This is a genomic window from Dictyobacter halimunensis, assembly GCF_036245075.1.
Map to the genome: position 1 here is coordinate 2,709,127 of NZ_BSRI01000001.1, position 115,343 is coordinate 2,824,469.

Annotated in this window: 94 protein-coding genes and 2 pseudogenes (2 of these 96 only partly in view); 35 read left to right on the top strand and 61 right to left on the bottom strand. The window is 56.2% G+C overall.

Translation table 11 applies throughout. From position 1 onward, the window contains the following. Positions 1–88 carry the 3' end of an aminoglycoside phosphotransferase family protein gene (locus AABA21_RS11055; RefSeq protein ID WP_338249785.1) on the top strand. Its footprint begins 863 nt before the window's first position, so 88 of the gene's 951 nt are visible here — the last part of the coding sequence; the start codon falls outside the window, past its left edge; its stop codon occupies positions 86–88. Between the two features lie 35 nt (positions 89–123). On the opposite strand, the gene AABA21_RS11060 is transcribed toward AABA21_RS11055, so the two are convergent. Then, positions 124–1,377, bottom strand: coding sequence for an epoxide hydrolase family protein (locus AABA21_RS11060; protein WP_338249786.1), 1,254 nt, complete (start codon positions 1,375–1,377; stop codon positions 124–126). Positions 1,378–1,380: 3 nt separating this feature from the next. Continuing rightward, on the bottom strand, positions 1,381–1,896 hold the full coding sequence (locus tag AABA21_RS11065) for a MarR family winged helix-turn-helix transcriptional regulator (protein ID WP_338249788.1): 516 nt from the start codon (positions 1,894–1,896) through the stop codon (positions 1,381–1,383). Positions 1,897–2,039: 143 nt separating this feature from the next. Here AABA21_RS11065 and AABA21_RS11070 point away from each other — a divergent pair, with 143 nt between their 5' ends. Next, positions 2,040–2,642 (top strand): uridine kinase family protein, encoded by a 603-nt coding sequence (locus AABA21_RS11070; RefSeq protein WP_338249790.1) that lies wholly within the window; start codon positions 2,040–2,042, stop codon positions 2,640–2,642. 23 nt (positions 2,643–2,665) lie between these two features. On the opposite strand, the gene AABA21_RS11075 is transcribed toward AABA21_RS11070, so the two are convergent. The 3 genes from AABA21_RS11075 to AABA21_RS11085 all read right to left on the bottom strand — a co-directional run bounded on the left by AABA21_RS11075 (position 2,666) and on the right by AABA21_RS11085 (position 5,053). Then, complete coding sequence (locus AABA21_RS11075; RefSeq protein WP_338249791.1) at positions 2,666–3,238, bottom strand: dihydrofolate reductase family protein; 573 nt, start codon at positions 3,236–3,238, stop codon at positions 2,666–2,668. 107 nt (positions 3,239–3,345) lie between these two features. Beyond that, the gene (locus AABA21_RS11080) at positions 3,346–4,023 is read right to left on the bottom strand and encodes a helix-turn-helix domain-containing protein (protein WP_338249793.1); all 678 of its coding nucleotides are present in this window, start codon (positions 4,021–4,023) and stop codon (positions 3,346–3,348) included. A 97-nt stretch (positions 4,024–4,120) separates the two neighbouring features. Then, positions 4,121–5,053 (bottom strand): phosphotransferase family protein, encoded by a 933-nt coding sequence (locus AABA21_RS11085; protein ID WP_338249795.1) that lies wholly within the window; start codon positions 5,051–5,053, stop codon positions 4,121–4,123. Positions 5,054–5,241: 188 nt separating this feature from the next. Between AABA21_RS11085 and AABA21_RS11090 the strand changes: the two genes are divergently transcribed. Then, the gene (locus AABA21_RS11090; protein ID WP_338249797.1) at positions 5,242–5,604 is read left to right on the top strand and encodes an iron chaperone; all 363 of its coding nucleotides are present in this window, start codon (positions 5,242–5,244) and stop codon (positions 5,602–5,604) included. Between the two features lie 31 nt (positions 5,605–5,635). On the opposite strand, the gene AABA21_RS11095 is transcribed toward AABA21_RS11090, so the two are convergent. The 3 genes from AABA21_RS11095 to AABA21_RS11105 form a co-directional block, all read right to left on the bottom strand. Next, entirely contained in the window at positions 5,636–6,751 is a 1,116-nt protein-coding gene (locus AABA21_RS11095) for a winged helix DNA-binding domain-containing protein (protein WP_338249799.1), read from the bottom strand. Positions 6,752–6,891: 140 nt separating this feature from the next. After that, positions 6,892–7,590, bottom strand: coding sequence for a hypothetical protein (locus AABA21_RS11100; protein ID WP_338249800.1), 699 nt, complete (start codon positions 7,588–7,590; stop codon positions 6,892–6,894). 374 nt (positions 7,591–7,964) lie between these two features. Next, the gene (locus tag AABA21_RS11105) at positions 7,965–10,199 is read right to left on the bottom strand and encodes a S9 family peptidase (RefSeq protein ID WP_338249802.1); all 2,235 of its coding nucleotides are present in this window, start codon (positions 10,197–10,199) and stop codon (positions 7,965–7,967) included. 643 nt (positions 10,200–10,842) lie between these two features. Here AABA21_RS11105 and AABA21_RS11110 point away from each other — a divergent pair. After that, positions 10,843–12,849 carry a cellulase family glycosylhydrolase gene (locus tag AABA21_RS11110; RefSeq protein WP_338249804.1) on the top strand — a complete coding sequence of 669 codons (2,007 nt, stop codon included), beginning with the start codon at positions 10,843–10,845 and terminating at the stop codon, positions 12,847–12,849. Positions 12,850–13,140: 291 nt separating this feature from the next. Next, positions 13,141–14,085, top strand: coding sequence for an alpha/beta hydrolase (locus AABA21_RS11115; protein ID WP_338249806.1), 945 nt, complete (start codon positions 13,141–13,143; stop codon positions 14,083–14,085). 68 nt (positions 14,086–14,153) lie between these two features. Here AABA21_RS11115 and AABA21_RS11120 read toward each other — a convergent pair whose 3' ends face one another. Continuing rightward, on the bottom strand, positions 14,154–14,771 hold the full coding sequence (locus AABA21_RS11120; protein ID WP_338249807.1) for a GNAT family N-acetyltransferase: 618 nt from the start codon (positions 14,769–14,771) through the stop codon (positions 14,154–14,156). A 142-nt stretch (positions 14,772–14,913) separates the two neighbouring features. On the opposite strand from AABA21_RS11120, the gene AABA21_RS11125 reads away from it, so the two are divergent. Beyond that, positions 14,914–15,477, top strand: coding sequence for a hypothetical protein (locus tag AABA21_RS11125; RefSeq protein ID WP_338249809.1), 564 nt, complete (start codon positions 14,914–14,916; stop codon positions 15,475–15,477). 152 nt (positions 15,478–15,629) lie between these two features. Beyond that, positions 15,630–15,932 carry a hypothetical protein gene (locus AABA21_RS11130; protein WP_338249811.1) on the top strand — a complete coding sequence of 101 codons (303 nt, stop codon included), beginning with the start codon at positions 15,630–15,632 and terminating at the stop codon, positions 15,930–15,932. 257 nt (positions 15,933–16,189) lie between these two features. On the opposite strand, the gene AABA21_RS11135 is transcribed toward AABA21_RS11130, so the two are convergent. After that, complete coding sequence (locus AABA21_RS11135) at positions 16,190–18,661, bottom strand: MMPL family transporter (RefSeq protein WP_338249813.1); 2,472 nt, start codon at positions 18,659–18,661, stop codon at positions 16,190–16,192. A 366-nt stretch (positions 18,662–19,027) separates the two neighbouring features. Between AABA21_RS11135 and AABA21_RS11140 the strand changes: the two genes are divergently transcribed. The 3 genes from AABA21_RS11140 (at position 19,028) to AABA21_RS11150 (ending at position 22,695) form a co-directional block, all read left to right on the top strand. Next, positions 19,028–19,813, top strand: coding sequence for a tryptophan 2,3-dioxygenase (locus AABA21_RS11140; RefSeq protein ID WP_338249815.1), 786 nt, complete (start codon positions 19,028–19,030; stop codon positions 19,811–19,813). A gap of 74 nt (positions 19,814–19,887) precedes the next feature. Continuing rightward, entirely contained in the window at positions 19,888–21,156 is a 1,269-nt protein-coding gene (gene kynU / locus AABA21_RS11145; RefSeq protein WP_338249817.1) for a kynureninase, read from the top strand. Between the two features lie 273 nt (positions 21,157–21,429). Beyond that, on the top strand, positions 21,430–22,695 hold the full coding sequence (locus AABA21_RS11150) for a PQQ-binding-like beta-propeller repeat protein (protein WP_338249819.1): 1,266 nt from the start codon (positions 21,430–21,432) through the stop codon (positions 22,693–22,695). A gap of 161 nt (positions 22,696–22,856) precedes the next feature. Here AABA21_RS11150 and AABA21_RS11155 read toward each other — a convergent pair whose 3' ends face one another. The 3 genes from AABA21_RS11155 to AABA21_RS11165 form a co-directional block, all read right to left on the bottom strand. Continuing rightward, positions 22,857–23,993 carry an epoxide hydrolase family protein gene (locus tag AABA21_RS11155; protein ID WP_338249821.1) on the bottom strand — a complete coding sequence of 379 codons (1,137 nt, stop codon included), beginning with the start codon at positions 23,991–23,993 and terminating at the stop codon, positions 22,857–22,859. Between the two features lie 250 nt (positions 23,994–24,243). After that, positions 24,244–24,819 carry a GNAT family N-acetyltransferase gene (locus AABA21_RS11160; protein ID WP_338249823.1) on the bottom strand — a complete coding sequence of 192 codons (576 nt, stop codon included), beginning with the start codon at positions 24,817–24,819 and terminating at the stop codon, positions 24,244–24,246. Beyond that, complete coding sequence (locus AABA21_RS11165; protein WP_338249825.1) at positions 24,806–25,015, bottom strand: hypothetical protein; 210 nt, start codon at positions 25,013–25,015, stop codon at positions 24,806–24,808. Before AABA21_RS11165 ends, AABA21_RS11160 begins: the two co-directional genes overlap by 14 nt. A gap of 235 nt (positions 25,016–25,250) precedes the next feature. Here AABA21_RS11165 and AABA21_RS11170 point away from each other — a divergent pair, with 235 nt between their 5' ends. The 3 genes from AABA21_RS11170 (at position 25,251) to AABA21_RS11180 (ending at position 28,273) form a co-directional block, all read left to right on the top strand. Beyond that, complete coding sequence (locus AABA21_RS11170; protein WP_338249826.1) at positions 25,251–25,910, top strand: VanZ family protein; 660 nt, start codon at positions 25,251–25,253, stop codon at positions 25,908–25,910. Between the two features lie 112 nt (positions 25,911–26,022). After that, complete coding sequence (locus tag AABA21_RS11175) at positions 26,023–26,625, top strand: hypothetical protein (RefSeq protein WP_338249829.1); 603 nt, start codon at positions 26,023–26,025, stop codon at positions 26,623–26,625. A 43-nt stretch (positions 26,626–26,668) separates the two neighbouring features. Next, complete coding sequence (locus AABA21_RS11180) at positions 26,669–28,273, top strand: glycoside hydrolase family 36 protein (RefSeq protein ID WP_338249831.1); 1,605 nt, start codon at positions 26,669–26,671, stop codon at positions 28,271–28,273. 97 nt (positions 28,274–28,370) lie between these two features. On the opposite strand, the gene AABA21_RS11185 is transcribed toward AABA21_RS11180, so the two are convergent. Further along, positions 28,371–29,252 (bottom strand): AraC family transcriptional regulator, encoded by an 882-nt coding sequence (locus AABA21_RS11185; protein ID WP_338249833.1) that lies wholly within the window; start codon positions 29,250–29,252, stop codon positions 28,371–28,373. A 164-nt stretch (positions 29,253–29,416) separates the two neighbouring features. Here AABA21_RS11185 and AABA21_RS11190 point away from each other — a divergent pair, with 164 nt between their 5' ends. Next, a complete protein-coding gene (locus AABA21_RS11190) occupies positions 29,417–29,758 on the top strand; it encodes a hypothetical protein (RefSeq protein WP_338249834.1) in 342 nt (113 codons plus the stop codon). A gap of 13 nt (positions 29,759–29,771) precedes the next feature. On the opposite strand, the gene AABA21_RS11195 is transcribed toward AABA21_RS11190, so the two are convergent. After that, on the bottom strand, positions 29,772–30,662 hold the full coding sequence (locus tag AABA21_RS11195; RefSeq protein WP_338249836.1) for a DMT family transporter: 891 nt from the start codon (positions 30,660–30,662) through the stop codon (positions 29,772–29,774). Between the two features lie 182 nt (positions 30,663–30,844). Then, entirely contained in the window at positions 30,845–32,335 is a 1,491-nt protein-coding gene (locus AABA21_RS11200; protein WP_338249839.1) for an RNA-guided endonuclease TnpB family protein, read from the bottom strand. A 93-nt stretch (positions 32,336–32,428) separates the two neighbouring features. On the opposite strand from AABA21_RS11200, the gene AABA21_RS39330 reads away from it, so the two are divergent. After that, positions 32,429–32,635, top strand: a complete 207-nt coding sequence (locus AABA21_RS39330) for a helix-turn-helix domain-containing protein (RefSeq protein ID WP_420917107.1) — start codon at positions 32,429–32,431, stop codon at positions 32,633–32,635. Positions 32,636–32,725: 90 nt separating this feature from the next. Further along, on the top strand, positions 32,726–33,520 hold the full coding sequence (locus tag AABA21_RS11205; protein ID WP_338249840.1) for an SDR family oxidoreductase: 795 nt from the start codon (positions 32,726–32,728) through the stop codon (positions 33,518–33,520). 38 nt (positions 33,521–33,558) lie between these two features. On the opposite strand, the gene AABA21_RS11210 is transcribed toward AABA21_RS11205, so the two are convergent. The 3 genes from AABA21_RS11210 to AABA21_RS11220 all read right to left on the bottom strand — a co-directional run bounded on the left by AABA21_RS11210 (position 33,559) and on the right by AABA21_RS11220 (position 35,864). After that, a complete protein-coding gene (locus AABA21_RS11210; RefSeq protein WP_338249842.1) occupies positions 33,559–34,071 on the bottom strand; it encodes a hypothetical protein in 513 nt (170 codons plus the stop codon). Between the two features lie 19 nt (positions 34,072–34,090). Next, positions 34,091–34,627 (bottom strand): DUF6939 family protein, encoded by a 537-nt coding sequence (locus tag AABA21_RS11215; RefSeq protein WP_338249843.1) that lies wholly within the window; start codon positions 34,625–34,627, stop codon positions 34,091–34,093. A 364-nt stretch (positions 34,628–34,991) separates the two neighbouring features. Further along, positions 34,992–35,864 (bottom strand): helix-turn-helix transcriptional regulator, encoded by an 873-nt coding sequence (locus AABA21_RS11220; protein ID WP_338249845.1) that lies wholly within the window; start codon positions 35,862–35,864, stop codon positions 34,992–34,994. A 162-nt stretch (positions 35,865–36,026) separates the two neighbouring features. Between AABA21_RS11220 and AABA21_RS11225 the strand changes: the two genes are divergently transcribed. Beyond that, a complete protein-coding gene (locus AABA21_RS11225) occupies positions 36,027–36,929 on the top strand; it encodes an aldo/keto reductase family oxidoreductase (protein WP_338249848.1) in 903 nt (300 codons plus the stop codon). Positions 36,930–37,001: 72 nt separating this feature from the next. Here the strand turns inward: AABA21_RS11225 and AABA21_RS11230 are convergent, their stop codons facing one another. After that, complete coding sequence (locus tag AABA21_RS11230; protein WP_338249850.1) at positions 37,002–37,949, bottom strand: phosphotransferase family protein; 948 nt, start codon at positions 37,947–37,949, stop codon at positions 37,002–37,004. 78 nt (positions 37,950–38,027) lie between these two features. Between AABA21_RS11230 and AABA21_RS11235 the strand changes: the two genes are divergently transcribed. Next, entirely contained in the window at positions 38,028–38,153 is a 126-nt protein-coding gene (locus AABA21_RS11235; protein ID WP_338249852.1) for a hypothetical protein, read from the top strand. Between the two features lie 191 nt (positions 38,154–38,344). Here the strand turns inward: AABA21_RS11235 and AABA21_RS11240 are convergent, their stop codons facing one another. The 6 genes from AABA21_RS11240 to AABA21_RS11265 all read right to left on the bottom strand — a co-directional run bounded on the left by AABA21_RS11240 (position 38,345) and on the right by AABA21_RS11265 (position 46,002). After that, complete coding sequence (locus AABA21_RS11240; protein ID WP_338249855.1) at positions 38,345–39,811, bottom strand: hypothetical protein; 1,467 nt, start codon at positions 39,809–39,811, stop codon at positions 38,345–38,347. 336 nt (positions 39,812–40,147) lie between these two features. After that, entirely contained in the window at positions 40,148–41,458 is a 1,311-nt protein-coding gene (locus AABA21_RS11245; protein ID WP_338249857.1) for an amidase, read from the bottom strand. Between the two features lie 73 nt (positions 41,459–41,531). Further along, positions 41,532–42,296, bottom strand: a complete 765-nt coding sequence (locus tag AABA21_RS11250; protein WP_338249860.1) for a DnaJ domain-containing protein — start codon at positions 42,294–42,296, stop codon at positions 41,532–41,534. Between the two features lie 75 nt (positions 42,297–42,371). Then, complete coding sequence (locus AABA21_RS11255) at positions 42,372–42,890, bottom strand: HIT family protein (RefSeq protein ID WP_338249862.1); 519 nt, start codon at positions 42,888–42,890, stop codon at positions 42,372–42,374. Between the two features lie 412 nt (positions 42,891–43,302). Then, a complete protein-coding gene (locus tag AABA21_RS11260; protein WP_338249864.1) occupies positions 43,303–44,253 on the bottom strand; it encodes an ATP-binding protein in 951 nt (316 codons plus the stop codon). Between the two features lie 39 nt (positions 44,254–44,292). Continuing rightward, a complete protein-coding gene (locus tag AABA21_RS11265) occupies positions 44,293–46,002 on the bottom strand; it encodes a hypothetical protein (RefSeq protein WP_338249866.1) in 1,710 nt (569 codons plus the stop codon). 561 nt (positions 46,003–46,563) lie between these two features. Between AABA21_RS11265 and AABA21_RS11270 the strand changes: the two genes are divergently transcribed. Further along, entirely contained in the window at positions 46,564–48,900 is a 2,337-nt protein-coding gene (locus tag AABA21_RS11270; protein ID WP_338249868.1) for an FHA domain-containing protein, read from the top strand. A gap of 150 nt (positions 48,901–49,050) precedes the next feature. Here the strand turns inward: AABA21_RS11270 and AABA21_RS11275 are convergent, their stop codons facing one another. Next, positions 49,051–51,072 (bottom strand): protein kinase domain-containing protein, encoded by a 2,022-nt coding sequence (locus AABA21_RS11275; protein WP_338249871.1) that lies wholly within the window; start codon positions 51,070–51,072, stop codon positions 49,051–49,053. A gap of 569 nt (positions 51,073–51,641) precedes the next feature. On the opposite strand from AABA21_RS11275, the gene AABA21_RS11280 reads away from it, so the two are divergent. Next, positions 51,642–52,895: an MFS transporter gene (locus AABA21_RS11280; protein ID WP_338249872.1), complete on the top strand. Its 1,254-nt coding sequence runs from the start codon at positions 51,642–51,644 to the stop codon at positions 52,893–52,895. 346 nt (positions 52,896–53,241) lie between these two features. Here AABA21_RS11280 and AABA21_RS39335 read toward each other — a convergent pair. Together AABA21_RS39335 and AABA21_RS39340 are read right to left on the bottom strand one after the other, a co-directional pair. Next, a pseudogene (locus AABA21_RS39335) lies at positions 53,242–53,718 on the bottom strand (Clp protease N-terminal domain-containing protein); the annotation flags it as partial. A gap of 90 nt (positions 53,719–53,808) precedes the next feature. Further along, a pseudogene (locus tag AABA21_RS39340) lies at positions 53,809–53,958 on the bottom strand (helix-turn-helix domain-containing protein); the annotation flags it as partial. Between the two features lie 807 nt (positions 53,959–54,765). On the opposite strand from AABA21_RS39340, the gene AABA21_RS11290 reads away from it, so the two are divergent. Next, entirely contained in the window at positions 54,766–55,410 is a 645-nt protein-coding gene (locus AABA21_RS11290) for a hypothetical protein (protein WP_338249875.1), read from the top strand. Between the two features lie 11 nt (positions 55,411–55,421). Further along, complete coding sequence (locus AABA21_RS11295) at positions 55,422–56,246, top strand: maleylpyruvate isomerase family mycothiol-dependent enzyme (protein WP_338249877.1); 825 nt, start codon at positions 55,422–55,424, stop codon at positions 56,244–56,246. Between the two features lie 39 nt (positions 56,247–56,285). Here AABA21_RS11295 and AABA21_RS11300 read toward each other — a convergent pair whose 3' ends face one another. From AABA21_RS11300 to AABA21_RS11310, 3 genes are all read right to left on the bottom strand, one after another. Next, positions 56,286–57,299, bottom strand: a complete 1,014-nt coding sequence (locus AABA21_RS11300; RefSeq protein ID WP_420917147.1) for a hypothetical protein — start codon at positions 57,297–57,299, stop codon at positions 56,286–56,288. A 159-nt stretch (positions 57,300–57,458) separates the two neighbouring features. Next, complete coding sequence (locus AABA21_RS11305) at positions 57,459–58,088, bottom strand: TetR/AcrR family transcriptional regulator (RefSeq protein WP_338249881.1); 630 nt, start codon at positions 58,086–58,088, stop codon at positions 57,459–57,461. A 351-nt stretch (positions 58,089–58,439) separates the two neighbouring features. Next, on the bottom strand, positions 58,440–60,923 hold the full coding sequence (locus tag AABA21_RS11310) for a glycogen debranching N-terminal domain-containing protein (protein ID WP_338249883.1): 2,484 nt from the start codon (positions 60,921–60,923) through the stop codon (positions 58,440–58,442). Between the two features lie 336 nt (positions 60,924–61,259). On the opposite strand from AABA21_RS11310, the gene AABA21_RS11315 reads away from it, so the two are divergent. Both AABA21_RS11315 and AABA21_RS11320 read left to right on the top strand, forming a co-directional pair. After that, positions 61,260–61,751, top strand: a complete 492-nt coding sequence (locus AABA21_RS11315; protein WP_338249885.1) for an RNA polymerase sigma factor — start codon at positions 61,260–61,262, stop codon at positions 61,749–61,751. A 15-nt stretch (positions 61,752–61,766) separates the two neighbouring features. Then, complete coding sequence (locus tag AABA21_RS11320) at positions 61,767–63,398, top strand: outer membrane protein assembly factor BamB family protein (protein ID WP_338249887.1); 1,632 nt, start codon at positions 61,767–61,769, stop codon at positions 63,396–63,398. A gap of 219 nt (positions 63,399–63,617) precedes the next feature. Here the strand turns inward: AABA21_RS11320 and AABA21_RS11325 are convergent, their stop codons facing one another. After that, positions 63,618–64,019 carry a hypothetical protein gene (locus AABA21_RS11325; protein WP_338249889.1) on the bottom strand — a complete coding sequence of 134 codons (402 nt, stop codon included), beginning with the start codon at positions 64,017–64,019 and terminating at the stop codon, positions 63,618–63,620. 65 nt (positions 64,020–64,084) lie between these two features. After that, positions 64,085–64,513 (bottom strand): hypothetical protein, encoded by a 429-nt coding sequence (locus tag AABA21_RS11330; RefSeq protein WP_338249891.1) that lies wholly within the window; start codon positions 64,511–64,513, stop codon positions 64,085–64,087. A gap of 243 nt (positions 64,514–64,756) precedes the next feature. Between AABA21_RS11330 and AABA21_RS11335 the strand changes: the two genes are divergently transcribed. After that, the gene (locus tag AABA21_RS11335; RefSeq protein WP_338249893.1) at positions 64,757–65,047 is read left to right on the top strand and encodes a hypothetical protein; all 291 of its coding nucleotides are present in this window, start codon (positions 64,757–64,759) and stop codon (positions 65,045–65,047) included. Positions 65,048–65,076: 29 nt separating this feature from the next. Beyond that, complete coding sequence (locus AABA21_RS11340; RefSeq protein WP_338249895.1) at positions 65,077–65,424, top strand: MmcQ/YjbR family DNA-binding protein; 348 nt, start codon at positions 65,077–65,079, stop codon at positions 65,422–65,424. A 32-nt stretch (positions 65,425–65,456) separates the two neighbouring features. Here the strand turns inward: AABA21_RS11340 and AABA21_RS11345 are convergent, their stop codons facing one another. From AABA21_RS11345 to AABA21_RS11365, 5 genes are all read right to left on the bottom strand, one after another. Then, positions 65,457–66,350 carry an arginase family protein gene (locus AABA21_RS11345; RefSeq protein WP_338249897.1) on the bottom strand — a complete coding sequence of 298 codons (894 nt, stop codon included), beginning with the start codon at positions 66,348–66,350 and terminating at the stop codon, positions 65,457–65,459. 65 nt (positions 66,351–66,415) lie between these two features. Beyond that, positions 66,416–67,036, bottom strand: a complete 621-nt coding sequence (locus tag AABA21_RS11350) for a type 1 glutamine amidotransferase family protein (protein WP_338249899.1) — start codon at positions 67,034–67,036, stop codon at positions 66,416–66,418. 126 nt (positions 67,037–67,162) lie between these two features. Further along, positions 67,163–68,083 carry a CPBP family intramembrane glutamic endopeptidase gene (locus AABA21_RS11355; protein ID WP_338249903.1) on the bottom strand — a complete coding sequence of 307 codons (921 nt, stop codon included), beginning with the start codon at positions 68,081–68,083 and terminating at the stop codon, positions 67,163–67,165. A 212-nt stretch (positions 68,084–68,295) separates the two neighbouring features. Continuing rightward, complete coding sequence (locus AABA21_RS11360; RefSeq protein WP_338249906.1) at positions 68,296–68,859, bottom strand: GNAT family N-acetyltransferase; 564 nt, start codon at positions 68,857–68,859, stop codon at positions 68,296–68,298. Positions 68,860–68,987: 128 nt separating this feature from the next. Beyond that, a complete protein-coding gene (locus AABA21_RS11365; protein ID WP_338249908.1) occupies positions 68,988–70,046 on the bottom strand; it encodes an RNA polymerase subunit sigma-70 in 1,059 nt (352 codons plus the stop codon). Between the two features lie 271 nt (positions 70,047–70,317). On the opposite strand from AABA21_RS11365, the gene AABA21_RS11370 reads away from it, so the two are divergent. Then, positions 70,318–71,115 (top strand): SDR family NAD(P)-dependent oxidoreductase, encoded by a 798-nt coding sequence (locus AABA21_RS11370; RefSeq protein WP_338249910.1) that lies wholly within the window; start codon positions 70,318–70,320, stop codon positions 71,113–71,115. 174 nt (positions 71,116–71,289) lie between these two features. Here AABA21_RS11370 and AABA21_RS11375 read toward each other — a convergent pair whose 3' ends face one another. The 7 genes from AABA21_RS11375 to AABA21_RS11405 all read right to left on the bottom strand — a co-directional run bounded on the left by AABA21_RS11375 (position 71,290) and on the right by AABA21_RS11405 (position 79,507). Beyond that, the gene (locus AABA21_RS11375; RefSeq protein ID WP_338249912.1) at positions 71,290–71,487 is read right to left on the bottom strand and encodes a hypothetical protein; all 198 of its coding nucleotides are present in this window, start codon (positions 71,485–71,487) and stop codon (positions 71,290–71,292) included. 149 nt (positions 71,488–71,636) lie between these two features. Continuing rightward, positions 71,637–72,794, bottom strand: a complete 1,158-nt coding sequence (locus AABA21_RS11380) for an ATP-binding protein (RefSeq protein ID WP_338249914.1) — start codon at positions 72,792–72,794, stop codon at positions 71,637–71,639. Beyond that, positions 72,760–73,260, bottom strand: a complete 501-nt coding sequence (locus AABA21_RS11385; RefSeq protein ID WP_338249916.1) for a response regulator — start codon at positions 73,258–73,260, stop codon at positions 72,760–72,762. Before AABA21_RS11385 ends, AABA21_RS11380 begins: the two co-directional genes overlap by 35 nt. Continuing rightward, positions 73,253–76,264 carry a PAS domain S-box protein gene (locus tag AABA21_RS11390; protein ID WP_338249918.1) on the bottom strand — a complete coding sequence of 1,004 codons (3,012 nt, stop codon included), beginning with the start codon at positions 76,262–76,264 and terminating at the stop codon, positions 73,253–73,255. The genes AABA21_RS11385 and AABA21_RS11390 overlap by 8 nt, the downstream gene beginning before the upstream one ends. 592 nt (positions 76,265–76,856) lie before the next feature. Beyond that, on the bottom strand, positions 76,857–77,606 hold the full coding sequence (locus AABA21_RS11395; RefSeq protein WP_338249919.1) for a hypothetical protein: 750 nt from the start codon (positions 77,604–77,606) through the stop codon (positions 76,857–76,859). A gap of 557 nt (positions 77,607–78,163) precedes the next feature. Continuing rightward, complete coding sequence (locus AABA21_RS11400) at positions 78,164–78,868, bottom strand: hypothetical protein (protein WP_338249921.1); 705 nt, start codon at positions 78,866–78,868, stop codon at positions 78,164–78,166. Positions 78,869–79,021: 153 nt separating this feature from the next. Next, the gene (locus AABA21_RS11405; RefSeq protein WP_338249923.1) at positions 79,022–79,507 is read right to left on the bottom strand and encodes a DinB family protein; all 486 of its coding nucleotides are present in this window, start codon (positions 79,505–79,507) and stop codon (positions 79,022–79,024) included. A 375-nt stretch (positions 79,508–79,882) separates the two neighbouring features. On the opposite strand from AABA21_RS11405, the gene AABA21_RS11410 reads away from it, so the two are divergent. Beyond that, the gene (locus tag AABA21_RS11410; protein ID WP_338249925.1) at positions 79,883–81,307 is read left to right on the top strand and encodes an MFS transporter; all 1,425 of its coding nucleotides are present in this window, start codon (positions 79,883–79,885) and stop codon (positions 81,305–81,307) included. Between the two features lie 23 nt (positions 81,308–81,330). On the opposite strand, the gene AABA21_RS11415 is transcribed toward AABA21_RS11410, so the two are convergent. After that, a complete protein-coding gene (locus AABA21_RS11415; protein ID WP_338249927.1) occupies positions 81,331–82,281 on the bottom strand; it encodes an NADP-dependent oxidoreductase in 951 nt (316 codons plus the stop codon). 193 nt (positions 82,282–82,474) lie between these two features. Then, positions 82,475–83,305, bottom strand: coding sequence for an NAD-dependent epimerase/dehydratase family protein (locus tag AABA21_RS11420; RefSeq protein ID WP_338249930.1), 831 nt, complete (start codon positions 83,303–83,305; stop codon positions 82,475–82,477). Between the two features lie 351 nt (positions 83,306–83,656). Here AABA21_RS11420 and AABA21_RS11425 point away from each other — a divergent pair, with 351 nt between their 5' ends. Then, a complete protein-coding gene (locus tag AABA21_RS11425; RefSeq protein WP_338249932.1) occupies positions 83,657–84,157 on the top strand; it encodes a GNAT family N-acetyltransferase in 501 nt (166 codons plus the stop codon). 12 nt (positions 84,158–84,169) lie between these two features. On the opposite strand, the gene AABA21_RS11430 is transcribed toward AABA21_RS11425, so the two are convergent. Beyond that, entirely contained in the window at positions 84,170–84,631 is a 462-nt protein-coding gene (locus AABA21_RS11430) for a hypothetical protein (RefSeq protein WP_338249935.1), read from the bottom strand. Between the two features lie 521 nt (positions 84,632–85,152). Between AABA21_RS11430 and AABA21_RS11435 the strand changes: the two genes are divergently transcribed. Beyond that, positions 85,153–86,976, top strand: a complete 1,824-nt coding sequence (locus tag AABA21_RS11435) for an N-acetylmuramoyl-L-alanine amidase (RefSeq protein WP_338249937.1) — start codon at positions 85,153–85,155, stop codon at positions 86,974–86,976. A gap of 187 nt (positions 86,977–87,163) precedes the next feature. Continuing rightward, positions 87,164–87,661 (top strand): MFS transporter, encoded by a 498-nt coding sequence (locus tag AABA21_RS11440; RefSeq protein WP_338249939.1) that lies wholly within the window; start codon positions 87,164–87,166, stop codon positions 87,659–87,661. A 50-nt stretch (positions 87,662–87,711) separates the two neighbouring features. On the opposite strand, the gene AABA21_RS11445 is transcribed toward AABA21_RS11440, so the two are convergent. After that, positions 87,712–88,146: a pyridoxamine 5'-phosphate oxidase family protein gene (locus AABA21_RS11445; protein WP_338249941.1), complete on the bottom strand. Its 435-nt coding sequence runs from the start codon at positions 88,144–88,146 to the stop codon at positions 87,712–87,714. Between the two features lie 405 nt (positions 88,147–88,551). Between AABA21_RS11445 and AABA21_RS11450 the strand changes: the two genes are divergently transcribed. Next, positions 88,552–89,097, top strand: a complete 546-nt coding sequence (locus AABA21_RS11450; RefSeq protein WP_338249943.1) for a helix-turn-helix transcriptional regulator — start codon at positions 88,552–88,554, stop codon at positions 89,095–89,097. Continuing rightward, positions 89,094–89,486 carry a DUF4180 domain-containing protein gene (locus tag AABA21_RS11455; RefSeq protein ID WP_338249945.1) on the top strand — a complete coding sequence of 131 codons (393 nt, stop codon included), beginning with the start codon at positions 89,094–89,096 and terminating at the stop codon, positions 89,484–89,486. Before AABA21_RS11450 ends, AABA21_RS11455 begins: the two co-directional genes overlap by 4 nt. 102 nt (positions 89,487–89,588) lie before the next feature. Here the strand turns inward: AABA21_RS11455 and AABA21_RS11460 are convergent, their stop codons facing one another. The 3 genes from AABA21_RS11460 to AABA21_RS11470 form a co-directional block, all read right to left on the bottom strand. Next, positions 89,589–90,086 (bottom strand): DUF1330 domain-containing protein, encoded by a 498-nt coding sequence (locus tag AABA21_RS11460; RefSeq protein WP_338249947.1) that lies wholly within the window; start codon positions 90,084–90,086, stop codon positions 89,589–89,591. Between the two features lie 109 nt (positions 90,087–90,195). Beyond that, complete coding sequence (locus AABA21_RS11465; RefSeq protein WP_338249949.1) at positions 90,196–91,488, bottom strand: cytochrome P450; 1,293 nt, start codon at positions 91,486–91,488, stop codon at positions 90,196–90,198. After that, positions 91,485–91,970 carry a hypothetical protein gene (locus AABA21_RS11470; protein WP_338249951.1) on the bottom strand — a complete coding sequence of 162 codons (486 nt, stop codon included), beginning with the start codon at positions 91,968–91,970 and terminating at the stop codon, positions 91,485–91,487. Before AABA21_RS11470 ends, AABA21_RS11465 begins: the two co-directional genes overlap by 4 nt. A 191-nt stretch (positions 91,971–92,161) precedes the next feature. On the opposite strand from AABA21_RS11470, the gene AABA21_RS11475 reads away from it, so the two are divergent. Then, complete coding sequence (locus tag AABA21_RS11475) at positions 92,162–92,815, top strand: TetR/AcrR family transcriptional regulator (RefSeq protein ID WP_338249953.1); 654 nt, start codon at positions 92,162–92,164, stop codon at positions 92,813–92,815. Between the two features lie 89 nt (positions 92,816–92,904). Here the strand turns inward: AABA21_RS11475 and AABA21_RS11480 are convergent, their stop codons facing one another. The 8 genes from AABA21_RS11480 to AABA21_RS11515 form a co-directional block, all read right to left on the bottom strand. After that, complete coding sequence (locus AABA21_RS11480) at positions 92,905–94,131, bottom strand: cytochrome P450 (RefSeq protein WP_338249956.1); 1,227 nt, start codon at positions 94,129–94,131, stop codon at positions 92,905–92,907. Continuing rightward, positions 94,128–95,642, bottom strand: coding sequence for an NAD(P)/FAD-dependent oxidoreductase (locus AABA21_RS11485; RefSeq protein WP_338249959.1), 1,515 nt, complete (start codon positions 95,640–95,642; stop codon positions 94,128–94,130). The genes AABA21_RS11480 and AABA21_RS11485 overlap by 4 nt, the downstream gene beginning before the upstream one ends. After that, positions 95,639–95,881 carry a ferredoxin gene (locus AABA21_RS11490; protein ID WP_338249961.1) on the bottom strand — a complete coding sequence of 81 codons (243 nt, stop codon included), beginning with the start codon at positions 95,879–95,881 and terminating at the stop codon, positions 95,639–95,641. The genes AABA21_RS11485 and AABA21_RS11490 overlap by 4 nt, the downstream gene beginning before the upstream one ends. A 375-nt stretch (positions 95,882–96,256) precedes the next feature. After that, a complete protein-coding gene (locus AABA21_RS11495) occupies positions 96,257–97,090 on the bottom strand; it encodes an MBL fold metallo-hydrolase (RefSeq protein ID WP_338249963.1) in 834 nt (277 codons plus the stop codon). A 187-nt stretch (positions 97,091–97,277) separates the two neighbouring features. Next, positions 97,278–97,508: an MbtH family protein gene (locus tag AABA21_RS11500; protein ID WP_338249965.1), complete on the bottom strand. Its 231-nt coding sequence runs from the start codon at positions 97,506–97,508 to the stop codon at positions 97,278–97,280. A gap of 85 nt (positions 97,509–97,593) precedes the next feature. Continuing rightward, positions 97,594–100,899: a non-ribosomal peptide synthetase gene (locus AABA21_RS11505; RefSeq protein WP_338249967.1), complete on the bottom strand. Its 3,306-nt coding sequence runs from the start codon at positions 100,897–100,899 to the stop codon at positions 97,594–97,596. 56 nt (positions 100,900–100,955) lie between these two features. Beyond that, a complete protein-coding gene (locus tag AABA21_RS11510; protein WP_338249969.1) occupies positions 100,956–104,336 on the bottom strand; it encodes an amino acid adenylation domain-containing protein in 3,381 nt (1,126 codons plus the stop codon). A 171-nt stretch (positions 104,337–104,507) separates the two neighbouring features. After that, positions 104,508–112,964 carry a non-ribosomal peptide synthetase gene (locus AABA21_RS11515; RefSeq protein ID WP_338249971.1) on the bottom strand — a complete coding sequence of 2,819 codons (8,457 nt, stop codon included), beginning with the start codon at positions 112,962–112,964 and terminating at the stop codon, positions 104,508–104,510. Between the two features lie 426 nt (positions 112,965–113,390). Here AABA21_RS11515 and AABA21_RS11520 point away from each other — a divergent pair, with 426 nt between their 5' ends. Continuing rightward, a protein-coding gene (locus tag AABA21_RS11520) for a lantibiotic dehydratase (RefSeq protein ID WP_338249973.1) crosses the window boundary here: on the top strand, positions 113,391–115,343 show its 5' portion. Its footprint extends 708 nt past the window's final position; 1,953 of the gene's 2,661 nt are visible here — the first part of the coding sequence; it begins with the start codon at positions 113,391–113,393; its stop codon lies off the right edge, out of view.

The window sequence follows — 115,343 nt, forward strand, 5'->3', positions numbered from 1 at the left end:
GGCCACCGGGCTCTTTCTCACGCAGGTAGGACAGGAGCAGGCTGGCCGCCAAATGCTCGATGTCGCCGAGGCGTGGAGCAGTGCCTGACCTGCCAGCTTGTTTTCCCGATCTCCCGCGTCGGGCTAGCGGTACTGACGGAAGGTGCGACGCAGATCGTCGGTCCAACCGTCCGGGATCTCCCAGGGGATGAAGTGGCCGCCGTGCTCGTGGACGGTCACGTTCACGTGGTTGTACCAGGCGCCCCGGTCGCTGCTCAGGAACTGCTGGACACGGTTCTCCGTAGAGACGCCGGGCGGATTTTCATAGCCCACGAGCGTAATCCCGGTAGGCGCTTCGATGACCGGCCAGCGATCGTGGGCGGGAGTCCACGGATAGCGGTTGGCATTCGCGTACATGCGTATAGAGGTTTCGATGGCATTATTGACCCAGTAGATCATGGCGTGCGTGAGGAGATCATCTTTCGAGAAGACGTTCTCAACGTTGCCATTGTTATCGCTCCATTTTATCCAGCGCTCCAGCATCCAGGCGAGCATCCCTACCGGGGAGTCGCTGAGCCCGTAGGCCAGGGTACTCGAAGCGAGCACGTGCACGGCCAGGTGGGATGCGAAACGCCGATCGAGCTCTATGATTCTGGCTCGAATGTGCTCGGGAACATGCTCAGGGATGGGCTGGCCGCCGCTGAGATCCCATGCGCGATCCCCATTGAACATGGTCAATTTCTGGGCGGAGCCGATATGGATCGCGTACAGCTCGCTGGCGTATTTATGCCCCAACTGGCCGGTGACCAGGGCCCCAATATCGCAGCCGGCGGCGGCGTACTTTTCGTAGCCAAGGGTGCGCGTCATCAGGGTATGCCAGAGATCGGCCACCTTCCAGAAGTTCATGTCGGGGTTGTCTGGCAGAGGGGTCGAGAAGCCGAAGCCGGGCAGCGAGGGGACTATGACGTCGAAGGCGTCAGCGGGATCACCACCGAACGCGCCAGGGTCCGCGAGCGGATCGATGACCTTTGACCAGTGCCAGAAGGTCCACGGCCAGCCATGGGACAGGATCAGCGGAACCGGGTTGGGCCCGACGCCAGCTTTGCGCATGAAATGCACGGGAACACCATCGACGTTCACCCGGTAATGTTCGTAGCGGTTGATGGCCGCCTCCGCTGCACGCCAGTCGTAGACATTGAGCCAGTAGCCGACCAGCTCCTCAAGATATGCCCGGTTGACACCGTAATACCAGTCGTCATTGCCTACGCCCAGCGGCCACCTGGTGTGCTGCAGGCGCGCGCGCAGGTCCGAGAGCTGCTCATCCGGGACGTGGATTGATATGGGTTGAAGTGGAAACGCGGGACCTGTCAGCAAGGTCCCGTCCTGGCTTCCATGCATACATTACTCCTTTTCCTGTGGGCGTTCCATGTACTGTTCGACGTTGCTGGATGGGCGCGGATGCAACGGGAGCTCCGCCTTCCTTCCCAGTTCGATCGCGTGGGCCAGCGCTGGCACGGCGGCCGCGATGGCCCCGCGTTCTTCCTGAGGAAGGCGATCGAGCAAGCTGGTGAGTTGCCTCACACGCGCATCGCGGCGTACATCTATGATCTGTGCTCCCCGTGGGGTAAGTTGTATCAGCACCGCGCGGGCATCGTCGGGATCAGCTCTTCGTTCGACCAGGCCGTCGTGTTCGAGCCTCCTCACGATCTGCGTGATCGCCGGCTGCGACATCTGCTCAGTGGCCGTTAGCGCAGTCAATCGCATAGGACCCTTGCGCGAGAGTGTATGCAGCACCGACAGCGTGGTGAAGCTCAGCTTCTCTACCGAGGGCAAGCGGATAAAGATGGTCGTGAATTCTTCAATGATGGTTGTCAGATCACCAACATTCAGATCTGGATCAGCATAGTTATCTGTCATGGCCAGATTATATCACAGATTTATATAAATTTTTTATGTATAAATCAGCCACCTTTTGCGAGCAGCTTTGTCTCATCATTGACAACCCTGGTTATTTCCCTTTATGCTGCAGTCAATTGTTAATGAGAACAGAGGTAAGTTGTATGGAATCGGCTATCATTGCTGAGATCAATCGGCGCTTACAGCGCAAGAATCCGCTGCTGGTGGCGCTCGATGGCCGCAGCGGGACCGGTAAATCAACCATTGCGGGGGCGATCGCCGAGCGTGTCGAGAGTGTAATCGTGGTGGGTGATGACTTCTATGCCGGAGGCAACGATGATGTCTGGGAAGGATGCGGCGCCAGCGAGAAGGCCGACCGCGTGATCGACTGGCGCCGCATGCGCGTCCAGGTTTTGGAGCCTTTACTGGCCGGTCAGCCAGCATGCTGGCATCCGCTTGACTTTCAGGCTCCTGTGGGCTGGGTCGGTTGGAAAGAGGAGACCGTCAGCCTGGCGCCAGCGCCGGTGATCCTGCTGGATGGTGCGTACTCCGCGCGGCCAGAGCTGTCTGACCTGATAGATCTGGCCATTCTGGTTGAGAGCGACGATGCGCTGCGCCGCCAGCGCCTGCTTGCCCGCGAGGGCCGCGAGTTCATGCAGCGCTGGCATCGCCTATGGGATGTCGCTGAAGATTATTACTTCACTAGCATTCGTCCACCCACGGCTTTTGATATTGTTATTAAAAACGATGAACGCATCCACCCATAGGAGGGTTGCAGGCCAGCTACGGATTACTGTCTGATAGTCTGGTAGTGCAGCCCGATCACACCATTCTGGAACGTCTTTGTCTCGGCCAGCTTCAGCTTTGTCCACGCCGCTTGGTCCTGGAAGAGTGGGATGCCGCCGCCGATAACGATCGGATTGAGAAAGAGTTTATAGTCATCGATCAGATCCATCTGCATGAATGAATGCGTCAGGCCGGGGCTGCCGAAGATCATGATGTCGCCGCCGGGCTGGCGTTTAAGCTCGGCGATCTCCTCCGGAATGTTGTCCTTCACGATGCGTGTATTCTTCCAGTCGGCCTGGGTGAGCGTCGTTGAGAATACAATTTTAGAGACGTTGTCGACCCAGCGTGCGTGCGCGAGATCGCGTGGATCTGCATCGGGATCGGTCAGCACGGTTGGCCAGTAGCTGTACATCATATGATAGGTGGTGCGCCCATAGAGTGCCGTGTCCGCTTTTCTAATCTGCTCATCAATATATGGATTCACTTCCTCGTCCACGATGGCCCACTCGAGTTCACCATTGGGTCCGGCCGTAAAGCCATCGAGCGAGACATGCATGAATGCAATGACGTTTCTCATTTGATCTTCTCCTTTTATCGGCAAACGTGCGACTTTTATGTGTTTTCAACAACCCCATCATAGCTCAAAAAAAGGCTCGGGTCTTGAATAAAACGGACATCCCGGCGCTATTCCAATTTTCTGGCCTGTGCGATCTGGGAGGGCGTGTAGCCGATGAAGTGCTTGAGCGAGCGCGTCATGTGCGGCTGATCGGCATAGCCGGCCTGGTAGGTCGCATCGAGGAGCGAGACCCCCTGTTCGAGCAACGCGGCCGCCTGCGTAGCGCGTGAGATCTGCTCGATTGTTTTGGGTGCCAGGCCGGTGGCGTTCAGGAAGCGGCGCCGCACGGTGCGCTCTGAAACCTCTGGCAGTTGCCCGGACATGACCGCTTTGACGAGCGGATCGGAGACCAGTAGGTGTTCGCGCACCAGCCGATCCACAAACGTCTCGACATTATCATAGTCAGGCAGCTGCCAGCGCGATCCGGCCAGTTCAAAAGATGTTTTTATGATGAGGGGCAGGATGGTCTGTGCATTTGGCAGCGCGCTGGTGGGTATGGCGGTCAGAAAGGTGCCGAGCTTAAAAGTGACGCCAAACCACTCGGTCCCTTCGTCCTGCCTGACGGACTTTGACCTGGTCAAAGGACCCTCGATCGAGACGGATGGCTTGCCGTTCCGCTTCATGAACAGTAGATGCCAGTGGCCCGAGGCCGGGCAGATAGGGGCGTAATCGCTACCAGCGCGGTCGCGCCAGACCGCTTCTATATAAGGAGAGTCCGATGCTCGGCTCTCAAAGGACGAGTCCATATATTTTTTTGCCTCCGGTGTCTCAGATATCACAAAATACAGCGCTGCACCATCACAGAAAAGGTTTCTGCAATATGGCTCTGTATTTGTTTTCTGTTTATGGCTGAGAATCCCGGTTATTTAGTAGATTGACACACCACTGGAAGTGCCCGTCCTGGTCATTATCGGAGTAGGCGTTGCTGCCGGCCAGGGCGTAGGCGGCCGCGTAGAGTGGATAGAGCTGGTTGATGCGCGGACCCGGATTGCTGGTCTGTGCAAGCATGTCGAGTAGTTCCTGGCGTGCCTCGCGAGCGTGGGGCGAGTACATGTCGAAGAATAACGTGGCCAGCACGGCATCAAAGCAGGGATCGCCGGCCGTGGTCAAAAAGCCAAAATCGAGCAGGCCGATTGGCTTCATGCTATCCGGATCAACCAGGATATTTTCGGGACAGATATCGCCGTGGATGACGCCTGTACGGGGAATCTGCAGGGCGTTGAGTTCGGCGATCACGTTGTTCAGGATAGATGCGAAGTTAGCGACATTGCGCTCAAGTAGCGTCCGATAGCGCCTGGCTCGCCTGTCTACCAGCGCACCCAGGACCGCGCCCCAACTGGTATGGGACTTCCATGGAGAGGATTCACCCATCAGCGCAAGCTCGTGGGCGGTTGGCAGATCTTCGACGCTTGCCAGCGCGCTTACCATGCTGACCGTGGCAGCCATGCCCCGCTGCCGTACGCCATCGTTATTGGGATCGCGTTCGAGTATACTTTTGAGCGGTACTCCCGCCAGGCGCTCTTCCAGGCTGACGGCATAGCCCTGTGCTGTGCTGAAAACATCATGCATCAGCGGAGTCGCGAACGGCAGATGCTGTCCCCTCAATTGCGCATAGAACGTGGCCAGCAGCCGCACGTCGGCCTCAGTTTGTCGCAGCCACACTTTAGCCAGCCTGTTGTCACCGATCGCGAACACAAAGCCTTCCATCCCAGCAGCCACAAACTCTGGCGCCAGGCCCGCCGCTTGGAGTATCATGCTGGCATTTTGCTTGTCCATACTAACTCCTTATATCTCATGGTGAAACGGTACAGAAAAGACACATCGGGATAAGATGGCAAGATGCGAGAAGTTTTTCCCCCCGTAACATGTTATACTCAGCAAGTGAAGCGTTTGGATGATAACTGCCGTCTGGCAGGCAATCAAGTTGCGAGGCTGAATATCCTGGCAAGAAAGAAGAGAAACTTATGGCGGTCACAAAGCCTTTCACAACTATTGGCGAATATATCAGCACCTTTCCGGCGGATATGCAGGTCATCCTTGAAAAGGTCAGGCAGACAATACACAAAGTAGCGCCCGAAGCCGTGGAGACCATCAGCTACGCGATGCCTGCCTTTGATCTCAATGGCAAACATGTCGTGTTCTTCGCCGGTTGGAAACACCATATCTCTGTGTATCCGCTCCCGGCCGGCGACGAAGCCTTTCAGCAAGCCATTGTGCCCTATAAAAGGGCCAGGGGCTCCATCCAGTTCCCCCTGGATAAACCGATCCCCTACGATCTGGTGGAGCAAATTGCGACCCTCCTCATAAAAGAAACCCCACAAAAATGATCGTAACCATTTTCCAGAGCCAGTCTGACACCTACGATGGCGGATGATGTATGTTGATGTTGTATGTCTCGGTGTTGTCGAAGATGAAGCGGAGCAGGCGCGCCCCCTCTTCTTCAAGGGCCAGCTGGTTGCCTGCCGACAATGGTTGAAATGGTTCGATGTTGAGCGTGGCGTTTTTGCCGCTCTTTTCGGTTTTCCAGGTGCCGCTCACAAAGCCATCGAGCAGGAAGGTGGCGCGTACGCGTCCGGCGGAGAGGTACACGCGCGAGCGATATGTCTCGGGTACAACGCGTTCGCGATTGGAGTGTGAGAGGATAAGGTTGTCGTATTCGGGCAGGAAGCGCGGGGGCGCTTCAACCTCGGCTGAGGGGAGTGATTGATCTGGCAGGTCGAAGAGTTCCTGTCCCTGCTGAGAGCGATAGACGCGCAGAGCCGTTTTCAACTTTTCAACGGCCCCTTGCAGGCGCGTAAGGCCCGACCAGGCTTGAAGATCCTGGACGCTGGCGGGTCCGAAGGCGGCCAGGTAACGCCTGGTCAGGTTCGCCAGCTTCTCTTCGGCGTTCAATGGTTGTCCCAGCCAGCTGGTTGCTGTGGCGTGGGCGGGACTTCCTGCGCTGCCCCAGAAGCCTCCCGGTGGCACCTGGACGAGCGGCAGATGGGTACGCACAACATAGGCCATCGCTTCTGGATCGCCTTCCGGCACCAGCCCTGTCAGCAGGGCGCGGATCTCGGTAAAGGTGCGCGGTTTCTCTTCAATGTAGTCACGGGCAGCCGCGACCAGCTGCTCGATATCTAGCCCTTTGGTGCGCTGACCAAAGAACGCACCGAGCGCCCGTGTAAGCGCGGGCTGCAGCGTCGTGCGCAGCTCCAGATAGTCCCTTGCTGTAAAGATGTGCAGGGTTGAGCGCATCAGAGTGGCGCGCACCGCCTGCCGCTGCTGTAGAAGATCAGAGAGATCCTGACGCTGGAATGCGCGCAACCGCGTCCAGAGCCCGATGTATGGTGCGTTACTGGTCTGAGCCTGCAGCCCAACCAACTGCTCCACGGCCGCGCTGGCCGATAGAGAAGATCGTTCGAGCAATAATTGCCGCGCCAGCAATGTACGGTTAAGCTGGCGCGGCGTCAGTACCTCTGCCGCTGCTGTCATCTGCTTCTGTGTTCCTCCAGTGTTTAACACAACCAGACTGTATAATAATACATACCATAAACTGGTCGGAAGTGCCAGCATATGGTTTTAGAGGCTATCACAAAGCCTGTGCAGATGCCTCCAGACGCGGCGTTTGCTCGTTACAATGCCTGGCTCCCCTGTAGCGAAAGGTTGTCTGTGTTGGCGACGGGGACGCTGGCACGGCGGGTGAGCCAGACGATGGCGGCGACGAGCACCCATATTGCCTGCAGACTGAGAACGATCAGGGTCAGCAGCGACGAGGTAAAGAGGCTGATGATGCCCGCCAGTTCAAATGCCACCCCCAGGCCCAGGGCAACGGTGCCGAAGGCGCGTGGCAGGATCTGTGAACGAAGGATAACGACCCCAAGGGCCAGGAAGATGAGCGGCGCGGGCGCGATCGGATAGGCGTAGGTAAAAACGGTCATGACATCGAAGCTGGTAAGCGAAGCCATCTGATGACCATCCACCGCCGCCTGTGCCATGTCCATAGTGAACACGCCTTCGAGCAGGACCACCGCCAGCAGGACCGTGGAACCCACGATGGTGAGCAGGCCTGGCAAGCTGGTGCTCGCCCTGGCCCGATGGACGAGCGAGAGAAAAAAGATCACGGAAAGCAGGGCGCCGGTAGCCTGAAACCATGCGCCTAGAAATAACAGCGTATGATTTTGTGTCGCGGCCTGCATCACCTCGGCCTGGGTCGCGCTCGGCTGAAGCTGCGCCAGTCCAACGGCGAAGCCTACCCCGAAATATATGCTCAGGAAGATTGTGCCAAAGATGCCAGAGAGTCCAATCAGAAGACGAGTGTTGCGTTGAAGCATGTTTTCCCTCTTATTTCTGCTTTATTCAGACTAACCCGTTGGCGTGCGAATATAAAACGATATACACTAATGCATACAGTTGAACACATGATACTGTTTTCAGATGGAATCCTTTATAAAGAGGATAATTTGCATGTATCATATCTTCAGCAAAATCATACCATATAAAAGACGCTTACGCCCCAAATTACATGGTGAATCACCCTTTTGATTGGCGCATGTTTTCGCAGAAAGATTCATCGTTGATGAAACGTAGGTGCCCGGGCACAGGCCGCTTCGCGGCAAGCTGGAGCAAGCCCAGCACCTACGGACGCGGGTATGTTCTTGCTTCTTCTCTTCCTTTTTGCAACAATATGGACGCACCCTTTTTTTGATTACGTATTGAGATGCTGGTCGAACCAGGAGAGAATGCGATCTGAGAGGTCACGATAGCTGCGTTCTCCCCATGTACCGGACCAGTGGCCTTCTCCTTGATATTTGCGCAGCTCTACCGGTTTCTTCAGGCGACGCAGACCAACAAAGACGGCCTCCGCCTGCTCCTGCGCGCCCCTATCCTCGGTTCCACATACCAGGAGAAGGGGCGTCTGGACACGGTCCAGGTAGAAAATTGGCGAATTCTCGATGTAGGTATCCCTCTTCTCCCACAGCGTACCGCCCATGCGGCCCTGACCGCTCTCGCACCATCCCAGCCAGTGATCGGCTCCATTGCTGCGCATACTCAGGTAGGCGCCGATCAAGCTGGAGAAGCCAGCGCAGGCGATGGCGGCTGAGAACAGTTTGCTCTGTGTAAGCAGGGCCAGAGTGCCGTAGCCACCGTAGCTCTGCCCCATCAGGCCGATGCGCCCCGGTTCCGTAATCTTCAGATCGATCAGGCGCTGTACGGCCGGCAGGACAAGTCCCGGCAACTGGCTAGCCGGGTTGCGATCCTCCATTGGTATGTCTGGATACAGGACCGCAAAGCCTCTGCTGGCGAGCTGGTGACCATTGATTATCATTTGTGAGATGCCGAAGTTATGTAGCTTGTTCGACTGCATGCTGCCGCCATAAATCTCCACGATAACGGGAACTTGTTGTCCCTCCTGATATCCGCGAGGCAAGAGCAGGGCGGCGTGGCGCTCCTGGCCGTCGAGGGTACGATAAGTGATCAGGCGGCTGTCACCCAAGGCTTTATCGCGCAACTGCTGATTTAAGATGGTCAAGCTACGATGTTGTTTATAACCGTTCTGGAATTGCCATAGTTCCGCCGCGTGCTCATTTCCCTCCACAGCGAGGTAGATCCTGGCCCGCTCTACATCTACCTCCACCGCAAAGGGGAGATCGCTAAACTGGCGGGGAAACGTATCCAGTATTTGTGGATCTGTATCCTGATCAAATGAGAACAGCGCCAGCCCGGCCATTTTGGTGTGTTCAGAGCGTACCAATCCGTAGATGTGATCGGAGATGGGTTGCCAGAGCTGTGCTGTGTTGCGCGGCTGCATCCAGCCCACCAGTTCGTATTCGCTATGCTGTGTCTGTAGCGATCGATATGATCTCCCGCCATCGCGCGCGAACTCCCAGCATCCCTCACCAGTCATACAATACAGCTTGTTGCTATCGTGACTCCAGAGCGGCGGCTCGTACTCATCCGTCACTTTGAGTTCGCATCCCTCGGGAACGAGGGCGGCTGGCTCATGCTGGCCGCTGCTCTCAACCACGAAGAGCTGATCAGGTGAGCCGCGCACCTCGGTGGTGTAGGCCAGGAAACGGCTGTCGGGCGACCATGAGAAGTTGGTGCCATAGCCCTGGGGGATATGCCGCGCCACAACGCGTGGGGCACTTCCATCCAGGGGCAGTATATGCAGATCAAAATAGAACTGCTGCAGTCGTGAGTCACTTTCGACGTAGCGCAATACCGCCACCTCATCCCTGCTCGGAGCAACCTTCCAACCGATGACATGCCAATCCTGCGCTAATAACTGCACCTCGCCGCTCGTGACATCGACACGGGCCAGATTGCAGATATAGCCATTGGCCCAGCCGGGCAAAGCTTCTTGTTCTTTTGTATCTGTATTTTCTGCGGATGGATCATAGACAAAGACCCTGGCCGGTCCCTCATCAGCCGTCTCGGCGCTATCGCTAGTTTGGGCTGGTTGTTTCTGCTCTGAGGTGGCTTGTAGCTTGACGACGACCGACTGGCTATCTTTGTTCCAGGATGGGATCTCAAAGCCAAAGAAGGGTCGGATCGCCATCGGTGGCAGCAGGCGGTAGCTCTCGCTGGACCGTTCCCAGACGACCAGACCCAACTGCTCTCCTGTGTAGACATAGGCTATCCATCTGGCGCCATCCGGCGACCATTGCGCGCCCCAACTGGTCCAGCTCTCAGGAAATGGATCGCGAGTCGTCCCGCTGGCCGTCTCTACCATTCTGACGCGACTGCCAACCATTTCTCTGGGAATGCCCTCCTTCGTAAAACTCTGATCGGTGCCGGTATCATTGGCCTTTTTCAAGCGCTGGACGTTGATTAATAACGTTGTCCCGTCGGGCGATAAATGTAGTGGCACCCGCATCGTGGGTTGCCACAGCGCAAATAAATCATCAAGCGTAAATGTTTCCGGCTCAGTTTTTATCATCCTTGCCTCCGTTCGCGTTGCTTCAATGCATTGTCTTCTTACTACGAAAAAGGCTTTATGCGGCAATTACTTCTCTGAAACAAAATCTAGCCCGGCCGCGTATTATGTGATTTAGTTGTTTGATATGGCTCTATGTTAACATGCATGTAAATGCTTCTATATAATGATTTTGGATTTATCTGATCAATAAATATAGGTATAGCATTTTTTTTGCGCTCGCTTTGTGTACTGAATTACTTAGAATCTATGGTGAACATGTGCCTGGTGTGTATTTAGCCAGCAATAATGGTAGAGCTAAAAGCGCCTATTATACCGATTAATCACTAACTCATCGATTTGATGAAATTCAATGAAATAATGTTAATGGTTCAATGAAATATAAGTATGCTGTTTTGTAAGAGGAATGGAATGGCGTGAGCGACGGTTAAAGTATTCAGTCAGGAGCGGTTACTGGAATAAATTATTCACTTTTTTCCAGTTCCAGAACAAAAAGTACGCTTAATCTAGAATTGCATTGACAATGATAAACAGTAATGTTATACCCTATTCATTGAAACGCGTATCATATTCAATGAATAGGGTGCTTATATGCTCTGGTGCCCTATGCTTCTTTATCTGACATCGCTACTGGTGGCGATGAGCAATGGTTTTACGTTCTCACATCGAAACCGTCGTGACGATCTATGGAGATCGTTCTGTTGCTGGTATGTATCCAGCAGGAGGAGCTATGACGAGGAACCGTCGTATTTTTAGCTTTGCGTGCGTGCTGGTGCTGGCGGCGCTGTGCCTGGGGGCGTTTAGTCTGAGCACCTTTTCGCGCACGGTGAAGGCGAGTGGGAGCCTTCCAACCGGCCTGCATGTTGTGAGCGGCCAGATCCAGGATGGGAGCGGCCATGTGATCGTTCCCCACGGCGTCGATCGCTCGGGTTCGCAGTATCAATGCGTTAAGAGTGGAGGCAGTACGTTTGATGGTCCCAATGACCAGACATCAGTAAGTATAATGACCAGCTGGAACACCAACATTGTGCGTGTGCCTCTCAATGAGGATTGCTGGCTGGGCATTAATGGTGAGCCGGCTGACGGCGATTCGAGCGCCAAGTATCAGCAGGACATCATTAATTATGTGAATCTCCTGAATCAAAATAATCAGATCGTGATTCTGGAGCTGCACTGGAATGCTCCCGGTGGTCAGCAGGCACAGGGCCAGCAGCCGATGCCAGACGCGGACCATGCTCCGGCCTTCTGGACCTCGGTCGCCAACACATTCAAGAACAATTCTTCGGTGATGTTCGATCTGTATAACGAGCCCTACACCAATAGCTGGTCCTGCTGGCTCAATGGTAGCTCGGGCGCCAACAGTAGTCCCTGTAACGATACCGCTTTCGCGGTGGCGGGCATGAAGACGCTGATCAGCACCGTGCGCAACACCGGGTCGACCAACGTTATCCTGTTGGGTGGCCTGCAGTACGCCAACGATGTCTCGGGCTGGCTGAACCAGGTGCAGCAGCTGCCATCGAACCTGCAGAGCAACCTGGTCGCTTCGTTCCATATCTATCCCAACAACGCCTGCATCAGCACGAGCTGTCTGGACAGCAATGTGGCGCCGATCCAGTCCAAGTTCCCGGTCATCGCGGGTGAGATCGGTGAGTACGACTGCGCCTCCGGCTTTATCAACGGCATCATGCCCTGGTTTGATAGCCACAACATCGGATACCTGGGCTGGGCCTGGAACACCAATAGCTGCACCGGCACGCCCGCGCTGATCAGCGATTTCAACGGCACGCCGACCGCGTACGGGCAGGGCTTCAAAGCTCACCTGGCCACCCTGAACAATGGTGGTGGCGGCGGCGGCGGATCAACCGTTACTGATCCCTTGAATGACTATAGCAAGATCTTCGTCCATTCCAGCAATCTGACCTTTGACAATACCAACACGACTTACTTCAATAATGACTCATCACGCCTGACGCGTAGCGCTACCTCGGCTGAGTGGGCCGTCTGGAAGCAATCGGGCATGACGCAGTTCGTGGCCGATACCTACTACTGGCCCGGTCAGACCGGAGTGAGTGACTTCCAGTTCTATACCTCGCCTGACAACAGCACCTATACCCAGGCCAGTGCTCAGTCGAATAATATGGGCGGCAACTGGACGCATATCCAGTATACGTTGAACGTGCCGGCGGGCACCAACTACGTCAAGATGGTCTTCCCGACCAACGCCACCAATGCCTGGGATCCACAGATCGCGCAGGTGACGATGACCTATACCGCTAGCAGCTCGACACCGACGCCGACACCTCCGACGCCTACTCCGACCAGCACGCCGGTTTCGGGCGGCAGCTGTAAAGTAGTCTACAGCATCACCAACCAGTGGTCTGGCGGCTTCAATGGCGATATCGTCATCACCAATACAGGCTCGACGGCCATCAACGGCCGGACCCTGAAGTGGACCTTCGCCAACGATCAGCAGATCACCAACGGCTGGAACGGCACCTTTACCCAGCAGGGCAAGGCTGTGACCGCGACCAATGTCAGCTATAACGGCACCATCGCCGCTGGCGGCAACACCGATATCGGCTTTAGCGCCAACGTCGGTGCCACCAACAACAACCCGACATCGTTCACGCTCAACGGAGCTTCGTGTTCGTAGGTGCGCCCCTCGCGGGCGCTTCCCACCTCGACCCACGTATGGTGTCCCGTAGGAGCGCCCGTCGCGAGTGTTTATAATTATTCGACCCTTCGCTCATGGCGAGAGCCTCCCTCGCTGCCTATTGGCGTCCCTATCCATCTTCTGAAGATGGGTAGGGACGTTTTTCTGTTCCTTTGAATATACACTAATGGATGGATTATACTACTGCCAGCGTTTATTTTTTTGATCTTGCTATACAACACAAATAATAATGAATTGTAATTCGTCCCAATTAAAGGAGCGGCGGCATTTATGTCAATTTTTGGAATCGTAGTTCTGGTTATAGTTGTGCTGGTGGTGCTGGTATTGGTGGCTTCCAGTCTGTATTTTTATCGCGTGGGGGTCTATCGTCAGCCTAAGGCTTTTCTGATCGATAACCCGGATCTGCAGCCGATCGAGGCTTCGGACCTGCCGATCGAGGATGTTGCCTGGGTGGAGCGGCAGCCGTTCGAGCGCATCGAGATGAAGTCCTGGGATGGTCTGCTACTGCGCGCTTTTTATCTGCCCGCTCCTCAAGCGACGACGAAGACGGTGGTGCTGGCCCATGGCTATACGGGCAGCTCCAAATTGAATATGGGGCCGTTCGCACAGATGTATCATGAGCGGTTTGGCTATAATGTGTTGATGCCCGATGCACGCGGCCACGGCGAGAGCGAAGGCAACTATATCGGCTTTGGCTGGCATGAGCGCCTGGATTATGTGAAGTGGATTCACCTGTTGACGCAGCGGCTGGGCGAGGAGATACAGGTCGTGCTGCATGGCGTTTCGATGGGTGGCGCGACCGTCCTGATGACCAGCGGCGAGCCGCTTCCCACACAGGTTAAGGCGGTGGTGGCCGATTGCGCCTACACCTCGGCCTACGATATTCTGGCCTACCAGGGCAAGCGCATGTACCACATACCCGCCTTCCCATTTGTGGACCTGACCAGCCTGGTCTGCAAGCTACGCTCCGGCTTCTTCTTTCAGGAGGCATCGGCCCTCAAACAGGTCCAGAAGACCAGCCTTCCCATCCTGTTTATCCACGGTGAAGAGGACACCTTTGTGCCGACCGCGATGGTGCACCAGCTCTATGCCGCCTGCCCAACCTACAAAGAACTCTACGTGGTTCCCAACGCCGGCCACGGCCTGGCCTACGACACCGATCCCGCGACCTACACCCGCCGCTGCCAACAGTTCCTATCCCGCTTTATTGTCTAGTACAAACAGGGAAATAACCTGGACCGATCTCCTCATGAACGCCGGGAGGAGTGGACTTGAAACCATCTCTACGATGAAACGCGTTGGATGTTCACCCACTGCTCTCTGGACAGTTCAAAAAGGCAAGCTGGCTCCTGCTGGTGCGTTTTGTAAAAGAACGTTGGTCGCACCTGTTGTAGGCAAAACCCCAGCTTTTCCAAGACATGTCGGGAGGCAGTATTGCGTTCAAGACAGCCAGCCGTGACCAGGAGCAGGTTAAGTTCATCAAAAGCATAAGCCAGGACCAGGAGGCCCGCTTCGGTTGCCAGACCCCGACCCCAGTAGGGCCTGCCGATCCAGTAGCCCAACTCTGCCCGACGAGCTTCTGGTTTGACCTCGATCAAAGAGCAAATGCCAACACATTTGTGCTCTTCGCTGATCACGGCAAAGCTATACAAATGTTCTGCTTGCCTGCCTTCCCTGGCTCGTTGGACAAAGTGGAGCGCTTCATCAGCAGGATACGGAAAGGGAACGTTAGACATTTCTCCAATAGCAGGATCTGAAGCGAGCTCCTGAATCGCCGCTATGTGGTGCTGCTCAACTGGTTCAATGCGCACATGGGCTTGCTTCATCGTCGCCTCTCTTAAAGATTGGCCCGTGGGGGATGGGCGAGTGGGCAAATATCCCATCATTTGTAATCGAGCCATTGTTTACGTTTCTTTCTATATGGGCATTATACATTGTGCATGCAGAAGATGTGTAAGCTTTTCCCGATCTATCACATGTGAGTTTGGGGACTAAATACGGCTGTTGTTCTATAAATAATGGAGAAGCAAGAAGGAGCGGTCTGTGGCTGAGACACAAGATGAGACGTCGAAGATTCCTTTTCCTATAACCATTGAGCTGGAACCAGAGAATGCGGAAGAGTGGCACTTGCTCAATGTGAGCAGGCTGGGCCAAAATTTTATCCGCGAGCTGCCGGGCGGCGAGTATACTGTGCTTTACGATGGCGACGACCAGGTGCGCGGCGTCGATACCTTTGTCGTCCATGTGCTGATGGAGCTAACGACTGCCGCGACCTATCTCTGGGATCAGCGGGCGGCGGTCGAAGATGGGGTGCAGTTCGCTAGCACCACTGTCTCTATCTGTACGGGCATCGTTTCGCTGTTGAAGCACCTCAAGGATGCGCGGAAGAAGCAGCCAGACGGGGATTCCCAGGGCATCACTTTTACCGTTGAGGTGGATGGCAAAAAGGTGACGGTTCAGGCGTCCGAGCTTGAGGATGCCGAGGCGGCCGTCAAACTGGTCCGGCGCTTGCTTGAGCCCCCTCCAGCGGGCAAACAGATAACCACAAAGAGCAAGGTCAAGGTCCGTGGGCGTGTCTCCAAAGCGCAGGGGAAGCATAGTCGTTAAATGGTAAACCGTACATGGCAGCCGGGAGCAAATGATGTAATTGCGGGGTAATAAGTACTAAAAAGATTTGGCTGGAACATGTGATCTATGTTATACTGAAGGTCAGAAGCTACGGTTGATTTGCTTTGTTGAATTGGAGGTAGGTTCTTACTATGCCGTTTCTTTCCATCCATACACTTTCCGGCAATCCAGATGAACTGCTGCAGAGGAAGCAAGAATATATGGACCCGGTTGTACGCCAGATCGCACCTGAATATGGGGCCATCAAGAGTATTACCGTCAGGCAGGCAGATGGCTTAATGACCATCAATCTCTGGGAATCAGCCGAAGGGGCGCAGGCATTCACCCAACGGCCGGAAGTGCAGCAGGCCCAGGCTCGTTCAGGACTCCCCAGGCCAGCTACATTTGAGCGTTACACCGAGGTATACATAGAAGAGTATCAGCAAAAGCCATAGGTTCGCCCCTCGCGGGCAATATGCTCAACTTTAGGAAACGCAGAAATAGAAAGAGAAGCAGTACGTGCGGGGCTTGCCCCCGCTTTGTTTGCTCATTGCTTAGAATTGCCGCAAAAACACGATCAGGCTTCCTGGAATAGGAGGCCTGATCGCTTGAGCGATACATGTTCGTGTGGGGGCAAGAAGCGGGGGCAAGCCCCGCACGTACCGCTCCTTCTTCTATCTATGCATTTTCCCTGCTCAAATGCATTGCCACTTTATAGCCTGCCAGGCCACCAGTTCCATTTGCCGAGCAGCAGGACGATGCCGGGGACGAGTAGGCCGCGCACCACGAAGGTGTCGAGCAGGATGCCGACGGCGACACAGGCGCCCAACTGGAAAAGGATGTTCAGGGGCAGCGTCATCAGGACCGCGAAGGTGCCGGCCAGGATGAGTCCAGCGGAGGTGATGACGCCACCGGTACGCGAGACGGCGTAGGGGACTCCTTTCTCGATACCGCGCCGTTTGGCCTCCTCGCGGACACGCGACATCAGGAAGATGGTGTAGTCGGCGCCCAGGGCGACGAGGAAGATAAAGGTGTAGAGGGGGATGGCATAGTTGAAGCCGTCCTGTCCCTCGACGCGCTCGAAGAAGAAGGCGCAGATGCCGATTGAGGCCAGAAAGTTGAGCGTGACCGCCGCCAGCAAGTAGAGCGGCGCGATCAGGCTGCGCAGCAGCAGGGCCAGCACGATACCGACCAGCAGAATGACCGCCGGCACCACCAGATATGTGTCATGCTGGTTATAGGCCAGGGTGTCCGACAGCTGTGATGTTTGTCCCGCCAGATACAGATTGGCGTGTGGTCCGTTGCCAGCCGGGAACTGCTGGCTGAGCGCCCTGTTCAGGCTGTCCCGGATGGGTCCGATATTGTTGATGGCCGTCAGCGAGTACGGATCATCTTTGAGCACGACCGACAGCTCGAAGGTGCTGTTATCCTGTGACACATACTGCGTGCTGGCCGCGAAGGCGCCAATCGCCTGGATCTGCTCTGGTGTATAGGCCGGAGGCTGTCCCGTCACAGGCGGTTTGCCATTGGTAGGCGGTTGTCCTGTGGCAGATTTACCGCTGTTGGGCGGTTGTCCTGTTCCGGTTGGTTTACCGCCGCTGGTGGGTGGCTGCGTCGGTATCGAGGGTTGCTTACCAGAGCGAATGGCGTCGCGAATCTGCGCGGGCAGGGCGCCGATCGCGGTCTGGAGCTTTTGCGGATCAACCAGGGGATCTTTGCCGGTCGGGCGCGTGGGCCCCTGTACCTGCGCGACCCCGCTGGCCTTCTGGGCGGCAACGGTTACTGCGTCGATCTGGGCCAGGTGCTTGTACGCGTCGGCGTCCGAGCCACTGAGCCTGACCAGAACCGTGGTGGGGGCCAGCGTGCCGGCCGGGAAGTGCTTCTGCAGGATGTTGTAGCCGGTGCTGGAATCGGTGGTCTCTCTGAAGGAGGTCAGGAAGTTAAAGGTCGGGACCGAGCCGATATTGCCCAGCGCCAGGATGATCAGGAAGATGGTGCTGCCCACCACTGCCAGCACGCGATGCCGCGCAGTCCATTGTCCCAGGCGTCCCCAGAAGCCCTTGAGGTCTCCTTCCGCGTCCTGCTGCTGGACCGTAGGATCGTATTTGGGTACAAACGGCCAGTAGGCAGCGCGACCGAGCCAGACGAGCAGTGCGGGGACCAGCGTAAGCCCCGCCAGCAGCATGACAAAGACGGCGATGATCAGGGCCGGCCCCAGGCTGTAGTAGAGGCCGATGAAGGTAAATAGCAGCGTCAGCAGGCCGAGGATCACGGTGCCGGCGCTGGAGGTGATGGCCTCCCCCACGGCGCGCATCGTGTTGCGCATGGCCTCGTGCTTGTCCTGCGTGTGGGCCAGTTCTTCGCGGAAGCGCGAGGCGATAAAGATACAATAGTCGGTGCCGGCGCCAAAGAGCAGCACGGTCATGATCGAGGTTGCCTGCTGGCTGATGCCGACGACCCCGCTCTTGCCCACGAAGCCCAGCAGGGCGTTAACGATCTGCAAGGCCCAGCCCACGCCGATCAGCGGCAGGAAGGCCAGGATCGGTGAGCGATACAGCAGGATGAGCAGGATCAGTACCAGCCCGATGGTGGCCAGCAGCAGCTTGACGTCGACCGCGCCAAAGATAAGCACGGTATCAGTAATCACTCCGGCTGGTCCGGTCACATGGGCCTCCACCGCTGTATCGCGCGTGGTTGATTTCAGGTAGTCGCGCATCTGCTTCACGCTATCCTGAAACTTCGTGTCCGACGAAGAACCGGTCAGCGTCGCGATGATCGTCATGGTCTTGTTATCTTTTGAGACCAGCTGGCTGGCCGCCTGCGGGACCGTGTAGACCGAAAGCACCTTATCCACCGCGGCCGGCTTCTGGCTCGAAACCAGCCAGTCGCTGACCTTCTTGATGGTCGCTTTATCGTCCGAGCTCAGTCCTTTCTCATCGGAGAAGACCAGGATGGCCGGCGTACCACGGCTGCCGGGAAACTTCTCCATCTGCAGCCGCTGAGCAACCTGCGAACCGGCGTTGGATGGAATGTCCTGAGTCGAGGCATTATCATAGACATCCGCTAATTTAGGGGCCAGCGCCACCAGGGCGATCGCGATCACGAGCCAGACCGCGATGGTGACGAACTTGCCGCGCCTGCCGGTCGCTCTATCCGTCACCGCGTGCAACAAACGTGTAATCATACCAACTCCTGAACAGCCCGCGCTACCCTCAGCCGGGCTTCTTTTGACCATTATTTATCGCTTGATAACAATAAAAGGGCATCCATTCCTGCATCAATTTCAGTAAGGAAAGGGTAAATTATCGAGTGATAAGCGAAAACCTGCTTATCAGTATTATTTCTCAGTATCAATGACGCCTGTAAGCGCTCAATCGGGTCTAAAAAAGTACATAAACTCAGAAAAATCACTCGTGAGCCTGGATATTTGCTTATCAAATGATAATTATTGCAAAATTGAGTTCTCATTGTACAATACAAGGTAGCGACCGGCAATGGTACGCGGTGGCGTTCTACAATGATGTATATAGATAGAAAGAATATTGGTGCTATGTCGAAAGCCCTGAATTATGGCAGCTACCTGCGGGTGGATGAGCTCTTGCAGCTGCAGACGCCGAGAAGTAGTGGACCCGAGCATGATGAGCTGCTGTTTATCGTGATTCACCAGGTTTATGAACTCTGGTTTAAAGAATTGCTGCATGAGATAGAGTATTTGCAGAGGCTGCTGTGTGATAATGATGCGGGCCGGGCCGCCCATACGACGCGGCGTATCCTGGCCATTCTTAAAACAGTGGTGGCCCAGCTCGATGTATTGGAGACCCTGACTCCACTTGAGTTTAATTCGTTTCGTGGATTTTTAGAATCGGCCAGCGGCTTCCAGTCGACGCAGTTTCGCGAGCTGGAGTTTATCCTGGGCTATAAGCGTGAAAACGTGATGGGGCACATGGATGATGTTGAGGATGCGCTGCGGCGGCTGCGCCGGCGCTTTGAGCAGCCGACGCTCTGGGATGCCTTCCTGCGCTACCTGGCCATGAATGGTTACGCCATCCCGACGGAGCAGCTGGAGCGCGACGTGAGGTGTCCCGTGCAGGCTTCTCCCGAGGTGCAGGCGCAGCTGGTGGAGGCGTATCGCCACAACGCCACGGTCAGCAACGTCTGCGAGCACCTGATCGATATCGACGAAGGTCTGCAAGAATGGCGCTACCGGCACATGAAGATGGTCCAGCGTACCATCGGCATCAAGCCCGGCACCGGTGGCTCGCCTGGCGCGGCCTACCTGGGCAGCACCCTCAAGCCATTCTTCCCTGATCTGTGGGCGATCCGCGCGCATTTATAATGTATTCGTGCCATGGGGCGAAAATCGGCCGCAAGGGCCGAACCTACGATTATGTATAAAAGGATGATAGGTGTATGACGGTTTCGAACGATATTGCCTACGCGGATGAGCTAGACGAGCAGGATAGCTGCGCGCATTTTCGCGGACGTTTTTTGATCGAGGATGAAGATCTGATCTATATGGACGGGAACTCGCTGGGCCGCCTGCCCTACGAGTCGCTGAGCCTGTCGAATGACCTGGCGCGGCAGCAGTGGGGGAGCCGCCTGATCCGTAGCTGGAACGAGGGCTGGTTTACGGCCCCCGAGCGGATTGGGGCGAAGATCGCCAGCCTGATCGGGGCGCAGCCCGACGAGGTGATTGTCGCTGATTCAACCTCGGTCAACCTCTTCAAGCTGGTGGTGGCGGCGCTGCGCTTGCAGGCGGGCCGCACGCAGATCCTGACCGACGACCTGAACTTTCCCTCAGACCTCTATATTTTGCAGGGCGCGATCGACATGCTCGATAAGCAGCACCAACTGCGGGTGGTCCCCTCGTCCGACGGTATCTATGGTCCCGTGGAGAAACTGCGGGCCAGCCTGAACGAGCAGACGGCGCTGCTGACACTATCGCACACGGTCTTCAAGAGTGGGTATATGTATGACATGGTGGCGCTGACCGAGGTTGCCCATGCTGCCGGGGCGCTGGCGCTGTGGGATCTCAGTCATTCGGTGGGCTCGGTGCCCGTGGACCTCAATGCCGCTAACGCCGACCTGGCCATCGGCTGCACCTACAAGTACCTGAACGGCGGACCTGGTGCGCCGGCCTTTCTATACATCCGGCGTGACCTGCAGGAGCGGCTCATCAATCCGCTCACCGGCTGGATGGGACAGCAGAATCTGTTCGGCTTCGACCTGAAATATGAGCCCGCCACGGGCCTGCGCCGCTTCCTGACCGGGACTCCGCCGGTGGTCTCGCTCTCCCTGATCGAGCCGGGCGCCGATCTGCTACGCGAGGCCGGCATCGAGCAACTGCGCGCCAAATCGCTGCGCCAGAGCAGCTACCTGATCGACCTCTGGGAGACCCAGCTGGAGCCGCTCGGCTTCACCTTGAAGTCTCCTCGTGAGCAGGAGCTCAGGGGCTCGCACGTCTCCCTGGGCCATGCCGAGGGACTGCGCATCGACCTGGCCCTGATCAACGATATGCGCGTCCTGCCCGACTTTCGAGCGCCCGATAACATCCGCCTGGGCATCACCCCCCTCTACACCACCTATCGCGACATCCATCAGACCGTCCAGCGGCTCAAGCAGATCGTGGTCGAACGCATCTATGAGCGCTATCCCACCGAGGCACCGATCGTCACCTAATGCCAGGGTGTTGCCAGCAATTGAGAACGGTGCTACGTTATTCGGAAACGAGCCCTTTTGTCTTAGCAAGATGTGAAAATAGCTTTGTAAAGACAAAAGGGCTTTTTGCTGTATGCTCATTTATAGGCGTACAGATCTCTTGAGAGCATCAAGTGCTTCTCGATAAATTTTATAATACCATTGATGATAGTTTTGTATGCATCTTCCAGTATCTCTTATTCGTATATATAATATGTGTTTAAATATTTAAATATTTTTGTATTGGAGAAATCAATGCAAGTATATCAAGTCAGGAAAAGCTATAAAAATTTTCTTTTCCTGATTATCGCTCTGTTAGCTGGTATCGCCGCCTTTTTAAACACGACTCCTGCAGCGGCGGCTCCAATGATTGCAAGTGCAACTACCTCTCATGACTGGTCTATGTATGACTTCGGATCACAGCATACAAATGCTAACCCTTATGAGACGACCGTTTCAGTCGCTAATGCATCTCGCCTCGCACCCGCCTGGCATCAGCCGCTGACCTATTCCGCGTACGCGCCCACATCGATTGCTCATGGTATCGCCTATACTTCTGACCAGAACGGCCTTGCGGCTTTCGATGCGACCACAGGGAAGGTGCTCTGGAAAAAATCGTCAATAAATGATCGCAGTCTGGATAGCGCCCCGCTGATCGCTAAAGGTCTGCTCATTTCGGAGCCAGGTATGCAGGGGGAGATTGTTGCCTACGATGCGACCACAGGGAAGACAGTCTGGACCCATGAGGGCTTGATCGGTCCAGCGCCTCTGACCTATAGCAGCGATAAAATCTATGTGGGGACACTGACACAAATATACGCGTTGGATGTGTATACAGGCAAAACTGCCTGGTCATATAATACCGGTGGAACCAGTAACGCGTATGTAGCAGCTACCCAATCGGCACCGGCTATCGCCAATGGCATCGTTTATACAACGATATCAGTGGTGGCTGAATCGGCAACGTTGCTCGCGCTTGATGCGAAGACCGGCAAAAAACTCTGGCAATATAATACGGGCCGGAGTAGTTACAAGAATGAGCCAAACTATATCTCTGGTAGTCCCAGCGTAGCTAATGGACTGGTCTACTTTGATACCGTCAGTCACACCACAGAAGCTTTGAATGCTACGACTGGCAAGCACGTCTGGACCGCTTCAACTGGCGATAGTTTTGCGAGCTCATCGCCAACGCTCGCCAATGGGGTAGTATATTCTTATACTGGTCATGCGCTATACGCCTTTGATGGCTTGAGCGGGAAAAAACTCTGGCTGACGACGCTGAAGGCGACTGGTACTTATCCTACCGGCCCGCGTATTGCTATCGCCAACGGTGTCATCTATGCGGGGCAATCGTTTATTCCCTCGACCCCTGGAACCGTACTCGCCTTTGATGCCAGGACAGGGAAGCAAATCTGGCACTATTCCATAGCTGGTACCAGAGAGACATATAGCCCGATTCTTGTGAATAGCACGCTGTACATTGGTTTTGATGCAAACCTGTACGCTTTTAAGCTCCACTGATATACTGTGATCCTTGAAGCGTTTAGCAGCACACTGGGTTGGGTGTTGAATAGTGCCTGCAGCAACGTACATTTTATATGTGAATGATGATACGTGGTTGCAGGCGCTTTTGCGCATTATAAGGGTGCGCACAGATTTTTCAACACTGAGGATCGAGGCAGTTATGGGCGCAGGCGCCTGAAGAAGGCGCGGATATCATGGATCAGGGCCGCCGGCTGCTCCATGGCCGCGAAGTGCCCGCCCGCGCTCATGACGGTCCAGCGCTGAATGTTGTACTGGCGCCCCGCCAGTGCCTGCGGGGGAGTCGAGATCTCTTTGGGGAAGATCGCCATGCCGGTCGGTACATCTACCTTATAAGGCGAGTAATCGCTGTGAGTGGCCTCGTAGTAGAGCCTCATCGATGAGCCGATGGTCTGGGTGACCCAATAGATCATGATGTTGGTGAGCAGTTCGTCGCGTGTAAAGACCTGCTCAACCTCGCCATGACAGTCGCTCCAGGCGCGAAACTTCTCGACAATCCAGGCGGCCAGGCCGATGGGGGAATCGTTCAGGGCATAGGCTAGCGTCTGTGGCCGCGTCCCCTGAATGTGGCTATATCCGGCTCCATCGGCCTGGAACTGGCGCAGCTGCTCGCGCCACTGCTGCTCCTCCTCGGTTGGCTCATCGTCGCCTGGCTGCAGGTTGAGCGGCACCATATTCACGTGCACGCCAACCAGGTGCTCTGGATAGTCCTGTCCCAGGCGCAGAGTGATGCCGCTGCCCCAGTCGCCGCCCTGGGCGCCGAAGCGCTCGTAGCCCAGTTCCCGCGTCATCAGATCCTTGAACAGCTTCGCGATGCGTGCCACGTTCATGCCGCGCTGGTGTGGTTTGCCCGAGAAGCCATAGCCCGGCAGCGAAGGCACCACCACATCAAAGGCCTCCAGCGGGTCCGCGCCATAGAAGCCTGGATCGGTCAGTGGGCCGATGATCTTATGCATTTCGAAGAACGAGCCCGGCCAGCCATGCGAGATCAGCAGCGGCAGCGGATTGGGCCCTTTGCCTTTCACATGGATGAAGTGGAGCTCCTGCCCATCAATCTCGGTCTTGAATTGGGGAAAAGAGTTCAGCAAGCGCTCCTGGGCGCGCCAATCAAAGCCATCGCGCCAGTACGCGACCAGCTGCTGGAGGTACTCCAGGTTCGTCCCATAATCCCAACCACTATCCTCGATCTCATCTGGCCAGCGCGCCAGCGCCAGGCGCTGCCGCAGGTCAACCAGAACCGCGTCTGGAACCTCAATGGTGAAAGGCCGTACTGCCATATATTTCCTCTACTTTTATACTCTTCTATGCATATTTATGCTCACATCATGCCACAGAACATGCCTTTTCCGCAAATCTTATATCATCCAATTGGATGAGCTTAGAGGATTGTGGTACTAAAAAGAGGTATTTAACATTCATGAGATGGCTTCCGTGCGCAATGGCATCATACTTTTGTCACGAGAAAAACGCGAATGCCCCTGTAGGTGCTGGGGCAAGCCCAGCACCTACGAGGACATTTACGTTTTATTACTTGATAGTGCGTGCCTGCATCTGCTCAGGGGAGATATGCGGGTTATTGAGGATGCCGACCAGGTTATGGCGATCGGTTGGATGGTCAACGAAGTGCATGCCGTTGCGTCTAGCCACGTTGAGCGAGTGTATGTTGTCGCGGTGGACGACGCTGGTGATGCGCGGGAGCTTCAATGTCTTAAAACCGTATTCAATCAGGCGCTGGCATGCCTCGTGAACAAAGCCGCGGCCCCAGTACTCGCGCGATTGGGCGTAGAAAAGCTCGATCTCGGGCGTGCTGAAATCACCGTATTCCAGCAGATAGAACTGCAGCCCCGACCAGCCAATGAGGGTATTGTTCTCTTTGAGCACCATGGCCCACATGCCAAAACCCTGCAACGCGAACTCGCCGATGCGCTGCTCCAACTTCCCGCGCGTCTCCTCAAGCGTACGCGCCCGCTTTTGCCCATCTGGTAAGCGCACAAAGGCCTGGAAGCGGTATACGTCGGGATGTATATCGATGGCGTACTTGACTGGCAGGTCGTCAATGCGCATGGGGCGCAGCTGCAGGCGTGGGGTCTCAATAACCGTCATGCTCATGTCTTTTTCTATATATAGTGACGTAGTAGTACATGGCCGCGAAGATGCTGGTAAACAGAAAAGCGAGCTGCCAGTAAAATCTGTCGCGCTCAGGTACGTCATTGTTCCCGCTGAAATCCCAGGCCATCCAGAGCCAGAATCCGAGCAGCAGAATAGGCAGCAGTGCTATGAGTATCGTGATCGTATTCATTACCGCTCCTCCTCTTTACACAGCACTAATGAAAGTGAATATCTCTACATCAATATCATAACACAACAAATATACAGCATAGATTGCGCTTCAGAAATTGAGGCGAAAAATGTGAAACCTTTCTGCTTTGAATTGTGTTTTGTATATCGAGAATGAATGATGCAGAGGTTATGATTGTGATTTTCTAGCGCCTACAAGCCGACGTGAGGCGTTTTTTGCGGGGAGGAAAGATGTGATGGAAGGGATACATGTTGACCGAGAATGTTGTCCCACGCATGCGGCCAATGGCGCTTATGTGCGCCGTGAGGCGCACCAGGGCGTGTCAGGAGTAGCACATGGGAATGTGCAATGGCGCTGGATCTGCGCTATGCTGGCTTTCTGTTTAGCGTGTATACATGGAGCGGCTGCGAAAATTGCTGAAATAAAGAATGGGACAACTATGTTCAAGGATGCGAATCACCGGAGTCCGTGGCGGCGCGTGGCGTTATTCGGGCTACGCTATGGTTGGATCGTGCTTCTCCTGCTGGGTATCCTCTGGTTCCCTTTTGATTGGCTGAGCGAGGTATGGCCGGCGTTTGGCGTTCCTTTTCGACAGGTTTTCCACAATGCCCATGATCACTTCATCGGGCACACCATCTTCTTTTTCATTATCGGTATGTTGATCCTCTATGTAATATCGGCACTACGTCGCCAGCTTCATTGGTATATCCTGGGCCTGATTATGGCCGCGCTGGTGCAGGAAACGATCCAGGCCTTCTTTCGCGGCCGGCTGCCTACTTTCACAGACTTCAACGCATTTCAAGGTGATGCTTTGGGTGGATTAGGCGCATGGATCGTATGGTTCGTGTTGGGATGTGTGTTGACTGCTATGAAGAATCAAGCAGTAAAAACATAGTGCTTAATCAAAGGCCTGAAGATAGCCCAGAACAGTTCAATGCCGTGGTTGCCTTTGGGATGCATATGGTATAGTAGGCTCAAACGTCACGCACGAAAGGACGAACTACTCTATGGTGCCAGCAGATTTCATCCCCTTTTTTTCTGTGATGGCCGGGGTCGGGGCCACTCTTTTTGGTCTCGTGTTTCTCATCATCACCATCAGGCCTGAAGTCACTGACGCGGAAAAAACTACTGTTATGCAACAGGTGCAGATTGCGAGTTCGTACAGTGCATTGCTTAATCCACTCATTATCTCTCTACTCGCACTGGTGCCTCATACAACCATCGGTACGGTCACCCTTATTATGGGTGCAATCGGCCTGGGCAATACTATTATCATGGGGGTAAGCCTGTTACAGGATGCTTCGAATGGGGCGAAAAAGCTAAGGAGCATTGGTTTTATTATCGGCAGCCTGATCATCTTCGGCTTTGAGTTTTTCTATGCTATTCAATTAACAATCTGGCCCGAAAATGTCTCTGCTCTTTCCAACCTGACAACATTCCTGGTGATCATCTATCTCTATGGCGTTCTACGTGCCTGGGATCTTGCGGGTGTGCGCCAGTTCCATCTGCGCGAATTGTACCTGCCCTTTCTTCCCAGGAATATAGAAGAGATTCTCTCTGATACGCCTCATGCTGAGAACCCGAAAGAGGCGAGTAAGTTGAAGGATTGAGCATATTGGTTCAATAGACATTTGTAGCAAAGGAAGCTGGATTATGGATCATTTAGATGTGGGCCGGGCGCCGGACGCGGTGACGGTGCAATTGGAGGACGGCCATGTGTCGCTGCGGAAACAGGGCGAGGAGCGCTGGCAGGGATCGGGCATTGAGGTTTTGACGGAACTGCGAGAGGGGCAGCAGACGGTGAGCCTGGCGGCTCCCGGTGTGGCTGTGATGAGGGTAGCGCTGCGCTGGCGCACGTCTGTGCCGTCGCGGCTGCGCTTCCTGGGGGATCACTGGGAGCGTGGCTATGGCGATCTGGAGTGGCGTGGCCTGGTGCCTGAGCGGCCGCTACCGTGGTATTTCCTGGCGTGGAACGGCGAGGAGACGCATGGCTATGGGGTGAAGACGGGGGCGAGAGCCATCTGCTTCTGGCTGGTCGATGCCGGTGGGGTGACGTTGTGGCTGGATGTGCGCAATGGCGGTGAGGGCGTCCAACTGGGTGAGCGCGTGCTGTCGATAGCTGAGATCGTGGTGCGCGAGGGGCGTGCGAGTGAGAGTCCCTTCCAGGCTGCTCAGGCTTTTTGTCGCCAGCTCTGTGAGCGACCGAAGCTGCCGACGCAGCCGGTCTACGGCAGCAACAACTGGTACTATGCTTATGGGAACAGTTCGCACCAGGAGATCCTGGCTGACTCAAAGCTGCTGGCGGAGCTGGCTCCCAACCAGGAGAACCGGCCCTACATGGTGATCGATGATGGCTGGCAGCTCTGTCATCTCTCTACCTGTAACGGTGGACCCTGGCGGCAGGGCAACTACCTCTTTCCCGACATGCCGCGCCTGGCCGGTGAGATGCGCAAGATAGGCGTGCGTCCCGGCATCTGGATGCGTCCCCTGCTCACGCTGGAAAAGATGCCACAGGAATGGATCTTGAAGGCCGAGTACAGGTCTCGGGATCGTGTCGGGCTGGTGCTGGACCCCAGTCAGCCGGCAGTGCTTGAACATGTGCGGGAGGATATTCGCTGTCTGCATGATTGGGGCTTTGAACTGATCAAGCATGATTTCAGTACCTACGATCTCTTTGGCCGCTGGGGCTTTCAGATGGGTACGCAGCTTAGCGAGCCCGGCTGGCACTTCGCCGATCGCGGTCGCACCAGCGCCGAGATTATCCTGGCGTTCTATCGCGCCATCGCTGAAGCCTCGTCCGACTCGCTGATTATCGGCTGCAATACCATCGGGCACCTAGCGGCGGGCCTCTTTGAGCTGCAGCGCACGGGTGATGATACCAGCGGACGCGAGTGGGAGCGCACGCGCCGCATGGGCGTCAATACGCTCGCCTTTCGCATGCCGCAGCACAATACGTTCTTCGCCGCCGACGCCGACTGCGTGGGCCTGACCGAGCAGATCCCCTGGGAGCTGAACCGGCGCTGGCTCGACCTGCTGGCCCGTAGTGGTACGCCGCTGTTCGTGTCCGCCGATCCTGCTGCCGTGGGACCCGCCCAGCGCGAAGCCCTGATCCAGGCCTTTACGCTGGCCGCTCAGGAGCGCGACCCGGCCGAGCCGCTCGACTGGCTCGACACCACCTGTCCCGCCAGCTGGCGCATCGACGGACAAAGCGTCCAATACGATTGGTACGAGGCGGACGGCGTGCGTCTAAACCATTAAAATCCGGTGGGACGTTGAAAGGCGCCGGTTACTTCGGTGGAAGGCCTGCGGTCCGTGGGGCGCGCACCCACGGACCGCAGCGCCATCCGCGTCTAGCTCACGCTTTCTTCATGACGGGGATATAGATCTCAACTTTGGCGCCTTCATAATAGAGTTCATAGTCGACCTTTCCCTCGGCGAACTCGTAGCCGGAGCTGGGAAACCAGGTGCCGTGGATATACTTCCACGTCCCCTGGATGGCGTTGGAGAACTCAGGACTGTCGGTTGATTCAACCGTGGGGACCTTGAACACGGCGTAGGTTGCGGCGGGTATCTCACCGCGAAACATGTCCGGTGTGGCGCCTTCGTAGTCCTGCACTTCAAGGGCAATGACATAGGAGAAGTTACCGGTTGTCGGATCGGGCGGCAAGCACGCTCCGAACTCGTGGTGATGAACAGCGTGCAACTGTTTATGCAGTCTAGCAAGTTTCTCGGGCATGATGCTGGCCCAGAAGGCTGGTATCTCGCGCATATTCCGTCCGTCGCTGCATGATGTTTTGAGCTCAAAGCCCGCAATCTTGGCTGCTGGCTTCTCTACAATCTTTGGTTCCACGACAATCGATCCTTTCAGGTTGTACTGTTCCAGGATGAACAGGTTGACTTTCTGGGGCGGTTGCCCTGATACATGGATGCGGTACCGTTCGGGAGAGCAACCGTAGACTTTACGAAAGGCCTTGGCGAAGCCGTTATAGGTATCGAAGCCGTAGTCCATGGCGATGTCGCTGATTCGTCGGCCACACGTCAGTCTGGTCGCCGCATGGGCCAGGCGCCGATTGCGCATGTATTCCACTACCGGTATGCCCACGTACGCGTTGAAGACACGATAGTAGTGGTACGGTGAGAAGCCCGCTATCCTTGCGAGCTCATCAACGCTGATGCACGCTTGCAGATTCTCTTCGATATAGTCGATGCTGTTCTGGATACATTGGCGGTAGTCCATGGCGCTCTCCTCTTGAATGCTAGTGAGAGTATAGCAGACGAAAATGCGTTCTACTGGTCCATTCTTGCGCTAATCTGTACCTTACAACTTTTTCTTCGTTTCTGCGTATCTGTTGAGAGAAGTCAGGATGAGAGAACATCGTTATGCAGAGGAGTAAAAAGGATATGATGCCACAGCAGGAAGCCAATGACGCGCGGCAGGAGCAGGCAGGCGCAGCCTATGGTAAGTATGAGGGCGAGCCCGCCTCGGCGTACGCGTATCAGCAGTTTGAATCCCCCTACCAGCGGCCCCTGCGCGAGGAGCCGGCCAGTAAGCTCTATACACCGGCGCCCGACAACAAGAATATGCTGCGCCTGATGGCGTTCGGCATGACGCTGCTGGCGTTGATCGTGCTGGCTGTGCTGTGCCTGATCATCGTTGGTGGCACCGGTGGCTGGATCAGTTTCTGCGCCGCCTGTCTGACGATCTTTATCGTGGCCGTGGTAGTGATCGACAAGATCAAATAGGCGTATGTGGCAGCTAGAGATTGGTCAGGACGATCCCCACGAGCAGCAGGGCGATGCCTGACCACTGTATTTTTTGCAGCCGCTCGCGCAGCAAGAGCCAGGCCAGCAGGATCGAGACGGCGCTGTAGAGCGAGGAGAGCACGCTGACGATGGCGATGCTGCCCACGGCGAAGCCAAGGGTGCTGAAGAGCATTCCGCCCATGTCGAGGATGCCGATGCCGACGACCAGCGCCGTAATGGATCCGCGCGGCGGCGCCAGACTTTCGCGCCTGGCCATCATCATGGGTGCGATCATGCAGGCCGCCACCAGGCGGAAGAGCCAGACCGGTACGATCGTTCCCATTCCTGGCGTGACCGCGAAGCCCAGCAGCCAGAAGGTGACACCCAGTCCAACGGCGGCCAGCAGGGCCCAGGAGACGCCGGGCGGCAGGCGCCGTCCGGGCTTTGTGGATGGCATGACGTGCTCTGTCCCCGCCGCCGGGCCGGACCCTTGCAAGGTGGCCAGCACGGCTCCCGCCAGTACGGCGACAATCCCCAGCCATTGCAGCGGCGCCAGCCGTTCGCCGCTGATCACCGAGAGCAGCACGCTGATGGCCGCGTAGCTGGAGGCGATCGGCGCCACCACCGACATCTGCCCCACGGCGAAGGCGCGATAGAGGCACAGGTAGCCCAGCGTATAGATCACCGCGCAGACAAGTCCCCAGCACCAGACCTGCCACGAGGCGTGTGTCGTATAATGAACAAGATTACCGGTGAGCAGGAGGTACAGCGTCAGGACGAGGAAGCCGAGCCCCTGCGTATAGAAGAGCGTGCGCTTGACGCCCAGGATGCGTGTGGAGAAGCGTGCTATGAAGTCCGCGCTACCAAAACTGAGTGCCGAGAGTAAACCAAAGACGATATCCATTCCAAAACCTCAAAAACGACGGGACAGGCGATGTGAGCAGCAGCGATGGCTGCCGCAGGCTTTTTGAAGCCATCCTACACCGCCTCATCTAATAGTGTGACACTCCGCAGGGGCTACAAGCCCCAGAGCTTCTGATACTCCTACGTACGCGGCTTCAAGAGAATAGGTAGCATAGCTACGTCTCAAAAGAGAAACCGTAGTTGGTGAGGAATATCCGATGAGTGTTCATCCATCCTGAACAACGCATCTTGAGCGGTGCCATGCTCGTTGGTGTCTCCATGCCCCGCGATAAGGATAGATGGTCCTTCTTCACATCCGGCGTCCTGGGAGACAGCAACACCTGTGTTTTTCAACACCCTCCGAAGAGCTTGAGGCTTTTCCTGTGGGTCATACCGTTCTCGTAAGCGTTGACCGATGACCAGACTGGCATTTCTATCTGCATTCCCCTTCATCCCGCAGCAAGGGCAGAAGGCTAAGGGCGCACCAGACGTGTATCCTTCTGCTGGTTGGCCTGCATGGTAACGAACAATCAGGTGATGGCAGCAGGCGCATTCCCGACTTGTATTCTTTGGGCTGACGCGACTGGTAAGCATCCCCATGGTGTATGCCTTATATTTGGTGTAGGTGAAGATACGCCCTTTCATCCAGTAGGCCCGCTTGCTATTGCCCCTACGGCTATACTTGCCCTTGGCAGGCTTAAGATTGCCCAGATGTTCAAACACCAGGATGGTGGCTTGATGCTGTTGGGCAAACTGGACAATGCGTGCACTGATACGATGGGCGCATTGTTCATCCACCTGGCGAATCTTTTTCCAGAGGTCTGTATTGTCTTGTTGGCTTTCTGCCATGATGCCTGTCCGAGATCGGTTGCGTGCAATATGGCCCAATTGTCTCTTCCTAAAGCCGGATATCTCTTTGCCACCCTTGATGAACTTCGTGGCAAGGATCGTACCTTCGACCGTTTGGACGGTACACACAGCCAGATTTTCATTGATGTTGAGATCAATCGCACAGATTTTTGTCTGTGGATTCGTGGTGACTTGCGTTGCGATTTTTCCAGGATTTTGGAATTGTTTCTCAACAGGCGTATGTAACCACCACTGATGGCCTTTCCGAACCAGGGAAGGGCTTCCTGATTCCACATCAGAGGGCAGTTCACGCCCGGTAATGCGAACTTTGATCCAGCTCCAACAGACCCCCGTCCAGACCTTGATCATGATGCTCTTATTGCTCCGTTCCTTCCACATGCCTTGATAGAGCGTCACAGATTTGTTCCATGTGCGCGGGGGAACGGGTGGACGCTCATGAAACGTTTTGCCTTTGACAATAGCCTTCTCTTTTCGCTGTTTCCATTTCTGAAGGTGCGTGTGAAAGGAGTGAGCAGAACCTAATGCTGCATGAATAGCTGCTCGGCGAAAATAGGCAGGAATGTCTTGGGCAATGTCTGAAAGAGGCATGGCGGGGTTGGGGTTGCGTTGGGTGGTATGGGTAAGCGTTTCAAGAATGGTCAGAGCTTCTTTCTTGGGATGATCGAGCACCATGATGTGCGCTTGAATCACAGCAAAGTAGAAGGAAGCAATCTGATTGAAAAGAGCCTGGTTGGAGGCAAACCAGTCACCATGATGGGGTTGATAGCTCATGATGTGCCTAATGGTGGTCGTCGCCTGCGCCATTCGTAGCTCCTTTCGAATTACTCGTTCTAGACGAATTATACGACTTGCACAAGTGATTTGTCAAGAATGAAATATTCGTGGTACATTGTGGGCATGGAACAACAGAGACCGTATCTCACAACAACGCAAGCAGCTGAACGCTCTGGCTTGTCACCCAGTTATATGACGCTTCTGCTCAGACAAGGCAAGCTCGAAGGGTTTCAAGTGGTCAGAGATTGGCTGATCTATACCGATTCTCTTGAGGCTTTTCTTGCCACCACACGCAAACCAGGTCCAAAGGGGCCACGAACGAAAGCCTGAGCACACCTCACCGCACGCCTTCAAAAGGCGGCGGCTTGCGGCGGGCTAAAGTCCCATGCGTCAATGGATAAAGATATAGAGGAGTATGCCATGGATTTAGGCTTACAGGGAAAGGTCGCGCTGGTGCTGGCGGCCAGTAAGGGGATCGGGCGCGCCTGCGCGGAGGCGTTGGCCGCCGAGGGAGCCTCGATCGCGGTGGGCTCGCGCAACCAGGAGACGCTGGAGCAGACGGCCAGGGAGATCCGCGAGCGCTATGGCACACCTGTGCTGGTAATCCGCACCGATGTGACGCGGGCCGAGGATCTGGAGGCCATCGTGAACGCGACGCTTCGTAAGTATGGTCGCCTGGATGTCGTGGTGAACAACGCCGGTGGACCACCGGTCGGCTCGTTCGCGCAGTTCGACGATGCCCAGTGGCAGGCCGCCTTCGAGCTGACCCTGCTGAGCACCGTGCGCCTGATCCGCCTGACCATACCGTATCTGAAGCAGAGCGGACGCGGGCGCATCATCAACATCGTCAGCACCTCGGTTAAGCAGCCCATCGAAGGACTGCTGCTCTCCAACGCCATCCGCCCCGGCGTGATCGGCCTGGCGAAGTCGCTCTCCAGCGAACTGGCGCCCGATAACATCACCATCAATAACGTCTGCCCCGGCCGCATCCTGACCGACCGCCTGCGTAAGGGTCCCGGCATGCAGCAGAAGCTCGACCAGGGCGTCAGCGAGCAGGATGCCCTCAAAGGCCTGGCCACGGGGATTCCCATGGGACGGCTGGGTCAGCCGGAAGAACTGGCCAGCCTGGTCGCCTACCTGGCGTCCAGCCAGGCGGGCTATATTACCGGCACCACCACCCAGGTCGATGGCGGCCTCGTGCGCTCCCTGTATTAGCAACTTACGTGCTGGTCAGAAGGTGAGATAGGATGAGGCTAGTGGTCGATAAACTTTCTATGCCCATATGGGCAGGTGCCATGCCAGAAGTCGGGGCCTGCCTCGTCCCAGACCTCCTCAAGGTGATAGCGAAGGGCGCAAAAAACGCCGGCGCATTGCGTGCAGTAAAATGGCGCATAGTCCTTTTCAAGCTCATAGAGAGCCGCTGGATCACCAGAGCGCAGGCCTGCGGCGACCTGCTGGGTGGCCGTCGGTGAAAGCGGCATGGAGTAGTTGGTGACTCGCCTGACCCGGTAGTCCTGAATAAATCCTTTGACGATGATCTGGCCGGCACCACTCACTCGCGCCGCTTCCAGTATGTCACGATGAAGAAAATGATCGTCTGGATGAGGTGTCCCTTTGACGACCAGTTCAACCAGAGCCGCCGCGCTGGAGCAGGCGGGATGCTGGCAGCCAAATGTCGCGGAGAGATGTCCAGGCGCGACTTCAGTACATGAGAAGCGAGGCGCGGCCATCGGGCTGGCGGGCGATTGCCCTTCTTGCTCTGGCATACAGATAGGCTCCTTATTTTTATGTTAAGTGGCTGATGATCAGGCTGGCGTGGGAGAGCGGCTTGCGGCTGTCGTTGGGATCGCTGTTGGTCTCGTAGTCGAGCAGGACCACCGTGCCGTGCAGCTGTTCGAGACGGCGCAGCTCGGCCAGCTGTTCCTGCAGACGATTTTCCAACACCCATTGATACGAGGGCAGATAGATCTGCTGCCGGGCCACTAAATAAGGGAGCAACTCCTGGCCCCCGACTCCGGCGCGGTGTCCGAGCACCTTGCCGTAGGTGCGGGCGCTGCGCTTGAGCTTCTTCATCGTGGTATTGCTAAACTTGCTCGTATCTACGTCGGCCCGCTCGAACACCTTCAGCCCCTGCCAGATCCCCTCAACGCTGGCGCTGGTCCAGCCGGACGAGAACGGCACCGGAATGCCCCCATGGGGATAAAACGGGCTGAAGCGCACCCACGGCTCCTCTCCTTTAGATGTCACATCAATGATGCAGGCGCCCGGATAGCGCTGCTGGATCGTGGTCAGCGCGGTGCGGTGATTTTGAAGTACAAACATACCGTTTCATCATCCTCTGTATAAAATATAGATCATGATTATAACAAATATTTAATGGATTTGCATCTTTATTTGGAATACACATTTTTCTTCACGTATGAAAAACCCTTTCGTAGGTTCGGCCCTTGCGGCTCATACATTCAACTTAAGCATAAGCAACAAGAAAAGAGACAAAAGTACGTGCGGGGCTTGCCCCCGCTTTTATCCTTTCCGCTCGAAAAAGTACACGGAACATGGTACGCATCAGCAAAATTGTGCATTGATGAGTGGCGAGGAAGCAAGCGGGGGCAAGCCCCGCACGTACTGCGGTCTTTTCTCGTTTTGCATGATCTTCTGCTGAATGTATGAGCCACGAGGGACGACCCTACGATGGGGATGGCATGGCGGTCATGACCGCGTCTTGATTCATCAATTGTTGGAGCTTTTCCTGCGTGCCCGTTCCGGGGACCGGGGTGTGGATCATGAGTTTGAGGTCGGGCATGTCAGGTACCTGCAGGGTGGTGTGCTCGAATATCAGGCGTCCTACCACGGGATGAACAAAGTCTTTTAAGGCGTCGGCTCTCCCACGGACATCGTGGCGGGGCCACCAGGCGCGAAACTCGGGGCTGACGCGCTGCAGGTCAGCGACCAGGAGGGTGAACCATTCTTCATCGGCGAAGCGCGCGCTATCGGCGCGGAATTCCGCCAGCACTTTCTGCGCCACCTGTTCCCATGTGGGCTGGTGGTGGATGGGTCGGGCCGTCGGATCAGTAAATATGCGCCAGACAACGTTATACGCATATGGTGCTGCCGCCGTCCTCGATAGCCTGAGAACGTGTTCGGCAGTGGTGTTCCAGGCCAGAAAATTCCAGCGACGACCAACGATGTAGGCTGGAACAGGGTGAAGCGCGTCAAGCACACGGCGTAACGCCGGGCTGACCTGTTCATCGGAGCCGAGGGTGTCGATGAGGGGCGGCTGATCGGCTAGCAGGAAAAGATGTTGCCGTTCGGCGGACGTGAGCTGTAGCGCATCGGCTATGCTCTGCAGCACCTCCCTTGATGGATGGACATCGCGTCCCTGTTCCAGTAGGGTATACCAGGAAACGCCCACATTGGCCAGATGCGCCACCTCTTCGCGGCGCAATCCAGGGGTGCGCCGTCTTCCACCACCTATCAGCCCGACCTGTTCGGGCGAGAGGCGCATCCGTCGCGTACGTAGAAAATCAGCTAGCTCCTGCCTGCGTAGCTCGTCGCTCATTGTGCGTTTTGCTCCTTATCCTATCAGTCTCAATCATACGATACGGAGACTCTGGTTACTCACTTGCTCTCATGACATACTCATAAGTGTATCACAGATCGTGATGGTTATATCACAGATCGTGATTGCCGTAGTTCTAACGAAAGAAAGAGGAAAACTTCTATGGTATCGCATTCAGCGAATGAATATAACAATCTACCAGCCACGGCCGCGGGTACGTTCACCATGGCCGAGGGCTTAACGGTTACGCGTATGGGATATGGCGCGATGCAGCTGGCTGGTCCGCACGTGTTCGGTCCACCCGCCGATCGCGACGCCGCCATTGCCGTGTTGCGCGAGGCGGTAGCGCTGGGGATCACGCACATCGATACCAGCGACTTCTATGGTCCATACGTCACCAATCAGATCATCAAAGAGGCCCTGCATCCCTATCCTGACTCGCTGCACATCGTGACCAAGGTGGGAGCGTTGCGCGACGCCGAGGGAAACTGGCCTCCAGCCCTGGCTCCCGAGCAACTGCGTCAGGCTGTACTGGATAATCTCGATCATCTGGGACTGGACGCGATCGACGTCGTCAATCTGCGCGTCGGTGGATTCAGTGGGCCCACGCCCGGCTCGATCGCTGAACCGTTCAAGGTGATGGCGCAGCTGCAGCAGGAAGGCCTGATCAAGCATCTTGGTGTGAGTAACGTGAACGCCGAGCAGATCGCCGAGGCGCAGTCGATCGCGCCGATCGTGTGTGTGCAGAACTTCTACAACCTCGCCAACCGGAACGACGATGAGTTGATCGACTCTTTGGCCGCGCAGGGCATCGCCTACGTGCCCTTCTTCCCGCTTGGTGGTTTTAACCCGCTGCAGTCTAACCGGCTGGAAGCGGTCGCCACGCGCCTCGGAACCACGCCGATGGCCGTCGCGCTGGCCTGGCTGCTGCAGCGCTCACCAAACATCCTGCTGATCCCTGGAACCTCATCCATCGATCATCTGCGCTCCAACGTCTCCGCCGCCGCGCTTACCCTGTCCGAGGCAGATCTGGCCGAGCTGAACAGCGTCGCCGCAGGAGCATAACCTTCGCCTTCTAAAGATTATAAAGCTCATCCACAAATGCGTGCCGTTGCGACACGGCACGCATCTCGTAAATCAAGCGTCAGGCGTTAGGAGCCTGTCCTGGATGGTCTGGCGCAACCACTGATAGGCGGGCTCATTGTTGGTAAAGGCGTAGAAGCGCAGGCTAATGAGGGCGATGTAGCATTGGTAGCAGCGCAGCCGCTCCTCGTACGAGGGGACCGCGATCTGTCGCTGCTGATAATAGGCCAGAAAGCGGTCGGCGATGCGCAGGCCGGGACTCCAGAAATCCAGGTAGGCGATGTCGTAGACAAAGTCGCCGTACATGGCATCGACCCAGTCAAGGGCCGCCGTGATCTGGCCATCCTCGGCTAGAAAGTTGCGGAAAGAGGGATTTCCATAGAGCAGGTAGCGTTCGGCCGGGCAGTGCTTCAGCAGTTCGCGCATCTTCTGATAGACCTCTCTAAACAATGCGCGCTCCAGAAAGCTATCCTCAAACAGGTGATACCACTTGCCGAAGAAATCCTTGTCATCCTCCTCCTTTCCCACGTTCAACAGCGCGCCGCCCCAGCTTCTGGCCTGCGCCTTGCCCTGACGATCGAAGACTCCATAGCCAGTCGTGTCGCTGATATCGATATGATGGATGGTATCTATAATATGTATTGCCTGCGGCAGGAGCTGTTCGACCTCCTGTATGGGCAGCTGTTCTAACATTTTTCCCGGTGCCTTGCGCGAGATGGCATAGTAGAGCTCTCCCAGCCGGCCGGTGGCCAGGATCTCTGGTATCGGCACTCCGGCCGGCGCCAGCTTCTGATAGAGATAGGCCTCCTTGGGCAGGTTCGCGTTCAGCATGTTGTCTTTGTTGAAGCGGATAATATAGTCAGCACCGGCGCTGCGAAACGTCAGGGTGTTAGAGATCAGCCCGCCCTCGACGGGGGCCAGATCAGTGATGGGCGTGGTGAAATGCTGCTTGAGCACCTGCGACACTTGCTCTGCCTCGACCACAGCTTTAAGATCAGCCATAAGAATCCTCCGTATATGCGCGCGTGATGGCGCACAGTGATCCACTGTATCAAACTATCATAGAGAAAAGGAGTTGTTGTGGCTAGCAGGGAGGCCGAGATGTGTTGGGGCGGCTACGTTATGTATCCGCAAGGAGATGGTGGCTGGAACCTGACGATGGGAGCAACACACTTGCCTGCCCTGGTATCCACGGCAGTGGCTTGAGCTGACGAGCGTATGCACAATTAAGAATGGGTGTGAAGAGCTTAAGCCACTAGCGGAGATAGGGGTAAGCTAATGTCCACGTCACCGATCAAGTTACCTTTCGTTTATTGTATTTGCTCTGGCATAATATATCTCTGCCAGAGCAAATTCTTCTCAAGTATAAGCGATTCATCCGCATATTTCAAGCCTACCTACAAGCTCCATTCTCGCAGGTTTGTGTATGAGGCCACGAACGCAAAAATGGCATCCTTCGTTTGCCGATATATTTTGAAGAGCAACGGCAACATAAAGTAGAGAAAGATCAGCAGACTATAGGCCAGGTAGAGTTTCTGATCCAACTGGAGATGTGGATGAACTACAAATGGTCGCCATAAAACGCTGAATTCTGGAATGTAGTGGCAGGCGGCCTCCAATGCATAGTTGTTCTGCATGCAGGTTGGTATATAGGCATAGCTCTGAAAGAGGACCGCGCAGACACCGACCCAGGATGATAAACCTAGCACCAGCGCGGTCAATATATTGATCGCCAGGTGCGTCTCCTTATTATGCAGGCGTACAGCCAGGGCGAACGATGCCGGGATAGAGGCAAACAGGAAGAATCTTGGCCCCCAGTAGAGTCCACCATACCAGGACCACCATCTTGCATAGACAATGATCAATCCTATCGTGAAGCATATCCATAAGCTGTAAACCTGGTACATGTTCATGGCGTACTTGTCGCGCCAGTCCTTCAATGTTTTCCCAACGGGCAGCAAGAGCCCGGGAGTAAAGAAGATCAGCCCCTTTCCAAAGGAGAAGAGGATAGAGAAGAGGCCGAAGAAAAAGGGATAGCTAAAGCCCGATAGGCCAGCGTATGGCATGAAGGTATGGAAGCCGGCGTCATTGTCATAGCCACTGGAGAAGATTGAGCCACGCCTGATCCATGATTCTCCCACAATTAAGGCACCGGCAGCCAGGATGACCAGCACGTAACGCAAGCGCTTGCTGTCCAGCATCCTTTTCGCCATCAGCAATCCAAGTCCAACCAGCGTGGCGGGCGTGTTGGCTACTCCCAGCACTATGGCTATCCATCCTGCTGCTGAAGTGAAGCGGATCATGATGGCCATCGCGCCAAAACCGACACAGACAGCCGTAAATACCTCGCCATAATAGGACGATAGGTGGGCCGCGAACATGGAGCAGGTGATCATGAGCAGAAGGAACTTCCGCAACAATCCTCGATCCATACGGTCTTTACAGAGCAGGTAGGTGGCTAGCAGGCTAACGGCGAACAGAATGTAATTATAGGAGAGAATCCAGGCCACGGGCTGGCCTAATGCTTCGCCTATATATAACAGTGGTAGCGAGACGAGTGGACCAATCAATGAGTATTTATTATGGAGAGATTGCACGATACCATGATGAAGGAAATCCGTAATATACTGGTACCGCAGTGTGGCATCTCCATGTAATGTATGTGGTATGAGTAGCGGGATGGAGATCATACCAATGAGAATGAAGCAGGTTTCCAGGATGGCGAATAACAGGCCATACTTTGATTGATCCTCTGCCTGTTTTGTGTCGGTCTTGAGCGTACGTGTATCCGGATACGTGTGCTCGCGAGTGCGTATGCTGGATGGTATAGGCGTGCGTATACCTATCTGTGTATTATTTTCCAATTTACACCTTATAAATAGTAACAAAAAAATACTTATGCACAAAATGGAGTTTCGCGCAGAAGCGCGTGGCGGCCGATAGAATAGGGCTCTCTGTCCTCCCCTGGAAGGATTAAGAGGACTTGATCATGCCCACAGTATGCTCGCTCGCACTTCATCAGGGGCTGCCGCCTCTGCTCTCCATTTCCCCCTAAAGGGCAGAGGGCCTGAATTGTTTACAACGCATTTATATTATTCAAATATGCAAATATAATTTACTTGATGACCTTATTAAAAGCAAGTTTTTAGCCCTTTTGCATAGTTTATTGAGATTTGTTTTTGTCTTTCTTTTTTTTCGCTCTATGCTGGTTTGAGCGTTTCGGCCATCAAGCTGGCCCATGCCAGCAACTGCTCATCGGCCATTGTGGGGGCGACCAGTTGCAGTCCAAGCGGTAGACTATTCGCTGCCCTGCCAGCGGGTAGCGAGAGCGCGGGCAGACCCGCGTACGACCAGGGCAGGTTCATTACGGTCGCGCCAGTGCTGGTCAAGCCTTCCGGCGCGGGCCCGATAGCGGCCGGGCAGATCCATAGATCAGCGTTCGCCTGCTGCAGCAACCCTTCGAGTTCGTTGCGCAGAGCTTCGCGTCCGGCGCGAGCGCGAGTTAGCTGTTCCAGGCTGATCTGCTGGCCGCCGCGAATCTTCTCCACCGTGCGTGGCCGATAGAGCGATGCATAGGTCGCGAACCAGTGCGCGTGCCCCAGCGCCATCTCCGCGCTGGTCAGGTGGCGGGACTGCTCTTTGATGCTCTCAATGGTGCCGAAGGCCGGTACGCGCCTGACAGTATAGCCACCCTTTTCAAGCTGACTCACCTGCCGCCAGAAGTTCGCCAGCGCCTCTGGCTCGGTCTGAGATAGATAGGGACCTTCCGGGACTGCCAGCACCGGAGATCGAGTCGGGGCGGATACCGGTTGCCAATCGGCGCACAGCAGCGGGGCCACGGTCGCCATCCCGGCGACGTCCTGGGTGAACAGGCCGATGGTATCGACCGAGGGGGAATAGAATATCAGGCCGTCCGTCGCGATGCGTCCATAGGTGGGTTTGAAGCCTACCACGCCACAGAACGCGGCCGGCCGAATGACGGATCCCATGGTCTGGGTGCCCAGCGCCAGCGAACAGAAGCCGGAGGCGACGGCGGCCGCCGAGCCGCTGCTCGATCCTCCCGGCGTATGCGCCAGGTGATGTGGATTGCGCGTCGGCCCCGGCTCGTCGGAGGCGAACTCAGTAGAGACGGTCTTGCCCAGCACGAGCGCACCCGAGTCACGCAACTTGCTGACGCAGCTGGCCTCTGGACCCGCGAAGAGCTCGGCTGGTAGCTGTGATCCCGCCTGCGTAGGGAAACCGTCGGCACGAAAGATGTCTTTGACGCCCAGCAGCACTCCATAGAGCGGCGGCCGCTGCTCGGGATCTGGAAAGCGTTGCTGCAGACTGGTGGCCTCCGCTAGCAGCCGCGCGCGACGTTCGGACTCCGGCAGGAGCGCCTGGATATGTGGCTCAAGCTCATCAATGCGATCACAGGTGTCATTAATATAGGACAGCAGATCGCGCTGGCCCGAGCGTAATTCGGCTGCCGTACTGGCCAGTGGCAGCGGGATCGTGAGAGCAGATATCATGAACCTGACTTTCTAGGTGTCGCGGCCCCTGGCCGGGTTTACGACATGCCAATACATATATCTTTGGCGCACGTCAATCCAGGCCGAAGCGGCGGCGCCACTTGTTGATGCGGGTCGCGCGATCGCGCACATTCCACAGGCGCTCCTCCTCAGCTGGACACCACTCGGCCTTGCCGCACTGCGGACAGAGCGGGAAGAGCTCGTAGGGATGGCAGAGCGAGCCGCCACCGTAGCGCACGGAGCCGACCTCGTTGCGGATCTGCTCGCTCTCGAAGACGGCCTGGCAGTGCTTACAGCGCAGCAGCAGATATTCGTTCCAGTCCGGCGCCTGGCAATGTGGGCATGTTTTAGGACGTGAGCTGGCCTGCCAGCGATGGTGGCAGCGATGGCAGTAGTAGGTATCGCCGTGCGATGGCATCTTGGCGCCGCGCAGCATCCCCGTATCCTTGAGCTTGCGTACCTCGTGGGCCGACAGTAGATAGGTGATATCGCCCAGGTCGATCTGCGCAGGAGAATGCTCGTCCAGGGGCGGAAAGGCGAAGGCCCGCGAGGGCTTGCGCGGCTCCTCCTCGTATGCCTTGCTACCTGCCGTGGCCGCGTTGATCGGGCTGCCCGGCACGTGTCTGCGGCGGCTCACATCAAAGCTGCGCCGCCGCTCGGGATCGCTCAGGGTCTGATAGGCCAGCAGGATCTCGCGCGTCTTCTCCTCGGCATCCTCGCCCTTATAGACATCTGGATGATATTGCAGCGCCAGGTGTTTGAATGCCTTCTTGATCGTCTCGGCCGAGGCAGTGGGCTCAACCCCGAGTACCGCGTAATAGTCAGTAAATTTTTCCATCGATTTGAGTCGTTATTCCTTGCTGAATGATTTCTACTCTTTAAACGGTCGAGATCGCTGCCGGTTGCACTTTTGTTATTCAGATAGGGCGTCGCGCAGTTCAGAGACATACATGGTGTAGACATGGTCGGGCAGGGTGCGCTCGGCCAGATGCGCGGGCAGCGTATCGCCGTAGTAGCGCGGCTTGATGCGCCAGTAGAGATGGGGATAGCCGCCGCTGCCGGTGTCCGCCCCGATCTTGAGCGGCGCGAAGACCTTCTCGATCGCCCTGGATGCGTGCGCGAGATCGTCTATGAACAGGTGGCGCTCCTCCTGAGAGAGCTGGTGGAACTCCTTGACGTGATTTTTATAGGCCAGCACGCACTCGCCGTGGATATACTGGTTGCGCGTGAGCGTGAGGCGCGACACGCTGAGGTCGGCGATGATAAAGCCATAGCCATCAAAGCCGCTCTCCTGCTGGAGCTGCGTACAAAACAGGCAATCCTCGCCGCGCACCAGGGCGTCCCACTGCTCGCGCGGCATCCAGCGCGACTGACTGGAGGGCAGTAGGCTCGCCAGCCGCTGCCGCAGCTGCCCTCCCAGCCATCCCTCCACATCCTGCTCGGCGAAGCCCCCTGCTGCGCGATGGTGGTGATCGTCGTAAACATCTCATCTTCAATATCGAACGTGACCTTTTTCATCGATTTCTCCTGTTTTAAATTAAACGTTTCTTTTGGGTACGAAGCCAAGGCGAGCCTCAATACCTTCAACTTTCGCGTAGGCAAAAAGAGCAGATACCACAGTACGTGCGGGGCTTGCCCCCGCTTGCCTCCTCGCTGCTCGAAAAAGCAACAAACAAAATGCGATGCATCGCATGCAACCGTTCCTGGTTGCTTTGAAGGAGCCATTCCTTGTGGGACGCAAGCAAGCGGGGCAAGCCCCGCATGTACTGCATTTTATTAAGTTGAAGTTATTGAGTGCAAGCCCGAAGCCGGGGCAGGCCCGAAAACCAGGGCAAGCGCGGCACCTATAACGGTTGGGTGGGTTTTTGGCGGTAATCGGAGACGTTGTCCATCGAGACGATGCGGGCCATGCGTTTGTCTTGCAGGCGCGAGCGGATGCGCGGCTCGATGCCTTCGAGGCCGATCAGGTTGGTGGTGATGACCGTGGGCAGGTGAGCGTTGTAGCGATAGTTGAGCAGCTGGAAGAGCTTTTCGATGGCCCATGGCGAGTCTTGCTGGGCCCCCAGGTCGTCGAGGATCAGCAGCTCGGTCTCGCGTATCTGCTGGAAGACCTTGTCGTAGCGCACGGGCGCGTCGGGCGCGTAGGTGGCGCGCAGGTAGTCCAGCAGGTCCGGAGCGACCATGAAGAGGACGCTATCGCCGGCCTCCAGGCGGTGGCGGGCAATGGAGACGGCCAGGTGCGTCTTGCCGCAGCCGTTGGGGCCGATGAAGATTAACCAGCCCTCTGGTTTGTTGGAGTAGTCGGTGGCCTGCTGAAAAGCGATGCGCGAGCCTGGGATGAAGCCATCAAAGTTATGCAGGCTCTTGGAGCTGAACTCCTCCAGCGTATCCAGGTTAGAGATCTGGCGCAGGTGCTGACGCTGGATCTCCTGCTTGCGCGCGCGCACGCAGTCGCAGGGGACCGCCTTGCCAAACAGATGATGGCCAAAGGGGACATCCAGGCGGAAATAGCGCCGTCCATGGCACAGCGGGCAGCTGGTCTGCTGCTCCTCGTCGGCGAGCTCCTGTGGCGCCAGCGCGTTGGGATGCAGGATGCGCAGCTGTGCCTGGCGGTTGCGTTCGATCTCAGCCGCGCGCGCCGCCTTCTGCTCGCGGGCGATCTCCTCGTCCTCGTCCAGTTCGACCCCCTCGTCCTCGGGTGTCTCTACGGGTGGCTCGACCTCGCGCCGCCAGATGGGCGCGTTGGGCTTGAATGCCTGCGGTGTGTTTGCGATCACTTTTTTGATATTGTCCATGGCTTAAAAATCTCCTGACTTCTGTGTTGTGATGTGAGATTACTCGGGGAGGCGCTTACGAGCCTGCAGCATGGCATGGATCTCGGCGAACTCGCTGCGCCAGTGTTCCCAGCTGCGGATGTTGAGCTGATGCACTCCCCAGTGGACGCGCACCAGCCAGACGGCCTGGTCGGGCAGGGTCTGGGTTTTGAGCATGTAGCCGTGCTCGGCCCCGTCGTGGACAATTTGCTGTGCCAGCTGGATGGCATCGAGCTTGTCCAGCCAGTTCTTGCCCTGGTCCTGGTTGGCGGTCAGCAGCTGGGCCGGGTCGATCTCCACCTCGGGCGGCACGGGGATGCTATCGTCGGTGAGGGGACGTTGTTCTTGCTGCTGTGCCGTCTCCTGCATCAGCGCCTGCTCGATCTCCTGCCAGGATTCGTGCGTGTAGAGCCAGCGCTTGACCATAGGCGGGATGAGCACGTGCGGAGCGGCATAGTGGGTGTAGGCTTTGTTCAACCAGGCGCCCCGGTTGCGCGGCTTGCCCCGGTAGTCGGGCATGTAGGTCTGGACCAGTAGATCGATGACGGCGGCCCGGGTGGCCCGTGGATTGCTCGTGAGCTTGTGGATAAACGATGCCACGTTGCGTGGACTGTTTTCCACAAACATGGCCAGGGCTAGCGCTTCAGCGCGAATGCGAGTGGCTTTGGCCTGCCACTCCTCCGCGGTCTCCGGCTGGGGTACCCTTTCGGCCGGCCTATCGATAACGTTATCGCTAAAGTGAGAAAGATTTATAATATTATTATTATCTACGATATCGATAATCGATACAGGGGAGACCTGAGTCTCCCTTTTCTCTCCTTTTTCACCTTCTTTGAGCTCAATTGGCGAAAAAAAGTCTTGTTTTGGGACGTAAAGGTCTCCCATTCTGCTTGAAAAGTCTCCCATTTTCGTGGAAGGGTCTCCCCTCTGCTGTGACGGGTCTCCCGTTTTGATGGAAGGGTCTCCCCTTTGCTGTGACGGGTCTTCACCTTCTGGGAGACCCGTTCTCCCTCTGAGAGCGGAAAGGTCTCCCACTGGAGGTGATGGGTCTCCCTGCGCCTGGGGTTGCTGCTGATAGGTCGGGGCTGTCAGGTCTCCCATACTGGCTATCGGGTCTCCGTGCTGTGAAGTATCCTGAAAGCAGGCCACCATGGTTCCGACGCGTGTGTAGAGGAGCTGGATGTTCTCCTGGTTTAATGGACCCTGCAGCAACTGTTCGCAGGCGGCCTTGAGTTGCTGGATGGTGGCGGGATAGCTATGGTGGGGGTCAGGATCTCCATAATGTTGGATATAGAGATTTTTGGTTTGCCGTGCCAACCGACTGAGCTTGTTGCGCGTCCCCGTGATCAGGTTGTTGAGGGTAGTCAGTGAGGATAGCGGCAGGTAGCAGCCGAGTGGAATGGAGAGGCGCGTACCGTGGTTGCGGTTGGTGACGTGGTGCATGAGTCCCAGCGCCTTAAAGATGGAGACGCAGCGCAGGAGAAAGTCATAGCTCTTACGTAACGCTCGGGCCAGGGCGCGTATGGTGGAACACGTCAGTACGGCGACCATGCCCTGCTCGGCGTTATGCTCGATGCTGGCCTGGCTCAGCAGCGTCTTGTAAAGCGCGGCCACCCTTGACGAACAGAGCTTCAGCAGGACCTCTCTTCTGGAGGAATCGATTCGTTCCCACTTATCGATATCTGGACCAGCTGGCTGGCCATAGGGGTTGTTCGAGGTTATCTTCTTCATATGCTTAATCTTCCTTTTCTAATGGGGGGATATTGGTGAGGATAAAGATGTCGCTCTCCTCCGAAGGGTGAGCGAGCGGGGCGATCATCTTCTGATCATATTGTGATATTATCTGCCCGATTCTCCTCTGCTTCTCTTGAATCGTTCCTGATTCATAGCTGCGCATGATTTAATAGATTGCGCTTATCATTATCATTCCAGCTCTTAATGCAAAAAGCGGAAAATACTAGAAGCAGAAATATTCATCCAGAAATATTTAACAGGAAATTAATGCCTTTCTGCGACTTCTCCCCATGTTCAACAGTAATATGATTAATAAGTAATACGAGCTTATTAATCATATAGACATTTTAAAAGAAAAGAGGGAAAAGTTCAATCGATTTTTATCGATTGAGTGCGCAAAGGTCGTGCAGCAAAAATGGGTGGGGATACCGTTTATTCATTACCCGCCGCTTATAAAGGCGATGTCGCGGTGTTTCTTTGCGGGTCTTGCATGGTTTTAGCGGTTCATTGATACATTTTCACGTGCGAATAATGCTCATGAGGAGGGCTGCACTGGCTATGGATGCTTTAAATGAAGTGATGCTCAATCCAGATTTTTTGGCGCTGGGTCTGGGTGGGACGAATATGATGTCTATGTTGTGGACCGTCGCGATGGGGCGTCGGGCGGTGGGCGTTGAGATGCGTGGCGACCCTTTTCTGGGCGTGCACTGGAACATTCGTGAAGATCTCTATCATCAACTTGGCCTGATCGATCAGCTGATGCTCGAACGCTACGGTGAGGAGGGCATCCCTCGCCGGGGCAATGGACGTCTATTTCGGCTCGCGGAATGCTTCTACAGTTCGGATACGGTGGCCGGTGATATCGTCGCTGACGAGATCATCGACGGCTTCGACGTCGACCAGCATATCGTGGGCACCATCCACAACGTTGAGTTCATCGATGATCGCTGGCGCGACGGCCTGCCGAATCGCGTGATTACCGTGCTGGAGCCACCGAAGCCGCCGGACCATCCCGATCCTCAAAAGATTCGCAGCAGCATGGTGGATGTGCTCGATGGTCCCTCTACGTTCCAGGCTGAGGCGGCCTCGATCCTGAAATTGCTGCGCCGCTACCTGGAGTTGATGGAGGAGCAGGATCTGGAGAAGAAGCGCTCGCCCCGCGTGCAGCTGTTTACCCATCATCGCGTGGTCCCCAAAGAGGGCGAGGGCTTTATTACTGAGCCCGACGGCCGTCTGCGCGTGCGCATCGAGGCCCTGCAGGAGTTCGATTTCAAGGGACAGTTCGTGCGCGTGCGCGTGCCGGGCAGCGAGACGATCGACCTGGGAGTGCCCGCTCTGTTTATGATCGCGCAGGGCTTCAACAGCAGCGATGCCAGACGCCTGAGCTTTGAGCAGCACGATGTCAAGGTTGACCACAATGATGGACAGGGACCGGTGGTAGCGCAGGCGGACTTCCTGGCCGGCCTGGTTGAGGTCCTGGTCGGTGGACGTCTGCGCCGGCGCATCTCCTCGGCGTTCGACGAGGATGGCAAGGAGTACTGGGTGCGACAGATCGCCGTCGGCCACGAGAACGATCCCGAGGTCGGCTGGGTTCTGGTTCAGGTGCCGGACTTCAAGTCCTTTGATCCCATCGAGGCTGGCCTCCTGGCCGCCGAAACCAATCGCAACTCACCCGAGTTCTTCGCCTCCTATCAACACCTGATCTACGACTACTATATCAAGCAGGCGGCGGAGACCCTTGATATCCCTCGACAGGAGCTGATGAAGGTCCAGATGATCTATGGGCCGGTCCTGTTCAGCCTCGTCGAGCGGGTTGGTGACGACGCGCTGGTCGCTCCCAACGGCGTGGTCGCCGGTGATTCGTTCGGCAACGGTCACTTCCTGACCAGTGGCGGCGCCATGACGGGTATGATCGGCCACAGCGCCCGCGTGCTTGAATACTGGCAGGCGCGCGACGCCGGCACTGCGACGGACCAGGCCACCCGCCGGCTCGCCGATCGCATCAAAGAGGATACTCACGCCTGGCTGCATGTCAGCGCGACGGAATACAGCCAATCGGCACCTATCAACTTTGGCGCCGAGCGCATCGATCAGATCAACAAGGCCAGCGGCAGCGACGCCAACGCGCGCGCCAGCTCGATCGATGCCGCCCGCCGCAAGCGCCACGAGCTGCTGCCCCTCGATCCATCCAACTGGCGGCGCCTGTTCGTGCGCAACGGTCGCGTCCTCTCGGCCCTGCCCGATCTGGAGCCTGATCATCCCCTGCAGCGCCCTGAGCGAGCCGCCACCCTGCTCGCCATGCTCAAAACCATGCCCGCCCGCCCCAATCCGGCCAGCGCTCCCGAGCAGAAAGTGACTGAGAGCGACCAGGCCCTGCTGGCATCTATCAACAACATCGAGCAGGAGCTGCCGCCAGGGGAGCGCACCATTATCAAGCCCGGCCCGCAGCCCGACCAGGACGTATCGGAGGGCGAACGCACCATCATCCGCCCCAGGGTTCGCATCGGGACGGTCGAGCCGGAGAGCGCCAGGACCTATGCCTTTCTGGATATTCAGCAGGATGGGCAGACCGTGCGGCGCATCCCCATCCAAAAGGACAAGGTGCTCGTTGGGCGTGTCGATCCCAGGCGCGTGAGCACCCCCGAGGTCGATCTCACCCCGTTTGATAACGCCAGTAGCGTCTCGCGCCAGCACGCGCGCATCCACGTGGAAGGAGAGCATTGCTACATCGAAGACCTCAATAGCCGCAACAAGACGCGGATCGGCGCATCGACCCTGGACGCGAACAGGCGCGCCGAACTTCACAACGGGGACAGCGTCAGCTTTGGCTCGGTCAAAGCCACCTTCCGCCTCCTCGGCACGAGCCAGCTCCCCGATCCGTGGTCGCCCGCGTGATCGCCCATATGTTCGGACCCCGTGTCCGATTTTTTCCGTCCGACGTGGTATCTGGACCTCGCGTCCGATCGCGAACCATTCCCCCGTACGATGTCGTGTTGAGGAGACGGTGTTGTGGGGAGGATGGGTAATCGGACGCGAGGTCCGAACCTATGGGTGAGGGTCACGCAAGGGGTCACGGAGGTGGGTGATGGTGGGGTCGCCGCCGTTGCTGATGGCGATATTGCCCTGCTGGTTGGCGGTGATGGTGCAATACTCTACGGTGCCGCGTCCGTTGTCGCTGACATTGATGCCGTGGCGCCGCGCGTCATGGATGCGGCAGAGGTAGAAGTAGGGTGTGCTGCCGGTCGTGATCGAGACGTTGTCGAGGCCGCTGCCGGCGATCTCGCAGTCCTGGTAGGAGCCCTGGCCTTCCTGTAGGACCTCGATGCCGTATTGCTGGTTGTTGTGCAGGTGACAGCGCAGCAGCAGCGGATTGCTCAGCGTGCTGACCGTGGCGCCGGCGTAGCCGTGGTGGTGGATTTCGCTGTCCTCGAAGGTACCGCGTCCCTGTTCATCGATGAGCAGGCCGTAGCGTTCGCTGTTATAGATCTGGCTGTGGCGCACCATCGGATCGCCTCCCGTCGTGACATATATTCCGGCGCGGGGATGATTGAAGATCTCGCAATACTCGATGGTGGCGCGGGCGTTTTGCTGCACCGTGATGCCGTATCCGGCGCTGTCGTGGATGCGGCAGTAGCGAATGCTGGGCCGGGTGTTGGCGCCGGTGATGGCGATGCAGGTTGAAGAGGAGGACGTAATGTCACAGTCTTCCACGGAGAGCTGGCCCTGACGGATGTGGAGTGCGTAGGCCGCCTTGTCCAGCGAGCCGGCGGGACAGCGAATGGTCAGTCCGCGCAGTGTGGCGGTCGTCGTCTGCATCACGACACCATGGGTGTTGCTGCTCTCCAGTATAATTTGAGCTCGTGGCCCATTGCCGATAATCTCGACCGGTTTATCCAGAATAATACTCTCTTTATAGAGTCCCTCGCGTACCAGGATAAAGCTGCCCGGCCGGGCTTGCTGTATTGCTTCACCCAGCGAGGTATAGTCGCCGCCTTGCGGGGCTACCACCAGGCTCGGTCGCGGCTCCTCGCTCGCCAGCAACCTGGTCTCATGATTGAGCGTGGCCGTCGCCAGATCTGCTTGCACGGGGGTCGCGACAGGTTGAGCCATGCGCCTGACGCTGGCGCTTTGCAGCATCTGCTGAACATTCTGGAGCTCCTGCTTGACCACCTGCGTATCGTGGGGACGCCGATCCTCCTTCATCTCAAGCATTTGCATCACCAGCTTCTCGATGGCTACATTGGCGGGCTGCGAGGCGTCCAGGTCGAGCGGCTGCTGCAGAAATGGTGTCAGACCTGGATAAATACCGGAGATCATCTGGTAGAGCGTGGCGCCCAGGCTATAGATATCCGAGCGAATCGTGGTCTGCATGCGTCCATACTGCTCGGGTGCGGCGTAGCCCGGTGTGCCCAGGTTCATCGTATCCTTTGTCTGTCCTGGCTTGAAGAAGCGCGCGATGCCGAAATCAATCAGGTAGATCCGTCCATCGGCCGTCAGCATCACGTTGTCCGGCTTGAGATCGCGGAAGATGATCGGAGGCTCATGGCTATGCAGATAGCCCAGCACCGTGCACAACTGGATGCCCAGGTCCACCACCTCTGGCAGCGGGAGACGGTTGCCGGGGACCTGCTCCAGCCGCTTCTCCAGCGTCTCGCCCTCGATATAATCCATCACCAGGTACCAGCGACCATGCTCCTCAAAGTGGTCGTAGATGCGTGGTAGATTGGGATGGGAGAGGTTGGCCAGCAGCGTCGCCTCGTTGCGAAAGGCTATGATGGCGTCTTTTGTCTCCTGCTCATTCAGTCCCCGCATCCCCATCTCCTTCACCGCCCGGGGCGTATCGTTGAACAGCAGGTCCGCCGCCTTATAGATGGCCCCGAAGCCTCCCTGCCCCAGCTTTTGTAGAATATGATAGCGCTGCTTCAACTCATAGGCGGAAGTGAGCAGACCCGTAACCGTACTGGTAGTCGCGTACGAGATCTGTGGCTGCCCACAGGCATAGCAGAATTTCGCATCAGGTCGATTCGTCGCCCCACAATTATCGCAAAAGCGCACAGATGAATTCATATATGACTTCATTAAGAAACATGAACAAGCCAATGTAGGTGCTGGGCTTGCCCCAGCTTGGCCGCGAAGCGGCCTCGTACTGTTATCGTTGAGGGAAACGTGTATGCTCGGGAGCGGGGTCGCCTGACGGCTCCAAAGCTGGGGCAAGCCCAGCACCTACGTTGGCTTATTCGTGTTTCTTCTTTCCTTTCTTCATGTAAAAAATAACGGAAACCCAATGTTTCTACGCCCCTGGTAACGGATGAGCTGATGTGGTATACTCGCTTGAGGCAAACGTTTTCTTACCATGGAAAGGGGCACTATCATGCTATTATTGATCATCAACACAAAAAATAGGTGCATCCTTTCCTGATTGGATACGTTCCCAACGAGTTAGAACATCGTATTTTATTTACCTCTTCGCGTATTCCCACAACTGGAAATCGGGCGCTCTTCACTCTAGCCTGATTTGTGATGCCCCAAGCATTTTATGATTCGCTTTATCATAAGCGTTTTCCACTGCATATTTTTATGCAATGTTGCCGATCTATATATGTACTTATCTATTCTATAAAGAAGGAACGAGCTTCGTGATACAAAATCAAAATCAGCCCGATCTGCAAGAAGAAATAATAGAGGCGCGGACGTATCCTCCGCTGTGGCGCAACCGGGATTATTTGCTGATGTGGAGTGGTCAGGTGGTTTCGGGGGTGGGTACGCAGGTGTCGCAGCTGGCCTTCCCGTTGTTGATCCTGGCGCTGACGCGGTCGCCGGCGCAGGCCGGTATCGCGGGCGCGCTGCGCGTCATCCCGTATCTGCTGCTCAGTCTGCCGGCGGGCGCGCTGCTGGATCGCTGGAACCGCAAGCTGGTGATGATCATCTGCGACCTGGGCCGCTTCCTGAGCATGGCGAGCATTCCACTGGCCCTCTTTTTTGGCCACCTGACCATCGTACAGCTCTACGTGGTCTCGCTGGTTGAAGGAGTACTGTTTGTCTTCTTCGATCTGGCCGAGGTCTCCAGCCTGCCGCAGGTGGTTTCCAAGGAGCAGCTCCCGGCGGCCAGCGCGCAGAATATCGCCACCTTTAATATCGCCATGCTGCTTGGCGCGCCGCTGGGCGGCCTGCTCTTCAGCGTTGGCCGGGCCTTTCCATTCCTGGCCGATACCGTCTCGTATTTCTGTTCTGTGGTCTCGCTGTTCTTTATTCGCACGCCGTTCCAGCAGGAGCGCAGTGGCGACAGGGGCGCCCTGCTGCCGGAGGTCAAGGAGGGCCTGAAGTGGCTGTGGGAGCAACGCTTCGTGCGCTCGCTGGTGACGATTCTGAGTGGCCTTAACCTGGTATCTGGAGGGATCGCGCTGCTCGTAATTGTGCTGGGACAGCACGTGCATGCCTCGACGATAGACCTGGGCGTCCTGTTTGCCGTGTCTGGCATGGCCGGGGTGCTGGGATCGCTGCTGGCGCCGATCCTCTATCGCTATGTGAGCTTTTTCACGCTCACCACCGTCACCTTCTGGGCGCAGGTCATCCTGACGCCGCTGCTGATCGTGGCCCCCAACCTGTTCGTGATCGGTGCCATTGTCGCGCTGCTCTTTTTCCTGACCCCCATCTTTGATGTTTTGCAGCGCGGTCGCCGCATGGCCCTGATCCCCGATGGCCTGCAGGGCCGCATCAACAGCGTCTACCGGCTGATCGTCATTGGCGTTTACCCCATAAGTCTGGCCATGACCGGCTTCATGCTCCAGAGCTACGGCACAACGCCGACCATTCTTGTCATGACGGGCGGACTGGTGCTGATCTCCCTCTTCGCCACCTTCAATCCCTACATCCGCCACGCCGATGAGTAGCAGGCTTGCCCGCGGCTTTATGGCGGCACTGGTGAAGTGTTTCAGTGTTCGTGAGCAGCATAGATCTGCTCAAGAAGCGGATAGAGCCAGGGGAGTGTGTCATACACTTCTCTCCTGGCTCTATCCCGACTCCACCTTTTTTGTGTCAGTCTTCATTCTCCTTATCGTGGCCTGACTCTTCATCAAGGATCAAGGGTTGACCACAGTTGAAGCAATAACGGAAGTAACGAGGAGAGCGTGCTCCACAGGAGGAGCAGGGAAGCCCCGGCTCACCTTCGGAGAGCAATGTTGATGCTTCTGACGGTATGGATGGAATGGCGGCGGCCTCTTCCGGTTGTTTTTCCCCCAGCACCCGCAGAGTTTCTGCTCGTACCTGTTCTAGCTGGAGGTTGAAGCTTCCTTCTAAGACTTTGGCTGCGACTCCCTCGCCTTCTCGCACAAGACCTAGCAAGAGGTGCTCCGTCCCAATATAACGATGATTCAGGCGGCGAGCTTCATCAAATGTGAGCTCGAGAACCTTTTTGGCGCGTGGTGTCAGGCCAATTTCGCCCAGGACAACGTGTTCGCCTCGTCCAATGATCGCTTCAACGGCCTGCCGGACCTGATCGACCTCGACACCCAGGTTTCTGAGCACCTCAGAGGCAACACCCCCTTCTTCCCGGATCAATCCCAGCAGCAGGTGCTCTGTGCCGATATAGTTGTGTTGAAAACGCTGCGCCTCCTTTTGTGCCAGCGTTAAAACGTGGCGTGCCCGTTTGGTGAACCGGTCAAAGCGGTCGCGATCCCCCTCCCCCGAGTGTGTGAAGTGTTTTCCCGGAATGATTTTTCGCAATACCTGGGCAAACGGATCGCGTGGATTGCCCGAACCGCCTCCAGCCTCCTTTTGCGCATGAGCAGTAATGCGCTGCCGCTGCAGATAATGCTGGAGATCGGACGGCGCAAAGCGATAATCGGCACCAATGCGATAGGCTGAGAGCTCACCCTTGTTGACCAGACGACGAATCGTCACCGGATCAACATGGAGAAGTTCCGCTATCTCCTCAGAAGTCATGAACTGTTCCATCTGAACCCCTCCCTTTTGTTCAATAAGGCACCATCAATAACCATGAAGAACTATATATTACTATAAAGACTATATATTACTTTGGGCGAAAATGCAAGAGGGGTATTTCATCAGGGTATAATTCATTTTTTGCAAAAAGACAAGGCAACAAGAAACGCGAAACCTCCCCCCAACGTGATACGTCCCCCGAACACGAAATCTCCCCCCAACGTGATACGTCCCCCGAACACGAAACCTCCCCCCCAACGTGACACGTCCCCCGAACACGAAATCTCCCCCCAACGTGACACGTCCCCCGAACACGAAACCTCCCCCCAACGTGACACGTCCCCCGAACACGAAACCTCCCCCCAACGTGACACGTCCCTGTAGGGTCGACCTTCAACGGTCGACCGGGCCGCGAGCGCCAGCGATTGCGGCCCACGTACCCCCGCGACACCGCTTCTCCTGTCTTACACGCTCGCCCACGTGGCACCTCCACACGAACGCTCCGCACACGAACCCAAAAGTTACGTGGGGCGAGATGCCATCCACGAGAAACCGACCCGGCTGGGTACAGAAGCGTTTCATATGATATCCTCCTTTGTGAGGTTATCCACAGGGGGACCGCGTTTATGCACACCTGCCTGCCATTTTTGCACAATGCTTCCACATCTTTGCTCTAAAAGTTGTGGATAAACCTCTAGCGATCACACAGGCGATTCAGCTATACTTCTGTTGTAGAAGTTGTTCAAGTAGATATCTCCACGTTTTTCAGTTATTTCGTCACCCACATCTAGCGCTTATATATCAGGAGGGAGAATTGCTATGCAGACTACCATGAAGACGTCGGAGATTACGCCGCAGAGTGCTCTGCGTCATCGCCGGATCGCGCCGGCGACCGAAGAGATACGCTTCGTACAGCCACGGGCATCGTTGACGCGCGCCGGGCAGGAGCCGCACACGACCGGCGGTCCTCCCGCCGTCACCGTCAACAAGCTGACCAAAACCAGGCAACTCCCCCAGCCACAGCCACGCGGGCTGATGAGCGACATGCACTGGTCGCTGCCCGCCGGACTGGCGATGCTGGCTATGGTACTCATCTTCTGGCTGGGCCAGATGGCGATCAACTGGAGCGTGACCACGTATGATGACATGCGCTATGGTCGTCCGCGCACCGTGCAGGCTGACGCCTTCGTGGGCCACGAGAGCGGCCAGGCGCCCAGCCACTTTATCGCGCTCAACGACCATGGACGCATCGAGATCATCGAGTTCCCCAGCGGCGATCCCGCCCACTCGCGCATCTTTATGGGTCCCCAGATCTGGGGCACCAACGCCGACCTGGTCCCGATCAACATCAGCTTCGTACCATCGACCACCGACAGCAAATTGAAGGACATGCAGATCTCATTCCAAAATACCCACATCCTTTTCCACAACGAAAAGGGTACCTTCGTCATGCAGAGCCGATAAGGAACGATGCCATGAAACCAGTAGAACCAGTGATCACGGTAGACTTGTTCGAGCCACTGCTTGACCGCCTGCTCCAGTTGTTGCGCCAGCTCTCGCCGGAGGAGTGGCAGCGTCCCACGGCCTGCGAGGGCTGGAGCGTCAAGGATATCGCCCTGCACCTGCTGGGCGATGAGGTTGGCAAGCTCTCTGGCGGACGCGACAAAGACACTTCCGGTAGACTTAAGCCTGGGCCAGATTTCGTCAGTCAGATCAACGCTCACAATGCCATCTGGGTGGAGGCCACCCGTCGTATAAGTACCCGCCTGCTCTGTGAACTGCTGGACAGCACCGGGCATGAGGTGGTGCAGTACTTTAAGAGCCTTCCGCTGATGGAGCTGGGCGGTCCCGTGAGCTGGGCTGGACCCGAACCGGCCCCCATCTGGTTTGACGTGGCCCGTGAATACACTGAGCGCTGGCACCACCAGCAGCATATACGTGAAGCGCTTCAGCGGCCGGGGTTGACCGAAGCTACCTTCCTCGCGCCTGTGCTGGACACGTTTGTGCGCGCCCTGCCCTACACATACCGTGCCGTAGAGGCTCCTGAGCACACGGTCATCCACCTGCAGGTAACCGGCGAGGCCGGGCGCAGCTGGTTCCTGATGCGCGACCATGCTGGCTGGTCCCTGTTCACAAGCACTGATTTTGAGCCCGCTGTCACCATCACCATTGATCAGCAGACCACCTGGCGCCTACTCACCAGGGGACTCGCCAGGGATCAGGCGCTGGCCAACGCTACTATCCAGGGCGACACGGCCCTTGCACTCCCCTTTTTTAACGCCGTTTCCATTATTGCCTGATGTGATGCAGCCGTTTCTTGCGTACAATTTGCTGAGCGTTCAGCCGTGGTAGTAGTCGGCGAGCGCGGTGAACGCGGCCTTGGGTTCCCAGGGCATGTCAGGATAGGTGTCGCCTGGGCGGTCCTCCAGGATCTTGACGATGCCCCAACTGGCTATGTCGAGATCTGCGCGGGGATCGCTGCGGTGCGGCCAGCCGTAACAGACGAAGGTGCATACGAAGGCGGCGTCAACACCCTCGTCGGCGAAGATGCCTAGCAACTCGCGCAGGTAGGTGGCCTGCACCTGCTCATCGCGGATGTAGTCGCCGTTGAGCCGCACGGGGATGCCCCCTTCAAATACCATCATCTCGCCGCCGCCGCGCGCACCGTTGTCGGCCGCGCCGCGATGCGTGGCGCAGCCGACCTCGGTGATGGCAACCGGCTTGCCCTGCGCGACCAGCACACGGACGCTCTGCTGGAAGATGGCGGCGATCTCCTTTGAGCGGTGCAGGTCGACCGAAACGATGTCGAACAGCGTCCAGTCGACGCCCTCGAATGGGATGGAGGCGTAGGTGATCTTGCCGCCGAACCGCTCGCGTACTACGTTGACAGCTTTGCTGAGAAAGTCGTTGATGCGTGCGGGAACCCCGGCCAGCAGCTCACGTATCCCCGGCTCACGCCGCAGCAGGGGACCGGTTCGCTCCTCGAAGCTATTGCCTGGCAGGAATCCGATGTTGAACAGGCTCAGCTCCGCGCCTGTGACGAATACGACCTTGGCTCCCTGGCAGCGAATGCGCTCGGCTCGCTCCGCCCCGTCGGCGAATAGCTTGAGCAGTTCCTCGGCGTCGAGCTGATAGGGGAATGGCGAGAACCAGATCTCCAGGCCCAGATCAGCAGCGTAGCGCGCGGCGAATTCGAGCCGGTCCAGATCGTCGCCGAACAGGCGCACCGCGTTACAATGCAGATCGTCGCGGATAATCTGCAACTCACGCCGCACCAGGTCATGATCAAATGGCCGACGCGTGACGCCGTCGGTACTGAATCCGGTGTCATAACCGATGCCTCTCACTCGCAGAGATCGTTTTTGCGCTATGGCAGATCCGTCATCGTTGTGCTTCATAGACATTTCCCTTTCATATACATATACATAGTTAAAAAAATGACAACAGGACAACAGGACATAAGGTGCCATAAACTGAGGCTCTCTTATGCCTTCAGGCAAGCTGTTTGGTGCTTATTCTGAGACTTTCTCCTCGTTTGTTACGGGCAGAAGAAGGCGCAGAATGATGCGGGCGTCAGGAACATAGGCGCGGAACTGCTCTGGATCGCGCAGAGCCCAGCGCGTGAGGCCATCGAGACAGGCGCCCATCACCGCGACCAGTTGATCCGGATCGCCCGGCGCAACCTCGCCGCTGGCCTGGCCCTCGACAATCAGTTGTCTCATCGCCGCCAACAGCGTTTGATAGCGCTTGCCGAGCAGCTGGCGTACCTCCTCGGGCATCGCCCCCGTCTCAAGAGCGTGCTGAAGCAGTTGATGGGCCTCAAGTGGCTCGCGCTGTCCGCGTGCTCCCACGATACCTGAGATCAGCGCGGCAAGCCTCTCTCCTGGTGTTCCAGGCATCTCCACCAGTTTCTGGAACTCGGCAGGATTGTCTGGTATCGTTTGCTTGATCAGCTCGCAGAAGATCGCCTCCTTGTCGTCGAAATAGCGGTAGGCCAGTCCCAGACTGATCTGAGCCTCAGCTGCGATATCCGTGATCGTCGCGTCCATCCCCTTGCGAGCGAAGACACTCCTGGCACTTTCCAGGATCCTGGCACGCTGCGCTTCGCGGATGCGTTGATTTGCTTCTGGCGTTCGAGGCATATCCTTGCCCTTTCAATGAATAAAAATTTCTTTCATTGAAAATATACCTGTTCAGCTCACCTTTGTCAAGTAGGCTCGGCCTTCGCGGCCAATACTTTCAGCTTTAGAGCAAGCAACAAGAAAAGAGACGAGAGTACGTGCGGGGCTTGCCCCCGCTTGCTTGCTCGCCGCTCGAAACAGCAACCAACAGGATGTGGTGCATCGCATTCAACCGTCCTTGATCGCTTTGAGGGTGCCTTTCCTTTTGGGATGCAAAGAAGCGGGGGCAAGCCCCGCACGTACTGGGTTCTTTTCTCGTTTTGCGTGATCTTAAATTGAAAGTATCGGCCGCGAGGGCCGAACCTACGGGTGTCATCTCGTGAGGGGACCGCGCCTCAAGGGGCGATCGTTGCTCTTACTGCGGCCGAAGGCGTCAACTCTACCCCAGCGGCCAGGAATGTTGAAGATCATCAATTCCTGCAGCTCATCGGGCAGGTATGGGTTGACGAGCAGATGATCGTCGATCGGCTCAAGACCGAGGATGGTGCGCAGCAGTAGCAGCGGCGCCGCCGTGGCCCAGGCCTGTGGGCTACACGCGGTCGGATATTCGACCGGGTAGTCGGTCATGGAGCGGTCATAGCCGGCGAAGGCCTCGGGCAATCTATAGTTGAAGTAGGTGGCCGCCTGCAGGATGCCCATGGCGACCTGATTGGCCTCTTTCTTGTAGCCATTGCGCGCTAGCCCGTAGGCGATGAGCGAGTTGTCATGGGGCCAGATGGTGCCGTTGTGATAGCCAATGGGATTATAGCCGCCGTCGCCCTCGGCCATGGTGCGCACGCCCCAGCCGGAGAAGAGGCGATGCCCCATCAGGTGACGAACGCAGGATTCGACCTTGTCGTCTTCGACAATGCCGCTCCACAGCAGGTGGCCGATGTTCGAGGTCAGGGAGTCCACCTTGCGTCCCTGGCCGTCGATAGCCAGCGCGAAGTAGCCTTTGTCTTCGAGCCAGAAGTCGCGGTTGAAGCGCTCCTTCAGTTCGGCCGCCTCGCGTTCCAGCTTCGCGGCGAAGGTAGGATCGCCCCAGATGTCGCGTGCCAGGCGGGCGCAGCGCCTTTTGGCGTCGTAGACGTAGCCCTGGATCTCGCATAGCGTGCGTGGGAGGTGCGAGTTGGTGCCATCAGCGAAGAGGATGGAGTTCCATGAGTCCTTCCAGCACTGGTTGACCAGTCCCGTCTTTTTGTTGCGGCGATTGTACTCGACGTAGCCATCGCCGTTGATGTCTCCATAGGTATCGATCCAATCGAGGGCCGCGCGGGCATTGTGTTCCATCTCCATAACCAGTTGGGTATTGCCTGTCCAGCGCTCGACCTCGTCCAGCAGGATCAGAAAGAGGGGCGTGGAATCGGCGGCGCCATAGTAGGGTGAGTGGGGCCGTTCCTCGAAGGCGGTCATCTCTCCGAAGCGGGACTCGTGGATGATCTTGCCTGGTTCCTCGTCGCGGAACTCATCGACGTAGCAGCCTTGACGATAGGCCAGGTTGCGCAGCGTCGTTATGGCCAGCTCGGGGGCGAATGGCAGCGCCTGGAAGCTGGTGATCAGGCTATCGCGACCGAAGACGGCCATGAACCAGGGCAGACCGGCCGCCGGCAGGGCCTGTCCCGGCAGCGATTTGAGGTATAAGCGTAGCGAGGCCAGATCGACCATGCTCTGCTGATAGATGCGGTCCAGTTCGGGCCATTCGCAGCGCAGATCGGGGGCCGCCGCCAGCCAGTCGTCGAGATCGCGCCTCATCTCCGCCCGTGCGTCACCTTCCATCGGGACCGTGTGTTCTTCGATGCCTGCCTTCGCCACCACGACATCTATCTCCGCCGTCCAGCTCTCTTGAGGTTCGATATGCACGGCGAAGCTGATGGCATCAGACGCCATCGTGCAGGGCTGGTCGCAGGTAATCCAGGTCTCGCGCACAAACGCCTCGCGCTGATAGCGCAGGATCAGGCGGTGCTCCTCAATCTCCTGCGCATAGCTGCCTTTTTTCTGTAGGGAGTCTTTCATCTCAAAGATGTCGGCGAAGTCGGCGCCGACCTCGATGCGCACATTCAGGTCCACCGCCTTGTTGGAGTGGCTGATGATGCGCAGCTGCTCGTGGAAGCCGTGGCCGATCGTACGCGTGCGAATGACCGAGAGCGCCGCGTCGACGTAGACGGTTCCCGTCGTTGGTGCCAGGAAGAAGCTCATAGAGTGGTATTGCACGTCGTCGGTCGCCAGGCCGCGCGGAAAGACGCCGTTGATCGTCAGGCGCCAGCACGATAGGAAGCGCGTATCGGTACTAAACAGGCCTTGGGTATTGGTTGGCGATGCATCGATGTCGCCGCGTGTATCGCTAACTACGAACGTAGAACCGCTTATCATGCTGACCGTTTGTGTGGTCTTAGGGGGAGCTTTTTCGTTAAAAGCGGGAATTGGTGGAGGAACGGGATCAGACTCTTCTTCAAACTGCGTCTCATCCGGCTCCAGATCTTGCTCAGAAGCGGTTGGTGGTGGAAAGAGCCGCTGCACCGCGAATAACAGCGCCACGCTACCACCACAGGTAAAAATCGATCGCATATACGCGGTCAGAAGGTTATATTTGCCCGTCACCACCAGATCGAAGTCCGCCACGTTCCCGGCGATCATCGCGTCCGCCTCATCCGAGCTTTCGCTAAGCGTAAGTTGTCCATCATCTATAGTTAGATAGCGACTGCCGAAGCCATAAATATCGAAGCGGCATGTGCCATTGACACCACGCAACCATTTATTGCTACCCATATTCGCCAGCTGCTCGAAGAAATCGGCTGTATTGGAAGCCATCTCTATCATCTGTCTCTTACTCTGCTTTCTAAGGGTCTCCTGTATATAATAGCAGACACTGGCTGCCTGCTTTGAATGCTTTGAATACTACACGTTATAGACTGCCATTTCGTCCTTCCTTTTCCCTTTTTTCTCCACTGAGAGCGTTTTTTATTCTATCACTATCGGAATATAATGGTTTGCCAGCCCGCGAACGCCGCCGCCGCCGCCATGTACGCTGCGGGCAAGCGTATCTAGGATGCCTGGAGGAATTGTAAGATTATCGCTTGCTCATGCGATGTGGTAGGTAAGAAATAATATGTTGAGGTAATTATGTATCTCTACGACAAGGATGCAAGTGCTGGAATGGATGCGCTGTATGAGCAACACGCGGGCGCCATCTTTGACTATCTGCGTCACCGCACGCCGACGCGGCAGGATGCCGAGGATATATTGCTGGATGTGTTTACGGCGGCCATGGAGGACAGGAAATTCGCGCACCTGGCCGAGCGTGAGCAGGTCTCCTGGCTCTGGCGCGTCGCGCGCAACAAGGCCGTCGATGCGTTTCGGCGCCTGCGCGTCCGGCAGTGCCTGACGCTGGAACAGATCTCGGAGATGATCGATGACGATCACCTGCTTGATCCAGAGCGAGCCGCGTTACAGCTCGATTACGTGGCCCAGGTCCAGCAGCTGATGACGCACCTCTCACCGCTCCAGCAAGAGATTATCCAACTCCGCTTTGGCTACGAGCTGCGCTGCCCTGAGATCGCGCAGGTCCTCGGCAAGCGTGAGCAGGCCATTTACACGGCACTTTCGCGCGCGCTCAATCTGCTGCGCAGCGTTCACACCCGGCAGTAAGGAGGCGATACACCTATGTTCAATGATCCAAAGACTGATCAATTTACCCCGCAGACCGTCGATGAGCAGATTGAGCAACCGGCCAATCAACAACTGGTTGAGGCGTTGCGCCTGATGCACCAACCGGCGCCGAGCGAGAATGATCGCGCCTCCCTGCTGCGTGTCCAGCAGCAGTTGCGGCAGTGTGGAATGGGCGATGCCGCCGATAGACGTCCCGGCAAGCTCTATGTCCTTTCACCACGGACGGCACAACAGCGGCAGCCACACCGCACCAGACGCGTTTCGCCTGTGCTGGCGAGCCTGGTCGCGCTGCTCCTGCTGGGGATCCTGGTAGGCATGTTCGCCATCAGGGCGCATACCCCGCAGGTAGCAACGCCCCCCAATGCGGTCGCGCCTGCCCAGAACAATCTCTATACCTTAGCGGACGACACCTTGACGAAGCTGTCCGGCCAGAATGGCGCCACCATCTGGCGGCAGACCGTCCCCCATCCACAATCTTTGTCAGATTACGCCCCCTACTCACACCTGGAGGTGCGCTCCGGTACCGTCTATGCCATCTTTGACGATGATCTCTACGCGCTGCGCGCCGCTGACGGCCGTATCATCTGGCATACCCATGTCTCTACTGTGCCCCCGGTGTATACCGTCATCGATGGCACAGGCATATATAATCATCTGCAGGACGGCACCTTTGTCGCCTACTCAACCAGGGACGGGGCCCGGCAATGGTACAATACCAGCTTTCATACGGCGATCGTTCATCTGAACATCATGGCTTTTCAGGTACAGCATGGGAGTGTCTATATCCATTCTGAGCATGACCAGCAGGGGTACCTCTCTGCTTTAGACAGCGTGACGGGGAGTGTGCGCTGGTCTCGCCTTCTCTCATCAGTTATCCCAGGTTCCCCATTGCTGACGCTTGACGTGAATGGAACGGTCTACTGCATCGCGAGTAATTACCTCTACGCGCTCAATGAGCAGACCGGCCAGATCCAATGGCGGCAACAGAGCCTGGAACCTGCGCAGTTCACCCAGCTCTACCTGGTCAATGGAATTGTCTACACCGTCACTGGCAACACCTGGGACGGGGATGAATCGGGAAAGCGCAGCCGCGTATACGCGTTTGATGCCTCCAGTGGGAAACCACTCTGGGTCACCCCAATCGGTTATGGACTGCTGTCCCCGGATGGTGATGTTTATCCTATAGCCAGTACGACACTGCTCTCACAGCATGGCTATCTGTTTGTGAACGCTAACATGAAGAACGGGCATAGCATCCAGGCATTAAATGCCAAAGACGGCAAGGTCGCCTGGCAGGTGGACGTACCCATGCCAACCGCTGTGGTAAGCGGAAGGATCGCCAATGGTATCCTCTATGTGAGCAATGGAAACGTGGAGCAGCCGCGTCAACTTGCCTCCATCGATCCGCGAGCGGGCAAGCAGCTTGCCTCCCATAAGCCAGTATCATCGTACAAATATACCTGGATTGCGGGCGGCGACGCGCAGCATCTCTACCTTGGCATGGGATCTGATTCCGCAAACATCCAGGCGTTTGCGAGCGTGCGCCTATCAGATGGCACGTTGGTCTGGCAAAAGCGGCTCAATCCTCCCGCAAGCCCAATGTATGAGGTGATTATGGCCCCATAATAGAGCCGGTTTAACCCTGACGCGCCTGGCGAGAATATATCATAGCCATCACCAGGCGCCCACAACAGAACGTAATCGAACCCCCAGCCCAAAATGGAACGTAATCGTAGGGGCGACCTTCAACGGTCGCCCGGGCCGCGAGCGACAGCGATTGCGGCCCCGTCCCCGGCCGGTTCGGCACCCCGTACATGACATCTCGCCCCATGCGGAACGTTCGCGTTATTGGTTAAGCTGGCGCAAGAATTTCTTGCGTCCCACCCCCATGCGACCATTGATGCTCTCCGGCACCTGTTCACCAAGGAACGAGAGCGCCTTCCCCTTGTCATCAATCACAAAATAGCCTTTGCCGTTTCCTATCCAACCTTTGTGTATCATCCTTGTACCAAGCATGACGGGGAGCGTTCCTATAAGCACGCGTAAAAGTGGCGGAAACGTTACGATGGTGCGCGGCTCCACCAACAGGTTGAACAGGCGCGGCAGGCGTGAGATCACCAACGTATAGAATATATGCGCTTGGCTGATGCCAAAGCCGATATTGTCGCCGCCCTCCTGTATGCGCGGCCAGTAAGCGGTAATCAAGAGTGGTCGCGGTACGGTAGCGGATCTGAGTCCCTCATCCATCAGAAATCCTTTCTTCAGTCACTATCTGCTTCTCAAATTCTCTCTTGCTGCATACGTCACGCAGCTTAACTGGCCTGGGCCAGAAACTGCTTCCGGCTCACGCCCATACGCCACTTGAGGAAAGGAGGGAACCACTTTCGCAGAAATACCTTCGCCGTTCCCTGTTCATCCAGAATGTAGAAGCCGGTTCGCCTGGCCGCCGGAATGAAGAGTATCATGATGATCAGTGGAAACAACAGCCCAACCCTCATCACCTGGTATAAGGCGGGCCGTTCCCGTACGAATACGGCTGGTCGCGCCTGTGGGGATAAGAGGGGCCGCAGTCGCGGAAGAATAAACCAATCCATAATAATTGAGAACGGTGTCATCAGTAGTTGATAGAACAGGTAGTTGCGTGAGATGCCGAAGCCGATATGCTCCTCGCCTGCCCCTCGCAGCGGCCAGTAGCTCAGGATAAGGATCCTCTCGGCATTCACCGCCTTTTGCTTGCGCATGATTTTAACCCTTCCATTCACTTATTAATATATTGCATCACTTAATAAGGACGTCGGATGCCGTTCTATCCCCAATTATTACGATGTTCGCATTATTTTCCGCTTTCCCTTGTTTGTGACAGAATAAAAGTCTATGAGCGCCACTGCCTATACCCGCGACATCGAATGAGATGCAGCCAGGCAGGCGGTAATGGTGTATAAACAAACAATATTGCTTGACATAAGATAGGAGGCTGGCAGACCATGTTTATCTTCTATTCCATTCATTATCCCCTGCCCGAAAAGGAGGCTCTGCTGGTTCAGAGCATGCACGAGTTTGGAGAGTTGATGAAGCAACAGCCAGGGATTATTTTTCAAGCCCCTTATCCCTTCAAAGATCCTGAAAAGGGAACGCTCATGGGTGTCTCCATCTGGGAATCGCGGGAAGCTTTCCAGGCCGTTCTGCCCACTTTGCAGAGTGCCCGGCAAGATAGCCCCTCGAACGAGTGGGAAGCTAAACCAACCGAGGTCTATATGCTCGATTCAGCTGATTAATATGAGATACGAGAAAGGGACGACATGGTATGGATGAAGCGTTGATTGAGCGGCTTCGAACAATCTGTCTGGCTCTGCCCGAGGCCACGGAGGGAGGTGGTGTGGGGAACCCGACGTTTCGGGTGCGCGACAAGATTTTCGCCATGCAGCATCCGGTGGATGGTCGCATGACGGTCTGGTGCAAGGCGCCGGCGGGGGCGCAGCAGGCGCTGGTCGGCTCCGATCCCGAGCACTTCTTTGTGCCGCCCTATGTCGGCCATCATGGCTGGATCGGCCTCTGGTTCGACGTCGATCTCGATTGGGAGCTGATCAGCGGCCTGGTCACCGATAGTTACCGCATGACCGCTCCCAAACGCCTGCTGGCCCGACTGGGATAAAGCTGGGGCAGGCCCGGCACCTCCAATATAGATTAGAGATCAGTTTTGAACGCGGCCACGATAGCTGCTGTGAGCTGCTGTGCATATCTGCCGTCGGGATCAAGGTCCGGGTCAAAGACTGTAATCTCCATGCCGATAGCCAGTTCTGAAGCGAGCAGGGGGTGTAAGAGCTGGACGAGCTCCTCTAAGCTCAGACCTCCAGGTTCCGGTGTGTCTACGGCTGGCATGATAGAGGGATCCAACACATCTACATCCAGGTGAATCCAGTAGCCGGCAAGCGAACGGTGAGCGAGTTCTACCACCACCGCTTGTCCTACGCGAGCAGGATCTTGCTGGATCTGCTCTATCTCAAACGTAGTCATGCCAGCCTGCTTTATCTCGTGCGCGCACTCATCATGCGGGCGAAAGCTGAGGGCGACCACATCACTGTCGCGCACAAGCGGCTTCAGGCCCTCAAGATTTGGGAGATCCGGGTCGCCTCGTCCTGTGACCAGGGCCAGGTCCTCGCCGGCCGCCGCCCCCAGGGTCTCTGAATTGCCTGGATGGCGGAAGTCGAGGTGACCATCGATATAAACCAGGCCATAGGGTCCATCGCGGCGCAGAGCCAACATTGGGCCCAGCAGGATGCTGCAATCTCCACCCAGGACGAGTATGAACTTTTGCTGCTTGCTTAGTGACTGAATGCGGTCCGCCAGTCGGTGCGCATACGCCGCGATCGCCGCGCCATTTCGTACCGTTTTCCCATCCCAGGCGCTCAGGTAGCGTGGTGGCGTGACGACTCCCCCTTCCTGTGCATCGAGACGTTCGAGCAGGTGCTGGTCGCGCAATGCCCCGGCCAGTTTATAGACACCGGGTACGGCGCCTGGCTCTGGTGGACGCAGCCCCAGATTGGATGGGGCATCCAACATGATGATCGGTTTGGCCATGGTACCTATCCTTTTTCGGCGGTGGCTCTCTGATCTCCACCTGCTGAGATACTCTGGGCGGTGCGTCAGGCCATCAGGCTCTGTAGCTCGAAGAAGTATTTGGCGTCGTTGGTCTTGTAGAGCCCATACCAGGCTTCCCGCACCTGGTTGTTGTAGAGCTCCAGCTTCTTAGCGATCTGGTAGGCGAACTCCAGCGGTGAGGTCCCACCGGCGGTAATCAGGTCACCATCGGTGATGGCTGGTTGTGATTGAAAGTGGGCGCTCCCTCTATATCCAGTGGCCTCCAGTTCTCCCAACCAGTTGCCGGTGTGTGGCCTGTCGTCCAGCATGCCCGCCAGAGCCAGCCCGGCGGTCGCCCCGCAGATGGCCGCGACCGGTACGCCATGGGCCAGGAACTCTCTGGCTTTATCAATCGCCTGCTTATGGCTTCCCTCGCCCCAGCCCGAACCGCCGGGCAGGATCAGCATGGCGCTGCGCGTCGGATCAAGCTCATCCAGCGCCATATCGGGCAGGATCGTCAGGCCACCGGTCGTCCTCACCGGCTCGCGATCGATGCCGACGGTCTTCACCTCGTAGCGTCCCGGCTGCTGTTGAAAGGCGGGATTGTTGATGGCGACAACGGCGTACATTGGTTCCCAATCAGAGAGTGTATTAAACACAAAAAGATGAACGGTCTGCTGCTCCATGCTGCCTGCTCCTTTTATGCGTTATCTTCTGCTGTTTCAAATTCTAAGAGCAGTGTAGCACGCAAAGCGGTCATTATCGTTCCTGATAACGACCGCTTTGCGACAAAGCCGGGACAAGCCAGGCACCTATGGCTGCTGGGGAGCCGGCCGGAGCTGGTTCGTGAAGAGGAGCCAGCCGATAAAGATTAGCCAGGGGACGAGCCCGACGATGCCCAGCGGTGCCCCTATGTAGGGGTTGCCCGCTGTCATGGCGTAGCCGGCGATGGCGCCCGCGCAGGCATTGATAGACGCGTGCGCCAGTACGGCGGGCCAGATGCTGCCGGTGCGCACGCGCAGCCAGGTGAGCAGAAAGCTGTAGGGGATGGTCGAGAGCAGGAAGAAGAAGACGCCCAGCGCGGGATAGAGTCCCCCGAACTCGTAGCCGTCCAGCACGATCAGTGGCGCGTGCCAGAAGCCCCAGATGATCCCGATCAGCAGGGCCGCCCGTACGTTGCCCAGCGGCATCAAGCGGGGCAGCAGGTAGCCGCGCCAGCCGAACTCCTCGCCAAACGTCGCCACCATAGTAATGGGTAGATTGACCGTCAGGGATGACAGGATGATCAACCAGCCCAGCGTAGCGGGCGCTATAGGTGACTGACTGCTCTTTGGCGCCAGCTTCAGCAATTGACCCGCTTTCTCGGCCAGCGCCCATTGTTGCAGGTGCAGCAGGAAAGCCAGGGCGAAGCCGATCGTCAGCAGAACTATGGGAATCAGGTAGGCGGCGACATAGAACAGCCAGGTGTGCCGGTCCCCTTTATACTCGCGGCCGCGCAGACGCAGACCCGCATCACCGAAACCTTCGTGGCGCAGCAGGCGCACCAGCAGTGCCGCCAGCGCCGGACCAAACATGCCCAGGCCAGCGCGTATCACAAATGGCACGCCCACTAGCCTCAGCAGGATAAACATGCTCCACGAAATCACAAACGCCAGCAGCAGATACCAGCCGGTACCTTTCCAGTCAACAACCGCCGAACCAGGTCGCGTGTATGTATAGCTACGCGTTTCCATAATAATACCTCTAGAGGATGAATAGAGAGGGCCCACCATTAATTGATCCAACGTATCAAGGCAGAGCTCTCATTATGATAGGCACAAGTATTGTTATATATCTACTATAACAATGCTTGTGCCTATCATAGTGCTCAACCACTGTATATGTCAAGATGCTAATGTATTGGGAGCATGCCTTTAGTGGGAGAACCAGGCTATCAAGGGAAAATTTATCCGTCCACGTTGTTGGTATTGATGAGCGCAAATATTATTTCGTCAACAAACTGGTTGTTGGCATATTGACGATCGCGGAGGCGTCCCTCTTTCTGAAAGCCGAGCTTTTCGAGCAGGCGTGCGGAAGCGAGATTGGGATACGCAACCTGAGCTTCAATGCGATGCACGTGGATGTGTTCGAAGCCGAACTGAATAATCGCAGCCAGGGCCTCTGTCATGATCCCTTTATTCCAGTAGTGTTTTGAGAGAATATAGCTCAGAACTGCAAGTCGATTATCGACATCCCATGAATATCCACAGTTGCCGATGACCCTGTCCTCTCCCTTCAATATGATGCCCCAGCGTAGTGCTTCATGTTGAGTAAAACGTCTTCGATGACGTTCAATACTCTTTTCTGCTTGTTCGAGCTGTGTCATCGGCGCAGGATCGTAGTAGCGCATCGTCTCTTCATCGGACAGAAAGAGGAAGGAATCCTGCGCATCCGTTGCTGCGAGTTGCCGTAAGATCAGGCGTTCTGTTTCTAAGGTCGGAAAGTTGTGCAGGTGGATATTTAAGCCCATGATGATTATGCTCTCCTCAAATGTGTTCTATATAAAATAAACATGCGAATATTGTATACTACTCTTTTTGATTCATTTGATATTTATTCATTTGTTCCGCATCAAAAATCGTCGAGCCTTCGCTCTATTTACCACTGAGGTGGGAAGCCGAAGGAAGGGGCCAGATCAGGGTCAAGGAACGCCGTCACAGAGGCGATCTGCCACCCATCGCGAGGTACTCCCGCCAGGGTGACGACTTGCAGCGCGAACGCTCGATAGGACCCTGTCGCTTCGTCGATTCGATACACGACAAAGGCAGGCTGCCTGTTGGCACGTGTTGGAGATAAGCGCCAGCGGTTCTGCACCCCTGGGGGGAACAAGACGGCAAGGAGCACGCGGCGAATCGCGTCTCGTCCCTGATACCACGACGGGACCGGGGGCATGGAGAGTGTCGCATCTTCTTTGAGCAAAGCCACCAGCCCATCCACATCATCGCTCTCCCACATCTTGAGGTAGCGCGCAAGCAAGGTGTTGATGGCGGCATTCGTGCCGTCAAACAGCATCCCCTCAGGTTGCTCGCTCTGGTAGTTCTTCTCAAGCGTCACCCGGGCGCGGTGCAGGGCGCTGTTGACCGCTCCTACCGAGATCTCTAGCAGGTGTGCGACCTCGGCGGCACGCCAGTCCAGCACATCCGAGAGCAGCAAGATAGCCCGCTGGCGAGGTGGGAGTACCTGAAGAGCCGTGAGAAAAGCCAATGAGATGCTCTCGTGCCTGCTATAGCGGGCCTCCGGGTCTTCAGCCGCCTCAGCGAGCCAGTTGTCAGGGAAAGGCTCAAGCCAGAGTACTTCAGAATTCCTTGGCGCCACTGACTGCGCTGCGTCCGACGCGGGAGTAGCCACGGTTGGAAGCGTGCGCGGTGAGCGTTTCTTGAGCATATCCAGGCTGGTGTTGGTGGCAATCGTATACAGCCAGCGACGCAGCGACCCCGGATCGCTCTCCGTGAAGGTGTCAAAATGCCGCCAGGCGCGCAACATAGCATCTTGCACCGCATCCTCGGCATCGTGCAATGAACCCAGCAGACGATAGCAGTGCAGCAGCAATTCACGGCGATAAGGCTCGATCACGAGGCTGCTCGCGGCTTGATCGGTGCGTGCAACGCTGTTGATCCGCTCTCCCTTGCTCGGCTTCGCTCTTTCGCTGGACTCCATGTTTCTTCCTGCCAGACCCTTTCTTCTCAAACGTCGCACCCGTCCCATTGGTGCTGCTCGATTAGCTCAACTGCATTCTACCATGTGAGCAGGCTCTTTGCCACAGCCAACAACCACCTGAACCAGCTATCAGGTGGTCCGCAAAATTGCTCCACGAGATGCGAACAGTTTTGCTCTTTGCGGCAGTTTAGTAAGTGTCTATGCACCGCAAGGTGACTCGACACTATGGATGAATGGTCTCCTCAACAGGAGCATACACATCAGGAGGATTATGATGCTGCTTGAAAAGAAAAATGCCATTATCTACGGAGCAGGTGGCGCCGTTGGCGGCGCCATTGCCCGCGCCTTCGCCCGTGAAGGGGCCAGAGTCTTTCTTACCGGTCGTACGCGGGCTTCTCTGGACGCGGTCGCCGAGCAGATTGCCGCCGAGGGTGGCGAGGTCGAGACTGCTCAGGTGGATGCGCTCGATGAGCAAGCGATCGAAACGCATGCCGACGCGGTGGTGCGAGCAACAGGAGGCATTGACATCTCCGTCAACGCCATCAGGGTTGCCGCGCCAGGCATTTACGGCATCCCGATCGTCGAACTGTCACCTGAGCGTTTCTCCTTGCCGGTGACGGCCTATCTGAACTCCCACTTCTTAACCACACGGGCGGCGGCACGGCGCATGATCAAAACAAGATCAGGAGTGATCATCACCATCACCGGCATGCCTGCCCGCGCTGCCACTCCAGGCGCCGGAGGAGTGGCAGTCGCGTGGGCGGGTATCGAAGCGCTCACCCGAGGACTGGCGGTCGAACTGGGACCGCTGGGCGTCCGAGCCGTCTGCTTACGCTCAAATTCTATCCCTGAGACGACCGTGATTCGTGAAGGATACAACGCTCGTGCCAGGGCCACAGGTCAGACCCCCGAGCAAATACAGGCCGCCGCGGAAGCAACGACCCCGCTCAAACGCCTGCCGACTCTGGCCGATATGGCCAACGTAGCGACCTTCATGGCATCCGATCAGGCCAGGGCGATGACGGCAACCGTGGCCAACCTCTCTGGTGGCCTGCTCCCCGACTCGTAAATTCGGCCCTTGCGGCCGATTTCTCCTCGCCGTGCGATTATGCATCTCAAAAGAGATAACGTAGGTTCGGCCCTTGCGGCCGATTTTCCTCGCCACCCGAACACGTCCATTATATGCATGATCGTGCGGGCAGCCGGAAATCGGCCGCAAGGGCCGAACCTACGATGGGGTGGGTTATATTTTGGTGCGCAGCCATGTGACGGCCTGCTCGAATTTGTCGCAGCCGCTGAAGTGTTGGATGTCGCCTTCGTGGTTGTTGATCAGCAGGGTATCATTCGTATGTTCATCCGAGGCGGTGATCAGTTTTATCTTATAGCCGAGTTCGGACGCCAGCATGTTCATCAGGAGTACCGCCAGACCTCTTCGCATCATGCCCTCTTTTCCGCATAGTGCCTATTATTTATTGCTAAGATTATACATATTTTGCTTATAGTAGTTAAATTTGTGAGAGCAAGCAGGAAAAAAAGAGGACTTTTGGGTAACCCGCGCCGGGAGGCGGAGGCCGCTGTCTGCTGGCATAGCTAGATAGCGGCCTCGACGCCTGCTTCCGGTGCGTGCGCCCGGTCAATGGGGAGTGTAAAGCAGAAAGTTGAGCCTTGCCCCTCTTCACTTTCAACCCAGATCCGCCCTTCCTGGCGCTGAATAATTTCGAAGGAAATATACAGGCCGAGCCCTAGCCCTGAAATCGATGTTTTCCGGGCCTCTTCCAGGCGATAGAAAGGATCAAAGATCTTCTGCTGCAGGTGCTTGGGGATGCCGGGTCCGAAGTCCTGTACGCGCAGGGTGACCGATTCGTTATCGGAGGATGTCCTCACCACGATGCGGTTGCTATTGGGCGCGTACTTGGTGGCATTGGTGAGCAGATTGGTAATCACCTGCCCGATGCGGCCGCGATCGCCCCAGACGGTTTTATTAGATTCGCCATCGCGCAGGATCGTGTGCTTCTCAGAGACCGGCTGGATCTCCTCGATCAGCTCAGATACCAGTTCGTCGAAGTCGAAGTAGCTCTCGCGAAATTGCAGCTTGCCCCCTTCGATGCGCGTAACATCCTGGAAGTCGCTGATCAGCTCGGCGAGTTTATCGATCTGGGTATTCATGCGCGTGGTGGTGCGCAGATCCTGTTCGTCGCCGCTGAGCAGGAAGCGCTTGCGCAGGATCTGCGCGTGCGCCTTCAGGCTGGTGAGCGGTGTACGCAGCTCATGCACAACCATGCTGATGAACTCGTTGCGCTTCTTCTCCAGTGCCTGGCTGGCCAGCTGCTCGCTGATCAGCTTTTCGCGTTCATGCTCGGCCTTTTTGCGCTCAATAGCATAGCGAATAATGCGCCGCAGGATGTCCTCCTGCAGACCCTCCTTGGAGATATAGTCGTCCGCGCCGGCCTGCAAGGCCAGAATATCGATTTCGGATTCGTTGGCGCCGGTAAGCAGCACGATCGGCTTTCCATAGCCCTGACTACGAGCTTTTCGGATCAACTCAATGCCATTGATCGCACCTAGCCGATAATCGAGCAGGCAGAGGTCATGCTGGTCCGTCAGCATACGCTGCAGGCCCAACATTGGATCGCTCTCCCAGACCAGGTTATAGCGGGCGTTGTGCATCTTGGTGAGTACTTTTCGGAGGAGGAAATAATCCTCCTCGTCGTCCTCAATGAGTAGAATCGTTGTTGGCTGTAGTTCCATACGTATCCTTCTTTGATTTGGCTGGCAACGTCACCACTTCAAACCAGTATTTGCCCAGTGCCTGCATGACCTCGATTAGCTTCTCAAACGTGACGGGCTTGGTAATAAACGAGTTGACGCCCAGTTTGTAGGAGCGATAGATGTCCTCTTCCGCTTTTGAGGTGGTGAAGACCACGATCGGGATCTCCCGCAGCTCTGGATGATTCTTGATCTCTTTGAGTGCTTCGCGACCATCCTTTTTGGGCATATTCAGGTCGAGCAAGATCAACCCTGGCAGTGGAGCGGTCGAAGAGTCGGCATCGGCGTACTTGTTGCGATGAAGCAGGTAATCGAGCAGCTCCTCTCCATTGCTGACGCTATAGAGCGTATTGAGCAGCTTCCCCTTTTTCAAAGCTTTCTGGGTCAGAAGGATATCGTCTTCGTCATCATCGGCCATCAAAATGACGATAGAGTTCAAATTATTCATAAAGGTTTTCCGTATCTTTCGTTTGATGATTGACTGGTAAAGTCACAATGAAGGTCGAACCCTCGTCAGGTGTACTGGTGGCGGTAATAGTACCGCCGTGCCGTTCGACGATTTTGCGCACAACCGCCAGACCGATCCCCGTGCCTTCATACTCGTTCCTGCCATGCAGGCGCTGGAAGACGGTGAAGATGCGATCCAGATACTTTTCATCGAAGCCAATGCCGTTATCCTCTACGGTCAACACGCAGATGGGTCCAGTGTTGAACTCGTTCTCGGGGTCCGCCTCCTGGATGGTGGCCGTGACCTTGATGACGGGCGGCACGTCGGGTCGATGAAACTTGAGGGCGTTGCCCAGCAGGTTCTGTAGTACCTGGTAGATCTGTCGCGAGTCGGCATCGATGGTGGGTAGCTCCGCGACCTCGATGGTGCCGTGCGTGTCCTGAATGCGCGCCTCCAGGTCGTCGATGACGTCGCGGATGATTATGTTCAGGTCGGTTGGCGTAAATGGCATGGTTTTGGTGGCGACCCGCGAGAAGGTGAGCAGATCGTCGATCAGGATGCGCATGCGACCGGCGGCGTTGCGCATGCGATCGAGGTATTCCTTGCCATCATCGAGCTGTTCGCCGTATTCATCCTCAAGTAGATTGCCGAAGGCCTGGATCTTGCGTAGCGGCTCCTGCAGGTCGTGCGAGGCCACATAGGCGAACTCTTGCAGCTCCTGGTTGCTGCGCTCCAGGTCGGTGTTGAGTTGGCGTAGCTCCTCGGTGCGCTGGGCAACGCGCGCCTCCAGGTTGGTGTTGAGCTCCTGCAGGTTGCGATAGATGCGCGCGCGCTCGATCGCCATCGAGACGCGGCTGGCCAGTTCTTCGGCGATGTTGAGGTCGGCTCTGGTGTAGGGGCCGCGCTCGGCGCCTGCGACCAGGGTGACCGTGCCCTCGATCGTGTCCTCGATCATCAGCGGAACCACCATGGCCGAACTGGCGTGCAGGGTGCGCAGCATCTCTTGCTCGTCCGCGTCGGGGGTCAGGGCCGCATAGGCATCCCGATCGAGTTGGAAGATGAGATCAGACTTTTTCTGCTGTCGCGTCGTGTTTAGCACCGATGGCGTGACCTCGGCATCAATGGCGCGGCTGATCTCCTCGAAGCTGAGCTCGTGCATTCCCCGTACGGGATCTGGATATGAGAGGCTCAATGGCTGGATGTCCGCCTCCTCACTGTGCAGGTCGATGCGGCACCAGTCGGCGATGGCCGGGATGGCGTTTTTGATCACATGCGCCAGCACTTCGCGGTAATCGATTGAGGCGACCAGCAGCTTACTGGTGGAGGCGATAAATCCAACCTGTTCCAGCGTGCGGGCCAGCTGCAGCTCGGCCTCTTTACGCTCGGTAATATCGATGTTGACGCCGACGACGCGCAGCGCCTGACCATGTTCGTCGTACTCGGTTTCGCCCTTGCCCAGCATCCAGCGGATGGTGCCATCGGGCTGGATGATGCGGAACTCGACGTTATAGGCAGGACCACCTTCGGTGGAGCGCCGCAGGTTGCTCGCGGCCCGCTCTATATCATCCGGGTGGACGCGCTGGGCCCAGTTTTCGTATTTTCCTTCAAAACCGCCGGCCGGCAGCCCGTAGAGCATTTCTAGCTCGGGGGTCCAGATAATATCGTTGGTGGGGACCAACCACTCGAAGGTGCCGATCTGGGCTGCCTGCTGCGCCATCTCAAAGCGCTGCTGGCTGGAGCGGGTAATCTCGCGGTTGCGGATCATCTCGGTGACCTCGACGGCATGCACCATAATGCCTTCGACCTCGCCATCAACATTGCGTGAAGGCTGATAGACGAAGTTGATGAAGACCTCTTCTTTGTGTCCATTGAAGTGCCGATCGATCAGCACCGGAATCTCGTTGCCGATGAACGGCTCTCCGGTCTCATAGACGTTATCGAGCAACTCGTAGAAGCCCTGCCCTTCCAACTCTGGCAGCGCCTCGCGCACGGTCTTGTCGAGCAGGTCGCGGTTGCCGACGAGCTGCATATAGAGCTCATTAGCGAACTCATAGCGATGCTCGGGACCACTCAGCAGACAGACGATGGCGGGCACCTGCATTAAGAAGTTGTGCAGGCGCAGGCGTTCGGCTTCGGCCACAGACCTGGCTCGCTGCTCCTGCGCCAGCAGGCGCGTGCGATCTTCCTCTATACGCTTCTGTTCTGTGATGTCGCGTGCGATGCTCAACACCGATATTATGTTGCCGGAGGCGTTAAACTCGGGTGAGAGACTGGCCTGGTAGTAGCGCTGGCCGGAGGGGCCGTCGTATTTAAGCTCGATCTCTGTCGGCTGCCGCGTCTCGAAGACCTTACGCAGCCCATCCTGCCAGATGGTGACGTACTCGGGGGATAGACCAATCTCCGCGTGGGTGCTGCCGATTAATGTCGTCTGCGGGATATTTGAAGCCCGGGTTGCCGCTGGATTGATATAAATAAAGCGGAAATCGCGATCGAAGCGAGCGATGATGTCGCGGGCGTTTTCCGCCAGGGTCTGGAAGGCCTGCTGCTGGCGATACAGGGTCTCCTCCATCTTTTTGCGCTCGTCGATTTGCTGGATAACCACGATCAGGTAGAGCGGCTGGCCGTCATCATCGCGTGCGAGGGAGGCTGTGATATGCATCCAGGTAACCTGGCCATCCTTGCGTATGTAGCGTTTCTCGCCGCGATAGGTGGCCAGCTCGCCCGTCAGCAACTGCTGGAACGCCTGCGCGCTATCCGCCAGGTCTTCCCGGTAGGTGGTTTGCTGGATGGTAAGGTTCTGTAATTCTTCGCGGCTATAGCCCAGACCATCGCACAATCGCTGGTTGACCTGTAGCCAGCGGCCATCAAGGCCCACATGCGCCATGCCGACTGCCGCCTGCTCAAATGTTGCCTGGAAACGTCGCTCGTTTCTTCTGACTTCCGAGCGCAGTTGCGAGATCGTATTGATCTCTTCCTGCGGCGCGGGATCAGGTCGCTTCACCATGCACTGTCTCTTTCTGATATTTCCAGCCATCCCGAGACGTAATCTCCCGCTTAATGCAGGCATACAATAACTTTGGCCGAAATAAAATAGATTGGTTTTCTGATATGTTAATAGTTACATATTATACATCACGGCTACATTGTCTGACTTGTGTATTCTGGGACCATGATGGGTTCGTTAGAGGGATAGCATTGTACAGATCATATCCGGCATATTCGCGGATGCATAGATACGTATTATTATATCGTTTTTGCCGCACCGCACATTCACTGCAGATCAGATGGAGCAGCCCCTCTTTTTCTCTACGGCCTATCTCCATACAGTCATATACTGCCAGCGCGAAGCTAGCCTCGCATTATCCTGCGATGTTCATATTAACATAAACTGTTTTATCCCTGCAAGGAAAAGCCGCCCCGATCGCCACGGGTCCTACCGATGAATACGTTTTTGTTGTGCTCCAGAGCTGCGTTTAGTACTTTTTGCTTATTTTCCTGGCGCAGCTCTCTGCTATGGGAAGGGAAATCGGACGCGAGGCCCGAATATCGCCGGGCGTTTGTGTGCGTGAAGGAGAAATCGGGCGCGAGACCCGAACCTACGAGAGGGCGCCGCCCAAAAGATGAGATGGATTTCGTGCGGGCAATACCATCTCTGGATAGAGCCCGTCGGCACTGGCTATGGCGGATCCTTGAGATAACGCTGCCCGGCCATCCCCGGCTGGCTCGATTAGTATTTGATAGGTCGTGGAAATCTGGCCAACTTCTTTTCTTTTTCCCTTTTTGAGGTGTAGAAAAAAGGCCTGCTGCATATAGCCTATGCTGTACCAGTACGTAAAGGCGTCGTGATGCGCTACTTTATCGCAGATAGTAGTGTTGGGATGACGGAAGAAGCGTCCAGCCGCGATATGACCGCGCTCCCATATCAGTGAGAACGGTTCATTTTGTCCTATCTTCTCTATATAACGGAGATAGTCATTCTGCCCCTGATGGCGAGCAGTGGTACAAATGATTTGGAGCTGAGCTTCCAGGTCCTGCTCGGGGCTGAATAGTTGTTGTACCATCTGGCGCCATTGGTCATTATCTAATTGAGGAGGCGATGGAGAGCAATACAGGAGATATGTATAGATTTCTAGCAGAGTGATATAGCGTTTCTTGCGATTTCTGCGGTGCCGCTGTTCGATCACCTGTGAAAAGTGTTGCGCACAAATAGTCGAGCTCCAGTGCTCAGGATAGGAGATGTCGGGATGGATATAGGGCCAGCACCAGGCGCATTGCTCCTGGGGAGTTGTTACTGGGCCATATATATAGAAGCTGGTTTGAAAATAGTGCGGATTACATTCCGACATGTATTTCCTCCTTTCCATGGATGCGCAATTCGTTCCCTGACATAGAAAGCGAACCACTACGTTGTAGTTATACTTTTATAGTATCAATCTAATTGCTTATTGCTTTGTTTGGGTAGTAGAGCATAAGACTATATATTACAGTAATATGTAATTAAAGCTTGAGCTACGAGCGCACAAAGCAATATGCTCAGCGTACGATGCTCTATAACCTGCCTGTTTCGTATCAAAAAACTATGTATTTTGCGAACAGAATTCCTTTAGTTATGATACGAAATGGGAAGCAGAAAAAGATGCACCGCTTCGTGAATAGATTGATTGGTTGAGTAATAGTATAGTTAAAGTCGCCACCAAAAGTCAACCTTCGCCGCGGAAAAATGTTTGATATTTAGTAAACATGCTCTGCAATATATGAGAATAATTGTCTTGATACGATGGATTACCTTGCCAGGAAGTGGGCAAGCAGCCGTAATTGTGCAATATATATAAGATATAGCGCGCCGCGTTGGTTTGGGGATTGTCACCTGGCTATACTCAGGGGAGCGTGGTTGCGTCGGACATTAGCTCTGGAGGCGGACGCTGTCGAGGACGACGGGCCATGCTTCATACACGCTGGTGCGCTGATATTGCACCAGTTCAAGCCTGTCTATGGTGGCGGTGCCAAAATCGCTCTGGCGCTGGCCTTCAACGAAGGAGACGCAGCCTGCCGGATCGAGCAGGGGACCTGAGAACACAATCAGGCTGGCGTGAGCCAGGTCGCGGATGCCGGGTCCCGGCAGATGTTTCTCCGCGCGAACGCGGGCGTGAAAGGTCTCGCGCAACTGCCGCAGGGTCTCATCAACGGGCCAGCCCTGCGCCATCACGCTCATCTGATTGGCGGTCAGCCCCTGATAGCGGATCTGAAGCGGGGGGAACTGCGTGGCCACCTGTCGCAGCACCCGCCGATACTGCTGTATGTACTCATCGTCAGCGGAGATCGATGGGCGATAAAGCTCGATCGTCTGCAAGGTAGTGTGCAGATTTGCAGCTTGATAGCGCAGATGCCGCGTCCCCGTCCAGTGCGCGAGCTCGTCGATCACACCCGTCAGACGTTCGGCCGCCTCGCCCCGCAGGCGCATAATCACGCTAACGCCCCAGCGCTGGCTCTCCACGCCCGGAATAGGATCGGGCCGCACCTCGCCTCGCGCCAAAGGCTCACGCGCCTCGCGCCAGAAACGATCATAGATCTGCCGCATATGATCCTGCTGCGCCTCGAATGCAGACATGGACGATTCTCTCCCTGTATTCCCTTTATATGGGTGGATGGGGGCGCTAATGCGCCCCCATCCACCCATATAAAAAATCAGTGCGGCCGCGCAGCGGACGCGCGTGCGGGGGGCTATTATGTTCCCTAATTAAGATGAGAGTAAGACCTACTCTTACTGCTTAGAGCGAAGATCATCATTATAGCCCCAGGCATCAAGGTCGGGCAGCTCGATCCCCTGCTGAGCCAGCAGCGTGGCGATCTGCGAACGATGATCGATACCGTGGTTAATGACCTGGATCGCCACGATATAGGCCTGGCACTCGTAGGTCCCTCCATCCAGCCAGAAGGTCTCGCTCAGATCTCGCTCCTTCGCGATGGCGATTAAGGCTGTACCCGACAGCTCGGCGTGCCGCCGCAGCTCCTCGAAGCCCACAAAGGTGGTCACTTCCTTCAAGTAGGGAGTGGGCTTGATCTTATTGAACGAGTACGCATAGCCCTCTTCCGATGAGAAAAGGTGCATGAGGATCTCGCGTATGCTGCCAAAGACCCCGACCATGGTCGCGTCCAGCTGCTCATCGCTTAACTGCTCGCAGAAATCGAGCAGGCGTCGGTTTGCCCAGAGGTTATACTCAAAAAAATTGGGAAGTCCAGTGGTCATTGCTCGTAACTCCTTCATATAGCTATTATCTAACAACGCGCAAGGAAACGCTGGAAGCGAAAATGCTCCCCACCTTGCTTGCTTGCCTTTGATTGTCTCTTTCCCGTTCCAGCAGGAGACAGTATGGAGTTAGCGGCACACTGGCGTAGCCATCAAAACCTCCCAAAAAATCTCAACTTTGTCTTTTAGGAGTATACAGAACGTCATCAGCCCTGTCAAGGAGCGCCTTGAGCGTGTGTTTCCATTATAGCCTGGTCTGTTCATTGGTACAGGTTTCAATCTGTCCACTTGCCGGGTGAAGGCCATCTCGCGGCATGTTAGAGTAAGGTCCTCGCTTACTAGAAGTACATGTTATGAGATCGAGGAGCATTACTGATGGACGTTCAAATGAACCCTGCTGCGACCGAGGCGCAATCATTGCCCCAGCCTGATCCACGGCGCTGGCTGATGCTGGTGGTCGTGTTCTGCGCAGGTTTTTTAGATGTGCTGGACAATTTTATTATCAATGTGGCCCTGCCCTCTATCGGGCGTGAACTGCACGCTAGCTTTGGCGAGCTGCAGCTGGCGGTTGCCGGCTATACCCTTGCCTATGCCGTTCTGCTCGTCACCGGTGGTCGCCTGGGTGATCTTTACGGGCGCAAGCGCCTTTTTGTGCTGGGTATCGGTGGCTTTACCCTGTTTTCCGCCGGCTGTGGCGTTGCCCCGACCACGTCCCTGTTGATCATTTCCCGCATCTTGCAAGGCGCGTCAGCGGCGCTGATGTATCCGCAGGTGATGTCTTTTATTCAGGTCACATTTACGCCAGCCGAGCGTCCGCGTATCTTTGGCTATTACGCGGCCATCGCCGGCCTGGCATCCATTCTAGGGCAGGTATTCGGTGGCTTCCTGTTGACCGCCAACCTGTTCGACACTGGCTGGCGGAGCATCTTTCTGGTTAACGTGCCAATCGGCCTGCTGGTATTTCCCGCCGCCCTGCTCGTGTTGAGGGAGTCGAAGGTTGCGGAGGCGCGGCGCCTGGACTATGGTGGCGTTGGACTGCTGACGCTGGCGCTGTTTTTGTGTGTCTGCCCGCTGGTGATGGGTGAAAGCGCCGGCTGGCCCTGGTGGATGCTGCTGTGCTTGTTGCTATCGATACCAGCGCTGATCGCTTTTCTGCTCTATGAACAGAAGATTACCAGACAGGGCAGAACCCCGCTCGTCTCATTGCTTCTTTTTCGTCGGCGCCGCTTTTCATCGGGCCTGGTCACCATCACGCTCTCGTCTGGACTGTTTACCGCCATGTTGTTTCTGTTGACTTTCTACCTGCAAACGCTGCTGCACCTGACTCCATTGCAGGCGGGACTGGTCTTTATGGTGTCGAGTATCTCGTTTATCCTGGCCTCGCTGATCAGTCCAGCTGTATCGATTCGGCTGGGTAAACGCGGTCTGCCCGTTAGTGCGGCATTGGTCACGCTGAGCTACCTTCTGCTAGTGTTGGCGGCGCAGTTCCTGGTCCCGCTCTGGGGGATACCACCCTTGCTGGTGGCCCTTTTCGCCTCGGGATTTGGCATGGGCCTGCTAGGTACGCCGCTGCTGGCTAAAACGCTAGAAGACATCAAGCACGATGATGCCGGGGTCGCCTCGGGTATCTATAGCACCGTTCAGCAGACAGCTGGTGCGTTTGGAGTGACCATCCTTGGTCTGCTGGATACCTTTTTTACGCTGAGCAGCGGTAGCCCGCTGCACGCCTTTGTGCTCACTATGGCGGTGATCATGCTGCTCAGCTGTGGACTCTGGCTTTCTGTGCGCCCAATCAAGTGATTAGGGTGCTGGCAGGTAGAGACTCAGGGAGCGACCTGCAGCACGATGCGCCCACGCCCATGGCCGATCTGGCTGAGGGCGTGGGCCTGGCTCGCCTCAGACAAAGGGAAGGTCCGGGCGATTGTTGTCCTGATCTGACCCGTCGCCATCAAATGGGCGATGTCCTGCAGCAGGTGGGTGGAGGGGAAGGGGAAGGTCGGCGTGTTCTGTATGGCACGAATACCATAGTAGCTGGCCTCCTGCTGCGATGGTGCCTGTCCGAGGAGCGTGATGAGGATGCCGCCGCGTTTGACGATCCGCATGGAGCGCGTCATAATCTCACCGCCCATCGTGTCGAGCACCACGTCTACGTTCCGTGCCAGTTCCTCAAATGGGGTTCTGGTATAATCAATGACGATATCAGCGCCCAGGGAGCTCACAAACTGCGCGTTGGCCGCTGATGCCGTGGCGATGACCTGCGCGCCCTGCCAATGGGCGAACTGGACCGCGAACAGGCCGACCCCTCCGGCGGCCGCGTGGATGAGGACGCGTTGACCCGGCTGCAGATCCGCGTTTTCAATCAGCGCCGACCAGGCCACGGTGGCCCCGCCTGAAATCGTCGCCGCCTCCGCGAAGCTGATCTGCTCTGGCTTGAGGGCCAGCGTCTCTACCGCTGCGGTTGTATATTCAGCGTAGCCGCCGTTGTTGCTGCGGCCGAAGACCGCCTGCCCGACGCTGAACCCTGTCACGCCGGGACCCATCTCCTCGACGACCCCGGCGATGGCGCTGCCAGGAATATAGGGGAATGTGGACGGGCGAACACGCCCGAACAGACCCTGGCGCACCTTCCACTCTATCGGCAGCACACCAACGGCGTGTAATCGCACCAGCACCTCACCCTCCCCCGGCCGTGGACAAGGGATCGACTCCAGCACCAACTCTTCAGGGCCGCCATACCGCCGCACCTGTATAGTCTGCATCATCTTTTCTGACATGATATGCATCCTTCCCAATATAATTGCGCCCAATTAAATTGCGCACAATTGTATTGCTTCTAAAAAATTGTTCCCTATCACGGAACAGTATAGGAGGGTGCATATCGGTTGGTCGCTGTCCAAAAGGAGGGATGTGACCTGAACAATAGGGCAGCTTTCGAGCTGCCCTATTGTATCGAGGTATGGTAGTCGCTCAGGCGTTGCGCCAGGAGTACTGTGGCTGATAGCCCAGCAGCTTGCGCGCCTTGGTGATGGAGAGGAGCGTCTCGAACTCTTCGATCTCGCCCTTCAGGGGGACGCCGGGGAAGACCTCCGCCAGCAGATCGCGGCTGGGACGGTTCATGACGGTGTCGGCGGCGGCGATGATAAAGGCTTCTGCCCCCTGGATGTCGGCTTCGAGTCCCATGCGGCAGCTCTGGGCGACATCGCGCGCATCGACATAGCCCCACAGATTCCATTTGCGCGACTTTGCATCCTCAGAGAATGAGGGGAAGCGCGCGTAATCATGGGGCTCCATGATATTAGAGAAGCGCAGTCCCACAAAGGGGATGCCGCTCCAGCGGCTGAACTGGCGCGCCATCTCCTCCGAAATAACCTTGGAGAGCGCGTAGCTGGACTCTGGATTCAGCGGATGCTCCTCGTCGATCGGCGCGTAAACGGGCTTCTCGCGCTCAAACGGTAGTCCCAGCGTGGTCTCGCTCGATGCCCACACCACCCGCTGCAGCTTCAACGTCGTGGCCGCGCTGAAGATATTATAGGTACTGAGCGTATTATTGCGAAACGTCGCCTCCTCCGGCTGCAGACCCGAGGACGGGATCGCGCCCAGATGAACGACCGCGTCGCTGCCGCTCAGCACCTCAAAGACCTGTCCCAGATCGGTCAGGTCTGTTTTAAGAAATGGACACAGCCGCTCCTGTGGCGGCAGCAGATCCACACTCAACACCTCGTAATCATGCGCCAGCAGATCCTTGATTACCGCCCGGCCCGCCTTGCCACTGCCCCCGGTAACAACAACTTTTTTCATAACTATTTCCTCCATACATGCGAACATATTATTAATACTATTATATTCCTTACACGTACTGGTTTGTTTTTATCGCTCAATATCATAGAGTTTGGCGTCGTGTATGTTCAGATTTTGTTATATGATGTTCTTTATCATCAAAATAGCTGAACCTTTATGCATCGCGTGATCTAAGTATTAATCATGCTAATCCTTCGTCTGTATTGGTAGTAGGTTACCTGGTCCATATGGCACTATATTCAGGCACCTATACAAGAGTAGCCAATTACTTGATCTGTTCCAAGAAATGTGGCAAAATCAGGATCTTGTTTTTTGTATGACATAGTTAGTAGGATAAATAAAAGAGGTTCTATGCAGATTCGTATGCTCCATGAGGGCGATGCTGAGGCATTTCTGCGTTTGAGGCAGCAGGTCAATGAAGAGACAACTTTTATGTTGCGCGAGCCTGATGAAAATGCCCTGCTCGCAAAGCAGCAGCTAGAGCAGTTTCTGCGCAACTCGCCATCAAATGATTTACTCATTCTGGTAGCCGAGGATGATCAGCAACTGGCTGGTTTTTTGATTGGGGAGCGCGGGCTGCGTCAGCGCAATCGCCGACGCCTCAGCCTGGTGGTAGGCCTGCTCCAGGCCTTTGTAGGGCGAGGCATCGGGACACAACTCTTTATCACTATGGAGGATTGGGCCCGCCAAAACGGTATCTTGCGCCTGGAATTGACCGTCATGATTCATAATAAAGCAGCGGTAGCCCTCTATCAGAAGCGTGGCTTCGTCATCGAGGGCACTATGCGGCAAACAATGCTCATCGAGGGTAACTATATCGACGAGTACATGATGGCCAAACTGCTTGGCTAGATGCCGCACTCGCTAGCTATTCTGACTCTCCTCGGCCTTGACCTGTTCTTCGTGGTAGCTGTTAATCTGGTCGAAGATGTCGGGTGGAAAGTTTAGCTCCTGGTAGACATTGCAGGCATCGGGATTTTCGGGATCGGGACAGATCGGAAATTCCTGTTGTGCCTGCCACTCCAGGATGCGCTCGCGCTTGGGTGGATTATAGTTGCGCTGTTTGACCTGCTGCAGCAGGGCGCGCGAATCGGTGGCATTGTGGTCGGGCTGATGGCTCAGCAGATCGACGATCTCGTCATCAGAGAGGAAGTGGCGCGAGATCATTACAAAGGTCAGGCGGCCATAGTGGCCGATATCCTCTTGCTTCTCCAGCGCATCCAGCAGGTGCGCCATCATCGGCGACTTGCGCAGCTCGGCGGTATTGCTGGACTGCTCTGAACGATTGGTCTGTTTATTATTCGTAGCATGGTCAGCTTGACTCATGGAATCTTCCTTTCACATCTCACAACTTCTAACACATAACGAACTTAAACTGCTGTCTTTACAGAGTAGAACAAAAGTTCTGAAAATGCAAGCAGAACCATACCTATGGATCATCTGGTATGGTTCTGCGCTAGAAAAGTATGCCCATTCACCCCTTGCCACACCCCTCCTGCATAGGATACGGATCGGCTTGCCCAAACGATGCACTCGTGCTCTTGTGGTAGATACTTTCTCAATTCCTTTCCTTTTCCGTATGAGGGAATCTCTCCATCACACGAAACGGAAATCCTCTGTAGCACATTCAGAAGAGGAGAGCGGTAGTGCCAGGGGCGGTCAGGATGGCATAGGTGTAGAAATCGTTTCCTCTTACCTCTTCCAGTGAAGCATTAAATATGTTATATTTAGCAATGTAAATGTTGTGTTTACAACTGAAGGTGCCAATCCTACTTTACCCTATCTTTTGTTTCCCGGCCTCCCATGTCTTTCGTCTGAATTATATTACATGGAGGTATATCTATTTTATGCATCGAAGCATGTCTCTCTCGCGTCTCTCTCTCTCGGCCATATTTACCCTGTTAGTCCTGTTTGCGGGCCTGATGGTGTCATCGCCCACAGCGAACGCCCAGACTGTCAGTAATGACAAAGTTGGCTCCGCCTTTGATCAGGCCAGTCGCGAATCTGGCGTGCCCTCTTCTCTGCTCAAGGCGTTGTGCTATATGGAGGGGCGTTTAAGCAATCACGGAGGTAGCCCCAGCATTGATGATGGTTTTGGCTGCATGCATCTGGTTAAGAATAAGCGCACTGATACGCTGGATCAAGCCGCTGGCCTGCTACATGTGAACGCTAACCTGCTCAAGACCGATATCGCCACCAATATCCGTGGTGGCGCTGCCATCCTGCGCGCGGAAGCCTTGCAACTCTCCAGCACACATACCGCGCCCGGCAACCTGGCTGACTGGTATGGTGCTGTGGCTGAATATAGTCATGCGACAGTGCGCTCCACCGCGCTCATGTACTCGGATGCCCTCTACCATATCCTCAACACGGGCTTTAGCGCGCAGAGTGATACTGGCGAAACTATCACCCTCGCGGCACAAACAGTCAAGCCCAATACTGGGACAGCGAATGCGGTCAAGAGCTCATCCACGATTCCTGCCGGGTGCAGTGCCACCCCAACAGGCGACTATCCCGCCGCGGTAAACTGCATTCTCGATCCCAACACTTTTGACTGCACACTTCCGCAAACGCTCTATCCTCCCTGCAACTATGAGGAGCGCTCCGACGCGGGCTATCCGCTGCCAGTCAACTACGTGGTAATTCATGATACTGAGGGTTCGCTGCAAGATGCTCTCAATGCTTTCCAAAACACCGATCCTAAAACCTCTGCTGGTGCCGCAGCAAACTACATTGTTGATTCTGATGGTACTGTCTATCAGATGGTACATGATGTTGATTTTACCTATAACTGCGGGAACTACTGGTATAATCAGCACTCGGTTGGCATTGAGAATGTGGGCTATGACGCGACCGGCTTCCAGTGGTACAATGCGGCTCAATACCTTGGCTCGGCGAAGTTGGTTGCCTATCTGCTCAAGAAGTATAACCTGCCCCTGGATCACAATCACATAGTATCCCACGGTACAGTGCCTCCGCCTTTGTATCCATATGGTCCTAACCACGTCGATCCAGGTCCCTACTGGCTGTGGGACTACTACTTTGGCCTGATTCATAGCCAGGGGGTGCCCTATCCTCAGGAAGAGCGTACAAAAGGCACCATCGAACTGCACACCCAGAAACATCTCGACAAGGGAGGCGTTGAATCACCTGCCGATTTCAATTTCTTCTACCTCTATAATGGTCCCAGCACCAAATCTGGATTGATCCCGCAATATAGCAATCCCACAGATATTACCGATGTAACGAATAATGTCGAAGCCGATATGAGCTACGCGTATCTGGCCAAAGTCAAGGATCCGGCAGGGACGGGCGATACCCTGTATGAGATCTGGTACGGTGAGGATGACCAGGTTCACTCCAATCCAAGCAGCCAGTTCCAGGACGCGAAACTGGTCTGGCTGGCGGTGCCTCCTGGCGCTGATGTGACCGAGGGCACTGGCACATTGGTTAGCATCAACAGTAGTTCGGCGACAACCTTTGTGGATGGAGATCCTAAATCCGGATATGTCCTCGGTGGCGTGCCCAATGGAGCAGTCTTCGTATCTGGATATACAGTTATTCAGGATAACAGTACAGCCCTGTGGTATGAGATCAACTTCAGCCATCGCCAGGCCTTCGTACCGGCCAGCGATGTCACGATCATACATGCCTCAACGGTAAAGCAGTAAACGACGAAAGAGACCAGGCAAAAGAATAGGGTAAACAGGAGACATCCCAGCAAGCTCATCCCAGATTTTAAAGCTTGCTGGGATGAACTTGTGTATGCTGCTTTTTTCTGAACTATTTCTCCTGATGCTCGACCCACTGAGATCGCCAGGCAGGTGGCTCGAATGGATCAGCAAAGTACTGTGTCTCATGGGCAACTTTGCCGTCGCGCCCGGCCCCCTCGGTCTGAGCGCCCCCACCTATGGTGTCCTCCTGATGCTTATCAGCATCGGGAGCATCCTGGGAGCCTTTCTGACCGCGCCTGTCCAACGCTGGCTGGGGAGGCGCTGGGCTATCGGCCTCAACATCCTCGGCAACGGCTTGATGTTCGTGGCGCCCGCCCTGATGCATAACCTCTGGCTGATTGGCGTCGCGCTATTGCTGGGCGGCATGGGAGGACCGATGTGGACCATCGCGGCGGCGGCCCTGCAGGGTCGTCTTATCCCAACCGAGCTACAGGGCCGCGTCAACGCCACCTACCGCCTCCTCTCCATCGGCATGGCGGCCGCTGGATCTCTGGCCGGTGGACTGCTCGCCCAGGTCCTCGGGCTGCGCACCGTGCTCATCCTGTTTGGCATCCTGACGTGGCTACAATTCATTCCCTTTTTCAGGTTCGTCACGGAGGACGTAATGATGCGTGGGCAATAAGCAATAAGGGGAATGCCCCTGCAAGCTTGCAGGGGCATTCCCCTTATTGCTTAAAATTTCCAGTCGGTGCGTGTACCCACAACCCCATACTCCCAGGTCATAACGTGTTTCACGTTGACCCGGTAGAGGTCGCAATTCTCATGGAAGACGGTATCTCGGGCGCCACTGTGAGGATCAACATACTTGTCATGATAGGCAACATCGACACGGTCGAGTTCTGCCTGATCGGTCACGATCTCCACCGGACCTTCGAGGATAATGACGTCATCGCCGTCACCAGCATGGACCACGGTCCATGGTTGACGGGCAAGATTTTTTGCCTTTTGTATATCACGGCTGGTGATAAAGTAGATGCTGGTACCATCCCAGACGAACCACACAGGAACAGCATGTGGACGACCATCGGGTCGCGTCGTACTGATCCAGATAGAGCGCAAGGCTTTGAGGGGAAGATCCACTTTGTTCCAGGGAATATGACCGGACATATATTTTTCTCCTTCTGATGGGCTTTATAGGGGTATCCACGTCATTAGAAGTCAAAAGCTATGATCCCTGTGATCATGTCTATGGCCTTGCGCATGCATGCGAAGCTATCCGAGCTGGCCATGCTCTTTCCGGATAACAACTCTACTGTATAACACCGGTGCAAGAATTGAGGGCCTTATTGATTGTGCTGTGCAAATAATGTGGTGTAAAGCGACGCTCTGAGATTAATCTCCACAAAAGTTTACATTTGCAATTGATGGTTTTACATGATGCATTTGATTCCACCCCTATCTGTACTATAAAACAATTGACAGATGTCAGGGTTAAGAGTAATATAGATTAATATTAATCTATATTACTCTTAACCTATACTGCGTGAGGCAGTGAGATCTGGGAGATATGTGATGTCGATCAAATATGTGATTCTGGGCTTTTTGAGCTGGCGCTCGCTGACTGGCTATGAGTTGAAGCAGCTGTTTGTGGAGTCGGCGACGCTGTTCTGGTCGGGGAATAGTAATCAGATCTATACGCCGCTGGCGGAATTGCATAAGGAGGGGCTGGTGTCTGTAGAGGTGCAGCCGCAGGGGACGCGGCCCCCGCGCAAGGTCTATAGTCTGACGCCAAAGGGATGGGATATGCTGAAGGGCTGGGTGTTATCACAGCCGGAAGCACCTGTGCAGAAGAATGCCTTTCTTCTGCAACTGGCCTGGGCAGATCAGCTTGCAGTTGAGGAATTGGATGATTTGTTGCAGAGCTATGAGGAGCGTTTGCAGATGCAGCTGCTGATCTTTCGCGAGCTGGCACAGCGTCAGCAAGCACCACAGAGAACGCCACGCGAAACCTTTCTCTGGCAGAGCATTGAGCGCAATTGGATCTCATTTTATGAAAGCGAATTGTACTGGACGCAGTCGGTACGCGCGCAACTGAACACAGAATTCAGAGAGGTATGATGATGGCTGATACACTGACGGCTATTCAGGGAGTGCGGATGCTTGCTTGCGCGCCAGATGGGGCGAAGCTGACCGGCGAACGTGAGGCCGTGGAGCTAATTGGCGAGACCATGTACCATGGCGTTGAGTGGATCCTTTTGCCGGTGGAGCGGCTTGATGATAATTTCTTCCAGCTCAAGAACCGGCTGGCGGGCCACATTATCCAGAAATTCGTGACCTATCGACGGCGACTCGTGATCCTGGGTGACATCACCAGCCAGATAGAACAGAGCAGCGCGCTCACAGCATTTATCTATGAGACCAATCGCGGCAACCAGGTCTGGTTTCTCAAGGATCTGGCGGAATTGACCGCGCGATTGGAAGATATGCAACCGCGTGAGCCGCAATAACTCTGCGGCAAGGGCCTCCCGCCAGCACTTGAACCAGCACTCAAGTGCTGGCGGGGGAGAAGGCCAGCTTCGTTTAAACATCGCCATCATAAGAGGATATTTTTAGTGCTCATCTTCGCGTGCGATGGTTACAAAGTTGCCGTATCCCTCCCCGGACTGCACACGATATTTTTGCGCCTCGATATATTCCGCATCCAGGCGCAGGTCAGTAAAGACCGCGAAGCTAGGCCAGCGCACAAAGATCACAATGTCCCAGGCGATAGCGCCAAGGAGATTGTGCTGTACGCTGGCGCGGAAGTAAGGCCGGGCGCCATGGGTGCGTACAATCTTGAGCGCATTGCGGTTATAGGCCGAGTGCGCCTGTTCTCCATGGGGTTGGTCATCGTTTTCACTGGCGGAATTAAATTTATATATGTTGATATAGTGGACAGGAGTCGTATAGAAGCCCTCATAGAGGGTCATCGCTTCCAGTTGTCCGCGTGTAGGATCGGCTCCCCCATCGGGATAGATGGAGAGTAGCTCCTCTACGAGCTGCTCTGGTGTCTTGCCGCTGACATTGGGCGTGGCGAAGTCGCTGGCGGGTCTCTCGCGGGTGAGCATGGGTAGTAGCGGCGGCAGCGTATCTTTAGCGATCAGCAGAATACTTCATCTTTGCTTGCTTATCTTTGATGAAGGATCATGGGCAGGCCATGCCTGGGGCGAAGTGTAATCAGCGGTTCCATCTCGACTTTTTGTCCTGGAGCCAGGCGCAGGCTCCATTTTGGGCCAGGGTGGCAAGAACCAGCTCTCCCTCCATCCAGGCAAACGGCTCACCGATGCAGAGGCGCGGCCCCCCTCCGAAAGGGAAGTAGGTGAATTTAGGTCGCTGCGCTCGCGCCTCGGCTGTCCAGCGCTCAGGATCGAAACGTTGCGGATCCGGGTACCAGCGGGCATCGTGATGGACGACATACTGGCTCGTGATAAGAAGGGAGTTCGCTGGCAGGGTAAAGGTGCCAACCTGGTAGATGTCGAGTGAACGGCGAGCTGTGACCCAGGCTGGTGGATAGAGACGCATAGCCTCGGTGAATACTTTTTCGAGGTAGGGTAGATTGGATATATCGTCAGGCGTTGGTGTGCGCCCCGCGAGAACAGTATCCAGTTCGCGCTGCAGCGTCTCCTCGACCTCAGGATACTGTGATAGGAGATACCACGTCCAGGCCAGCGCGTTGGCGGTTGTCTCATGTCCGGCCAGGAAGAGCGTCATGACCTCATCGCGCAACTGTTGATCGGTCATACCATCACCGCCGCCCTCCTCATCACGAGCGAGCAGGAGCATAGAGAGCAGATCGCCGTTGTCTTTCCCGCTGGCTCGTCGCTCATTGATCATGCGGTAGACAATCGTGTCCAGCTGGGCACGGGCTTCGGCCTGCTGCTTTTTGCGTGGCAGAGGGAGACTATTGAGGGCATGATCGAGTGGGCTGAAGCGATGGGCGGAGTTCAGACGCATCCAGGTTGTGAAGCTATTGTAGACGGTCTGCGTGTCCTGTTCGACCTCTGCGCCAAACATGGTTTTGCTAATGATTGAGAGCGTCAGCCCCATCATCTCCTGCGCGATATCTATCTGCTGCTTATCGTTCCAGCGCCCACTCATTTGTTGTGTATACTCGGTCATGACCTGGGCGTACGTCGTGATACGCTTGCGATGAAAGGCTGGCTGCATCATACGGCGCTGACGTTTGTGGAAATCTCCCTCGCTACGCAAGAGGCCATTACCACCAAGAGGCTGTTGTTGCAAGTTGGGCTTATGCATCTGTTGGTGGTGCACGACGAGCACATCACGAATGACGTCGGGATGGCTCAGGAGGTAGGCGTGTTGTTCCCCCAGCTTAATATGAACGATGTCGCCATAGGTCTGCGCTAACTCCTGGAGCGCGCTGATGGGATCACGCCTGAAACGGAGAAGGAAGCGCAGGTTCTCCATTGACTTTGGCCCTGGTACCATTGCTTGTACTATGTGCGTCATTGTGACACCTCGCTCATCGCTTGCGCCTTCTTTGCGGAAGGACGTGTGAATGGCTGCGGTGAAGAGAGGAGAAGGGTAAGCAGGACCACGCTGACGAGAAGAAACTCGCTCCAATGCGCGAACCGCCCCGGAACCTCGTGAGCCGGAGGCTTGGAGACAAACTCCAGGTAGAGCACCATGCCGGTGCGTAACCAATCCAGGAGGAGCGCGGGTACCACCAGGTGGCGCTCACGTAGAGAGATGAAGAGATACCAGAGACCAAAGGAGATCTGGGACACTCCATCAGTAGCGAGTAGAAAGATGATATTGGCACCATTTGTGCTCAGGTCCATTCCCGCGACGATACCGGCCCCGCTATCAGGCGCAAATGTGTGGAAACCACCTCGCACGATATCGATAATGCCCAGAAGGAGCAAGAGGAACCAGGCCTTATCCGCCACGAATGCCCCGATGCGTTCTCTGGAAGAGGATAACTGTCTCATGGAGACCTCATTTCTGCAATGAATTGTGCTTTTCTGAAGGAGGTAGGCGTGTTATGATAACCTCCTGAGAGAGTCCAGCTATGCACAATACTGATGTATGTGGCCCTATATTTAGGGTTATTCCCCTAAATATAAAATTAATTATAGGGTTATTCCCCTAAATTGTCAAGTTCGTTGAAGCGAGTAGTGGCATGCAGAAAATATCAAAGGGTCAAGAGGACCAGAGGAAGAAGCCCAGGACGCGTGACCGTATTTTACAGGCGGCTCGTGAGCTGTTTAATAAGCAGGGAGAAGCCAGGGTCACGCTAGCACATATTGGCGAGTATATGGGAATAAGCGAAGGGAATGTCTGGTATCACTTTCATACCAAGCAAGATGTGATTTATGCCTTGTTTATGGAGTTACAGGTACAGATTCGGGCCAACCAGCAACTGGATCTGGGTGGAGGAGCGGAAATCGAGCAGTTACAGAATCTGGTTGCACGAGCTTTTCATCTCATGTGGGAGTATCGTTTCTTGTTTCGCGACCACATCAATTGGGCTGCGGGTCAACCCGAAATATACGAGCAAATCGTCGCGTTGACGAATCAGGGCTGTGTTTTTGTAGAGCACGTACTTGAGCAGATGCGGCAGCGTAACCTCATCGAGCTGAAGCCACAAGAGGCACCTATTCTCGCCACCAATATCTGGATTGTTTGCCGATACTGGATTGATTACTGCCAGGCGCGCAGCGATCGCCAACAGATTACTGAGCAACGGGTCCAGGAGGGAATACAACAGGTACGGGCCCTTATCCTACCGTATATGACTCCGCTAGGGCATCGGCAATTTAACATTCAGTCCTAAGTTGAGCTACTTTTCATGCGCAGCCGCTCTGTCGAGCCAGGGGATTAGCCCGGCAGAGCGGAGCTTAGCTTATTCGGATACTTGTCGTATTAATCGCTGATATGGTCAAATGCGATCTGCAAGTGCTCCGGGCCACGCAGGGCAGCATTCCTTCGATAAGGGGGCGGGTCAGTGACCAATCGCGGAGCCTGGAGTCGCCGCGTGAGCGCCTTCAAGGCAGGCACCACTTCACGCCGAGCCAGCGGCGCTCCAACACAGTAGTGGTCTCCACCGCCAAAGCCAAGATGCTCGTTGTCGTCCCGCTCGGGCCAGAAACGATCGGGATCGACGAAGCGAGCAGGATCGCGGCTGCCCGACGCAAGCAACAGGACAACCCTGGCTCCCTTTGGGATGGTTACCCCGGCGATCGGAATATCGGTAAGCGTTGTGCGTGTGCGAAACTGCACCGGTGGCTCGTAACGCAGGACCTCTTCTACCGCCGGGATCATCAGATCCGGATTGCGACGCAGGCGATCGAACACATCTGGATGACGCAGCAGCGTCAACATACTGTTCGTAATCAGATTGACAGTCGTCTCATGGCCGGCGATGAGCAGCAATTGCATCGTGGCCAGCCGATCCGGATCAGACAAGCGCCCATCCGGGTCATCTCCAGCCACCAGGGCGGAGAACAAATCATTCTGAGGGCGCGCGCGGCGGGCCTCGCTGAGCTGTTTCATATATTCTAGCAGCTGTGTGCGGCTTTGCATTGCCTGCTGAATCTCCGCCTCACTCAAGCTTTCTGTCGGATCAAGTGTACGTACCAGGGCTGATGACCAGCCACGAAAGCGTGGTTCATCCTCGGGCGGCACTCCGAGCAAGCGGCAGATGACCATGACCGGCAGCGGATATGCAAAATCCTGGACCACATCGAGCTGTTTCTCTTGTTTCCTGGCATCGAGCAAAGCATTGACGGTCTGTTCGATGTACTCTTGCATGTCCGCAATCCGTTGCGGGGTAAACTGATGCATGAGCAAACGGCGGAGCCGGGTATGCTCAGGGGGATCGGTAAAAATGAATGCTGGCGTAGCAGATGCTGCCGTCTCAGTCTGAGTTCTCGCCGGGTGCGTGCCTTTGCGCTCGTCTGAACTGATCCGTGGATCGTGGAGTAGCAAGCTGATCTCTCGGTACGTGCTGACGACATATGTTCCATCCTCTTGCACCGAGATCGGCTTCTCACGCAAGCGAGCATAGAGCGGATAGGGATTGGCCCGACTGGTCGGATCGAGCACCTGGGCAAACAGCTTCTCCGGGGGAATCATAGTTGTCTGAGTCATGAGCGCATTCCTCCTGTGGGCACTGCTTGCATCAGGGATCCCTTCTCCGTGCTGATCTCGTTCGCATGCAGTGTCACAAGGGGTGGCGCGCCGAGCGGGATACGTGGATCCAAAAGCTTGAGTGCCTCTCCCTCAACCCACCGTTCCGGCGTGTTTGGGCCAGCCCCAGTGGGTGCCGCACCAGGATCATGCGTGGGCTGTCCGCGTTTCGGGAAGCCAGCCGGTATTGGTTGTAGCTCGCCTGGTCCGTCAGAGGCATGCAACTCTGGTGGGAACGACGCACGGGCCTCGATCAGCGATTGGTAAGCTGGTAAGAGCCTGGGCGCGTTGGCCGCCACAGCCGCGACGATGCGGCCCTGGTGGCCGTATACAGCGACCAGACGATGCTCCTCAGAGGATACCTGGGTGAGAACGACCGTATCAGCAAAGGGAGGCACACCAATCGCCTTGATATTGGTTCCGAACTGGTTGGACCAGAAGGAAGGCAGATGCTTATGTGCACGGCGCGTCACCGCAGTGGCCAGCATGTTATGCGCTGCGGTCTCCGCCTGGGTGACCGCGTTGCTCCAATGCTCGACCACCAACAACTCACCGTTATAGAGTGGGTGAGGCCAGCGCGCGACATCCCCCGCGACGAATATATCATCGGTGACCACCCCATCGGCATTGAATGCACGACAGGCGGCGTCGCACACCACGCCACGCCCGTCAGCAGCCAGTCCCGCGCCCTGTAACCACTCCGTATTGCGCAGGGAACCTAAGGCCACCACGGCTACGTCCACGTCGAGTTCGTCTCCATCAGAGAGCTGAGCGCGGCGCAGCTTCTTGTGGGCATCGCCTTCCAGAGCCAGAACCGTGGTGTTGCAGCGCAGATCCACCCCGTGCCGTCGCTGTAAAGACGCGGCGAAGCTTCCGGTTGCCTGTCCAAGGGCACCGGCCAGGGGTGTTGCGCTGCGCTCCGTGACGGTGACCTGCAGACCACGTTCGCGGCAGACGGAAGCCACCTCAGAGCCAGTGAAGCCAGCACCAATGACCAGCACCCGTTTGGGCCCCGCCGCCAGATGGGCATGGAGTTGGGCGGCATCGTCACGGGTGCGTATAGTTAACACCCCGTCAAGGGCCGCTTGCTCTCTGTCAGGCCAGGGACGTGCCCTGGTGCCAGTGGTGATCAACAGGCGATCGAAGGGGACCGGGGCCCCATCGGCGAGCTGCACCTGCCGGTTGGGCAGATCGAGCCCCACCGCCGGGGCACCCACGAGCCATTTGGCCGCGATATCTCGTTGCCGGGGCAAGGTGGTATGCTCCTCCGAGATCCATCCCTCTTGCACCGATTTGGACAAGGGTGGGCGATCATAGGGTTCGTAGGGTTCATCACCAATCAGGGTCAGCTGGCCCCTAAAGCCTTCTGCACGTAGGGCCTCTGCCGCGCGCAAACCGGCCAGGGAGGCCCCAACGATCACCACTCGGCCATCGGTGGAACCATTCCATAGAGGGGGAGGGCTGCTCATCATACCTTCCCTCCAACACGCTCTGGATGAGAAACTGTCTCAGATTGCTCATCCAGGTAATCTAGCATAATGGCGTGGACAGGGCAGGCCGCCGCAGCCCATCTGACTTGCTCACGCACCTGGTCATCAGGAGTATAGTCATATTCGAGGGCTTCTTCACCATGGAAACGGAAGGCTTTCGGTGCCAAAAATACACACTGCCCATAGCTCTGACAGCGCGTCAAATCAACCACTATTCTCATGTGAACGCTCCTTTCATGTCTCTGGAATTTCCCAATGTTGTACGCACGAAAAGTTGAACTGGCCATAATGCAAACGGGCTCCTCCGCAGTTATGTGCAGTTGAGAGATTATCGGCCCTGGGAGTTCCTCGACTGTGAAGCCCTCTCTACTAGAATGACGCCTGGTGATGCAGACGGTATACAACAACCGGCCTCTATTGATTATCTCAATGGATATATTGCTATCCCCGCAAATGCGTGAAGGTAGATGTGGACTTGACCTGCTTTAGGGAAAATTAAAGGAGTGTATTAGAAAGGCCGTAGAGCTATGCTGCCTGGGATGGGAACGTTCTCGTATTGGAGAACATTCCCACTCGTGAGGGAGCTTCTTCGTGTTTTATCCCTGTCGGATGGGGAGGACGGCCTGCAGGGCCTCGATGTAGCGATCGGCCGAGCGGATGACGGCGTTGTGGGCATCTTCGTGGACGATGGTTTCAAACCAGGCGCCGTAGATGCGGTCGAAGGTGTAGGGCTTGATGGCGTCGCGGATGCGGGCCACCTCGGTGGCCGGCAATGGGATCAGATTGGGATAACTATACATGAAGCTGACCCAGCGACGATCGACAACCACGGTGATGATGTCTCCGGTGAGCAGGGCACCCTTGCCGTCAGCGCCCTGCGGCCAGTGCAGGACGGTCCCACCTGGGAAGTGGCCGCCCAGGCGCACCAGCGTGATGTCTCCCGGCAACTGCTGCGTCTCGCCGCTCCAGAAGACAATGCGCTCGTCGGGACGCATCACCCATTGCCGGTCATCCTCGTGCAGGTAGATGGTGGCGTCGAAGCGTTCTGCCCACTGGACCATAGTTGAATAGTAGTGCGGGTGGGAGATGGCGATGGCCGAGATGCCACCCAGTTTCTTCACGGCCTCGTAGGTCTCGTCGTCCAGGTAGGTGATGCAGTCCCACAGCACGTTGCCCTGCTCACTGCGCACCAGCAGGCCGCGCTGGCCGATGGCGAACTTCGGCGTGGTCCCGATCCCCACCAGCCCCGGCTCGTGCTGCTTGATAGTGTTGCTATATTCGCCACCGCCGCGCATCTCCTCCAGCGTTGTCCACTGCTGTCCCTGCGGTCCCACGTACTGGCGCTGGTCCAGGCAGATCGGACAGGACTCCGGCTTTTCCTCACTGGAGGCGAACTGTGTGCCACATGTGACACAGATCCAATGTTGCATTGCTAAAAGCTTCCTTCCTCAATTCATAACAAAGGCTCTGACATCATTGTTGCACATTCTGGATAGTTTATAAAATATACAGTGGTTCCCGTTGTCGGATCCATCCGCATAAAACGTGCCCAGCAATAAAGCAAAACAGAGGCGGGTGAGCCTGAGAAGCAAATCATCCCGCCCTTGAGCCCATTTATCACGAGCTTTTCTTTTCCGCTTCCGCCATTTTCTGGCGCAGGCTTAATGGACGCATATCGGTCCAGACCTCCTTGATGTATGCCAGGCATTCAGATTTGGAGCCTGACTTACCCACCTCTTTCCAGCCCAGCGGCAGGTCGCGATCCGCGAACCAGATCGAGTACTGTTCTTCGTGATTGACAACGACCGTATAGGTTCTGGTATCTTCCTGTTCATCTCTAGTTGTCATGGCAATTTCCTCCTTGATGAAAAAAATCGATGGCGTTAAATTGTCTACCTTGTAGGGTTGGTAGTGATAGCCTTAGCATATAGCATTACTTCTTTTTCGCTGCATTGAGCGAGCTCAGGCGCTGGGCTGTACGAGTAAGGCGTACGGGGCTGGCTTTTTTGCGTTTGGCCTCCTGTTCACTCTGCCGCTCGATGGCTCCGGCAAGGCCGCTAATGGTTGGATCTTCAAAGAGCGTACGCAGTGGCAGTTCTACTTTTAACGTTTCCGCGATGCGGATCATAAGCTGTGTACCCAGCAAAGAATGTCCGCCCAGTTGAAAGAAGTTCCAGTTTGTGCTGACCTGATCGATGCCAAGCAACTGCGTCCATAGCTGTACCAGAACTTCTTCGACGTGATTGATCGGTAGAACAAACTCGGACTGTCCCTCTTGCTCGACATCTGGGGCAGGGAGGACACGCCGATCAATTTTGCCGTTTGGCGTGAGCGGCCACTCGTCCAGCATGATGAAGGCCGAGGGAACCATATAGGTGGGTAGCTCGCGTTGGAGATGCTGCCTGACCTCCGCTACCGTGAGCGCTGCTGTCGTTTGCAGATAGGCGACGATCCGCTGGTCATGGCTTTGATTCTCATGCACCGTAACGACAGCCTGCTTGACGGTGGGGAGGCGCTCCAGGCAGGCTTCGATCTCGCCCAGTTCGATGCGATGCCCGCGAACTTTTACCTGGAAGTCCGCGCGCCCCAGATATTCTAGCTGGTGATCATAGCGATAGCGCACCACATCACCGGTCTTGTACATCCTGGCGCCGGGCCGTCCAGTAAAGGGATCGGGCAGAAATGACGTGGCGGTCAACGCTGGCCGATGGTGATAGCCGTGCGCAATGCCCTCGCCGCCAATATACAGCTCTCCAGGAACGCCGATGGGCACGAGCTGTAATTGTTTATCCAGCACATAGAGGGATACGTTATCCATGGGTTGACCAAGGGAAATATGCTGTGTTTCTGCCTCGATCTGGCACAGCGTGGCCCAGATCGTCGCTTCGGTCGGACCATATACATTCCAGAGCTCTCTGCCGCGCCGGGCCAGCTGTTGGGCCAGATCAAGGGGGAGGGCCTCGCCGCCACACAGCAGCGTCGCGGTCGGTTTGCCCTGCCATCCGGCCGCGATCAACATGTGCCAGGTAGATGGTGTGGCCTGCATCAGCGTGATATCGCTTTGATCGATGAGCTTGACCAGCAGGCGCCCATCAGTAGCTTCCTGGCGTCTAATCAGCTTAATACAGGCGCCGGAGCTTAGCGGGAGAAAGAGCTCAAGCGCGGAAATATCAAACGAAAGGCTACTGATCGCCATCACCATGTCGTGTTCGGTGAGCTGAAATTTCTTTTGCATATAGTCCAGGAAATTGTTCAAGGCTGAATGTGGAATCGACACCCCCTTGGGCGTCCCGGTTGATCCTGATGTATAGATGAGGTAGGCAGGCTGCTCAGCCGCGACCTGGAGGTTCAGATTATCCCTGGCTTCTTGCTCGATGGCCGCGTTCTCTTGATCCAGGCACAGGTTGCGTGTGCCGGTAAACTGGAAGCGTTCCTGGAGGGCCTGGCGGGTAATAAGCATGGCGATGTTGGCATCCTGAATGATGAACTTCAGGCGGCTCTCTGGATAGTCGGGATCGAGCGGAATGTAGGTGGCGCCCGCTTTCAGAATCGCGAGAATGGCGACCAGCATATCGGCGGAACGTTCAAGGCAGATGCCGATAGAGGCTCCTGGGTGAATTCCTCTGTGCTGCAGCAGGCGCGCCAGCTGGTTCGCCTGTTGGTTAAGTTCCTGGTAGGCCAGCTGTTTCTCCCCAACCTGAATAGCGGGCCGCAGAGGAACGCGCTCAGCCTGCGCCTCAAATAGATGGTGTATATGTCGCTCGCGAGGATATGTTGTGGGTGGAGCATTAAAGGTCGCGACTAACTGCTGCTGTTCTTGTGCGCTCAGTAAGGGGAGGCGCGAAATAGGGAGATGTTCGTTGGCGACGATCCCTTCAAGCAGCGTCTGCAGTTGATGAGCCATGCGCTGAATCGTTGCCGACTCAAACAGATCCGTATTGTATTCCAGGTATGCGTGCAGCGTGCCATCGCCCTGCCAGAAAGTTAAGGTGAGGTCAAACTTGGCCGTCTCCACCGGCGCCTGTAGTACCTTAAGGGTCAGGTCGGCCAACGTAAAGGCGTCAGACGGTGTATTTTGTACGATAAACATCACCTGAAATAAGGGGTTGTAGCTCAGATTGCGTTCGGGCTTGAGTTCTTCCACCAACCGTTCCAGGGGCAGGTCCTGATTGCTATAAGCATCCAGCGTCGCCTGACGAACGCGAGTGAGCAATTCGTGAAATGAAGGATCGTTGGCTAGATTGCCACGTAGGACGAGGGTATTGGTGAAGAGCCCAATAATCCCTTCCAGATCCATACGCGTCCGACCAGCGATGGGCGTGCCGATCAAAATATCATCTTGCCCACTGTAGCGGAATAGTAAGATCTGGAAGGCCGCCAGCAGCGTCATATAGAGGGTGGTACGATTGCGATGGCCCAGGGCCTCTATCTGGCTGCTCAATGCTGGTGACAAAGCAAAGTTGTGCCTGCATCCCTGAAAGGTCTGGACGGCGGGTCGCACGTGGTCCGTTGGCAGGTCCAGGAGCGCCGGCGCGCCGGAAAGTGTCTCTTTCCAGTATGTGAGCTGTTCGTCAAGCTCACCGCTGGCCAGCCAGTCGCGCTGCCAGACCGCGTAGTCGGCGTATTGGATGGTCAGCTCTGGCAGCTCGGCGGGATGCTGTTGCACGGTGGCGTTATAGTATGCGCACAGTTCCTGAAAAAAGATCGGCAGGGACCACCCATCGGCGATGATGTGATGGATAGCCACCAGCAAGACCGAGAAGGTGGGCTGAAACTGCAGCAGGGTCGCGTGCAGCAGCGGCCCCCGATCAAGCTTAAACTCCCTTTTACTGGCCTTCCTCATCCAGGACTGTATTTCGCTCGTGCGCTGCTCAAGCGTGACCGCGTGCAGATCGATCCGCTCTATATCGATCTCCTGCTCGGCACTGATTGATTGCATGAGTTGTCCATCGAGCATGATCAGCGATGTACGCAGGGTCTCATGGCGCCGCACCAGGGCATTGAGGCTGGCTGTGAGCGCCGCGACATCCAGTGGACCCGTTAATTCGAGTGTCACGAGCAGATTATACGCGGTATTTTCCGGTTCCAGTTGATTGAGCAGCCAGAGTCGTTCCTGGGCGAATGAGGCCGGGAAAAGATAGGTCTGTTCCTCCTCATCGGGGGACAACTCTACCGGATCTTCAGCCAGCGCCATATCCTGCTCCACGCCAGGAACCTGCTCATCGTTGGTATTTAGCATCGTCATATCCTCATCAATTGCTATAAGCTTTTTGGCTTTTATAGAAGATCGAAAAATTATGCTTCGACATCCTTCTTTCTTGCGTGGGCGATACGTGCTAGCGGCTTTAAGACTGGCTGAGACGAAGACGTCTTTGTATGCTGTGATTGCTCGATAGCACTGGCCAGCCCGGCAAGCGTTGGTGCTTCAAACAGGGTACGCAGCGTGATCGTGACCTGGAATGTTCTCTGCACCCTTGCCAGCAGCCGGGTGGCCAGAATTGAGTGCCCTCCAAGCTCGAAGAAGTTTGCATCTCGATCCAGTTGTTGTATCTGCAATATCTCTGACCAGAGCGGTGCGAGCTGTGTCTCAAGTTCGCTCTGTGGACCCTGTCCGGTTGGATTCACCGGATGCTCTGGCACCGGGAGGGCGCGCAGATCCAGTTTCGCGTTGGGCGTCCGTGGCAGGCGCGTGAGCAGCATAAACGCGGAAGGAACCATGTAGATCGGCAGCTGTTGCGCCAGGAAGGCGCGTAGTGACTGGATGGAGATCTGAGCATCCTGTGTGCTGGTAGCAACGACGTAGGCGACAAGGCGTTTCTCCCCTGGTGTATCCTCGCGCAGGAGGACCTTGACCTCAGCGACACCGGGAAACTGCAGGATCGCGGCTTCGATCTCGCCCGGCTCGATCCTGAAGCCTCGTAGCTTGATCTGTCCGTCGCGGCGACCAGCAAATTCGACATTGCCATCAGGGAGGTAGCGACCGAGATCACCACTGCGATAGCAGCGGCCACTGGCCGTGTCCGCGACGATATCCTGCTGGAAACGCTGCGCCGTAAGCTCTGGTTGCTCAAGGTAGCCGGCGGCAAGATGAGGACTATGGAAAACAATTTCACCTGACTCACCGATCCCCGCCAGCTGTCGGCTTTTGTTCAGGATCAGCAACTGAACATCTGGTATCCCTTTCCCCAGTGGTATAACCTCTTTTCCTATAGCGGCAAGGGGATCAGGTTGGCCTACTTGCGCGGGCGGCAGGACAAAATAGCCCAGGGATCGCTGTGTCTCGGTTGAGCCATAGAAATTGACCACCGTTGCTCGCGGGGCAAAGGCGCGCAGCTGTGACACATGCCGCCTGGTAAGTACATCCCCTACAAAGAAGGCATAGCGCAACGCCGAAGATGCCTCGAAGGGAACCTGCTCAGTCCCCAGGTCGTCTGTTTGCGCAAGGAGCTGCAAGGTCGAAGGAGTCAGGCTGGTAATCGAGATGCGGTGTTGCCGCATCCAGCTGGCCAGCCAGCCGGGCTCCGCCACCTGCTCGAGCGAGGCTATGTAGAGCGTTCCGCCGGTTGCCAGGGCCGTAAATATTTCTCGCTGTAGTGGATCGTGAGCCACACCTGAGAGCATGCTATGATGGTCAGCATGGCTGAACCCAAAGCGTTGCTGCTGCCAGGGGAGGAAGTGGGAGAGCGGCCCGTGGCGCTGCATAACGCCTTTGGGTTGACCTGTGGAGCCCGAAGTAAAGGTAATAAACGCGATGTCGTCTGGCTGGATGGTATGGAGGGGCTGCCAGATGAGATTATCCGCAGCCTCAAGCCAGCCCTGATCCAGGTGGGGCGATAAACGCAGGTGTGGTACCGTGTCAGGCAGGGCCATGCGTTCGCCTTCTTCGTCGTCCTGCTCCGCCACGACGAGCGAAGAGCGGATATGAGCTAGCCTGGCGTAGAGTGATCTCCTTTCAATGGGATAGGCAGGATCGAGCAGTAGTACTGTGGCTCCGACCTTTAGAATGCCCAGCAGGGCACAGACAAGGGCCGCGCCGCGTGTGCCTGTCAATCCCACAACATCGCCCCGGCCGATGTGCTGGCGCTGCAAATAGTGTCCCAGACGATTACTATAGAGCTCCAACTGCCGATAGGTTACCTGGTGTTCCTCGTCGACGAGCGCCAGGTGGGAAGGGTTGTGTCGCGCCTGGTGATCGATGAGATCATAAATAGGGCCCTCCCAACGTGTGGAGAGTGGCGCGGCCGGATCTGGTAAGAGTGTACGGGCATGCTCGGTCACCAGAGAATACGAAAAGATATTCCTATCGTGTTGCATGGCCTGACGAGCGAGCAATTCGTATTGTCGTAAGAAATCTTCCATACGCGCGCGATCAAACAGATCCATATTATAGATAAGATCAAGTTGAATCGTATCGGCGGTATCATTGACGAAGAGGGTCAGATCAAACTTTGATCCCACTTCCTGCGGCCAGGAAGTAGTGACCTGTAAGCCCGGCCAGCTACTTTCTTGCGTGGGCAGGTTGACCATATTAAATAAGACCTGGAAGAGGGGTGAATGACTCAGGCTGCGCTGCGGATTAAGCTCTTCAAGCAGATGATCTAAAGAGACATCCTGGTGTGTGTAGGCTTCCAGTAGCGTCTCGCGTACCTGGTGAAGAAACGCGCGAAAGGTGGGTTGCTGAGAGAGATCGGCCCGTATGACCAGGGTATTGACAAAGAAACCGATCAATGACTCTATATCGGCCCGATTGCGATTGGCGATGGGCGTGCCGACTAGCAGCTTATCCTGTCCCGCGTAGCGTGCCAGCACGATCTGGAACAGGGCCAACAACGTCATAAAGAGTGTCGCACCCTCTTGCTGGCTGTATGCGCGTAGCTGGCGCGAAAGCTCTGCCGGGAGATGGGCATGCAGCATGCCGCCGCGATAGCTCTGGATGGCGGGCCGTACGCGGTCGGTCGGCAGCTCAAGTACGGTTGGTGTATCTTGTAAGGCACGCTTCCAGTATGCAACCTGCTCCTGACCAGCAGGCCCCTCCAGCCATTTACGCTGCCAGACGGCGTAGTCGGCATACTGGAGTGGTAGCGGTGGAAGACCAGGCTCCCTCCCTTCAATGCGGGTGGTATAAAATTGAGCTAGCTCGTTCAGGAAAATGTTGAGGGACCAGCCATCAAAAACGATATGGTGAACATTGAGTAGCAGCACAAAGTCCTGCTCGGAAGCGTGGAGCAATGTGCAGCGTATGAGTGGGCCATGACTCAATTGGAAAGAATATTTCATCTCCTCATTCGCCATGCGCTGGATGGTCTCTTCGCGCTCGGATGGGGATAAGTGGCGCAGATCGATCAATGGCAGGGGCACGTCCTGTGTCGGCACAACAACCTGAACGGGCTCATCGCGTAGCAGCCTGAACGTGGTGCGCAGATCTTCATGGCGCTCCACGATAAAGCGCAGCCCCTCATGCAGCGTATCTATATGTAATGTGCCATGGAAGGCAATGCTAGAAACGATATTATAGCTAGGATTCCCAGGCTCCAGTTGGTCCAGCAGCCAGAGCCTTTGTTGGGCAAAAGATAGGGGAAACGTGTGTACCTGTTTCTCCTTGTGCTTTAATTGTTGGGCCAATAAAGCGCGCTTTTCTGGCGAAAGCTCGGCAAGCCTTTGAGAAAGATCTGTCATTGGTTGTCCCTACTCCCCCGCCATGCTGGCACCCCTGCGATACTACCTATTCTCCCGCGCTGGAGATAGCATAAAACGTGCTTCATATGTACATATACAGCCTTTCTTGAAGTGGGACCCTGGACCGGACCAGCCAGCCCAGGGCGAACTACTGGAAAAGAAACGCTTTTTTTATATCTCGGATTCCTGCTGGTGCAAAAGGGCGCTCGCCTCCTCATCGGACATCCCTTCAAAGAGCGCGAGTAGATCCTCCAGATTCTCATCCTCTCTCTGCTGAATAGGGATCGCCGCATCTTGATAGGTATGCTGCTCTGTCGCTTGCTCTGTTTGTAGGGAGACTATGTGCCGTGCCAGCCCCTCGATGGTTGGCTCCTCAAAGAGGAGCCGCAGCGGTATCTGTATCTGCCAATGCTGGCGGATGCGAGAAGTCATCTGTGTGATCAGCAGTGAATGACCACCCATACTGAAGAAATCATCATTCAGGCCAACTTGATGGATATGGAGTACCTCTTTCCAGATCGCGGCCAGCTCTCGCTGTACTGGTGTCCAGTTCTCTTCCTCCACCTGCGACTGTGTCGTCTCCTCGGGTGCTGGTAGCCTCTGCCGATCGATCTTGCCATTGGAGTTCATCGGTAAGGCTGGCAGGAAAACGAAAAACGCCGGCACCATATACGGGGGCAGATGCTGTTGTAAGGCGGTTCTGAGCTGCTCGGTCGAGCGCTGTTGACTCTCTTTCAGTACCACATAAGCGACAAGCTGTTTGCTGCCCTGTATGGAACGGGCCAGCACAAAGGCGTCCCGCACTGACTCTTCGCGCTTGAGCACTACTTCGATCTCGCCCGGCTCGATGCGGAAGCCACGGATCTTGACCTGATCATCGACGCGACCGGCGAACTCGATCACGCCATCGGGCCGGTAGCGCGCCAGGTCTCCCGTTTTGTACAGGCGAGCGCCGGGCTGCTGGCTGAAGGGGTGAGGCACAAATGCCTGGGCGGTCAGCTCGGGACGGTGCAGGTAGCCACGGGCCAGGCCATCGCCGCCGACGTAAAGCTCACCCAGCAGACCGGGAGGCACCAGGCGTAACTCTGGGTCGAGCACATAGGCCTCTGAATTGGCGATGGGAGTGCCGATCGCCACCGTCGTGGCCTCCGGTCCCAGTCCACGCAGATCATAGGTGGTCGACGCGGTGGTATTTTCCGTCGGACCATACATCGCGAGGAACTGTCGTGGCGAGTACTCCTGCCGCACCATATACGTGAGGTCGGGATCAAGGGCCTCGCCGCCGACCGTCAGATGAGCAAGGTGACGGAACATTTCAGGGACAGTGCGAGCCAGGTAGTTGAAGAGCGCCGTCGTGAGAAACGTGATCACCTCTCGCTGCTGCCCAACTAGGCGCGCGAAGGTGGCCGGGTCCAACACCACTGACTGTGGCACAATACATACGCGGGCACCGTTGAGCAGGGCGCCCCAGACCTCATAGGTCGTAGCGTCAAAGGATGTATTCGATAAATGGAGCAACGTGGCCTGCGGTGTGATATGGACGAAGTTGGTCTGCAGAACCAGGCGCAGGATGCTTTGCTGGGTGACGCCGATACCCTTGGCCTGCCCGGTTGATCCGGAGGTATAGTGGATGCAGGCCAGGTTCAATGGCCCGCTATGCCGCAGCGGATCAGGTACTGAGCTCAGAGGCGACTCCACAAAGGCATCGAGCGAGTAAGAGGGTCCGCTCCACTGCAGGTCGCGTTCTGGATCACGAGTCAAGAGCAGGGCGATGCGCGCGTTAGAGAGCATGAAGCGTAAGCGCTCATCGGGGTAGGAAGGATCGAGGGGGACGTAGACGGCCCCCACCTTGACGATACTGAGGAATCCGACCAGTAGTGCCAGCGAACGCTCCGCGAGCAGGCCAATGGTATCTTCAGTGCCGATGCCCTGCTCGCCGAGAAAAGCGGCGAGAGCGTTAGCGCGCTGGTTGAGCTCATCATAGCTAATCTCGTGTCCATGTTCATCGATGATAGCGATGGCTGCGGGATGCGCCTGGACCTGGGCCTCAAAGACTTGCGCCAGCGTGGACTCGCGTGGATAGTCCGTCCTCGTCTCGTTCCAGCTGTGCAGTATCTGCTGTCGCTCCACGTCGGAAAGCAGGTTCAGGCGCGAAAATGCACGATCGGGATGTTCCAGGGCGCTTTCGATGATCTGCAGGAAGCGCGCATGCATCTGTTCAATCGTCGAGGCCTTGAACAGATTGGTATTGTATTCCCAATTGCCGCTGAGCGAGCCATCGGCATGCTCATCGATGAAGAGGGTGATGTCAAATTGTGAGGTGGCGGTGCGCGCAGGAAGCTGCTGCACGTCGACGGGACCCAGACTGGAAGGGATCTGGTAGGGTTGGAAGGCGAAGGAGACCTGGAAGAGAGGATGGAAGCTCAGACTGCGCCGGGGCTGCACGGCTTCCACGATCTGCTCAAAAGGGACATCCTGGTGTGTAAAGCCATCAAGGAACAGGGCATGGACGCGTTCCAGCAGCGTGTGAAAGGATGGCTGGTCATCCAACCTGACGCGCAGGGGAAGCACGTTAGCGAAGAGGCCCACCAGTGGCTCAAGCTCCATCTCGGTGCGTCCGGCGAGCGCGGTGCCGATGACCAGATCGTCCTGGCGACTATAGTGCGCCAGCAACATGGCGAAGAGGGTGAATAAGGACATGGAGAGTGTGACTGATGGTTGCTGGTTTTGCTCGCGCAGCCGGTTGATCAACCGCGGCGGGAAGGAACAATAATAGGCATCCCCATGAGAGAGTTGTTGCGCGGGACGTGGAAAATCGGTGGCCAGGGTAATAACCTCGGGCGATCCGGTGAGCAAGCGTTGCCAGTACTCCAACTGAGGCTGCACGCGTTCGTGATAGGCAGGCGTGCGCTGCCAGAGAGCATAGTCGGCAGGCTGTCGCGCCAGCGGCGGCAGCTCTGGATCGTGTCCAGATAGCAATTGCTGATAGCACCGGGCCAGCTCGCTCAGCACGATCTGTAGAGACCAGCCATCAAAGATGCCATGATGGAAGGAGCAGCAGAGCAGGTGCTCCTCGGGTCGCAAGCGAACGAGGCGCAGGCGCACCAACGAACGCTGCAGATCGAAGTGCCAGGTAATAGTCTGTTTGATCGCCTCCTCACGGGCGGCCTGGCGCTCTTGCTCGCCCATATGCGAGAGATCCAGGTAGGGAATCACCACTTCGGAAGGGGGCAGGATGCGCTGGACCGGCTTGCCATCGACTTCCAAGAAGACCGTACGCAGGGCCTCATGGCGTGCGAACAGAATCTGCCAGCAGCGGGTCAGGACCGCCACATCGAGCTTGCCCCGCAGAGAAAGGACGCAAGGGATAGTGTAGGTACTCTCCTCGGGGTGCAACTGCTCCAGAAACCAGAGCTGTTCCTGGGCAAAGGAGAGAGGCAGCAGTTCCGGCCGTTGCTCATCTCTCGATTTTGCAGACGTGGATAGATACGTGGCATCAGTCAGCCGGGGTGTAATCGCCTGTGCCAGTTCCGCGATGGTGGGTGAAGCAAACAGAAGTCGGATAGGAGCCTCGCAGTGAAAGGCCTTGGCGACGCGTGACATCAGCTGGATGCCCAGTAAGGATTGCCCACCCAACGCGAAGAAATTATCATGTAGTCCGAGCTGATGGATGTGGAGCACCTCTTTCCAGATTGTGGCCAGCTCTCGCTCCACCGGCGTCCAGCTCTCCTGCTCCTGGAGTGGACTTGTCGTAGTGTCTGGCTCAGGGAGCGCCTGCCGGTCGAGCTTGCCATTGGAGTTTATTGGCAGGGCTGGCAGGAAGACGAAAAACGCCGGCACCATATACGGGGGCAGATGCTGTTGCAGGGCGGTTCTGAGCTGCTCGGCTGAACAGGATGGCCCGTCCTGCGGCACCACATAGGCGACTAGCTGCTTGTTGTCCTGTATCGTGCGAGCCAGCACAAAGGCGTCCCGCACCCCCTCTTCGCGTTTGATGGCGACCTCGATCTCGCCCGGCTCGATGCGGAAGCCACGGATCTTGACCTGATCATCGACGCGACCGGCGAACTCGATCACGCCATCGGGCCGGTAGCGCGCCAGGTCTCCCGTTTTGTACAGGCGAGCGCCGGGCTGCTGGCTGAAGGGGTGAGGCATAAAGGCCTGGGCGGTCAACTCGGGACGGTGCAGATAGCCACGAGCCAGGCCATCCCCGCCGACGTAGAGCTCGCCCAGCAGACCGGGTGGCACCAGGCGTAACTCTGGGTCGAGCACATAGGCCTCTGAATTGGTGATGGGAGTGCCGATCGCTACCGTCGTGGCCTCCGGCTCCAGCCCGCTTATATCATAAAATGTCGATGCAGTCGTGTTTTCGGCGGGACCATACAGGCAGAAAAACTGCCGTGGCGTATACTCCTGTTGTATCCGATATGAAATCAAGGGATCAAGGGCCTCGCCGCCGACCGTGAGATGGGCAAGGTGGGAGAACATCTCAGGGATTGCACGGGCCAGGTAGTTGAAGAGCGCCGTCGTGAGTACCATCATCACCTCTCGCTGCTGTTGAATCAGGCGGGCGAAGGCGGTCGGATCCAACACCACCGGCTGTGGCACGATGCACAGCCGGGCCCCATTGAGCAGGGCGCCCCAGACCTCATAGGTCGTAGCGTCAAAGGATGTGCTCGACAGGTGCATCATTGTCGATTGAGGCGTGATGTGGAAATAGCTGGTCTCCCGTGCCAGGCGCAGGATACCCCGCTGCGTGATGCCGATGCCCTTGGCCTGCCCGGTCGAGCCGGAGGTATAGATGACGCAGGCCAGGTTCAACGGCTCGGTGCGTTGCAGCGGATTGGGTACAGGCTCTGATGGAGACTTCACACAAGCATCGAGCGAGAAGGAGAGGCCGCTCCACTGCAGGTCGCGTTCAGGGTCACGGGTCAGGAGCAGAGCGACGCGTGCGTTGGAGAGCATGAAGCGCAGGCGTTCATCGGGATAAGAAGGATCGAGGGGCACGTAGGCAGCTCCCGCCTTGACCACGCCGAGGAAGCCGATCAGTAAGGCCAGTGAGCGCTCGGCGAGCAGACCAACGGTCTCTTCGCTACGGATACCCTGCGCATGCAGAAAAGCGGCGAGGGCGTTGGCGCGCTGGTTAAGCTCCCCATAACTAATCTCGTGTCCATGTTCATCGATGACGGCGACGGCTGCGGGATGCGCCTGAACCTGGGCCTCAAAGACCTGTGCCAGCGTGGAATCGCGTGGATAATCTGACCTCGTCTCGTTCCATGCATAGAGCATCTGCTGCCGTTCTACATCTGAAAGCAAGCTCAGGCGCGCGAAGGGATGATCGGGATGTGCCAGGGCGTTTTCAATTAACCGCAGGAAGCGCGCATGCAACTGCTCGATGGTCGAGGACTTGAACAGATCGGTATTGTATTCCCAGCATCCATTCAGTGAACCATCGGCGTGCTCATCGATGAAAAGGGTCAGATCAAACTGCGATGTAGCGATGGGTAACGCGAGCTGCTGCATGTCGACGGGACCCAGGCTGGAAGGGATCTGATAGGGCTGGAAGGCGAAGGAGACCTGGAAGAGGGGATGGAAGCTCAGGTTGCGCCGGGGCTGCACGGCTTCCACCACCTGCTCAAAAGGGACATCCTGGTGTGTAAAGGCATCAAGAAACAGGGTATGGACCTGCTCCAGCAGCGTGTGAAAGGAGGGCTGATCATCCAGCCTGACGCGCAGTGCCAGCATATTGACAAAGAAGCCCACCAGTGGTTCAAGCTCCATTTCGGAGCGTCCAGCCAGCGGGGTGCCAATGACCAGGTCATCCTGGCGGCTATAGCTTGCTAGCAGCATGGCGAAGAGGGCGAATAAGGACATAGAGAGCGTGACTGCCTGCTGCTGGCTGTGCTCACGCAGCCTGACCATCAACGATTTGGGGATAGTGTAATAATACCTGGCTCCTCGGAAGCTTTGTTGCGCGGGCCGGGGAAAATCAGTGGCCAGGGTGATAACCTCCGGTGCTCCGGAAAGCAAGCGTTGCCAGTATTCCAGCTGGGGCCGCACGCGCTCGCTATAGGCAGGTGTGCGCTGCCAGAGAGCATGGTCGGCGGGCTGCACGGCCAGCGGCGGCAGCTCCGGATCGTGTCCGGATAGCAATTGCTGATAGCACCGGGCCAGCTCGCGCAACACGATCTGCAGCGACCAGCCATCGAAGATACTATGATGGAAGGCACAGCAGAGCAGGTGCTCCTGGGGCCGCAGGCGAACAAGGCAGAGGCGTACCAACGATCCCTGTAGATCAAAGTGCCAGTTGGTGGTCTGCTCGATTGCCTCCTCACATGCGGCCTGGCGCTCCTCCTCGCTCATGCCCGAGAGATCGAGGTAGGGTAGTGGTGATGCGGAGGGAGGAAGGATGTTTTGAACCGGTTTGCCATCAATCTTCTCGAACGTTGTGCGTAATGCTTCATGGCGCGCGAACAGGATCTGCCAGCAGCGCGTCAGGACCGCTATGTCGAGCTGTCCACGCAGAGAAAGAATGCATGGGATGGTGTAGGCACTGCTATCAGGGTGCAATTGCTCTTGAAACCAGAGCTGCTCCTGGGCAAAGGAGAGAGGTAAGGGAGCGGGTCGCTGCTCTACTCTTACTATCCCAGAGCCCGATATCGGGGTTGCATCGATCAGGCGAGCCGTGATGACCTGCGCCAATGCGTCAATAGTTGGTGAGGTGAAGAGCACCTGGATAGGAACCTGGCAGTGAAAAGTATTGGTGATGCGCGATATTAGCTGGATGCCGAGTAAGGACTGTCCGCCCAGCGCGAAGAAATTGTTATGCAGTCCGAACTGATGGATATGGAGCACCTCCCTCCAGATCGCGGCTAGCTGCCGCTGTACTGGAGTCCAATGCTCGTCATCCTCAAGTGATCCGCGTGCCTCCTCAGGTTCTGGTAGCGCCTGTCTATCAACTTTACCATTGGGGGTCAGGGGCAGTGCTGGCAGAAAAACAAAAAATGCCGGCACCATATAGGGCGGCAGGTGCAGTTGTAGTGCCTCGCGGAGTTGTTCGGCCGAACGCTGCTGCCCATCCTGCGGCACCACATAGGCGACTAACTGCTTGCTACCCTGTATGGTGCGAGCCAGCACAAAGGCATCTCGCACCACCGCCGCCTCGCGTTTGAGCACTACTGCAATCTCGCCCGGCTCGATGCGGAAGCCGCGGATCTTGACCTGGTCATCGATGCGACCGGCGAACTCGATCACGCCATCGGGACGGTAGCGAGCGAGGTCTCCCGTTTTATACAGGCGAGCGCCGGGCTGCTGACTGAAGGGATGGGGAAGGAAGGTCTGGGCGGTCAGCTCAGGACGGTTCACGTAGCCGCGAGACAGGCCATCCCCGCCGACATAGAGTTCACCCAGCTGTCCGGGCGGCAGCGGTCGCATCTGGGCATCGAGCACATAAGCTTCTGAATTGGCGATGGGCGTTCCGACGGGGACCGTCGTGTCCTCTGGTTTTAGCCCACGCAGATCGTAGGTTGTCGATGCAGTGGCGTTTTCGGCGGGACCATACATACCGATTAACTGCCGTGGCGCGTACTGCTGTTGTATCCGATATGAAGTGATGGGATCAAGGGCCTCGCCACCGACGGAGAGATGGGCAAAGTGGGGAAACATCTCGGGAATGATAGGGGCCAGATAGTTGAAGAGAGCCGTCGTGAGAAAGGCAATCACTTCCTGTTGCTGTTGAACCAGGCGATAGAAGGCACCGGGGTCCAGCACCACCGATTGCGGCACGACGCGCAGTCGGGCCCCATTGAGCAGGGCACCCCAGACCTCATACGTTGTGACATCAAAGGATATATTGGACAGGTGCAGCACGGTGGCCTGCGGCGTAAAGTGGACATAGTTCGTGCGCAGGACCAGGCGTAGGATACCCCGTTGCGTGATGCCGATGCCCTTGGCCTGTCCGGTTGAGCCGGAGGTATAGAGGACGCAGGCGAGATGTAATGGCCCGGTGTGCTGCGGTGGATTGGGTATAGGTGTGGCTGGTGGCGCGACGAACGTATCGAGGAGAAAAGAGCGACCACTCCACTGCGGCAGGCGTTCCGGTTGCTGTGTCAGGAGGAGGGACGCGTGAGCGTTGGAGAGCATGAATTGTAGACGCTCATCGGGATGGGAAGGATCAAGTGGCACATAGGCGGCTCCCGCCTTGACGATGCCGAGGAAGCCGATTAACAGGGCCAGCGAACGCCCGGCGAGCAGGCCAATGGTATCTTCAGTGTCGATACCCTGTTCGCGCAGAAAAGCGGCGAGGGCGTTGGCGCGCTGGTTGAGCTCGGTGTAACTGATCTCGTGACCACGCTCATCGATGACGGCGATGGCTGCGGGATGCGCCTGGACCTGGGCCTCAAAGACCTGTGCCAGCGTGCTTTCACGGGGATAATCCGTCCTCGTCTCGTTCCATGCACGCTGCAGCTGTTCTTGTGCCTGAGCAGATGTGGGTGGGAATGTGATTGGCTGCTGCTCTTTCGCTACCTGGTACTGAATGTCCTTACTTTCTGACCTGGCTAGTGTCGGAAGTGTGGACTTGCTAGAATCGATGCTCGATTCTCGTTCCCCATTTTCATGAAATTGCATAAGTGCACTTTCCTATAAAACGCGCAAATTTGCATACAGTACATATAGAGGAAAAATAAATGGCAACAGGAGTTATTATATCCATCTTTCAATTTGTAGTTTCTCTCTACAAGTATACAAAATGAGTATATAGCTCTTGTTTTCTCATAAAGAGTAGCTGACATATCTGAAAGCTGCATGTATAAGTATAGCAGCGATGTATATGAAAAGCAAGCATAGTTTTAGAATCTGTAAATCAGTAAAAACTTATATAATGTTACTCCGAGGTTTAATGTTTTTATAGATAATAGTAAAAATTTATTACAGCTAATTTATGTAACTCTAAGAGTGCTGCAGAGGGATAAATATATGTTATAATGGAAATTAGCCAGTCTGCCACTAAAAAGGTAACAGGCTTAGCTGAAAAGAGAGGAATACTACAAAAGCATGGAGCAGCCGTCCTCTTCTGACATTGTCGTCTCTGAGGAAGTTGTAGGGATAGCAAGTGGTCATGGTGAGTCAGGTTTTAGCACAGGTTTAAAAGACGCATCATCATTGTCTCAACATCTTGTGCCATGCGCGGATCCGCAATGGGCATTCTGGCGCTGGTCATGTTTGCGGGGCGCTGGTTTTCCTGTTTCCAATGTGCTGCAACTGGCAGCCATCCAATGTATGAGAGAGATCGACCAGGTATTTGAATGCGAGGAGGCGCTTGATCAGCTTGAGCAGGAGCTTCTTCAACGGTATCTTGAACTAAGCAACGACATAGACCGGCAGCAGCGCCGGCCATTGAAAGCGGCCTGGAAAGCGCTAAAGACGTACCGCTTTGACCAGATAGTGCCAGAGCACCTGCCTTCCTCATTTGTCTCCCTTATCCCATCTTATCAACAGTGTTATGAGCGGCTGGTGGAGCAATGGGAGCGAGCGCAGAAGCTCTTCGACGAAGCTTTTACGTATCATCTTCAGGTCCTTAGCCAGGCGGTCCATGATCCACGCTTTAGAGAAGCGGTTTTATGGCAAAATATGGACGCAGCCCTCAATGGTCTTGATAGCTTTCTGCGTCACTATGCAGACAACTCATTTAACCATCGGCGGCGCAAGTATATCTACCTCGTCACGAAATATCTTACGCGTTACTGCGCAAAAAACGACTCGATTGGTTTCTTTGGTCCCGTTGGATGGGCGCAGTGGCAGGAAGGATCAGATGTAGCGCTAAGCGTGCGACCAGGCTCGCAGCTGCTTTCTCAGCGCAACGTCTATTTTGAGACCTGGGGCATAGATATGCTAGGAGAGCTCCTGGCACAAGACACGGAGTTACGTCCCTGGGCCCGGCCACGGCCATTACCCTCTTTTCATCAGAGAGGAAGCCAGTTATGGCCTCCCTTTGGGCATCCAATTTCCCTGTCAGCGCTTGAGGCGACCGTTTTTGCCGCCTGTGATGGGCAACGGAGCGCACGAGAGATCGCGCAGCACATAGTTCAGGTCGATAACCATATTACTGCAGCAGATATTTATGCCGCCCTGGAAAAGTTGCATGACCAGAAATGTCTTTGCTGGACATTTGAGGTATCGATGGAGGATTGGTATCCAGAGCGCTCGTTGCGCCACCTGCTCAGCGATATCCAGCCGGATGAACTGCGCCAGCGCGCTAGCGAGCGCCTGGATCTGCTGGAGCAAAAGCGGGCGGCGATTAGCGCGGCTGCCGGTAATGACCAGCAGCTTGCTGATGCGCTCCAGGCATTGAATCAGACCTTTTCGGAGTGCACGCATCAACACGCGACGCGTATGGCTGGTGAGATGTATGCGGCCCGTACACTGGTCTATGAGGATTGTCAGCGAGACGTTCTGGTGACATTGGGTCTGCCACTGCGGCAGGCATTGGAGCAACCTCTCCTGTTGCTGATGAAGAGTGCGCGCTGGTTCACAGCCGAAGTCGCGCAAAGATACGCCGTGGCGTACCGGGCTATTTACAGCGACCTGGTGAAGAAGACTGGTTCCGCGCGCGTCAATTTTGCCGTATTCTGGTCATGGATCCAGCCGCTGATGGATGCGGGCTCTGTGCAAGCCCCAATCCACGAGGTAGTGCAGGAATTTCAGCGGCGTTGGGCGCATATTCTACAATTGCCAGATGGGCAGAGCCAGGTTCACTATACATGTGCTGAGCTACAGCCTCAGATCGAGCGTTATTTCGCGGCGGCCGCCCCTGGCTGGCGTACCGCTTGCTACCATAGCCCCGATATTCTTATTTCAGCCGCTGATCCGGCCGCGATCTCCAGGGGCGAATACGCGCTGGTACTGGGAGAGTTTCACCAGGCGCTGAATACAATGGACACCATCGCCCTGGTTGGGCAGCATAGTGATCCTGATGTGCTCATCCAGGCTTTTCGCAGCGACCTGCCT

Coding starts and splice junctions, on each gene's coding strand:
- AABA21_RS11060 (WP_338249786.1), bottom strand. CDS start 1,377: ATGCATGGAAGCCAGGACGGGACCTTGCTGACAGGTCCCGCGTTTCCA.
- AABA21_RS11065 (WP_338249788.1), bottom strand. CDS start 1,896: ATGACAGATAACTATGCTGATCCAGATCTGAATGTTGGTGATCTGACA.
- AABA21_RS11070 (WP_338249790.1), top strand. CDS start 2,040: ATGGAATCGGCTATCATTGCTGAGATCAATCGGCGCTTACAGCGCAAG.
- AABA21_RS11075 (WP_338249791.1), bottom strand. CDS start 3,238: ATGAGAAACGTCATTGCATTCATGCATGTCTCGCTCGATGGCTTTACG.
- AABA21_RS11080 (WP_338249793.1), bottom strand. CDS start 4,023: ATGGACTCGTCCTTTGAGAGCCGAGCATCGGACTCTCCTTATATAGAA.
- AABA21_RS11085 (WP_338249795.1), bottom strand. CDS start 5,053: ATGGACAAGCAAAATGCCAGCATGATACTCCAAGCGGCGGGCCTGGCG.
- AABA21_RS11090 (WP_338249797.1), top strand. CDS start 5,242: ATGGCGGTCACAAAGCCTTTCACAACTATTGGCGAATATATCAGCACC.
- AABA21_RS11095 (WP_338249799.1), bottom strand. CDS start 6,751: ATGACAGCAGCGGCAGAGGTACTGACGCCGCGCCAGCTTAACCGTACA.
- AABA21_RS11100 (WP_338249800.1), bottom strand. CDS start 7,590: ATGCTTCAACGCAACACTCGTCTTCTGATTGGACTCTCTGGCATCTTT.
- AABA21_RS11105 (WP_338249802.1), bottom strand. CDS start 10,199: ATGATAAAAACTGAGCCGGAAACATTTACGCTTGATGATTTATTTGCG.
- AABA21_RS11110 (WP_338249804.1), top strand. CDS start 10,843: ATGGTTTTACGTTCTCACATCGAAACCGTCGTGACGATCTATGGAGAT.
- AABA21_RS11115 (WP_338249806.1), top strand. CDS start 13,141: ATGTCAATTTTTGGAATCGTAGTTCTGGTTATAGTTGTGCTGGTGGTG.
- AABA21_RS11120 (WP_338249807.1), bottom strand. CDS start 14,771: ATGGCTCGATTACAAATGATGGGATATTTGCCCACTCGCCCATCCCCC.
- AABA21_RS11130 (WP_338249811.1), top strand. CDS start 15,630: ATGCCGTTTCTTTCCATCCATACACTTTCCGGCAATCCAGATGAACTG.
- AABA21_RS11135 (WP_338249813.1), bottom strand. CDS start 18,661: ATGATTACACGTTTGTTGCACGCGGTGACGGATAGAGCGACCGGCAGG.
- AABA21_RS11140 (WP_338249815.1), top strand. CDS start 19,028: ATGTCGAAAGCCCTGAATTATGGCAGCTACCTGCGGGTGGATGAGCTC.
- kynU (WP_338249817.1), top strand. CDS start 19,888: ATGACGGTTTCGAACGATATTGCCTACGCGGATGAGCTAGACGAGCAG.
- AABA21_RS11150 (WP_338249819.1), top strand. CDS start 21,430: ATGCAAGTATATCAAGTCAGGAAAAGCTATAAAAATTTTCTTTTCCTG.
- AABA21_RS11155 (WP_338249821.1), bottom strand. CDS start 23,993: ATGGCAGTACGGCCTTTCACCATTGAGGTTCCAGACGCGGTTCTGGTT.
- AABA21_RS11160 (WP_338249823.1), bottom strand. CDS start 24,819: ATGACGGTTATTGAGACCCCACGCCTGCAGCTGCGCCCCATGCGCATT.
- AABA21_RS11165 (WP_338249825.1), bottom strand. CDS start 25,015: ATGAATACGATCACGATACTCATAGCACTGCTGCCTATTCTGCTGCTC.
- AABA21_RS11170 (WP_338249826.1), top strand. CDS start 25,251: ATGGAAGGGATACATGTTGACCGAGAATGTTGTCCCACGCATGCGGCC.
- AABA21_RS11175 (WP_338249829.1), top strand. CDS start 26,023: ATGGTGCCAGCAGATTTCATCCCCTTTTTTTCTGTGATGGCCGGGGTC.
- AABA21_RS11180 (WP_338249831.1), top strand. CDS start 26,669: ATGGATCATTTAGATGTGGGCCGGGCGCCGGACGCGGTGACGGTGCAA.
- AABA21_RS11185 (WP_338249833.1), bottom strand. CDS start 29,252: ATGGACTACCGCCAATGTATCCAGAACAGCATCGACTATATCGAAGAG.
- AABA21_RS11190 (WP_338249834.1), top strand. CDS start 29,417: ATGATGCCACAGCAGGAAGCCAATGACGCGCGGCAGGAGCAGGCAGGC.
- AABA21_RS11195 (WP_338249836.1), bottom strand. CDS start 30,662: ATGGATATCGTCTTTGGTTTACTCTCGGCACTCAGTTTTGGTAGCGCG.
- AABA21_RS11200 (WP_338249839.1), bottom strand. CDS start 32,335: ATGGCGCAGGCGACGACCACCATTAGGCACATCATGAGCTATCAACCC.
- AABA21_RS39330 (WP_420917107.1), top strand. CDS start 32,429: ATGGAACAACAGAGACCGTATCTCACAACAACGCAAGCAGCTGAACGC.
- AABA21_RS11205 (WP_338249840.1), top strand. CDS start 32,726: ATGGATTTAGGCTTACAGGGAAAGGTCGCGCTGGTGCTGGCGGCCAGT.
- AABA21_RS11210 (WP_338249842.1), bottom strand. CDS start 34,071: ATGCCAGAGCAAGAAGGGCAATCGCCCGCCAGCCCGATGGCCGCGCCT.
- AABA21_RS11215 (WP_338249843.1), bottom strand. CDS start 34,627: ATGTTTGTACTTCAAAATCACCGCACCGCGCTGACCACGATCCAGCAG.
- AABA21_RS11220 (WP_338249845.1), bottom strand. CDS start 35,864: ATGAGCGACGAGCTACGCAGGCAGGAGCTAGCTGATTTTCTACGTACG.
- AABA21_RS11225 (WP_338249848.1), top strand. CDS start 36,027: ATGGTATCGCATTCAGCGAATGAATATAACAATCTACCAGCCACGGCC.
- AABA21_RS11230 (WP_338249850.1), bottom strand. CDS start 37,949: ATGGCTGATCTTAAAGCTGTGGTCGAGGCAGAGCAAGTGTCGCAGGTG.
- AABA21_RS11245 (WP_338249857.1), bottom strand. CDS start 41,458: ATGATATCTGCTCTCACGATCCCGCTGCCACTGGCCAGTACGGCAGCC.
- AABA21_RS11250 (WP_338249860.1), bottom strand. CDS start 42,296: ATGGAAAAATTTACTGACTATTACGCGGTACTCGGGGTTGAGCCCACT.
- AABA21_RS11260 (WP_338249864.1), bottom strand. CDS start 44,253: ATGGACAATATCAAAAAAGTGATCGCAAACACACCGCAGGCATTCAAG.
- AABA21_RS11265 (WP_338249866.1), bottom strand. CDS start 46,002: ATGAAGAAGATAACCTCGAACAACCCCTATGGCCAGCCAGCTGGTCCA.
- AABA21_RS11270 (WP_338249868.1), top strand. CDS start 46,564: ATGGATGCTTTAAATGAAGTGATGCTCAATCCAGATTTTTTGGCGCTG.
- AABA21_RS11275 (WP_338249871.1), bottom strand. CDS start 51,072: ATGAATTCATCTGTGCGCTTTTGCGATAATTGTGGGGCGACGAATCGA.
- AABA21_RS11290 (WP_338249875.1), top strand. CDS start 54,766: ATGCAGACTACCATGAAGACGTCGGAGATTACGCCGCAGAGTGCTCTG.
- AABA21_RS11295 (WP_338249877.1), top strand. CDS start 55,422: ATGAAACCAGTAGAACCAGTGATCACGGTAGACTTGTTCGAGCCACTG.
- AABA21_RS11305 (WP_338249881.1), bottom strand. CDS start 58,088: ATGCCTCGAACGCCAGAAGCAAATCAACGCATCCGCGAAGCGCAGCGT.
- AABA21_RS11310 (WP_338249883.1), bottom strand. CDS start 60,923: ATGATAGAGATGGCTTCCAATACAGCCGATTTCTTCGAGCAGCTGGCG.
- AABA21_RS11315 (WP_338249885.1), top strand. CDS start 61,260: ATGGATGCGCTGTATGAGCAACACGCGGGCGCCATCTTTGACTATCTG.
- AABA21_RS11320 (WP_338249887.1), top strand. CDS start 61,767: ATGTTCAATGATCCAAAGACTGATCAATTTACCCCGCAGACCGTCGAT.
- AABA21_RS11325 (WP_338249889.1), bottom strand. CDS start 64,019: ATGGATGAGGGACTCAGATCCGCTACCGTACCGCGACCACTCTTGATT.
- AABA21_RS11330 (WP_338249891.1), bottom strand. CDS start 64,513: ATGCGCAAGCAAAAGGCGGTGAATGCCGAGAGGATCCTTATCCTGAGC.
- AABA21_RS11335 (WP_338249893.1), top strand. CDS start 64,757: ATGTTTATCTTCTATTCCATTCATTATCCCCTGCCCGAAAAGGAGGCT.
- AABA21_RS11340 (WP_338249895.1), top strand. CDS start 65,077: ATGGATGAAGCGTTGATTGAGCGGCTTCGAACAATCTGTCTGGCTCTG.
- AABA21_RS11345 (WP_338249897.1), bottom strand. CDS start 66,350: ATGGCCAAACCGATCATCATGTTGGATGCCCCATCCAATCTGGGGCTG.
- AABA21_RS11350 (WP_338249899.1), bottom strand. CDS start 67,036: ATGGAGCAGCAGACCGTTCATCTTTTTGTGTTTAATACACTCTCTGAT.
- AABA21_RS11355 (WP_338249903.1), bottom strand. CDS start 68,083: ATGGAAACGCGTAGCTATACATACACGCGACCTGGTTCGGCGGTTGTT.
- AABA21_RS11360 (WP_338249906.1), bottom strand. CDS start 68,859: ATGGGCTTAAATATCCACCTGCACAACTTTCCGACCTTAGAAACAGAA.
- AABA21_RS11365 (WP_338249908.1), bottom strand. CDS start 70,046: ATGGAGTCCAGCGAAAGAGCGAAGCCGAGCAAGGGAGAGCGGATCAAC.
- AABA21_RS11370 (WP_338249910.1), top strand. CDS start 70,318: ATGATGCTGCTTGAAAAGAAAAATGCCATTATCTACGGAGCAGGTGGC.
- AABA21_RS11375 (WP_338249912.1), bottom strand. CDS start 71,487: ATGATGCGAAGAGGTCTGGCGGTACTCCTGATGAACATGCTGGCGTCC.
- AABA21_RS11380 (WP_338249914.1), bottom strand. CDS start 72,794: ATGGAACTACAGCCAACAACGATTCTACTCATTGAGGACGACGAGGAG.
- AABA21_RS11385 (WP_338249916.1), bottom strand. CDS start 73,260: ATGAATAATTTGAACTCTATCGTCATTTTGATGGCCGATGATGACGAA.
- AABA21_RS11390 (WP_338249918.1), bottom strand. CDS start 76,264: ATGGTGAAGCGACCTGATCCCGCGCCGCAGGAAGAGATCAATACGATC.
- AABA21_RS11395 (WP_338249919.1), bottom strand. CDS start 77,606: ATGTCGGAATGTAATCCGCACTATTTTCAAACCAGCTTCTATATATAT.
- AABA21_RS11400 (WP_338249921.1), bottom strand. CDS start 78,868: ATGTCTGCATTCGAGGCGCAGCAGGATCATATGCGGCAGATCTATGAT.
- AABA21_RS11405 (WP_338249923.1), bottom strand. CDS start 79,507: ATGACCACTGGACTTCCCAATTTTTTTGAGTATAACCTCTGGGCAAAC.
- AABA21_RS11410 (WP_338249925.1), top strand. CDS start 79,883: ATGGACGTTCAAATGAACCCTGCTGCGACCGAGGCGCAATCATTGCCC.
- AABA21_RS11415 (WP_338249927.1), bottom strand. CDS start 82,281: ATGTCAGAAAAGATGATGCAGACTATACAGGTGCGGCGGTATGGCGGC.
- AABA21_RS11420 (WP_338249930.1), bottom strand. CDS start 83,305: ATGAAAAAAGTTGTTGTTACCGGGGGCAGTGGCAAGGCGGGCCGGGCG.
- AABA21_RS11425 (WP_338249932.1), top strand. CDS start 83,657: ATGCAGATTCGTATGCTCCATGAGGGCGATGCTGAGGCATTTCTGCGT.
- AABA21_RS11430 (WP_338249935.1), bottom strand. CDS start 84,631: ATGAGTCAAGCTGACCATGCTACGAATAATAAACAGACCAATCGTTCA.
- AABA21_RS11435 (WP_338249937.1), top strand. CDS start 85,153: ATGCATCGAAGCATGTCTCTCTCGCGTCTCTCTCTCTCGGCCATATTT.
- AABA21_RS11440 (WP_338249939.1), top strand. CDS start 87,164: ATGGGCAACTTTGCCGTCGCGCCCGGCCCCCTCGGTCTGAGCGCCCCC.
- AABA21_RS11445 (WP_338249941.1), bottom strand. CDS start 88,146: ATGTCCGGTCATATTCCCTGGAACAAAGTGGATCTTCCCCTCAAAGCC.
- AABA21_RS11450 (WP_338249943.1), top strand. CDS start 88,552: ATGTCGATCAAATATGTGATTCTGGGCTTTTTGAGCTGGCGCTCGCTG.
- AABA21_RS11455 (WP_338249945.1), top strand. CDS start 89,094: ATGATGATGGCTGATACACTGACGGCTATTCAGGGAGTGCGGATGCTT.
- AABA21_RS11460 (WP_338249947.1), bottom strand. CDS start 90,086: ATGCTCACCCGCGAGAGACCCGCCAGCGACTTCGCCACGCCCAATGTC.
- AABA21_RS11465 (WP_338249949.1), bottom strand. CDS start 91,488: ATGACGCACATAGTACAAGCAATGGTACCAGGGCCAAAGTCAATGGAG.
- AABA21_RS11470 (WP_338249951.1), bottom strand. CDS start 91,970: ATGAGACAGTTATCCTCTTCCAGAGAACGCATCGGGGCATTCGTGGCG.
- AABA21_RS11475 (WP_338249953.1), top strand. CDS start 92,162: ATGCAGAAAATATCAAAGGGTCAAGAGGACCAGAGGAAGAAGCCCAGG.
- AABA21_RS11480 (WP_338249956.1), bottom strand. CDS start 94,131: ATGACTCAGACAACTATGATTCCCCCGGAGAAGCTGTTTGCCCAGGTG.
- AABA21_RS11485 (WP_338249959.1), bottom strand. CDS start 95,642: ATGATGAGCAGCCCTCCCCCTCTATGGAATGGTTCCACCGATGGCCGA.
- AABA21_RS11490 (WP_338249961.1), bottom strand. CDS start 95,881: ATGAGAATAGTGGTTGATTTGACGCGCTGTCAGAGCTATGGGCAGTGT.
- AABA21_RS11495 (WP_338249963.1), bottom strand. CDS start 97,090: ATGCAACATTGGATCTGTGTCACATGTGGCACACAGTTCGCCTCCAGT.
- AABA21_RS11500 (WP_338249965.1), bottom strand. CDS start 97,508: ATGACAACTAGAGATGAACAGGAAGATACCAGAACCTATACGGTCGTT.
- AABA21_RS11505 (WP_338249967.1), bottom strand. CDS start 100,899: ATGCTAAATACCAACGATGAGCAGGTTCCTGGCGTGGAGCAGGATATG.
- AABA21_RS11510 (WP_338249969.1), bottom strand. CDS start 104,336: ATGACAGATCTTTCTCAAAGGCTTGCCGAGCTTTCGCCAGAAAAGCGC.
- AABA21_RS11515 (WP_338249971.1), bottom strand. CDS start 112,964: ATGCAATTTCATGAAAATGGGGAACGAGAATCGAGCATCGATTCTAGC.